At 52.6% G+C, this 115,343-nt stretch carries 98 protein-coding genes and 1 pseudogene (1 of these 99 running past the window's edge); 57 read left to right on the top strand and 42 right to left on the bottom strand.

Annotated features, from left to right (window positions below; translation table 11 throughout):
• The 6 genes in view from gspL to gspG are tightly spaced (at most 42 nt apart) and all read right to left on the bottom strand, a layout consistent with a single transcriptional unit that may run on beyond the window.
• On the bottom strand, positions 1 to 1,171 hold the 5' portion of the coding sequence (gene gspL, locus CJD38_RS04395; RefSeq protein WP_161554164.1) for a type II secretion system protein GspL. 35 nt of this gene lie to the left of the window's left edge; 1,171 of the gene's 1,206 nt are visible here — the first part of the coding sequence; the start codon lies at positions 1,169 to 1,171; the stop codon falls past the left edge of the window.
• Positions 1,172 to 1,182: 11 nt separating this feature from the next.
• Positions 1,183 to 2,199: a type II secretion system minor pseudopilin GspK gene (gspK, locus tag CJD38_RS04390; protein WP_107939118.1), complete on the bottom strand. Its 1,017-nt coding sequence runs from the start codon at positions 2,197 to 2,199 to the stop codon at positions 1,183 to 1,185.
• Positions 2,200 to 2,204: 5 nt separating this feature from the next.
• Positions 2,205 to 2,939 (bottom strand): type II secretion system minor pseudopilin GspJ, encoded by a 735-nt coding sequence (gene gspJ / locus CJD38_RS04385; RefSeq protein WP_107939117.1) that lies wholly within the window; start codon positions 2,937 to 2,939, stop codon positions 2,205 to 2,207.
• Positions 2,939 to 3,301: a type II secretion system minor pseudopilin GspI gene (gene gspI / locus CJD38_RS04380; protein ID WP_107939116.1), complete on the bottom strand. Its 363-nt coding sequence runs from the start codon at positions 3,299 to 3,301 to the stop codon at positions 2,939 to 2,941. The genes gspJ and gspI overlap by 1 nt, the downstream gene beginning before the upstream one ends.
• 4 nt (positions 3,302 to 3,305) lie before the next feature.
• A complete protein-coding gene (gspH, locus tag CJD38_RS04375) occupies positions 3,306 to 3,851 on the bottom strand; it encodes a type II secretion system minor pseudopilin GspH (RefSeq protein WP_161554163.1) in 546 nt (181 codons plus the stop codon).
• A 42-nt stretch (positions 3,852 to 3,893) separates the two neighbouring features.
• On the bottom strand, positions 3,894 to 4,340 hold the full coding sequence (gene gspG / locus CJD38_RS04370) for a type II secretion system major pseudopilin GspG (protein ID WP_107939114.1): 447 nt from the start codon (positions 4,338 to 4,340) through the stop codon (positions 3,894 to 3,896).
• 26 nt (positions 4,341 to 4,366) lie between these two features.
• On the opposite strand from gspG, the gene rrtA reads away from it, so the two are divergent.
• The 11 genes from rrtA to CJD38_RS04315 all read left to right on the top strand — a co-directional run bounded on the left by rrtA (position 4,367) and on the right by CJD38_RS04315 (position 13,648).
• A complete protein-coding gene (rrtA, locus tag CJD38_RS04365; RefSeq protein WP_240783526.1) occupies positions 4,367 to 4,990 on the top strand; it encodes a rhombosortase in 624 nt (207 codons plus the stop codon).
• Between the two features lie 17 nt (positions 4,991 to 5,007).
• Entirely contained in the window at positions 5,008 to 5,940 is a 933-nt protein-coding gene (gene fabD, locus CJD38_RS04360) for an ACP S-malonyltransferase (RefSeq protein WP_107939112.1), read from the top strand.
• 137 nt (positions 5,941 to 6,077) lie between these two features.
• Positions 6,078 to 6,803: a 3-oxoacyl-ACP reductase FabG gene (gene fabG / locus CJD38_RS04355; RefSeq protein ID WP_107939111.1), complete on the top strand. Its 726-nt coding sequence runs from the start codon at positions 6,078 to 6,080 to the stop codon at positions 6,801 to 6,803.
• A 100-nt stretch (positions 6,804 to 6,903) separates the two neighbouring features.
• On the top strand, positions 6,904 to 7,149 hold the full coding sequence (gene acpP, locus CJD38_RS04350) for an acyl carrier protein (RefSeq protein ID WP_107939110.1): 246 nt from the start codon (positions 6,904 to 6,906) through the stop codon (positions 7,147 to 7,149).
• Positions 7,150 to 7,190: 41 nt separating this feature from the next.
• Complete coding sequence (fabF, locus tag CJD38_RS04345; RefSeq protein ID WP_107939109.1) at positions 7,191 to 8,432, top strand: beta-ketoacyl-ACP synthase II; 1,242 nt, start codon at positions 7,191 to 7,193, stop codon at positions 8,430 to 8,432.
• A 14-nt stretch (positions 8,433 to 8,446) separates the two neighbouring features.
• Positions 8,447 to 9,772, top strand: a complete 1,326-nt coding sequence (locus CJD38_RS04340) for an aminodeoxychorismate synthase component I (RefSeq protein ID WP_107939108.1) — start codon at positions 8,447 to 8,449, stop codon at positions 9,770 to 9,772.
• Positions 9,769 to 10,581, top strand: coding sequence for an aminodeoxychorismate lyase (gene pabC, locus CJD38_RS04335; RefSeq protein ID WP_107939107.1), 813 nt, complete (start codon positions 9,769 to 9,771; stop codon positions 10,579 to 10,581). Before CJD38_RS04340 ends, pabC begins: the two co-directional genes overlap by 4 nt.
• A gap of 2 nt (positions 10,582 to 10,583) precedes the next feature.
• The gene (mltG, locus tag CJD38_RS04330; protein WP_240783525.1) at positions 10,584 to 11,639 is read left to right on the top strand and encodes an endolytic transglycosylase MltG; all 1,056 of its coding nucleotides are present in this window, start codon (positions 10,584 to 10,586) and stop codon (positions 11,637 to 11,639) included.
• Positions 11,639 to 12,259: a dTMP kinase gene (gene tmk / locus CJD38_RS04325; RefSeq protein WP_107939105.1), complete on the top strand. Its 621-nt coding sequence runs from the start codon at positions 11,639 to 11,641 to the stop codon at positions 12,257 to 12,259. Before mltG ends, tmk begins: the two co-directional genes overlap by 1 nt.
• A complete protein-coding gene (locus CJD38_RS04320; RefSeq protein ID WP_107939104.1) occupies positions 12,256 to 13,203 on the top strand; it encodes a DNA polymerase III delta subunit-related protein in 948 nt (315 codons plus the stop codon). The genes tmk and CJD38_RS04320 overlap by 4 nt, the downstream gene beginning before the upstream one ends.
• An 82-nt stretch (positions 13,204 to 13,285) precedes the next feature.
• Positions 13,286 to 13,648, top strand: coding sequence for a PilZ domain-containing protein (locus CJD38_RS04315; RefSeq protein WP_107939691.1), 363 nt, complete (start codon positions 13,286 to 13,288; stop codon positions 13,646 to 13,648).
• A gap of 18 nt (positions 13,649 to 13,666) precedes the next feature.
• Here CJD38_RS04315 and CJD38_RS04310 read toward each other — a convergent pair whose 3' ends face one another.
• Entirely contained in the window at positions 13,667 to 14,365 is a 699-nt protein-coding gene (locus tag CJD38_RS04310; RefSeq protein WP_146165925.1) for a cyclic nucleotide-binding domain-containing protein, read from the bottom strand.
• 215 nt (positions 14,366 to 14,580) lie between these two features.
• Here CJD38_RS04310 and CJD38_RS04305 point away from each other — a divergent pair, with 215 nt between their 5' ends.
• Positions 14,581 to 15,480, top strand: a complete 900-nt coding sequence (locus CJD38_RS04305; RefSeq protein WP_107939690.1) for an aspartyl/asparaginyl beta-hydroxylase domain-containing protein — start codon at positions 14,581 to 14,583, stop codon at positions 15,478 to 15,480.
• 69 nt (positions 15,481 to 15,549) lie between these two features.
• Here the strand turns inward: CJD38_RS04305 and CJD38_RS04300 are convergent, their stop codons facing one another.
• Positions 15,550 to 16,239 carry a DUF6134 family protein gene (locus tag CJD38_RS04300; RefSeq protein WP_146165924.1) on the bottom strand — a complete coding sequence of 230 codons (690 nt, stop codon included), beginning with the start codon at positions 16,237 to 16,239 and terminating at the stop codon, positions 15,550 to 15,552.
• Positions 16,240 to 16,588: 349 nt separating this feature from the next.
• On the opposite strand from CJD38_RS04300, the gene CJD38_RS04295 reads away from it, so the two are divergent.
• The 4 genes from CJD38_RS04295 (at position 16,589) to CJD38_RS04280 (ending at position 22,342) form a co-directional block, all read left to right on the top strand.
• On the top strand, positions 16,589 to 19,066 hold the full coding sequence (locus tag CJD38_RS04295) for a TonB-dependent receptor (protein ID WP_161554162.1): 2,478 nt from the start codon (positions 16,589 to 16,591) through the stop codon (positions 19,064 to 19,066).
• Complete coding sequence (locus CJD38_RS04290) at positions 19,066 to 19,920, top strand: alpha/beta fold hydrolase (protein WP_107939100.1); 855 nt, start codon at positions 19,066 to 19,068, stop codon at positions 19,918 to 19,920. Before CJD38_RS04295 ends, CJD38_RS04290 begins: the two co-directional genes overlap by 1 nt.
• On the top strand, positions 19,920 to 21,383 hold the full coding sequence (locus CJD38_RS04285; RefSeq protein ID WP_107939099.1) for an MFS transporter: 1,464 nt from the start codon (positions 19,920 to 19,922) through the stop codon (positions 21,381 to 21,383). The genes CJD38_RS04290 and CJD38_RS04285 overlap by 1 nt, the downstream gene beginning before the upstream one ends.
• Positions 21,384 to 21,460: 77 nt before the next feature.
• On the top strand, positions 21,461 to 22,342 hold the full coding sequence (locus CJD38_RS04280; RefSeq protein ID WP_161554161.1) for an SGNH/GDSL hydrolase family protein: 882 nt from the start codon (positions 21,461 to 21,463) through the stop codon (positions 22,340 to 22,342).
• A gap of 29 nt (positions 22,343 to 22,371) precedes the next feature.
• On the opposite strand, the gene CJD38_RS04275 is transcribed toward CJD38_RS04280, so the two are convergent.
• Positions 22,372 to 23,094: a GDSL-type esterase/lipase family protein gene (locus CJD38_RS04275; RefSeq protein ID WP_146165923.1), complete on the bottom strand. Its 723-nt coding sequence runs from the start codon at positions 23,092 to 23,094 to the stop codon at positions 22,372 to 22,374.
• Positions 23,095 to 23,139: 45 nt separating this feature from the next.
• Positions 23,140 to 23,781 carry a helix-turn-helix transcriptional regulator gene (locus CJD38_RS04270; RefSeq protein ID WP_107939096.1) on the bottom strand — a complete coding sequence of 214 codons (642 nt, stop codon included), beginning with the start codon at positions 23,779 to 23,781 and terminating at the stop codon, positions 23,140 to 23,142.
• Positions 23,782 to 23,962: 181 nt separating this feature from the next.
• On the opposite strand from CJD38_RS04270, the gene CJD38_RS04265 reads away from it, so the two are divergent.
• Together CJD38_RS04265 and CJD38_RS04260 are read left to right on the top strand one after the other, a co-directional pair.
• The gene (locus tag CJD38_RS04265; RefSeq protein WP_107939095.1) at positions 23,963 to 24,601 is read left to right on the top strand and encodes a TetR/AcrR family transcriptional regulator; all 639 of its coding nucleotides are present in this window, start codon (positions 23,963 to 23,965) and stop codon (positions 24,599 to 24,601) included.
• A 134-nt stretch (positions 24,602 to 24,735) separates the two neighbouring features.
• Positions 24,736 to 26,295, top strand: coding sequence for a carboxylesterase family protein (locus tag CJD38_RS04260; RefSeq protein WP_161554160.1), 1,560 nt, complete (start codon positions 24,736 to 24,738; stop codon positions 26,293 to 26,295).
• A gap of 29 nt (positions 26,296 to 26,324) precedes the next feature.
• Here the strand turns inward: CJD38_RS04260 and CJD38_RS04255 are convergent, their stop codons facing one another.
• Both CJD38_RS04255 and CJD38_RS04250 read right to left on the bottom strand, forming a co-directional pair.
• Positions 26,325 to 26,930 (bottom strand): HD domain-containing protein, encoded by a 606-nt coding sequence (locus CJD38_RS04255; protein ID WP_107939093.1) that lies wholly within the window; start codon positions 26,928 to 26,930, stop codon positions 26,325 to 26,327.
• A 105-nt stretch (positions 26,931 to 27,035) separates the two neighbouring features.
• Entirely contained in the window at positions 27,036 to 29,591 is a 2,556-nt protein-coding gene (locus CJD38_RS04250; RefSeq protein ID WP_240783524.1) for a TonB-dependent receptor, read from the bottom strand.
• Positions 29,592 to 29,861: 270 nt separating this feature from the next.
• Between CJD38_RS04250 and CJD38_RS04245 the strand changes: the two genes are divergently transcribed.
• Both CJD38_RS04245 and CJD38_RS04240 read left to right on the top strand, forming a co-directional pair.
• On the top strand, positions 29,862 to 31,334 hold the full coding sequence (locus CJD38_RS04245; RefSeq protein ID WP_107939091.1) for an AMP-binding protein: 1,473 nt from the start codon (positions 29,862 to 29,864) through the stop codon (positions 31,332 to 31,334).
• A 28-nt stretch (positions 31,335 to 31,362) separates the two neighbouring features.
• Positions 31,363 to 32,655 carry a glycoside hydrolase family 1 protein gene (locus tag CJD38_RS04240; protein ID WP_107939090.1) on the top strand — a complete coding sequence of 431 codons (1,293 nt, stop codon included), beginning with the start codon at positions 31,363 to 31,365 and terminating at the stop codon, positions 32,653 to 32,655.
• Between the two features lie 134 nt (positions 32,656 to 32,789).
• Here CJD38_RS04240 and CJD38_RS18420 read toward each other — a convergent pair whose 3' ends face one another.
• The 3 genes from CJD38_RS18420 to CJD38_RS04230 all read right to left on the bottom strand — a co-directional run bounded on the left by CJD38_RS18420 (position 32,790) and on the right by CJD38_RS04230 (position 36,767).
• Positions 32,790 to 32,957: a hypothetical protein gene (locus tag CJD38_RS18420; protein ID WP_161554159.1), complete on the bottom strand. Its 168-nt coding sequence runs from the start codon at positions 32,955 to 32,957 to the stop codon at positions 32,790 to 32,792.
• Positions 32,958 to 33,077: 120 nt separating this feature from the next.
• A complete protein-coding gene (locus tag CJD38_RS04235; RefSeq protein ID WP_107939089.1) occupies positions 33,078 to 33,995 on the bottom strand; it encodes a carbohydrate kinase family protein in 918 nt (305 codons plus the stop codon).
• A 171-nt stretch (positions 33,996 to 34,166) separates the two neighbouring features.
• Positions 34,167 to 36,767 (bottom strand): TonB-dependent receptor, encoded by a 2,601-nt coding sequence (locus tag CJD38_RS04230; protein WP_240783523.1) that lies wholly within the window; start codon positions 36,765 to 36,767, stop codon positions 34,167 to 34,169.
• Positions 36,768 to 37,001: 234 nt separating this feature from the next.
• Here CJD38_RS04230 and CJD38_RS04225 point away from each other — a divergent pair, with 234 nt between their 5' ends.
• From CJD38_RS04225 to CJD38_RS04215, 3 genes are read left to right on the top strand one after another with little or no spacing between them, the layout of a single operon-like run.
• Positions 37,002 to 39,563, top strand: coding sequence for a beta-mannosidase (locus CJD38_RS04225; RefSeq protein ID WP_146165922.1), 2,562 nt, complete (start codon positions 37,002 to 37,004; stop codon positions 39,561 to 39,563).
• Between the two features lie 48 nt (positions 39,564 to 39,611).
• The gene (locus CJD38_RS04220; RefSeq protein ID WP_107939086.1) at positions 39,612 to 40,493 is read left to right on the top strand and encodes a bile acid:sodium symporter family protein; all 882 of its coding nucleotides are present in this window, start codon (positions 39,612 to 39,614) and stop codon (positions 40,491 to 40,493) included.
• Positions 40,494 to 40,552: 59 nt separating this feature from the next.
• Positions 40,553 to 42,172, top strand: a complete 1,620-nt coding sequence (locus CJD38_RS04215; RefSeq protein ID WP_161554158.1) for a carboxylesterase/lipase family protein — start codon at positions 40,553 to 40,555, stop codon at positions 42,170 to 42,172.
• A 6-nt stretch (positions 42,173 to 42,178) separates the two neighbouring features.
• On the opposite strand, the gene CJD38_RS18345 is transcribed toward CJD38_RS04215, so the two are convergent.
• The gene (locus CJD38_RS18345; RefSeq protein WP_146165921.1) at positions 42,179 to 42,424 is read right to left on the bottom strand and encodes a hypothetical protein; all 246 of its coding nucleotides are present in this window, start codon (positions 42,422 to 42,424) and stop codon (positions 42,179 to 42,181) included.
• Positions 42,425 to 42,629: 205 nt separating this feature from the next.
• Between CJD38_RS18345 and CJD38_RS04210 the strand changes: the two genes are divergently transcribed.
• Positions 42,630 to 43,856 (top strand): TCR/Tet family MFS transporter, encoded by a 1,227-nt coding sequence (locus tag CJD38_RS04210; protein ID WP_107939084.1) that lies wholly within the window; start codon positions 42,630 to 42,632, stop codon positions 43,854 to 43,856.
• A 103-nt stretch (positions 43,857 to 43,959) separates the two neighbouring features.
• The gene (locus CJD38_RS04205) at positions 43,960 to 44,757 is read left to right on the top strand and encodes an alpha/beta fold hydrolase (protein WP_107939689.1); all 798 of its coding nucleotides are present in this window, start codon (positions 43,960 to 43,962) and stop codon (positions 44,755 to 44,757) included.
• Between the two features lie 97 nt (positions 44,758 to 44,854).
• On the opposite strand, the gene CJD38_RS04200 is transcribed toward CJD38_RS04205, so the two are convergent.
• Positions 44,855 to 45,679: an SDR family NAD(P)-dependent oxidoreductase gene (locus CJD38_RS04200; protein ID WP_107939688.1), complete on the bottom strand. Its 825-nt coding sequence runs from the start codon at positions 45,677 to 45,679 to the stop codon at positions 44,855 to 44,857.
• A gap of 143 nt (positions 45,680 to 45,822) precedes the next feature.
• On the opposite strand from CJD38_RS04200, the gene CJD38_RS04195 reads away from it, so the two are divergent.
• From CJD38_RS04195 to CJD38_RS04150, 10 genes and pseudogenes are all read left to right on the top strand, one after another.
• Positions 45,823 to 46,131, top strand: a complete 309-nt coding sequence (locus CJD38_RS04195; protein ID WP_107939083.1) for a hypothetical protein — start codon at positions 45,823 to 45,825, stop codon at positions 46,129 to 46,131.
• Positions 46,132 to 46,143: 12 nt separating this feature from the next.
• Positions 46,144 to 46,509, top strand: a pseudogene (locus CJD38_RS04190) (carboxymuconolactone decarboxylase family protein); the annotation flags it as partial.
• A gap of 172 nt (positions 46,510 to 46,681) precedes the next feature.
• A complete protein-coding gene (locus CJD38_RS04185; protein WP_161554157.1) occupies positions 46,682 to 47,317 on the top strand; it encodes a TetR/AcrR family transcriptional regulator in 636 nt (211 codons plus the stop codon).
• Between the two features lie 192 nt (positions 47,318 to 47,509).
• The gene (locus CJD38_RS04180) at positions 47,510 to 48,322 is read left to right on the top strand and encodes a TauD/TfdA dioxygenase family protein (protein WP_107939080.1); all 813 of its coding nucleotides are present in this window, start codon (positions 47,510 to 47,512) and stop codon (positions 48,320 to 48,322) included.
• Between the two features lie 50 nt (positions 48,323 to 48,372).
• Positions 48,373 to 49,113: an SDR family NAD(P)-dependent oxidoreductase gene (locus CJD38_RS04175; protein ID WP_107939079.1), complete on the top strand. Its 741-nt coding sequence runs from the start codon at positions 48,373 to 48,375 to the stop codon at positions 49,111 to 49,113.
• A 63-nt stretch (positions 49,114 to 49,176) separates the two neighbouring features.
• Positions 49,177 to 50,874: an FAD-binding protein gene (locus tag CJD38_RS04170; protein ID WP_107939078.1), complete on the top strand. Its 1,698-nt coding sequence runs from the start codon at positions 49,177 to 49,179 to the stop codon at positions 50,872 to 50,874.
• 9 nt (positions 50,875 to 50,883) lie between these two features.
• On the top strand, positions 50,884 to 51,879 hold the full coding sequence (locus CJD38_RS04165; RefSeq protein ID WP_107939077.1) for an SRPBCC family protein: 996 nt from the start codon (positions 50,884 to 50,886) through the stop codon (positions 51,877 to 51,879).
• 21 nt (positions 51,880 to 51,900) lie between these two features.
• Positions 51,901 to 52,560 (top strand): carboxymuconolactone decarboxylase family protein, encoded by a 660-nt coding sequence (locus CJD38_RS04160; protein WP_107939076.1) that lies wholly within the window; start codon positions 51,901 to 51,903, stop codon positions 52,558 to 52,560.
• Between the two features lie 36 nt (positions 52,561 to 52,596).
• Positions 52,597 to 53,763, top strand: coding sequence for an FAS1-like dehydratase domain-containing protein (locus tag CJD38_RS04155; RefSeq protein ID WP_107939075.1), 1,167 nt, complete (start codon positions 52,597 to 52,599; stop codon positions 53,761 to 53,763).
• Positions 53,764 to 54,098: 335 nt separating this feature from the next.
• The gene (locus CJD38_RS04150; RefSeq protein ID WP_161554156.1) at positions 54,099 to 56,642 is read left to right on the top strand and encodes a TonB-dependent receptor; all 2,544 of its coding nucleotides are present in this window, start codon (positions 54,099 to 54,101) and stop codon (positions 56,640 to 56,642) included.
• A 90-nt stretch (positions 56,643 to 56,732) separates the two neighbouring features.
• Here CJD38_RS04150 and CJD38_RS04145 read toward each other — a convergent pair whose 3' ends face one another.
• Positions 56,733 to 57,926, bottom strand: a complete 1,194-nt coding sequence (locus CJD38_RS04145; protein WP_436295547.1) for an AGE family epimerase/isomerase — start codon at positions 57,924 to 57,926, stop codon at positions 56,733 to 56,735.
• Positions 57,927 to 58,158: 232 nt separating this feature from the next.
• On the opposite strand from CJD38_RS04145, the gene CJD38_RS04140 reads away from it, so the two are divergent.
• Positions 58,159 to 59,580: an MFS transporter gene (locus CJD38_RS04140; protein ID WP_107939072.1), complete on the top strand. Its 1,422-nt coding sequence runs from the start codon at positions 58,159 to 58,161 to the stop codon at positions 59,578 to 59,580.
• 47 nt (positions 59,581 to 59,627) lie between these two features.
• On the opposite strand, the gene CJD38_RS04135 is transcribed toward CJD38_RS04140, so the two are convergent.
• The 7 genes from CJD38_RS04135 to CJD38_RS04100 all read right to left on the bottom strand — a co-directional run bounded on the left by CJD38_RS04135 (position 59,628) and on the right by CJD38_RS04100 (position 67,019).
• Entirely contained in the window at positions 59,628 to 60,905 is a 1,278-nt protein-coding gene (locus CJD38_RS04135; RefSeq protein ID WP_107939071.1) for a sugar MFS transporter, read from the bottom strand.
• Entirely contained in the window at positions 60,902 to 62,086 is a 1,185-nt protein-coding gene (locus CJD38_RS04130; RefSeq protein ID WP_146165920.1) for a glycoside hydrolase family 1 protein, read from the bottom strand. The genes CJD38_RS04135 and CJD38_RS04130 overlap by 4 nt, the downstream gene beginning before the upstream one ends.
• Before the next feature lie 112 nt (positions 62,087 to 62,198).
• Entirely contained in the window at positions 62,199 to 62,888 is a 690-nt protein-coding gene (locus tag CJD38_RS04125; RefSeq protein WP_107939069.1) for a DUF6134 family protein, read from the bottom strand.
• Positions 62,889 to 62,902: 14 nt separating this feature from the next.
• Positions 62,903 to 63,862, bottom strand: coding sequence for an alpha/beta hydrolase (locus CJD38_RS04120; RefSeq protein WP_107939068.1), 960 nt, complete (start codon positions 63,860 to 63,862; stop codon positions 62,903 to 62,905).
• Positions 63,863 to 63,892: 30 nt separating this feature from the next.
• Positions 63,893 to 65,446, bottom strand: coding sequence for a carboxylesterase/lipase family protein (locus CJD38_RS04115; protein ID WP_107939067.1), 1,554 nt, complete (start codon positions 65,444 to 65,446; stop codon positions 63,893 to 63,895).
• A 100-nt stretch (positions 65,447 to 65,546) separates the two neighbouring features.
• Positions 65,547 to 66,335 carry a Crp/Fnr family transcriptional regulator gene (locus CJD38_RS04110; RefSeq protein ID WP_107939066.1) on the bottom strand — a complete coding sequence of 263 codons (789 nt, stop codon included), beginning with the start codon at positions 66,333 to 66,335 and terminating at the stop codon, positions 65,547 to 65,549.
• 459 nt (positions 66,336 to 66,794) lie between these two features.
• Positions 66,795 to 67,019: a hypothetical protein gene (locus CJD38_RS04100; protein WP_146165919.1), complete on the bottom strand. Its 225-nt coding sequence runs from the start codon at positions 67,017 to 67,019 to the stop codon at positions 66,795 to 66,797.
• A 137-nt stretch (positions 67,020 to 67,156) separates the two neighbouring features.
• Between CJD38_RS04100 and CJD38_RS04095 the strand changes: the two genes are divergently transcribed.
• Positions 67,157 to 67,765 carry a GDSL-type esterase/lipase family protein gene (locus CJD38_RS04095; RefSeq protein ID WP_107939063.1) on the top strand — a complete coding sequence of 203 codons (609 nt, stop codon included), beginning with the start codon at positions 67,157 to 67,159 and terminating at the stop codon, positions 67,763 to 67,765.
• A gap of 34 nt (positions 67,766 to 67,799) precedes the next feature.
• Complete coding sequence (locus CJD38_RS04090; protein WP_107939062.1) at positions 67,800 to 68,579, top strand: crotonase/enoyl-CoA hydratase family protein; 780 nt, start codon at positions 67,800 to 67,802, stop codon at positions 68,577 to 68,579.
• 24 nt (positions 68,580 to 68,603) lie between these two features.
• On the opposite strand, the gene CJD38_RS04085 is transcribed toward CJD38_RS04090, so the two are convergent.
• Positions 68,604 to 68,927 carry a response regulator transcription factor gene (locus tag CJD38_RS04085; RefSeq protein ID WP_161554155.1) on the bottom strand — a complete coding sequence of 108 codons (324 nt, stop codon included), beginning with the start codon at positions 68,925 to 68,927 and terminating at the stop codon, positions 68,604 to 68,606.
• Positions 68,928 to 69,182: 255 nt separating this feature from the next.
• Entirely contained in the window at positions 69,183 to 71,900 is a 2,718-nt protein-coding gene (locus CJD38_RS04080) for a winged helix-turn-helix domain-containing protein (protein WP_107939060.1), read from the bottom strand.
• Positions 71,901 to 72,126: 226 nt separating this feature from the next.
• On the opposite strand from CJD38_RS04080, the gene CJD38_RS04075 reads away from it, so the two are divergent.
• Positions 72,127 to 73,683: an acyl-CoA synthetase gene (locus CJD38_RS04075; RefSeq protein ID WP_107939059.1), complete on the top strand. Its 1,557-nt coding sequence runs from the start codon at positions 72,127 to 72,129 to the stop codon at positions 73,681 to 73,683.
• Between the two features lie 42 nt (positions 73,684 to 73,725).
• Positions 73,726 to 74,769 (top strand): CaiB/BaiF CoA transferase family protein, encoded by a 1,044-nt coding sequence (locus CJD38_RS04070; protein WP_107939058.1) that lies wholly within the window; start codon positions 73,726 to 73,728, stop codon positions 74,767 to 74,769.
• A 26-nt stretch (positions 74,770 to 74,795) separates the two neighbouring features.
• On the opposite strand, the gene CJD38_RS04065 is transcribed toward CJD38_RS04070, so the two are convergent.
• Entirely contained in the window at positions 74,796 to 75,614 is an 819-nt protein-coding gene (locus CJD38_RS04065; protein WP_107939057.1) for an alpha/beta fold hydrolase, read from the bottom strand.
• Positions 75,615 to 75,858: 244 nt separating this feature from the next.
• On the opposite strand from CJD38_RS04065, the gene CJD38_RS04060 reads away from it, so the two are divergent.
• The 8 genes from CJD38_RS04060 (at position 75,859) to CJD38_RS04025 (ending at position 83,783) form a co-directional block, all read left to right on the top strand.
• Positions 75,859 to 76,674, top strand: coding sequence for an alpha/beta hydrolase (locus tag CJD38_RS04060; RefSeq protein ID WP_161554154.1), 816 nt, complete (start codon positions 75,859 to 75,861; stop codon positions 76,672 to 76,674).
• Between the two features lie 129 nt (positions 76,675 to 76,803).
• The gene (locus CJD38_RS04055; RefSeq protein ID WP_107939055.1) at positions 76,804 to 78,084 is read left to right on the top strand and encodes a GGDEF domain-containing protein; all 1,281 of its coding nucleotides are present in this window, start codon (positions 76,804 to 76,806) and stop codon (positions 78,082 to 78,084) included.
• A gap of 176 nt (positions 78,085 to 78,260) precedes the next feature.
• Positions 78,261 to 78,509 (top strand): hypothetical protein, encoded by a 249-nt coding sequence (locus CJD38_RS04050; protein WP_146165917.1) that lies wholly within the window; start codon positions 78,261 to 78,263, stop codon positions 78,507 to 78,509.
• A gap of 115 nt (positions 78,510 to 78,624) precedes the next feature.
• A complete protein-coding gene (locus CJD38_RS04045; protein WP_107939053.1) occupies positions 78,625 to 79,794 on the top strand; it encodes an acyl-CoA dehydrogenase family protein in 1,170 nt (389 codons plus the stop codon).
• Positions 79,795 to 79,797: 3 nt separating this feature from the next.
• Positions 79,798 to 80,631: an enoyl-CoA hydratase/isomerase family protein gene (locus tag CJD38_RS04040; RefSeq protein WP_107939052.1), complete on the top strand. Its 834-nt coding sequence runs from the start codon at positions 79,798 to 79,800 to the stop codon at positions 80,629 to 80,631.
• 127 nt (positions 80,632 to 80,758) lie between these two features.
• The gene (sigJ, locus tag CJD38_RS04035) at positions 80,759 to 81,691 is read left to right on the top strand and encodes an RNA polymerase sigma factor SigJ (protein ID WP_107939051.1); all 933 of its coding nucleotides are present in this window, start codon (positions 80,759 to 80,761) and stop codon (positions 81,689 to 81,691) included.
• A 119-nt stretch (positions 81,692 to 81,810) separates the two neighbouring features.
• Positions 81,811 to 82,308: a carboxymuconolactone decarboxylase family protein gene (locus CJD38_RS04030; protein ID WP_107939050.1), complete on the top strand. Its 498-nt coding sequence runs from the start codon at positions 81,811 to 81,813 to the stop codon at positions 82,306 to 82,308.
• Positions 82,309 to 82,655: 347 nt separating this feature from the next.
• Positions 82,656 to 83,783 (top strand): RMD1 family protein, encoded by a 1,128-nt coding sequence (locus CJD38_RS04025; protein ID WP_107939049.1) that lies wholly within the window; start codon positions 82,656 to 82,658, stop codon positions 83,781 to 83,783.
• Between the two features lie 16 nt (positions 83,784 to 83,799).
• Here CJD38_RS04025 and CJD38_RS04020 read toward each other — a convergent pair whose 3' ends face one another.
• The 9 genes from CJD38_RS04020 to CJD38_RS03980 all read right to left on the bottom strand — a co-directional run bounded on the left by CJD38_RS04020 (position 83,800) and on the right by CJD38_RS03980 (position 94,589).
• Positions 83,800 to 84,240, bottom strand: coding sequence for a hypothetical protein (locus tag CJD38_RS04020; protein ID WP_107939048.1), 441 nt, complete (start codon positions 84,238 to 84,240; stop codon positions 83,800 to 83,802).
• Between the two features lie 22 nt (positions 84,241 to 84,262).
• The gene (locus CJD38_RS04015) at positions 84,263 to 86,017 is read right to left on the bottom strand and encodes an alkaline phosphatase D family protein (protein ID WP_107939047.1); all 1,755 of its coding nucleotides are present in this window, start codon (positions 86,015 to 86,017) and stop codon (positions 84,263 to 84,265) included.
• A gap of 108 nt (positions 86,018 to 86,125) precedes the next feature.
• On the bottom strand, positions 86,126 to 87,283 hold the full coding sequence (locus tag CJD38_RS04010; RefSeq protein WP_107939046.1) for an MFS transporter: 1,158 nt from the start codon (positions 87,281 to 87,283) through the stop codon (positions 86,126 to 86,128).
• A gap of 14 nt (positions 87,284 to 87,297) precedes the next feature.
• A complete protein-coding gene (locus CJD38_RS04005; protein ID WP_107939045.1) occupies positions 87,298 to 88,134 on the bottom strand; it encodes an alpha/beta fold hydrolase in 837 nt (278 codons plus the stop codon).
• A 10-nt stretch (positions 88,135 to 88,144) separates the two neighbouring features.
• Positions 88,145 to 89,128 carry an alpha/beta hydrolase gene (locus tag CJD38_RS04000; RefSeq protein WP_107939044.1) on the bottom strand — a complete coding sequence of 328 codons (984 nt, stop codon included), beginning with the start codon at positions 89,126 to 89,128 and terminating at the stop codon, positions 88,145 to 88,147.
• A 166-nt stretch (positions 89,129 to 89,294) separates the two neighbouring features.
• Positions 89,295 to 90,125 carry an alpha/beta fold hydrolase gene (locus tag CJD38_RS03995; protein ID WP_107939043.1) on the bottom strand — a complete coding sequence of 277 codons (831 nt, stop codon included), beginning with the start codon at positions 90,123 to 90,125 and terminating at the stop codon, positions 89,295 to 89,297.
• A gap of 33 nt (positions 90,126 to 90,158) precedes the next feature.
• A complete protein-coding gene (locus tag CJD38_RS03990) occupies positions 90,159 to 92,690 on the bottom strand; it encodes a TonB-dependent receptor (RefSeq protein ID WP_107939042.1) in 2,532 nt (843 codons plus the stop codon).
• Between the two features lie 119 nt (positions 92,691 to 92,809).
• The gene (locus CJD38_RS03985; protein ID WP_107939041.1) at positions 92,810 to 94,318 is read right to left on the bottom strand and encodes a mannitol dehydrogenase family protein; all 1,509 of its coding nucleotides are present in this window, start codon (positions 94,316 to 94,318) and stop codon (positions 92,810 to 92,812) included.
• Positions 94,311 to 94,589 (bottom strand): SemiSWEET transporter, encoded by a 279-nt coding sequence (locus CJD38_RS03980; protein WP_107939040.1) that lies wholly within the window; start codon positions 94,587 to 94,589, stop codon positions 94,311 to 94,313. The genes CJD38_RS03985 and CJD38_RS03980 overlap by 8 nt, the downstream gene beginning before the upstream one ends.
• A 256-nt stretch (positions 94,590 to 94,845) precedes the next feature.
• Here CJD38_RS03980 and CJD38_RS03975 point away from each other — a divergent pair, with 256 nt between their 5' ends.
• The 5 genes from CJD38_RS03975 to CJD38_RS03955 all read left to right on the top strand — a co-directional run bounded on the left by CJD38_RS03975 (position 94,846) and on the right by CJD38_RS03955 (position 104,026).
• Entirely contained in the window at positions 94,846 to 96,042 is a 1,197-nt protein-coding gene (locus CJD38_RS03975; protein WP_107939039.1) for a lipid-transfer protein, read from the top strand.
• A 23-nt stretch (positions 96,043 to 96,065) separates the two neighbouring features.
• Positions 96,066 to 98,276, top strand: a complete 2,211-nt coding sequence (locus CJD38_RS03970; RefSeq protein ID WP_107939038.1) for a peroxisomal multifunctional enzyme type 2 — start codon at positions 96,066 to 96,068, stop codon at positions 98,274 to 98,276.
• A 106-nt stretch (positions 98,277 to 98,382) separates the two neighbouring features.
• The gene (locus CJD38_RS03965) at positions 98,383 to 99,993 is read left to right on the top strand and encodes a tannase/feruloyl esterase family alpha/beta hydrolase (RefSeq protein WP_107939037.1); all 1,611 of its coding nucleotides are present in this window, start codon (positions 98,383 to 98,385) and stop codon (positions 99,991 to 99,993) included.
• Positions 99,994 to 100,106: 113 nt separating this feature from the next.
• The gene (locus tag CJD38_RS03960) at positions 100,107 to 102,809 is read left to right on the top strand and encodes a winged helix-turn-helix domain-containing protein (protein ID WP_107939036.1); all 2,703 of its coding nucleotides are present in this window, start codon (positions 100,107 to 100,109) and stop codon (positions 102,807 to 102,809) included.
• 77 nt (positions 102,810 to 102,886) lie between these two features.
• The gene (locus tag CJD38_RS03955) at positions 102,887 to 104,026 is read left to right on the top strand and encodes an acyl-CoA dehydrogenase family protein (protein WP_107939035.1); all 1,140 of its coding nucleotides are present in this window, start codon (positions 102,887 to 102,889) and stop codon (positions 104,024 to 104,026) included.
• A gap of 107 nt (positions 104,027 to 104,133) precedes the next feature.
• Here CJD38_RS03955 and CJD38_RS03950 read toward each other — a convergent pair whose 3' ends face one another.
• The 5 genes from CJD38_RS03950 to CJD38_RS03930 form a co-directional block, all read right to left on the bottom strand.
• Positions 104,134 to 105,591, bottom strand: coding sequence for an MFS transporter (locus CJD38_RS03950; RefSeq protein WP_107939034.1), 1,458 nt, complete (start codon positions 105,589 to 105,591; stop codon positions 104,134 to 104,136).
• A 7-nt stretch (positions 105,592 to 105,598) separates the two neighbouring features.
• Positions 105,599 to 107,296, bottom strand: coding sequence for a trehalase family glycosidase (locus CJD38_RS03945; RefSeq protein WP_146165915.1), 1,698 nt, complete (start codon positions 107,294 to 107,296; stop codon positions 105,599 to 105,601).
• A 271-nt stretch (positions 107,297 to 107,567) separates the two neighbouring features.
• A complete protein-coding gene (locus CJD38_RS03940) occupies positions 107,568 to 108,590 on the bottom strand; it encodes a LacI family DNA-binding transcriptional regulator (protein ID WP_107939032.1) in 1,023 nt (340 codons plus the stop codon).
• Between the two features lie 93 nt (positions 108,591 to 108,683).
• Positions 108,684 to 109,655: an alpha/beta hydrolase gene (locus CJD38_RS03935; RefSeq protein WP_107939031.1), complete on the bottom strand. Its 972-nt coding sequence runs from the start codon at positions 109,653 to 109,655 to the stop codon at positions 108,684 to 108,686.
• Positions 109,652 to 110,599, bottom strand: coding sequence for an alpha/beta hydrolase (locus tag CJD38_RS03930; RefSeq protein ID WP_107939030.1), 948 nt, complete (start codon positions 110,597 to 110,599; stop codon positions 109,652 to 109,654). The genes CJD38_RS03935 and CJD38_RS03930 overlap by 4 nt, the downstream gene beginning before the upstream one ends.
• Positions 110,600 to 110,947: 348 nt before the next feature.
• Here CJD38_RS03930 and CJD38_RS03925 point away from each other — a divergent pair, with 348 nt between their 5' ends.
• The 4 genes from CJD38_RS03925 to CJD38_RS18340 all read left to right on the top strand — a co-directional run.
• Positions 110,948 to 113,500, top strand: a complete 2,553-nt coding sequence (locus tag CJD38_RS03925) for a TonB-dependent receptor (protein ID WP_107939029.1) — start codon at positions 110,948 to 110,950, stop codon at positions 113,498 to 113,500.
• Positions 113,501 to 113,504: 4 nt separating this feature from the next.
• Positions 113,505 to 114,800 carry a glycoside hydrolase family 1 protein gene (locus CJD38_RS03920; RefSeq protein WP_107939028.1) on the top strand — a complete coding sequence of 432 codons (1,296 nt, stop codon included), beginning with the start codon at positions 113,505 to 113,507 and terminating at the stop codon, positions 114,798 to 114,800.
• Positions 114,797 to 114,919, top strand: coding sequence for a hypothetical protein (locus CJD38_RS18755; RefSeq protein ID WP_276307779.1), 123 nt, complete (start codon positions 114,797 to 114,799; stop codon positions 114,917 to 114,919). Before CJD38_RS03920 ends, CJD38_RS18755 begins: the two co-directional genes overlap by 4 nt.
• A gap of 180 nt (positions 114,920 to 115,099) precedes the next feature.
• A partial coding sequence (locus CJD38_RS18340; protein ID WP_146165914.1) for a DUF3450 domain-containing protein occupies positions 115,100 to 115,343 on the top strand: 244 nt, incomplete at its 3' end.

Below are 115,343 nucleotides of genomic sequence, written 5' to 3'. Positions count from 1 at the left end.
CATCGCTACCCGCGTTGGCAGATTGCACTTCGAGCGTGGTGCCGTGGTGTTGCGTGAACCACGCACGGAGCGTTTCGAGTTGTTGCAAGTCAGTGCCCGTGAGCGCGACGAACAATGCGCCATCGCGGTACTGCAATGATTGCAGCAACAGTCCGGGCGTTGCTGTGAGTGCGCTCGACAGTGTTCCAATCAAAGGCAGCAAGGTGCCGCTTGCACCGCCACCTTTGAGTCGCGTGAACTGTTGTTCGGCTTGAGCCGATAGATCAACGATGCGAGTTTCAGTTGGGAACAGCTGCTGGAAGCGCTGAACGTTTTCTTGATTCTGTGCATTCAACTGACGCTTGAGTTTGAAAGCCTGCACGCCGTGATTCAGACCGGTTAGTGCAATCCAGATTGCAGCGAGAATCGCCGCGATACGCCATGGCTGCCATATACGCTTGAAATCTTCGCGTGGCGAATACGCGCCTTGCAGAAGATTGATGCTGTGATCGGGACGGTAATTTTGCAGCAAGGCTTCCATTGGTTCTGCAAAGCCCGGAAACAATTCAACAGGCCAGCCGAGCTGCGTGAAATCGCCTTGGAAGCTGCGTGAAATCAGGATGCGAAGTTGCGCCTGTTTTTCAGGATCTGCCATTTCAAGAAACAAAGGCAGATCTTCAGCAACGCAGCCAAAGCCGTTAAAGCCGGCTGAGCGCACGGTGATGTGGCCGGGTTCTGCCAGTGCGCTCCAGCGATCGGTTTCGGCCTCAGGCAGGCACAGCGTTTCTGGCACCAACACATCAGGCATTAAACCGGCGGCGCGAAAAGGCGTCAGCCATTCTTCAATTTTAGCTTTTGCAATCACGGCGACCGGATAGCTGCCATTGAGCTGGCGAGGGCCGAGCGCGAAGTGCAGGGTGTCGACGTCTTCAGCCAACTGATCTTCAAGCGCGTAAGGCGCAGCTTGCAGAACTTTGGCGGCTTGGCGTGCGGGAACGGTGACGCTGGTCAATCGCACATCGCTGCTGGATACCAGCACAACCACCTTGCGACCAGCGGCCTGCGGCAGGATGTCACTGAGCGGCGCGTGATTAACAGCAAACGACACCACAGCATCGGGCTTGGCAATGCAGAACGCGGTAACCGCTTCGGGGGCTGCCGAGTGCAGTCGAATGTAGAGTGTTTCGCGCAATTGACTAACTGTTATTCGATGTCCGTGCTGCGACCCAGCACGATGGTGGCGCCCGATGCCGGACGATAGAAGAAACTATACAGGGCGACACGGCCGCTGCCTATGAAAGTTTCTGTATGCATTAGGAAATAGTTGCTTTTGACGCTGACCATATCGGCCGTAACGCCATCGGCGGCGGCAATGAAGCCTTTCGGTGCGGCTTGGAAAGCATCGCCGTCATTGGTGTAGGGCTTGGAGGTTCGCGATGCTATGAAGGAATCCAGCGCTGGCGATGAGGGTTGTTTGATTAGCGAGCGCAGGATCGGTTCAGGGGCGGTATTAACGTTAATCGTCGTGGGTATTGTAGGTAGAGCAGTGATGCAGCTCTGGAAGCCGGTCTTGGTTTGGGTGCAATGCGTCAGCTTGTAGAAGATATCTTTGGTCATGCCCTTGATCGCCAGCACTTCGCTGACGCTTTCTAGCGGCTGGCCGGAAGTGCGATAGGGCAGGTCCTGCGAGAGGTAATCGGCGTCTTCTGCACCATCAAAACCGCTGGGCTGGGTGTCCTTATCAATCCAGTCGTGAATCGCGGCGGCAATCACTTTGGCCTGTGCCGGGTCCGCTTCGAGCAGGAGCAGCAGTCGTTCTAGAATCAGAACATTGGCGTTGTAAGCAGGGCCGTTATAGGTCTGGCCAAAATTGTTCAGGTTGAGTCGGCCTTGCAGATCTTCAATGCCGCCGCGAATCACGCCTTCATCAATCGGCAGATAGTCGACGGGCTTGGCCCATTCATCTGCGAGAGAAACTGCCGAATTGGGTTTAACGCTGCGGTCGATAATGGTTTTGACCCAGGCCTCCACGCCGTCGGCATACCACCAGGCTTTTTCTGAATCTTGCAGGCTGCCAGAGCGATGAATCGCGATGCTGGCCGAAGACAAAATTGCGGCAGCAGCGATGCTGGCCAAAGCCACCACGAGCAAAGCGGTGATGAGTGCAATGCCGGTTTGTTGCCGTGGCTTAAAGCTAGAATTTGGTGATTGAGTGCGCATGAGGATTAATCAGTCACCGGCGGATTGGTGTCTTCGTCATCTTTTTTGCCGCCACCGTCGCCAGTACCAGTGCCACCGCCACCGCCGGGGTTCAAGCCAGCCTGAAAGCTCGCAGGTCTCTGATCAAGTCCGAGATTAAATAAGAAGCGCAGCTCACCCATGTCATCTGTGCGCAGCGTGATCTCTACCGCGAGCGGTGGCGCAGGGGTGACGCCTGTGGAACTCGATGTTGAAGAGTTTGCGGATGCGGGTGGCCAACTCGCCTGCCATTCACGTGATTTGTCGAGATAGCGCCAGCTGAGTTCAGTGACGTTTTCCAGCAGCTCAACTTCAACTGGCTTGGAGTCTTGTGATTGATCAAGTGCGCGGAAGGTGCTGCGCATTAATGCTTTCTTGTCGGTATCAAGGTAGTACACCACGCGCTCTAGACTCGCACGCGGTTGCGACAAGGGATTGCGCCAGCCGCCACGCGTGAACGTGACGTGCGAATAGGTATCACCAATAAAAGCGGGCTGCGTTGTTCCAAAGCCATCGCGCACCGGGCGGTAGTGCACCTGCTGAAAATCATTACGCATACGCATGAACGCTTTTTGATATTCGCCCGTGCGTTCTAGAGATTTCTCAACGTGGACACGCGTTTTCAACACGGAACTGAGACCGCCATACGCCATCACCGACATCAATCCGAAGATCGCGATGACGACTATCAATTCCAACAATGTAAATCCGCGTGCGCGCATCACGGCTTTCCGATGAAGCCGGACAACGTTGCGAGCGTTGCGTCATTGCCTTCGCGTTGCACGCTGATGTCGATGCGACGCAAGTGATCGTCGGGCGTGGTCTTTACGTCGGCAATCCATTTCCACGCGATGCCTGCCATATCCACTTTGCCATCGCTGGTGCCAGTGTCGGGCCAGGTTGCTGCCATCTTCATTTCGCTGAGTTGATTGTGTGCAACCCACAGCGCAATCGTTTTTTGGCGAATGTAGCCAGCATTGTCGGCGTGACGCGCCATGCCGGAAATAAGCGCAGCGAGTGTCGTTGCGAGAATCGCAACAGCGACAAGCACTTCAAGCAAAGTAAAGCCGCGAGAGGATTTCATGGCTTTAGTCTCTACGCTCGCGTTGAAACTTTCCGAGCGTATCGGCTTGTATGTGGTAATACGGGTCGTAGTTTTCGGCTTTGATATCTACCGAAAAAGCGGTGACTTCGCCGCTGGATAGCAACAAAATTTGCGGCTCTACTTTTTTATCTTTGCTATCCAGAGAAGCGGACGCTGGCATCACAGGGCGATCTTCAATCCGCAGCTCAAAATAAAACGGCGCGGGTATTTCGCGGGGACGCAATGGGCCTGATGCAACGTACGGTGTCCATATGCCGCTCTTATCAAGCGCCAGAAATTGGTAATGCTCTTGTGTGTAGCTAAAGCCAATATCGATGCCTTTGGTTTCAGCTTCTTCCAATGCGAGCTTCAGCGTTTGCTCAAGGCGTTTTGATTCCACCTCAAGTCGATCATCCAAAGCGCGATTGCCAATGGAGAGCGTCGCAAATGTCGCGAGAATGCCGATGATGACAATCACCACCAGCAGCTCGATCAGCGTAAAACCTGCTGTTCGTGCTGTGGTGGTTTGCAATGAGCGATTGGGGCTCACGTCTTGTCTAAAAATATCTAAGCGCGAGAGCGTGTCATCAACTTACTGATCAAGATTCCAATTGCCGACGTCAGCGGCTTCGGTTTCACCGCCGGGCTGATTGTCAGCGCCGAGCGTGAAGATATCGATTTCGCCTTTAACGCCCGGGCTCAGATACTGATAAGGATTGCCCCATGGATCTTTCGGCAGTGATTTGATGTAGCCGCCTTGCTTGTAGTTCTTTGGCTGCGGGTCGCCAGAAGGTCTGGTGACGAGTGCTTCTAAACCTTGCTGCGTATTGGGGTAGTTGAAGTTGTCGAGCTTGTAGAGTTCCATCGCGGATTCAAGCTGACGAATATCTTGCTTGGCTTTTGCAACGCGTGCTTTGCCCGGATTATCCATAATGCGAGGCACAACAACGGCGGCCAGAATGCCGAGGATGACCACCACCACCATAATTTCGATGAGGGTGAAACCGCGCTGTGCGGTTCGGTTAAAAACATTTTTCATGGGCGTTTTCGAGGATTTTTACGAGCGTGGAAACATCTCAGAACATCATAGCAGAAGCCCCTTATCGCTCTGTGAAAACATGGCTGGCGCCATTAACGTTGATGGCGCTGCTGTTCTTTACACAGCTGCTTGGCGAGAGTGGACGGGAATGGTTGAGTTATGACCGTGGCCTGATCGAAGCGGGGCAGTGGTGGCGTCTGATCACCGGCAGCTTTGTGCATTTGGGCTGGTGGCATCTGTTTTTGAATGAAATGGGGCTGGCTGTGCTGGTGCTGCTTTGCCCGCAACCTTTGTCCTTTGCAGTGTGGATCCGACGGCTACTGATTTTGTCCTTGGGAATGAGCTTGGGACTGTACTTTTTTGTGCCGAGTCTCAATTCTTATGTTGGGATGTCGGGTGTGATTCATGGACTATTCCTGCTGGGTTTAGTGCCGCAAATTCTAAAAAAAGATTTAATTGCGCTAGGTTGTTTGTTGTATCTGATCGGCAAGTTGGCCTGGGAGTTATTTTCTGGCGCGCCGGTATCAGACGAAAGCGCATTGGGCGGGCATGTAGTGCTGGAATCGCATCTGTTTGGCACACTAACCGCATTCGCATACGGGATAATGTTTCGCGTCTATAAGCGAACTGAAATTATTTCGTTGAAATAAAGGAACGATTAACAAAAATGAAATACGCAATGTTATTTCCGGGTCAGGGCTCACAAGCTGTGGGCATGCTCTCGGGTCATGATGCTCCTGAAATCGCCGCCACTTTTGCTGAGGCGTCGCAGGTGTTGGGTTGGGATGTGCAGGGCTTGGTGACTCAAGGTCCCGCAGAAGAATTGAATCGCACCGAGCGCACGCAGCCAGCTTTGCTGGCCGCCAGTATTGCGGTGTGGCGTGTTTGGCAAAAGCAGGGTTTGCCTGCGCCAAGTGCACTCGCGGGCCACAGCCTCGGTGAGTACAGCGCACTGGTTGCCGCTGGCGCGCTCGACTTTGCTGACGCATTAAAGATTGTCGAATTGCGTGGGCAATTAATGCAGGCTGCTGTGCCACAAGGCACGGGTGGCATGGTCGCGGTGATTGGTCTTGATGACGATAAAGTTCAGGAAATTTGTAAGGCTTATCCTGGCTCTGAAGTGCTTGAGCCAGTGAACTACAACGCGCCCGGCCAGGTGGTTGTTGCGGGTCAAACTGCAGCGTTGGAATGGCTGGCTGCCAACGGCAAGTCCTTGGGCGCACGCATGGTCATGAAGCTGCCAGTGTCGGTGCCTTCACATTGCTCTTTGATGAAAGACGCCGCTGAAAAATTGGCCGCGCGTCTTGCGCAGGCGCAGATTCACAGTCCTGTCATCCCGGTGTTACACAATCTGGATGCGGAAGCGCGCACCGATGCTGATTCGATTCGTCAGGCATTAAAGGAACAGCTTTATCGTCCGGTTTTGTGGACGCGCACGATTCAGAATTTGCAGTCGCAGGGCCTGTCGCAGTTTTTTGAGTGCGGTCCTGGAAAAGTATTGTGTGGCTTGGGCAAGCGCATTTCGGCTGAGGCCAAGAGTGGCGCGCTGGAAGATGCTGCGAGCATGGCTGCCGCAGTTGAGACTGTTAAAGCGGGCTAGTTCAATATACAGTTGTGCAGAGCGCCATCCGGCCTGCTAATATTGTTATTATTAAGTTAATATATTATCCATATAATATAAAATAGAACACAGGCCAGAAATAAACTGTTTAGGGCGGGTGGCCAAATGGAGTTCAAATGAGCGTGCAAGGTGATTTGGCCCTGGTGACTGGGGCCAGCCGTGGAATCGGCAGAGCAATCGCAATGCGATTGGCACAAGACGGCGCTATGGTGATTGGCACCGCAACGAGCGAAGCGGGTGCTGCTGCAATCACCGCGGCGCTGCAGGAATTTGGTGGTAGTGGCCGCGTACTCGATGTGCGTGATCCGGCATCGATCGACGCATTAATCGGTGAGATTGGTCCGGTCGCGATTCTGGTCAACAACGCCGGTGTGACGCGCGACAATTTATTGATGCGCATGAAAGACGAAGAATGGGCAGATGTGATCGATACCGATCTCACTCCAGTGTTTCGTCTCTCTCGTGCGGTGTTGCGTGGCATGATGAAAGCGCGCCACGGCCGCATCATCAGCATTGGTTCCGTCGTAGGCGCCATGGGCAATGCAGGACAGGTGAACTACTGCGCGGCCAAGGCGGGTCTTGTAGGATTCTCCAAGGCATTGGCGAAAGAGATTGGTTCACGCAACATCACGGTCAATGTCGTGGCGCCAGGCTTTATTGAAACGGATATGACCAAGGAGCTGGGCGAGGAAACTCGCAAGGCGCTGGTTAATCAAATTGCAGTGCAAAGACTCGGTCAGCCTGAGGATATTGCGGCTGCAGTCGCTTTCTTGGCAGGGCGCCAAGCGGGCTATATCACCGGTGAGACGCTACACGTCAACGGTGGTATGCATATGATTTAAATGGTTTTTACCGAAAGGTGACGGCCATTAGCTGTATCTGTGAAGCAATTCACTTAAAATGCACCGGTTGTACAAACTAAATTATTGTCAGGAGTAACGCATGAGCAGCTTGGAAGAGAAGGTTAAGAAGATCATCGCCGAACAGCTTTCCGTGAGCGAGGATCAGATCACGCTGACCGCCTCATTCGTGGAAGACCTCGGAGCCGACTCCCTCGACACCGTCGAACTGGTTATGGCACTTGAAGAAGAATTTGAAATCGACATCCCGGACGAAGAAGCTGAAAAGATTGTTACGTTCCAGGACGTGCTGAACTACATCAAGACCCACGCCAGCAACCAGGCGTAATTGTCTCTATCGCTCCCTCCCTCCTCTAAACAGGAAATCGCATGAGCCGCAGGCGCGTTGTCGTCACCGGCATGGGAATCGTGTCGCCCGTTGGTTCCACGCTGGATACAGCGTGGGCCAACGTGGTGGCCGGCAAGTCCGGTATCGTTCCCATCGACTACTACGATGTATCAGCATATTCCACCAAGTTTGCAGGATTGGTGGCTGGCTTCCGTGCTGAGGAGTGGATGGGTCCGAAGGAGATCAAACGTACCGATCCCTTTATTCAGTACGGTGTCGCTGCTGCCAAACAGGCAGTGAAAGATTCCGGACTGGAAGTCACCGAAGAGAACCGTGAACGCATTGGCATTTGCGTTGGTTCTGGCATCGGTGGCATTGGCACCATAGAAAACGAATGCAAAGCGCTCCACGCAGGTGGGCCGCGCAAAGTTTCGCCGTTCTTTGTGCCAGCTAGCATCATCAATATGATTTCGGGTTACATCTCCATTGATCTGGGGATCACCGGCCCGAATATCGCAACCGTCAGTGCTTGCACTACGGCAACTCATTCCATCGGCATTGGCGCACGTCTGATTCAGTCAGGCGATGCTGATGTCTTTATCGCAGGCGGTGCAGAAGCGGGCTCAAGCCCTGCAGGCATGGCAGGCTTCTGTCAGGCCCGTGCACTGTCAACGCGTAACGATGATCCTCAACGCGCTTCACGTCCTTGGGATAAAGACCGTGACGGTTTTGTACTCGGTGACGGCGCTGGCGTACTCGTGCTTGAAGATCTCGAACACGCGCAGAAGCGCGGCGCGCGTATCTATGCTGAGCTGATTGGCTTCGGCATGTCAGGCGACGCATTCCACATCACGTTGCCTGCTGAAAATGGCGATGGCGCACGTCGTTGCATGATCAATGCAATGCGCGATGCGGGCATCAAGCCAGAGCAGATCGACTACATCAACGCTCATGGCACCTCAACGCCAGCGGGCGATGGTGCTGAAAGCCAGGCGATCAAAAACGCACTCGGCGAGAGCGCTTACAAAGTTTCGATCAGCTCGACCAAGTCGATGACCGGACATTTGCTGGGTGCTGCGGGTGGTATCGAGGCAGTGTTCTCCGTGCTCGCGATTCGCGATCAGGTGATTCCGCCAACGATCAATCTCGACAATCCTAGCGAAGGCTTCGATCTCGACTACACGCCGCACACTGCGAAGAAGCGTGAGGTCAATATCGCGATGTCGAATTCCTTTGGCTTCGGCGGCACCAACGGCACGATCATCTTCAAGCGTTTCGCTTAAGCTGAGTTTGGCGCATGAGCTTTCGCGCCGAGCATCCGGGACAAGTCGATCTTTTTGATCTTCACCGACGCGATCCGAAGGCGTATCCGTTCTTGCTGCAAAGTGTCGCGGGCCATCCTCAATCTGGGCGCTACGACATTTTATTTGCGTATCCACAAGCAGCGCTATCATCCACTGATAGCGCTGATTTTTTTGCCGAATTCTCTAGGCAATACGCCGCAGAACAACCACAAGAAAAAACAGATTTGCCGTTTGTAGGCGGCTGGTTTTTTTATCTTGGCTACGAAGCTGCGCGTCTGATTGAATCCTCGCTGTCATTGCCACTATCGCCGCATGCTTGGCCCGACGCGTTTGCTGTGCGTTGTCCGGCCGCCGCGATTTACGACCGCGAAAAACACATCACTCACTTGATCGCTGAAAGCGATGAAGCACAGTTGCGTCGACTCGAAGCCGATTTCAAATTGTGCGCTCAACAATCGATCGAAGATTCTCAAGTAGAAATCGTTTCAGGATTTGTAGAAGATCCGCCGCAGCGCTTTCTGGATGGTGTTGAGCGCGTTCTTCAATATCTGCGTGATGGCGATACCTTCCAAGTCAATCTGTCACGTGCCTGGTGCTCGCAGTTGCTGCCGGGAGTGACGTATCAAGATGTTTACACCCGACTCCGTCAAAACAATCCTGCACCGTTTGCTGGTCTGGCTTGCTGGGGTGATGCCGCTGTTCTGAGCTCATCGCCTGAGCGCTTGGTGACGATTGACCACGATGGCACGGTACAAACACGTCCAATTGCGGGGACACGTCCACGCGGAGTTGGTGAGTCGCAAGATCAATCGTTGAAGCAGCACTTGATTGGCAATCTCAAAGAGCGTGCTGAGCACGTCATGCTGATTGATTTGGAGCGCAACGATCTCGGACGTATTTGCGAGCCGGGCAGCATCGAAGTTAGCGAGCTGATGACGATTGAGAGCTACGCGCACGTTCATCACATCGTCTCGAATATTCGCGGCAAGTTGCGCTCAGGGGTAACGCCGGGTGAAGTACTAGAGGCGGTTTTCCCTGGCGGAACGATTACCGGTTGTCCTAAGGTGCGAGCAATGGAAATCATTGCTGAACTTGAAGGCGTGGGCCGCGGCCCTTATACCGGCGCGATGGGTTATCTCTCGCAGTGCGGCCGCATGGACAGCAATATTTTGATCCGCAGTCTGATCTGCGAAAATGGCGAAGTCAGTTTTCGTGCGGGTGCAGGAATCGTGGCGGACTCCATTCCACAGGCAGAGTTGGATGAGACACGCGCCAAGGCACGTGGGCTGTTACTGGCTCTGAGTACTGCCAAAGCATGAACGCGCTATTCAACGGTGTAGCTGCAAACGATTTAGCGCTATCGCGCGGACTTCAATACGGCGATGGCGTATTTCGCACGATCTTGATTTGGGATGGACAGTTGCTGGATTGGAATCTGCATCTGGAAAAACTATCCGAGGACTGTGCTGCTTTAGAGTTAAGCGTTCCAGATTTCTCGTTGTTGAAAGCAGAAGCCACGCAACTTGCTGCAGAGCAGGCGAAGGCAGTTTTAAAGGTCATGGTGATGCGTCAGCCCGGTGGTCGCGGCTATCGATTTGATGCGCAGGCGAGTGATCGACTACTGCTGTGTTATCCAGCGCCGCAGTATCAAGAGCAGTGCTGGACTTCAGGCGTCAATGCGTTCTGTTCTGATTTTAAATTGTCATTGCAGCCAGCGTTGGCAGGGATCAAACACCTCAACCGACTCGAGCAGGTTTTAGCTTCACGCAATTGGCCGCAAGCAGCAGATGAAGGCATTCTTTGCGATCAGGTGGGGCAACTGATTAGCGGAACACGCAGCAATTTGTTTTGGGTTCGTGCAGGTGTTTTGTGCACGCCGTCATTAGAAGAATCTGGTGTGTCAGGGATGATGCGAAACAAGATACTGGCTTTGGCTGAATCCATGCGGATTCCGACTTCAATCGTGAAAGCGCCGCGAGCAGAACTGGAATCAGCGGATGAAGCCTTCGTCTCAAATTCTTTGATTGGTATTTGGCCGCTGCGTCAATTTGAGCAGCGCGAATGGATGGCGCCGGGCGCTGTCACGCTGAAACTCTCAGCGGCCCTGCAACATCCTAGGCTGGTCTGATCGTGCGCGCGCTACTGACTCTCGTATTGTTGCTCGTTGTCTCAGCTGTTCTGATTTTTCAAGACGCACAAACAATATTGTCGCAGCCGCTTCAGCTCACGCAGAAGCAACACATTGATGTGGTGCAAGGTAAAGCGTTTTCAGCGACCTTGAGTCAGCTGTCGGCTAATAATGTTTTTGCTGCACGACGCGGTGCTTTTTATCTGAAGGTCTATGCCCGTATCAGTGGACAGGCAACCTCGCTTAAGGCGGGTGAGTATGAGCTGGTGCCGGGCATGAACAGTCTCGATTTTCTCGCGCTGATCGTGTCTGGAAAAACAGTGCTGCACGAGCTGCGCTTGATTGAAGGATGGACTTTCGAACAAGCCTTAGCGTCGATTCGAGCGAATGACGAATTGGTTCACACCCTGAAAACGGATGATGCCGAAGTCATCATGGCAGCGCTTGGCCGCTCAGGTATTCATGCAGAAGGGCGTTTTTTCCCGGACACTTATTTTTTTCCAAAGGGCACAACAGACGAAGCCTTCCTCCGTCGCGCACTAGCGGGGATGGATACTGTTTTGGCTCAGGAATGGGAGCAGCGTGAAGAAGGGTTGCCTTACCAATCGCCAGAACAGGCTTTGGTCATGGCCTCGATCATTGAGAAGGAAACTGGCGCGCCATCAGAGCGCGCTGAAGTTGCCGGTGTTTTTGTCAGGCGCTTGGTGATGGGAATGAAGCTGCAGACCGATCCCACGGTGATTTACGGAATCGGCAAAAATTTTGATGGCAACTTGCGCCGTAGTGATCTGGAATTCGATACGCCGTATAACACTTACACGCGCATGGGCTTGCCACCGACACCGATTTGCTTGCCCGGGCGCGCTTCGATTCATGCGGCTTTGCATCCCGCCAAAGGTGACGCCATTTTCTTTGTGGCGCGACGCGACGGCACGCATCAGTTTTCGGCTACGCTAGAGCAACACAATGCGGCAGTAAATCAATTTCAGCGTTCAAGCAAAAGCCAAGGTAAGCCGGCTAAAGCTAAAGACAAACAAAAGAGTAAAGGTAAGAACTGATGACGCGAGGCCGTTTCATTACGCTTGAAGGGGGCGAGGGCGCTGGCAAATCGACCAACGCGCGCTTTATCAAAGCGTGGCTGGAACAGCGTGGACGCGAAGTGGTGATGACACGTGAACCCGGCGGCTCTCCGCTTGCTGAAGCGATTCGTTCCGTAGTTTTAGCGTCTTGGTCAGAAGGCATGCCGCCGCTGACTGAAGCTTTGCTGATGTTTGCTGCGCGTTCTGCACATCTTGAAGCCACCGTGTTGCCAGCACTTGAAGCGGGCAAAGATGTGATCTGTGATCGCTTTGTGGATTCCAGCTACGCCTATCAGGGTGCGGGCAATGGTTTTTCATTGGACAAGCTGAAGACTTTGGAAGAAATGGTGCTGGGTGATTTTCGTCCCGACCTGACAATCGTGTTTGATCTTGATCCCAATGCTGGCTTGCAACGCGCACGCAGTCGCGGCGATCAGAATCGTTTTGAAGATGAGACCGTCGCGTTTATGCAGCGCGTGCGTGAAGCATTTTTGCAGCGTGCTAAAGCAGAACCGGCACGCTACGCAATTCTTGATGCAGGAAATGAACTAGAAACTGTGCAGGCTGATTTATCAAAAATACTGGAGTCACGGGTATGAGCGACATGCTCAAGCCGCTGCCGTGGCAAGAAGAACTCTGGCTGCGTGTGACGACGCTGGTTTTACAGAATCGTCTGACGCACGCCTTGTTGATCGCGGGACCTCGCGGTGTTGGTAAGCGTCATTTCGCCAAGGCTTTGACTGCTTTTATTATCTGCGAAGCACGCAGTGGTTATGCCTGCGGTCAATGCAGAAGCTGCCTGCAATTTACGGCAGGCCATCATCCGAACTTTGTGCATCTGCAACGTGATGTGGATGACAAAACGGGTAAAGAAAAGCGCGATATTTCGATTGAGCAGATTCGTCTGCTTGGCGAGCGTCTGTCGCTATCGAGTTACTACGGACAGGCCAAGGTTGCGGTAGTTGATCCTGTCGATGCGCTGAATTTGAATGGTAGCAACGCGCTGCTCAAAACCATTGAAGAGCCGCCAGCAAATTCATATCTGATCCTTATTTCAGAGCGACCTCAAGCATTGCCCGCAACTTTGCGTAGTCGCTGCCAGCGTTTCCGTATGGCCGCGCCACCGCGTGAGCAGGCGCTGGCTTGGTTGGGTGACTCGGCTGATGCGGTTGATGCGCTGACGCAGGCACATGGCGCGCCGCTGCGTGCGCGTGAGTTGATGGATTCTGAGCATCTGCAACGTGGTCGTAAATGGGCTGCGGAGTTGTCAGCAATTGCCGATCAAAGACGTGATCCACTGGCCGCGGCGGCTGCAATTGGTAAAGATGACGCAGCAGCTTTTTTAGAGTGGCTGCTGACGTGGTTGTCGCTACAGCTGAAAGAGCAGGTTGTGCGTGGCGGCAATGCGACCGGGATCGACACTTTGATTCAGGAAACGCTGCTCGCAAGTCGTCGCTTGGGATCAAATGCAAATCCACAGTTGGTGGTAGAGTCTTTGCTCATCTTGTGGTGGCGCGTCGGGCGTGTTGGCAAAGCCGCCTGAGTGCTGTTAAATCGCTGCATCACCGCACTCGCACGAGGCGGAGCATTAAATATATAAGGGGATTGGATAGGGGATGGATAGCATGAGCACACCTGCACGCCTTGGTGGCGCACAACCCGGCATCCTGACGCTTAATATCAAAGATAAGAGCGCGCTGTATGTTGCCTACATGCCATTTGTAAAAAATGGCGGCTTATTTATTCCGACAACCAAGGAATATCGCCTAGGCGATGAAGTTTTTATTTTGCTCACGCTGATGGAAAACCCTGAGCGCTTGCCTGTTGCTGGCAAGGTTGTTTGGGTCACGCCGAAGGGCGCACAAGGCAAGCGCTTGCAAGGTATTGGCGTGCAGTTCAGTCCGCAGGACAACGGCGCGACTCAGCAAAAAATTGAATCTCAGCTTGCTGGTGCACTCGGCGCCGACCGCCCTACGCATACGATGTAGGGAAGGGCGCCCTTTAGATTAAGGCAGCCCTTTCTCTAGCACGTAGGCGTCAAAACCCTTCTGTGTGAGTACAAAAGCCGCGGCAGCACTGCGGCGACTCGTATCGCAATAAACGATATACGTGACCTTGCTATCGAGCGTGTTGAGCTTCATCCGCAACATATAGAGCGGCATATTCAGGCTATTCGGCAGATTCTTAACCTGATGCTCGCTTGGCAGTCGCACATCAAGCCATCGAGCGCTGCCTTCGTCGATCAACTTTTGCGCATGCTCATAACTCATATGGCGAGTAAGTGGCGCATTCAGCAGTTGGCGAAAATCTTCCTTCGATAAACGCATCAAGTTGCCCGGCGTCAGCATCGTCACCGTGGCGTTGCGCTTGGCGTCTGAAATCAGTGCTTCTTCACCAAAGCAGGCGCCGGTCTCGAGTTCTGCGAGCCGCACAGGCTTTTGTCCTGTTGATTCGCGGGTAACGAGGCATCGTCCGGCAGTAACGACGTAGAAGAAGTCTCCCTCATCGCCTTGCTTGACTATTTCCTGACCTGGCTGTGCCTTGAAGTCTTGCATGCGCATGAACATGGCTTGCAGATTCTCTGGCGGCACCATTTGGAAGGTACGCATCTGCAAAAGCGTGGTCATCCAGTCATCGCTGATGCCAGCATCGTCGGCACGCAGGTCTTTGACTACAAGCGAGTTTGATTGATCCCGGTATGACACGGTTTCAAAACCCTTGACGTTGAAACATTGGGAATATCCTTTTCCAAGCAGACATCGGTCTTTCTGACCTAGGGGAGAGAATAACACCAGTATTTTTGCTTGAGGCGGTATACCTACCCATTTAAAGCTAAAATATGAGCCAAATTGGCATCAAAACCCCATTCGAATGGGTATGAAATCGTAGGGGTACGGAGTTGGAAATGACGTCTGGATTATTGATCAAGCTGGCCGTGGCCATGCTGTTCTTGCTTGGAACGATGTACATCCATTTCCGCGGCAAGGTGCGCCACAGCTTTAAGCGCCAGTTGAGCGATCACTCAACCATCATGGCGCCGTACAACATCATGGTTTACGCGCGTTCGGCGATTCCGAATACGCCGATGATTGATGTGAACCAGTTTCCCGACCTCAAGCTGCTGCGCGATAACTGGGAAGTCATTCGTGACGAAGCCCAAGCGCTTTATGGCGACGGCAAGATCGGTGTTTCTGATGGCACTAACGATCTCGCGTTCAACTCATTTTTCCGCAAAGGCTGGAAGCGCTTTTACCTGAAGTGGTACAGCGACTATCTGCCATCTGCTACTCAGCTTTGCCCAAAGACGGTTGACCTGATTAGACGCACGCCATCGGTGAAGGCTGCGATGTTCACGGTGCTTGAGCCCGGCGCTTTCTTGGGTAAGCATCGCGATCCATTTGCAGGCTCGCTGCGCTATCACCTGGGTTTGGTCACGCCGAATTCAGATGATTGCCGCATTTATGTCGACGGCCATATGCATTCATGGCGCGACGGTAAGGACGTCATGTTTGACGAAACCTTCATCCATTGGGCTGAGAACAAAACTGATCAATACCGTGTGATTCTGTTCTGCGATATCGAACGTCCTTTGAAGGATCCGATTTCTCGCGCAATTAACAATGCCTTCGGTCGTATTGCTGTGGCTGCGTCAGCATCGCGCAATATGCCCGGCGAAAAGCTCGGCGCCTTGAATCATATTTTTGCGTACATCTACAGCATTCGCCGAGTCGGCAAGTGGATGAAAGCGAAACATGAGCGTGGCTATTACATCTTCAAATACTGCCTCATTGCTGCGCTGATTTACTGGGTTCTGAAATAAGATTTCAGAGTGAAAGGAAAAAGGCTTGAAGTCTCACGACTCCAAGCCTTTTTTATTGCTGGGATATTTCTATTTTACGGATGTACGAATGTAATCCACCGTGCCCATAACGGTTGGATATCTCATCGCGCAAAGTCTGCCGATGCTGTCGTACCACAGCACGACGTCAGTAGAAGTTTTGTCTTGCGTTGCCTTGGTTTCAACGCGCTCACAATTTTGAGTGACGCCGTCAGCCGTGATGGGCTCAAAGCCTTTGGAAACGCCGTTGACGGTGATAATTTTTCCTTTAGTTAAATCAAACACAGGCGAATGTGAAACGAAGCTGCGGCTCGTTAAGGTTAATGGCCAGGCTTCTGCATCAAGTTCGTGAGATGAGTCTTGCGTTGTGGCAGATAGTTTTCCGTTTGCTAAGCGAGTCACTTTGAGCGACTCATTGGAATCTTTAACCGTCGATTTCACGATGGTGCTGGATGTGAAACTCTCCAGCGTTTGTCCGCGCCATGTGCTTTCCAATGTTTGATCCATCGCAGCTTTTAACAGCATGCGTGAAAGCTCCAAATGCTCGACGCGGCGCTCAACAATACGATCGCCAGATTGCGTGAAATCAAAAACCAGCGTGCCGGTAGGCTTGCCATTCGAGCGCGAAATAAAGCTGAGCTGCGAGCCCGCTTTAGGCGTCCATGACGGCGTCGCAGCTTCAGCGATAGGTGACAGGCTGATGGCGAGTGAAAGCAGCAAGGTTTTTTTAATGAAGTTCATGTGCATTTAATTTAGTCAGATGTTCCAGTGCCATGATTAACGCGTATGGCCAACAGCCATTTTATGGCCTGAGAACGTTGAATTCTTAGCTATTAATGTACAGGCAGTATGCCTTTGTACCCCCTCCCAAGATGGAGGGCATTGGGTACGTGGATAGTCCAATACACTCCTCTTCAGCCCCTTCTTCATGGGAGGGGGAGTGAAGGCATTTGCGCCATAAGCTCGTCTACAGAAGCTCACGACAAACGATCGTGATGACAGTGTTTATAAAAAACAGAGTTTCTGGAGAGAGCGCATGCGGAATATTAAGGATCTGGCAATACACAGGATCGGACGAACAATGCTGGGCATGAGTTTGTCACTATGTTCGACCGGACTTGCCTTGGCGCAGGAGGCGGCGCCTGCAGAATCAACAGCGCCAACCTCTACTCCTGCTGCGGCTCCAGAATCGTCAGTGGATACTGATCTTCAGGATTTGTTGATGGGTGCTGATAATGCACCTGCAGAACAGCCAGCAGCGGAGCAGCCAGCGACGGCTTCGGACGAGACAACAGACACTGCTGCTGCGAGCGCGGCCACAGCGCCAGCAGAAGCCCCACCGCCAGCCGCAGAGTTGTCCGTAATCCCGGTCGCCGATCCTGCTGCCAAGCGCGCAGTGTCACAAGCAGACCGCGGCACGCCAAGGCAGATCGAAGAAATTGTCGTCACCGCGACGAAGCGTGAAGAATCTCTACGTGATATTCCCGCGAGCATCTCCGCAATGAAAGGCGAAGATCTCGAACGCAGTGGCGCCCGTGGTGTTGAAGACATTACGAAGCTCGTCCCCGGCGTGACTTTCAGCGATGACTCGATCAATCCTTCGAAAGTGACGATCCGCGGTATTTCAGCAGGAACATTGAGCAACCCGACAACGGGTGTTTTGTTCGGCGATGTCTCTTTCACTGACGCGTATTTGCCACGCGTCACGTTGGATCCGAATCCTTTCGATATGGCCTCGATTGAAGTTCTGAAAGGACCGCAAGGCGCGCTGTTCGGATCGGCAGCGCTGAATGGCGCGGTGCGTTACGTGCCGCAGGCACCAAAGTTTGGTCAGTACGAAGTTCGCTGGTTCGCGCAGTACAGCATGATCACTGAAGGCGGCGCCGCACCAACATTCGGCGGTGTCATTAACGTGCCTTGGGGCGAAGACTTTGCTTTTCGCGGCATGGCCTTCAAACGCCAATCTCCAGGCTGGATCGACAACACGGGTACTGGCAAAACCGATATCAACAATCTTGACCAGAAGGGCGCGCGCGGCATTCTTGCTTGGCGTCCGGATGAAGATTTGAATATCGGCTTCACTTACGTTTGGCAGCAGACCAACTTCAACGACACCGGCTTCGCAGACGGAGGCAACGGCAAACTCACGCGTAGCAGCAGTACCAAACCTAGTCCTGTAGACAGTCAATACAAACTTGCCGACTTGGTGCTGCGCTATTCCTTCGATTCTATGGATTTGGTTTCCGACAGCGCTTGGGTAGACAAGAACGCACACAAGATGATCGATACTTCCACGGACTTAACTGGAAGTACCACACCGTACGTATTGCTCGAAGACACCAGCACTTCTGAAACTTTCAGTCAGGAACTGCGCTTGGTGTCTACCGACACGGATTCGTCTTGGCGTTGGGTCACTGGCGTGGTTGGATCGAAGCAAAACTTGTTCTTCGTGCCCGCGTATTCCACTCCTGTTTTGCCCGGCGTGGATATATCGCCGCTGCTCACGGGACTCGGTCTACCAGACACTGGCCTTGGCGGACTGCTGACGGACGATGGTTCTGTCAATCTCTTGCGCGTCATCACAAAGGCAAAGATCAAAAGTCTGGCGTGGTTCGGTGACGTGACGTATCTCCTCGGCGAATCGCTAGAGCTCAGCCTCGGTGGTCGCTACTACCGTTCGCAGACCGATGGTTATGTACTTCAGGATGGCGTGCTGGTGTTGATCAAAGGCGCGCCAGAGATCGTGAACGAAGGCATCGTCAAAGAGCCGGGCTTCAATCCGAAAGCATCGGTGCTGTGGCGCATTACTGACGACGTGAATCTCTACGCTGCGGCCTCTAAAGGTTTTCGTAACGGCGGCCTGCAACCCGGCTTTACCAGTTCACTGTCCTCCAAGCAGGCTCCGGATCGATTCAAGTCCGATACGCTTTGGAATTACGAAGTAGGTACGCGCACGCAGTGGCTGGACAACACACTGCATTTCGATACAACCGCGTTCTACATTGACTGGAAAGATCCACAAGTTTTGTTGGGTGACTCGGTTCTACATCTTCCTTACTTAGACAATGTTGGCCGCGTGAAGAGCGTGGGCATTGAAAGCGCGGTGCAGTGGTTGCCGGTCTGGGTTCCAGGGCTGTCGATCAACGCTTCAGGCGCGTGGATACGATCAGAGACAGCTTCAGTATTTGAAAGCGAGACCGGCGCCTTCTTGCCCAAGGGCACGCCGTTTCCTTTGGCAGCGGAATGGCAAACGTCGACGACCGTTGCTTATCAACGCGAGATCGGCAATTGGAGAGCGGGCGGTAGCGTAACGCACAGCTATCTCAGTGGTTCACACGTTGATCTTGGACAGACGCTGCCGGTGTTCGGCTATCAACAATGGGATGTGCAACTGAGTTTGAATAATCCAGAAATTCCTTGGCTGCCAGAAGCGAGCGTGAGCGTGAGTAATCTCATGGACGAGCGCGGCGTTGCCAATGCGACGCTGGGCGGCTTGGTCACAAAGACCGTTAAGACAACATATATCCAGCCGCGCGCAGTGATGCTGCGGCTCAGTGGGAGTTTCTGATGAGCAACAAATCGAGCGGCGCTGCCGCACCTTCTTATCCCGATACGTTGCCCTTACCTGAGGTTTACGAAGGCGGAGCGGGCACGCCGCTGGTATTGATACACGGCTTTGGTGGCAACTGGCGCATGTGGAAGCCAGTGCTTGCGCAGTTGGAAAAACATCACCGCGTCATCGTTCCAACTTTGCCCGGGCACTCGGGCGGTCTCCCACTCGCTCGCCGTGCGACGCCAGCGACTATTGCTGATGCACTCGCCGTGCAACTGCGCGCACGTGGCTTGGATCAAGCGCATGTTGTCGGTCAGTCACTTGGCGGTTACATGGCTGTAGAAATGGCGCGACGTGGCGTGGCGCGTTCGGTGTTGGGACTTTCTCCTGGAGGCGCTTGGAAGGATGCATCTCATCAGCAAGCACTCCTCAAACGCATACGCGGCACATTCAAGCTAATGCCTTACATTTTGCCTCTGGTGAAATTGCTGGTCGGTGTTAAGTCGCTGCGCAAACTCATTTTGAAAGATGAGATGGAACATGGCGACAGAATGTCTGCGGCAGAAGTGCGCGGCATGCTTCACCACGGCATGAATTGTTCAATTGCGCACGAATTTCTCGACGATGGCATCGCGCAAATTAAACGCTTGCCCAAAGAAAACACCACGCCTGTTCGCATCGTTTGGTGTGGCAACGACAGAGTGCTGACGTTCAATGAATTCGGCCAGCCCTTCCTCGATATTCTCGGCTTGAAGACTCACGGTGTGTTGCCGGGCTGCGGCCACAACCCTATGTACGATGACCCCGCCGGCGTTGCTAACGCCATCCTCGAATTTACTCGATCAGTTGAGACTGGAAAACTTCCATAGTGAACAATCAAAGTGCGTCGCTGCGTGACACCAAGCTGTCTTTGGGCCTCAAGCTTGGGTATGGCAGTGGTGCTGTATTGGATGCGATGGTCAATACGACACTCAATATTTTCCTGCTGTTCTACGCCACGACTGCTTGCGGACTTTCTGCAGGACTAGCGGGCGGCGCACTTGCACTTGCTCTTGTGGTCGACGCCATCGTCGAGCCGATCATTGCCTTGTACTCAGACAACTTTCACTCACGGTGGGGACGTCGTCTGCCGTTCATGCTGGTGGCAACGCCAATGATCATGATTGGTATGGTGCTGCTGTTCTCGTTGCCAGACACGGATAGCCAAGCGTTGCTGTTCGTCTCGCTATTTTCTTGCGGCGTACTGTTGCGAGTATCACTATCGATATTCAACTTGCCGTTCCTTGCTGCAGGCGCCGAATTTACGGATGACCAAGCAGAGCGCGCCAGCATCATTACGCTGCGTTGGCTGATTTCAACGCTGGGCGCGTTCATTACGATTGCTATTGGGTTCAGCATATTCTTCAAGGTAGAAGGCAGTATCGCGGAGCGACAGCACTACGCGCCTTTCGCAATGACGCTCGCGGCGATCATGCTTCTAGCAGCGCTCACGTCTATGCACGCCGTGCGTCGTACGCTTGCGCGTCAGCACGTCACTGCAGTAAGCCGTGGAAGCTTGTTCTCGACAATTGTTGAAGACATGCGCGAACTCGGACGCAGTCATAGCTTTCGCGTGCTGTTCGGCGTGGCGTTGCTATTTTCTACAGCGCAAGGCGTGACGCAATCATTGGGTCTGCATGCCAATACTTTCTTCTGGCACATCACGACTGAGCAGATGCAGCTTGTGACGCTGTCGTTGGGTCTCGGATTAATTCTTGGCGCGCCTATGGCTGGGCCCATCGTGACCAGACTGGAAAATAAAACGGCCGTCATCATTGGCCTTGGCGGTCTCATTCTGATGCAGGCCTTGCCAGCAACACTGAAGCTTACGGGTGTGTTGACGTTGCAAGGACAGCCGTTGGCTGAGGCGCTTGCGGTCATTGGCGTGTTCGGCGGAATTTTGACCACCATCGCAGCCATCGCCTTGTTGACCATGATCACCAATGCGGCGGACGAGCATGAACATCGTTTCGGTGTTCGACGCGAAGGTTCGTACTTTGCGGGATGGTCGTTCGCCACCAAAGCCGCGAGTGGCCTTGGCACTTTTCTGTCCGGACTTGCATTGCAGGTGATTGATTTCCCCGTACAGCAGAGCAAACAGTTGGGGATCAGTTTGCAATTGCCAGAGGCGACGAGCAATGCGCTGGGGTTTTTCTATGGCCCTGGTGCAGCGGTCCTGACCGTACTTTCGGCGCTGTTAATGATCGCCTTCCATCTCGACCGAAAAACCCACGCGTCGATCATGGCTGACCTGCAAGTAAGGCGCGCCAAAGCACTTAATGAAGGCAGCTAGCGTTTAAAAACTGGCACTTGTCTTCAGTTTCGAGCAGGCTAGGGCACTAGACCTGTAGTGAATGGAGTCGCTGCATCTTGAGGATAGTCGCCAAGCTCTTCGGAGTGCTTGTTCTGTTTGTTGTGCTCGCAGGCATCGGCCTTGCCGTGCATCTTTACTACGCAGGCCGCACGCACTCTGAAAACCCCCAATACGTGGCCTTAGGTAGCTCTTTCGCTGCTGGCCCCGGTATCACTGAGCGTGCGCCTGGCAGCCCGATCACTTGCGGCCGCTCTAAGGACAATTATCCTCATCTGCTCGCGCGCAAACAACAGCTCTCTCTGGTCGATGTGACCTGCAGCGGCGCCATCACCAAATATATTCTTGAAGACGGGCCGATGCTGCAGCCCGCGCAGATCAACGCGGTCAGTGAAGAAACAGAACTCGTCACCGTCACCATCGGCGGCAATGATGTTTCCTACATGGGCAATCTGATGGCCTTAGGCTGTGATGCAAGCACAGGATCAGTTGAGCGCTTTTTAGGTGTTTGTCGTGTGAAGTCAGTAGAGAAAGTCGACAAAGATTTTGCAGCGCTACCCAGTCGATTAACTAAGATCGCTAATGAAGTTCATGCGAGAGCGCCTAAAGCGCGATTGATCTTCGTGAATTACTTCACTGTTCTTCCGGAATCCGGAACGTGCAAACGTTTGGAGCTCAGCGTTGAAGCGGCGGACAGAATGCGAATGGTGGCTCAGCGCCTAGCTAGCACTATTCATGATGTGGCGCTAAACAATCATGCCGAAGTGCTTGATCTGAGCAGCCTTAGTGCGTCACATAATGTCTGCGCAAAAGATCCTTGGTTGCAAGGCAGGCATACGGGAAGTTTTTTTATCGCGCCGCTTCATCCCAATCTGGAAGGCATGGAAGCAACGGCAGAGGCGCTCAACCAATTATTAGATAAGCCGAGTGCTGCACAATAGCGGGCAGTCTCGCGAATTCAGCGCTGATTTTATTGATGTCTAGCTGAGATTTCGTCTTGCACGGCCTTGGCGATCAAGTGGGCACCTTCACCATCAGGGTGAACTCCATCAAGCTCAAAAAACTCAGGGTGAGACGCTGTTACGTTGTGGATGTCGACGACTGAGAGATTCAGCGAGGCGCCGATCTGTTTCACGCGCTCGGTAATTTCCGTAACAACTTTCGCGTTCATTCCCGACGGCAGCTCAGTGCGATCGTGTACGAGAAAAGTACTAGGCGGAGTTAACAGGATGACTTTCGGTTTGCTCGGCAGCGTTTGGTAATGCTGTATGAGTGCGCGTAAGTCTTGATCGAATCGGGAGATGTTCGACCAGTTTTGTGGCTTCGTGTCATTTGTGCCCAGCATGATGACGACGATATCGGGAGCGAACTCCGAGCTGAGTTTGAAATAGCGATGATTCCAGTAAGGAAGATCGCCGGCCTTCTGAGCGGTAAACCCGATCGCGCCAAAGTTTCTAACTGAATAGGCATTGCCCAGTAAGCCTTCAAGCTGCTGCGGATAACTTTTGCTCGGAAAAAATGGATTTCCAAATGTAATGCTGTCTCCTACGCAGGCCACTTTTATCGTGTTCGGTTTGGCCGGAGTAAACGGACGGCCATAAAAAGTGGAGTAGGCCACGAATAAAGCGAGCAGGGCGACGATGCTGACGATCGGAAGCAACACAAACATCAGGACTTTACGAGTACGGGTCAAGGCATGCTCCGTGAATTTCTTTTTCAGTAATATCGTTACGTATTGCTAGTGTATGAGTTGTCTTAATCGCGCTTTTGACAATGCATCTTCACGAGAGCTAGCGCCAAGCTTGCAGTACAAATTTCGTACATGCCATTTCACTGTGCCTGGAGAAATAGCTAATCCACGGGCAGTTCCCTTCATGGATAGTCCTCTACCTAGTGACTCCAGAATTTCTATCTCACGTGGCGACAGTGATCCGAAGTATAGGGTTTCGGCGGCTGAAGTTTTCGCATGCCGTGATATCGGCGCGTCTACAGATTCTGCATCAGCGAGGGCGATGTCTAAATTCGACCCTTGTAGAAAATCTCTATGTGATTCAAGTAGCGCGGTGCTGAGTAGCTGATCAATCAAAGGCATGGTTCCTTTGCCGATGGAAAGCACACGCGTCACACCAAAGTCATTCGTTTGATAACGGTGAGAGGTGTCTGCTGAAAGCTCAGTTTTCGTCACTTCATGATGCGTTGCGTCGATGGACAGATTCTTTTCAGCAAACCAATTGCTCGCAAGTTGATGCAGTTTTTTCAACTCTGTTTCCGAAAGTTTGTTCAGGCGATCTTCAAGATAACTATCGAGCAGCGTGCACGCGCATTCCTTTGTGGCTCGCTTGATTCTTGAATGCGACAGCAGGTCTTTGGTGTCTGGCACGGACTCACTCCATCAAGGGTTGGTCTGAATCAACATCGGGAGCGACATGTCGTGAGTGCCGACGACCAATGCTTTTGAGTTCATACCGGTTTATTACAAATAATACTTATGGTTTTATAATACATGTGGGATCATAATATATAAAGTAGTATATGAATCAAGACGTCAAACTCGAGGGAATATGGCAAAGGCTCTAAAACCGATCCGCGTACCGCGCTTGTCGCGCGCTGATCAAAAGACCAAGCGCACTGAAACAATGCTGGAAGCGGCTTGGACCTTGTTCTGCGAGAAAGGCTATGAAAGCAGCACGATGGATGAGGTTGCCGAGATCGCGGGCGTCTCTCGTTATCCTGTCTATTACGCGTTTGGCGATAAACAGAATCTCTTTTTAGAGCTCTGGAAAAAGAAGGTCAGCTCGGTGCTGAATACGATCGAGTCTGGATCCAAAAAAGGCGCCACGCTGCGGTTCAATCTTGAAGCGCTAGCTCAGTGGACGGTCAACGAACACGCCACGAATCCTCACTTGGTTGATGGACTGTTTTATGTCGTGCAGACCATTGGTCTGAGCAGACCCGACATCGCCAAAAAGCTACAGGCGGTATCAACCGATGTCGTTGACCATATTGAAGCGATCATCGAGTCATCCACGCTTGAGCCTGGCCAGAAGCTGCGTGCACCAGCGCGCGCCGTCGCCACGCATGTCATCGCTATGGTGAATGGCCTCTCCAATATGCGATCAGCGACAAGCAAGGTATCGATCAATACCAAGGATTTGCTCGATACGTTGTTGACCATCACGGTGCGCGAGACTCGTCGCTAAGCGAGGTCACTTCTCGCCAATCACAGGCCTTTTCCCTGAGGGGTGTCCTTTGGCCCCTAAGTGCTCTTTTAGAATTATAATACTTAATGTATTATTAGACTTTAAGTATGCATTGCGACCATTGGGGATCGGGAATGAGCGAAGGGCAACAGTCGAAACGCGGGCAGGTCAGCGAAACCAAAGTTCAGGCCGCCAGCGTTGAGCGCACGACCAAGCTGGGTCAGTTGCGTGGAATCGAACGTCTAGGCGTAGAAAGTTATTTGGGTGTGCGATATGCACAGCCAGTGAAGCGCTTCGAGCCGTCGGCTCCAGCCGTTTCGTGGAATGGCATTTATGACGCAACCACGCATAAGGCCATGGCCGTGCAGGCGCCAGTCCGAGAAGACATTTTTGGCCGCCTGCCGAATGCAGGTTTTGCAGAAGACTGTCTGTTCTTAAATATCCACGTCCCCCAATCTCCAGCGTCGACTCCGCGACCCGTCATCGTATTCATTCACGGCGGCTCTCATATGGCTGGCGCGGCAAACTTTTATGACGGCACTGCATTGGCTAAAGGTGCAGATGCTGTGGTGGTTTGCATTAACTATCGTCTCGGCATTTTTGGTGCGGTAGATAAAAGACGATTCGGTACGCCCAGCGAAGGTAGTGGCGAACTGTGGCTTGATGACCAGATCTCTGCATTGCGCTGGGTGCGTGGCAACATTGCCGACTACGGCGGCAATCCGGATCTCGTCACTATCATTGGCGAATCTGCTGGCGCCGTTTCTGTCATCGCGCTGTGCGCTACACCTGCGGCGAAGGGACTGGTGCATAGAGCAGTGGCTTGTAGTCCTGGCAATTTGATCTTTGATCCTCCTCCTGATGTGGTGGGAGTGGCGGCCAAGGTTCGCAAGTGTTCACGTGCTGAAGCGATTACGTATTTGCAGAGTGCTTCGTCGGATGAACTCTTCGCACTGCAAAAACGTAAAGGCAAAGCGGTCACGCCCGCAGAAGCTGTCGGTACTCCGCTGCTGCCGGAGTGCATCGAAGATCTCATCGCGAATCGTGGAAAAGATGCTGTGCCATTGATTGCAGGATTTGCCACCAATGAGGGCGAGAGTCTTGATTACATCATCAAGCTAGAGACCAAGTTGCCTTGGCCCTTACTCAATCTAGTTCAGCACATTGCGGCTCGCATGATGGCGAGACTTCCAGCCAACGGCACGCCAAATGTTCCGGGATATTTAAAACGACTTAAGAAGGCCACAGGCAACCGTGGGTTCGGTTCGATCTTCAATGATTTGGTTTGGACCGATGTGTTCCGCCGCGCTTCAATGGAATACACAGAGGCCACGACAGCTGCGGGCAGTCGCGGGTATCTGTACGTGATTGATGTGCCAACACGCATTGCCAATGGACTCTTACGTTCCAGTCACTGTGTGGATCTGCCGCTGACGTTCAATATTTGGGATGACCCGCAGCACACGGTGCCTGCGTTCGCCGAGCATCCGAATGCGCCAGCACTAGCTCGTCAGTGGGTTGCGATGCTGGGCCACTTCATACGCACGGGTGAGCCTGGCAACTCGCTTGGCTGCTGGCCGGTATACGAACCAACGCGTCGTGCGTCTATGCGCGTCACGGGTGACGGCTGTGGTTTGGAATATGACGTCGACGCAAAATATCGCGAACAGATTTGGAACGAGCCGAAGAAGTGATTCGTCTATCGAAGCCGAGCTCAGGCCATCTAGGCCTGAGCTTTTGCTTGATCTGAAAAATGCTGTCGAACCAGATTGGATGCCTCATCCCACAACGCGGGTGATCCAGCTTTAATTGTTGGGCCGTATCTCTCGATCACCTGCCGTTCGGTGACACCGTTCTCCGTCCACGTACCTCCGCCAGTGAGCGTGTTGAGAAAGAGCGGCTGCAATCGATCCAGCGCTTTCGCAAAGCGTGCCTCCGGTGTTTCAGCAATCTCAAATTCTAGCCAAAGCGCTAACAACTCTTGACCTTGTTGGGGCGGCAGCAATCCAAAGATACGATCCGCAGCTTGTCGCTCAGCTTGTGCAAGTAGTGCTTTGTCTTTGCTTGACGCATGTATCGGCGTATCGCCCGCATCAATCTCAACGATGTCATGCACCAGCAGCAGTTTCACGACACGCAAGACATCAACATTCTCTGCATGCTGCGATAAAACAATCGCGAACATTGCCAAGTGCCAGGAGTGTTCTGCGGAGTTCTCTTTGCGGTTCTGATTGATCAGTGGAGATTGGCGAACGATCGATTTGAGATGATCCAGTTCAGCCAAAAAAGTAAATTGTTGGCGGATAGTTTCATCTGTGAAAGTGGCCATAAGGTGCGCTCCTTGAGCATGCATATTAAAACATCACCCAATAAAAAAGCGTCTCACGATAGATCGTGAGACGCTAAATTTATTCGACATTGCTAGCTTGATTGCTTACAGGTCAATGCTCAATCGCAGCGAAATCGTACGTGGTGGATTTAATGCGTATGCAGAATATCCGTTGATAGGAACGATAGGGGCTACGGTTCCGCCATAGGTCACAGCGGTCGTGTTGAGAAGATTGCTGATATTGATCGCTAGCTTCGGATGGAATGCCAGTTCATCACTATTGAAGACGAGGCCTGCATTCAGTGTTCCATAACCATTAATTTTTATGGTGTGCTGAATGTCGCCGTAGCCTTGGCCTATATAGTTGTATCCGACATTGCCACCAATGCTGAATGCGCCGACCGGGCGAACATATGAAACTGTAGCGTTGTACTGCGTTGGGGCTGTTCCCGGCATTTCTTGTCCAACCGGAATCTGTTTGCCACCCGAAGCTGTGAAGGGCGTGGTGATGTGAGCATCAACCAGTGAACCTTGAAGCGAAGCGCTCAGTCCGTTTATCGGCGTATTCCACAACAAGCTCGCTTCCAGTCCGCGACTAACAGCGCCAGAAACGTTGTCGTTGTAGTTGATCGCGATTCCCGGCGTTGCCTGAGTGATAATCGGGTTTTTATATTTAATGTAAAAAGCTGTGATGTCAGCGTGCAGGCTGTCATCAAACCAACCGGTTCTTAAACCAAGCTCGTAGTTCCAGATCGAGTCAGATTTGAAGGTGGGTGGCACTCCGTTGGTTGGCGTTGACGGCACGTATTGAATTCCGCCGAAACGAAATCCCTTAGCGGCTTGGGTATAAAGCGAGATGTCATCAGTAAAGTGATAGGTCGCAGTGAATTTCGGATTGATGCCGCGCTCGGTGATTTGATTCCTCGTGTCAGCTTCCATGAGGTTGTTCTCCGCAAGGATCAAGATTCCGCTAGCGACGAATCCTCCCTTTACCTCGGTCGAATAGAAGCGTGCGCCCACGGTTAGTTTGAGGCTATCCCAAAGTTCATAGCTAAGGTCAAAAAACCCCGCCTTTTCTGTGGACTTCACATTGGAAGTGCCATTGAAGAATTGCGTATTGCCGTTGAGCAATGGAGTGGGAATGCCGAGTTGCGTGGCGAGCTGGTAAAGCAAACTGCCGGGCCCGGTCGCGCCCTGATGGAGCGGCGTGTCGATCAGGATATTGAAATACATTTTGTAGGAGTAAAAGTAGCCACCGACGAGCCACTGAAAAGGATCAGAGCCTGTTGATTGCAAGCGCAGTTCTTGTGAATACGCTTTCGAATTTTCAGTAACGGGTGACAGCAATCCTAATTCTTGCGGATATCCCATCGGTGGAATGCCGATGATGACAGGCGTTCCATCGATCGTGAACATGGAGTTCTTGTAGAGATACGAACTCAATGAAACTAAACGCATCGAGTCAAAGTTGTACGCGACCTCCAAGCTATCCATGCCGAAATCATTTTTCGCCGGCACCTTAAAAATGTTGAAGGACTGTTCGCGAGGGCCATCTGGCGATGCTGCTGCGCTGACTGCGTTGGGAGCGTAGAAATCTTGCGAAAGGTGCGTGAGCTTAAGTTTCCAATTCTCAGGCTCCCACAGCAGGATCGCTCGATATTGATCTCCGCTGCCATGGTCGACGTCGTTTTCACCGGTGCGACCGTCGTCCGTAATGCCAGGATAGTTTCGTTTAACGTAGGCAAAACGGAATGCGAGATTGTTGTCTTTAAGCAGTGGAACGTTGACCGCAACGCCGTTGGTGAAAGCACTCGTTCCTTCGTCAGGGCTAATGAACTGCGAGAACGCGCGGACCTGCCATTCGCCCTGTACCGGTTCTTGCAGTTCGTAGCGGATTGCGCCCGACAAAGCCGCACCGCCGAACAGTGTGCCTTGTGGTCCTTTCAATACTTGAACGCCCGATAAATCAAATGCACTGAGATCGGGAACGATGTTGGCGATATAAGGATCGGTAAATGCGGTGTCGCCAACAAAAATACCGACTGGCGACGACGATGGTGAAGTCGGGCCGGTGTCAGTGCTGATACCACGCATCGTAAAGCGGGTATAGCCAGCGCTTCCTTGTGTTGCGGTCACGCCAGGAGTTTCCTGGATGAAGTCGATCAGGTTGAGCTTGCCTGTGTTTTCTAATGAAGCGCCGCTGATCGCGGTGATCGATTGTGGAATTTCACGAATCGATTCTGCGCGCTTGGTTGCGGTGACGACGATTTCTTCGATGCGTCGTGAATCAGCAGCACCTTTCAATGCAACGGAATCTTTTTTATTGACTTCAGCTACTGGGATTGTCGCTACAGGCTCTGCTGCATTTTCTGCAGGAACTGCAGGAGCTGCAGCCTCAGTCTCAGGTTGCGGAGCTGGAGTCTCAGTGCTGCTTTGCTGGGCAGGCGGCGGTGTTGGATCAGAAAGAAGTTCGTTGAAGAGATCTGCGTTATCAACGCTTGATCCCTCTGATGGCTGGCTTGCCGCTTGTGGCGGAGCAGGTTCAGCGGCAGTTGATTGTTCCTGTGCCCATGTAACAGAGCTAGCGCATGTCGCAACTACGCAGGCTGCAGCTAAAGCCGCTTTACCAACAGCTTTTTTTCTACTCGTGAGCATGGGCATCGATTTCTCCTCGCGCGCCTATATATGTAGCCGTTGATCACTGAGCTGATGAATTTTATGTCGTAGGAGCGCTGTTCGATTCAGCCCCAACCACTATTCACCTTTTCTCTGATCATTCCGTGTTTTTTATAATACACAGTGTATTATAATAGTCCAAGTTGAACTAATGTCAAACCATCGGAGCCCTCCCATTTCGGTATGGGCGCTGAGGCACAGCTGACATCCATACTCAAAAGCTCGGTCCAGATAGACGTGAAAGGGGACATATAGATGACAAAACAAACAATGACGCCAGGCGCTCGATTAACTCAGTTGGCGGCAGAACGTCCCGACGAAGTCGCGCTGATTGTTGAGCTCTGGGCTGGCGGGGATGAACGCCTGACTTGGAAGCAGCTGGAGCAATGGGCGAATCGACTCGCACACAGATTGGCCGAACTCTCGGTTGGCCCACAGTCCTTTGTTGTGATCAATCTGCCCAATGGCATTGAGCACGTTGTGGCGACACAGGCCGTGTACAAATTGGGCGCTTGCCCAATGCCTGTCAGTCATCGCATGCCAGCGGCCGAACGTGATCAGTTGATGGAGCTCGCCTCACCGACCGCAGTGTTTAGCGATGCAGCAGAGTTGCAGGGCATTACTCGTAGTGAGATGAAGGCGCTGGATCATCATCCAGTGACTCCACCGCCTGACGCTATCCCGCAGCCTTTCAAAGCGATTGCTTCAGGTGGTTCAACCGGTAAGCCAAAATTGATCGTCTCACCGGGCGCTTTCAACTATCCAATAGATAGTCATCCATTTGCCGGGTTGCTTGGGCTCGTCGATGGAGATCGTTTGTATTCACCGGGCCCGATGTATCACAACCAAGCATTTCTCTTTACACACGTCGCTTTGTTCATCGGCGCGAGTGCGGTTGTGAATGAAAAGTTTGATGCAGACCGAACGCTTGCAGCAGTTGAGCGATATCGCCCAACCGTCTTGAACGTCGTTCCAACCATGATGCTACGCATGCTGCGCTCATCTGCATTGCAGACAAGTGATCTGAGCAGCCTGCGAAAATTGTGGCATCTGGCAGCGCCGTGCGCGGACTGGGTTAAGCGCGGCTGGATTGATCGCATTGGTGCGTCGAAAGTATGTGAGCTGTGGTCATCCACCGAAATCACCGGAATCACCGTAATTGATGGTGAAGAGTGGCTGCAACGACCCGGCAGTGTAGGGAAGGGATATCACACTGAAATTCGCATTCTTGATGCGGAGCGCCGTCCTGTTGCGCCTTTGGAAGTGGGAGAAATCTTCACTCGCGCTTTTGATGGGCCGCCGCAATACAAATACCTCGGCGCTTCTCAACTGGAATTAATCGACGCCGGTTTCGCGAGCGTCGGTGACTTGGGCTATGTCGATGCGGAGGGCTATCTGTTTCTTGCTGATCGCCGCGTCGATTTAATTATCTCCGGCGGTGCGAACGTGATTCCGGCAGAAGTTGAAGCTATTCTCACGTTGCACACAGGCGTTCGAGATGCCGCTGTGATCGGACTAAAAGACGATGACTTGGGCCGACGCGTGCATGCATTGCTTGAGCCAGCCAATTTTTCTGCGCCACCTACACAAGAGGAGCTTGACAGTCATATGCGCAAGCATCTGGCCAGCTACAAAGTGCCTCGCAGTTACGAAATGATCGAAGCATTGCCTAGAGATGAAGCCGGAAAAATCCGCCGTAGCAAGCTGCGTGATGAGCGTGGGGGTTAGTCTTTAGTGCCATTTACCGCGAAAAAAAATGAAAACTAAAAAAGATGAGAAGGACTTTATTCGTCGCACTGCGTTCAAAGTCGTGATGGCTGCAATTGCTTCGCTTGCGTTGCTTCTGGCGTGGGGCATGCGAAAACCTGCGACTGTTGCAGTGATTCCAGCAGCTAGCCTGCCATCTGATTTTATTTGGGGCGTGTCTTCATCTGCTTTTCAAAGTGAAGGTGGTGAAGTGAACTCCAACTGGGAATTGCACAAAAAGCCACCTGTTGATCGAGAGCCTTACGGTACATCAGTCGATTTTCGTCATCGTTATAGAGAAGACGTGACCCTAGCTAAACAGCTAGGCGTCAACACTTATCGCATCGGCATCAACTGGGCGCGTGTCGAACCTAAGAAAGGAAAGATTGATGCCGCAGAATTGGCGTATTACGACGATTTGATCTTAGCGCTCAAGCAGGCGGGCATTACGCCCTTGATCACGCTGGATCATTTCATCTATCCAAGCTGGGTTTCGGCCCAAGGCGCTTGGACAAATCCTCAAACCACTACCGACTTCGTTAAGTATTCACGCCTGATTGCCGAACGCTATCGCGAGGACGTGCATCTCTGGATCACTTTCAACGAAACCGCGTTCTACATGTTCTTCGAAATCGATTCGCGTCAGATGGGATTCAAGGATTTCATGAGCATGCGGAAGAATTTAATCAGTGCTCATCGTCAGACCTACGATGTGATTCATCAGGTGGATAAGCAGGCCGTCGTGACATCAAACATCGTCTGGGTTGGTGATCATTTTGGCAGTGCACTGTTACGCCAGTTTACTAACTGGATGTTTTTTAATGGCGTTAAAGATAAGTGTGATGTCATTGCCATCGACTACTACACAGCTGATTTGATCACGGCGGCACGCACTGGCCATCACTGGAAATGGCCGCCGCAGCCAGCAGGCTTGTATCGCGCTTTAAAAATGCTGAAAAGCGAATTTCCAGATAAGCCGATCTTGATCGCCGAAGTCGGCATGGCAACTGAGAATGGCCAAGCACGTGAAGACGGAGCGAAACGTGAAGACGTTTTACGCGATGGGGTTTATTGGACTCAGCGCGCGAAAGCAGACGGCGTCAACGTCATCGGCTACATGGTCTGGTCGCTGACAGACAATTACGAGTGGGGCAGTTACACGCCGCGCTTTGGTCTCTACACAGTTAACGTGCGGACCGACGCGTCGCTCACACGCATTCCAACTGCCGCGGTGCCTGCCTATCAAGAAGTCATTCGCAATGCGGGTGTAGGTGCTGACTATCAACCCGTGCTGCCGCAATAAATCGCAGGCAAAAAGAAAGCTGCCAATGGCAGCTTGAATATGATCCCATGGGAGGGATCGGAGGAGATCGTTAAGCGGCTGTCTGACGGCCGCTTATCTTCGTACTCGAATTTGGCGAGTACGATTCAGCGAATTTAGCGAGCGACTCTGCGGGACACTGGATTGGTAGCTGCGCGAAAGCCAGCGACCAAGGTTTTGTGGTCAGCGATAGAGTCGAGAATGGATAGCGCAGCCATCGCAGCAAAGGTGCTGCCGATCATTGATAAAACAAAGATCTGGGTGGTAGTCGTAAACAAGTCCATTGCTAGCGCTCCTTTTCTGTACACCGTTTGGTGTGGAGCTATTTGACTTCTTTTACGACGCTACAACAATTGATATTAATTCGGTCTGATGCTTAGAAAAATTGAATGCTCTAATCAGATTCAACTTTGCATGAGATCTAAAACTTGTTTGTGAGTAGGTGCATGCGCGCCAGTGTGGGTGCAAGCAGCGGCAGCCGTCGCAGCAGAAAAACGTAAGTGATGGGCTAAGTCTTGTTTCGGTTCAAGCAACAGACTGCTGATGAATCCACCGATGCTGGCATCGCCAGCGCCGACCGTATCTGCAACCGTCACGATGAATGCAGGCTGCTCAAAGCTGTCTGTAGGCGTCAGCAATGCAAGGCCAGAGGCGCCGCGAGTGAACAGAATATTCGCCAGAGGCGAAATTTCTCGTACGCGTTTTAGCGATGCCTCGGATGAAGTGTTTGGATAAATCTGCGCGAGGTCTTCATCCGACAGTTTGATGATGTCCGCCAGCTTTGCCATTTCCTCAAACTGCACAGAGAAAGTCGGGCCCATCACATTACGATAGTTCGGGTCATAGCTAATGCGCACGCCACGACGTTTCAGATCGCGCGCAATGCCCACTAGCTTTTCGCCTAAGGGCTGACGCACCAAGCTGATGCAGCCGAAGTGAGCGATCTGGCAAGCGTCTTCCCAGCCAGCTGGAAGTTTCTTTTCGTCGAATGCGAGATCAGCGCTGTCATTGCCCAAGAAGAAATACTTCGGCGGAGCTGTTTCATGAACCATTGCAATCAGCGGTGGTTTTGAAACCTTCTGAATAAACCGTAGATCCAGATGCGCGGTGCGTGATTTCTCCAGAATCTCTTCGCCAAGGAAATCGTCGCTGATTGCACCGGCCCATGCTGTAGCGATGCCAAGCGTTCCGGTGACACGTGCCACGTTCCAGCAAGCGCCGCCGGCAACGCTGGTCCAGCTTTGATCTCCAGTGCGAACAAAATCAGTCAGTGCCTCTCCAAGTACAACAAGGCGAGGGAGGGACTTGGTAATAGTGGTCATCAATTTTTGCTCAGAGACGCTGAGGTTTAACCCCAGACTTATGCGGGCGCAGGCAGAGCCTGACGTGGCGGCATAATAATGCTTATTCGGATTGAAGGCAGGCGTTGCGCCTGCCTTCAATGTTCATCACGAATAGCAGTTCTCTAATACGGGTTAAAAATCTTTACTTACTTAGAGATCAAAGCTGACTCTGACCGTGATCGTCCGAGGAGGATTGAGCGCGTACTGTTCAGTTTTGCTTTGAGTCACGATTGATTTGCCGATTGCGCCGGCAGTTGCTGCGGTGACGTTCAGAATATTGCTGAGGTTAATCGCGATCTTAGGTTTGAAGCTGAGTGCGTCGCTGGCGAATGTGAGGCCGGCACTCAGTGTTCCGAAGCCATTGATCTCAACATCGTGAGTGAGGTTGTTGTATCCCTTGCCGACATAGGTGTAGCCAGCGTTGGCACCTACCAAGAAGAACGAAACCGGTCGCAGGTACTGCACGGATGAGTTGTACTGAAAGCGTGCGGCACCAGGCATTTCTTGGCCAGGCTGAACCTGGTCGCCGTTGGCTGCTTCGAACGGCGCCGTGATATGCGCGTCGGTCATGCCGCCATTGAAGCTCATGCTCAGGCCATCTACAGGCGGATTCCAGAGCAGGCTCAGTTCCAAGCCGCGGCTGATGGCACTTGATACGTTGTCGCTATAGCTGAGCGGAATGACGCCAGTCGTGGCCTGCGTGATGATTGGATTTTTGTAAAAGAGATAGAACCCGGTGATGTCGGCGTGCAGCGTGTCTTCGAGCCAGCTCGTACGCAGACCCAATTCGTAGTTCCAAAGCGTGTCTGACTTGAACGTCGGCGGTACGCCATTGCTCGCTGTTGATGGAACGCTTGAAACGCCACCGAAGCGGAAGCCCTTGGCGGCCATGCCATAGAGCGAGATTTCATCGCTGAAGTGATACGTCGCCGAAAACTTCGGATTGATGCCGCGTTCCTTGAGATCGCCAATCGTGTTAGTAGGCGACAGATTGTTTTCAGCCAGAATCAAAATGCCGGTTCCAACATATCCGCCCGTTACCTTGGTCGAATAGAAGCGAGCGCCAACGGACAGATCAAGACGATCCCACAGGTTGTAATTCAGGTCCGTAAATATTGCGATTTCCTTGGAGCTGGAGATCGATTCGCCATTGAGCAAAGAGGTGTTCTCATTGATGAACTGGCCCGGTACGCCAAGCAGGCCAGCAATGGTGTTGATCAAACTGCCGGGGCCAAGCAGACCGGTGGTTGCTGGCGTGTCGATGTGCAGATTGAAATAACCGTCGTAGTCGAAGTAATACGCGCCGACCAACCATTTGAACGCATCATCGTCGGTAGATTGCAGACGTATTTCCTGCGAGAACGCTTTCGATTTGTCGATGACTTCGCTGCTTGCGGCCAGCGCTGCTGGATATCCCTGCGGTGGATTGCCGAAGAGTGCAGCGGTGTAGTCCCCGTAGAACAAAGCATCTTTGACCACGCGTGCAGTCTGCGAGACCAAGCGCATGGATTCAAAGTTGTAGTTCATCTCCAGGTTGTCCATGCTGAAATGATTGTCAGACGGAGTATCCAGAATTTTGCTGCTGTTTGAGCGCGGGCCGTTCGGGGTATCCGCTGTGAACGTTGCCTGTGGTGTATTGGATTTCTGAAACAGGTGCGTGTATTTAAACTTCCAGTTCTCACTCGGCTCCCACAGCAGGATGCCGCGAATCTGATTGCCACTGGCGTGATCAATATCTTTTTCACCAGTGCGGCCGTTGTCGTAAACGCCTGGGTAGTGACGATCGACGTAGACGAAGCGCAAGGCCAGGTTATGGTCCGTGAGCAGCGGAATATTGACGGCGCCGCCAGTTGTGAATGCCTGCCCACCATCATCTGGATGGTTGTATTGCGAGAACGCGCGGAACTGCCATTCGCCTTGAACAGGCTCCTGCAATTGATAGCGAACTGCGCCTGAGAGTGCTGAGCCACCGAACAACGTGCCCTGCGGTCCTTTCAGAATTTCTACGCCTGACAAATCAAATGCGCTGAGGTCAGGGACGATGTTCGCGGTGTAGGGATCGCTGAAAGAAACGTCGCCAATAAAAATACCGACCGGTGATGGAGTTGCCGCCGCTGGGCTCGTATCAGTACTGATGCCGCGCATGGTGATGCGGGTAAATCCGGCATTGCCCTGTGCTGCGGTCACGCCAGGCGACTGCTGAATGAAATCATTGAGAGACAGCTTGCCTTCGTTCTCAAGTTTCTCGCCGGTAAAGGCAGAGATCGATGCGGGAATATCACGCAAGTTTTCTTCGCGCTTGGTCGCAGTCACGACGATCTCATCGATTTGTCTGCCGCGAATCGGCGCTGCTGCTACTGAATTCTCAGCGGGCTTTTTTACGCCGATGAGGTCGAGGCTTTCGGTGACATCAGCTGTAGCTGCGGCGCTTGGTTCGCTCGCTTGTGCTTCGACACTGGCTTCAGCAGGTTTTTCTTCACTAGCAGGCGCAGGGCTCGTCGTTGCTGTTTCTGTTGCGGGTGTGGCGCTGGTGTTTGATTCTTGCGCGGGCTGCTCAGGTGTAGCAAGGAGCTCGGTCAGAAAATCCGTATCGCTCGCCTTCGAACTGGCTGCTGGCGCAGCAGCTTCATTACTTGCTGTTTGTTCTTGTTGGGCAAAGGCCAATACGGGATTTGCAATCGCTGTTGCAATGCAGCAATACGCCATCGATTGTGTAACCGTCGCAAGTACATTTTTCTTATTTTTAGTCATAAATATAGTTCTCTCCTTTAAACGCTGCGCCGAGACTACCTAGGCGTGCTGCGCGGTGCAGTCAAAAGTGAGACAGGGGCTTTTCGCCCCATTATTTGGTACGGCTTCAGAACGTTTTAAACGAGTCCGACGTAAAGGAATAGCAGTTTCTGCTCCGCGGCTAGCGCGATGTCCTTCATTTGACAGCTATTGCCTATTCTCGCCCCCATACTTCTTGCAAGACTGGCGTATTGCGTGCCTCGCAAATCACCGCCAATAACAATTAAAGAAGAGGGGACGCAGGTGATCTTCAAGCAATGGCAGTTAAAAGACTTTGATGTCGATGGCGGCCTAGCTGCAGGTGCCCATATTGGCTCCGGTGGGCCAGCCTGGTTAGACGTCGATGTCCCCGGCGATACCTACGTCGCCCTCGCAAACGCCAAACGCATCGAAGATCCATTTCGCGGACGTAATGAAAACGATCTGGGTTGGATTGCCCAGCACGAATGGTGGTGGCGTACGCAGTTCAGCATTTCACCCGCTGAAGCGGGCGAACAGATTGAATTGATCTTTGAAGGCCTTGATACCTTTGCTGCGGTTTATCTGAATGGCGTATTGCTGGGACAGACCAACAATATGTTTCGAGAATGGCGTTTCGATGTGCGTGAGCACCTTCGCAATGATGCAGAGAATGAACTCGCCATTGCGTTCACGCCGCCATCAAAAATGCTTGAAGCGAGCAAACCTCCGCTATGGGTTCTAGCCACGGAAAAAGTAGCGGTGTCCAAACGCAATCTGATGCGCAAAGCGCAGTTCGGTTGGGGTTGGGACTGGGGCCCTTGTTTGCCAACAGTCGGCGTCTGGCAGCCTGTTCGTATTGAACGTTGGAAGCAAAGCCGAATTACCGATCTGCATTTTGCGACGCAGTCAATTGCAGCCCATGAAGCTGACGTTGTCGTCGAAGCTGAAATTGAGCTTCTGAGCGAAGGCAAAGCGCTTACCGCTGAAATCAGCATCTTTGATCCGAAAGGAAAGCTGCTCTTAAAGAAAGGCGTCAGTGCTCAGCCAAAGATTCGCGTTGCATTGAAGATCAATGAGCCGCAGCTGTGGTGGACTGCCGATCTCGGCAAGCAGCCGCTTTACACAGTGATGCTGCGTGTACTGGATGGCGAGACCGTGCTCGATACGCGGAAGCAGTTGGTTGGCATTCGAACGATAGCGCTCGACACATCAGCAGATGTTGACGAGCCGGGTACGAACTTCTTCCGCTTCGTCTTGAATGGTGTTCCGATCTTCGCGCGTGGCGCCAATTGGATTCCCGCGACATCATTTGTCGGTGCGATGGAAGAGAGTCGTTATCGCGATCTCCTCAGCACAGCCGTGCAAGCCAACATGAACATGATGCGCGTGTGGGGTGGTGGCGTTTACGAGTTCAAGGCCTTTTATGATCTTTGTGACGAGCTTGGGCTACTGGTTTGGCAAGACTTCATGTTTGCCTGCGCACCGTATCCAGAAAATGAAGAAGCCTTTGTCGATAATGTGCGACACGAGGTTCAACACCAGATCAAACGTCTACGTAATCACCCATCACTAGCCTTGTGGTGCGGCAACAATGAGTGTCAGGTGATTCAGGATCTGATCAATCAGATGAGCAAGACGGATACGGCGCTGATGGGCGCGTCGTATTACGACTCATTGATGCCAAAGGCGGTCGGCGAGCTGGACCCAACGACTCCGTATTGGCCGGGCAGTCCCTATGGTGGCGGCAGCCCCAACAGCATGCGTGCCGGTGATGTTCATAACTGGACGGTGTGGCACGGCATTCCACTGGTGCCGGATAAAGAACTTATCGGCACGATTGATCGTAGCCCTGAAGGCGTTGCCTATACGCGTTATGCCGAAGATCAAGGTCGCTTCATCAGCGAGTTTGGAATCCATGCAGCGCCCGTGAAGGCCACGCTGCAACGCTGGATGAATCCGGAGGATCTAGAGCTGGGCAGTCAGGGCTTCCTTGATCGCATTAAAGATGAACCTAAAGACAAGGTGAATGCGATGCTGATTCCCGTCACCGGTTTACCGGAGACGTTGGATCAGTACATCGCGTTCACGATGTTTACTCAGGCCGAAGGGCTCAAGTTTGGTCTGGAACATTTCCGGCGTAGAAAACCGCATTGCTCAGGCACCTTGATCTGGCAGTACAACGACTGCTGGCCTTGCGTGAGCTGGAGCTTGGTGGACTATGACGGCGTGGGTAAGGCGAGCTACTTCGCTACAGCGCGTGCTTATGCTCCGGTGATGGCCTCATTCAAATCGCTTGGCGATGGCGAGATTGCGTTGTGGATTACCAACGACACGCTTGCCCAGGTTTCTGGTGATTTGTTGATTGAACAGCTCAGCTTTAAAGGCGATGTCGATTGGCGAGTGCCCGTGTCGTTTAATGCTGCGGCCAACGGCAGCGCCCCTGTATGGAAAGGTAAAGCGCCGGACAGCGTTCGAGATCGGGTGATCTGCGTCTATTCAGCTACAAATCAGTTCGCGCCCAATCGCTTTTTGTTCGCGCCAGTAAAAGATTTGATGCTTGCGACTGAAGTGCCACCACAAATAGCGATTGAAAAAGTGAGCAATCACGAGTTGCACGTCGCTATCACTTCAAAAAATTACCTGCTGTTCGTTCATCTCACAGCAGAAGATCCAGAGACGCGATTTAGTGACAATTACTTCGATCTGCGGCCCGGAGAAATTCGCGTCATCACCGTCAAAAACAAGATCAAGCCCCTATCGTCCGACAGTATTGCCTTGCACTCGTGGAACAACTGAGCACGCGCAGTTCAACGCAATTTAGTTTCTTAACTAGAGATAACACCCATGGTGTCGAGCCAAATTCTGTCTGTATTTCTGCCTGTAGCGCTGGCTATCATCATGCTTGGCTTGGGGCTGTCGCTGAGCCTCGCTGATTTCCGTCGTGTGCTGACGTACCCCAAGGCAGTTGGCGTCGCGCTGTTCTGTCAGATGTTGCTGTTGCCGCTAGTCTGCGTCGGCGTCGCGCATCTATATGGGCTTGCTCCCGCGCTCGCTGTTGGCCTGATGTTGCTCGCAGCTTCGCCCGGCGGTACTTCGGCAAATCTCTATAGCCATCTTGCTCATGGCGATGTAGCTTTGAATGTGACGCTCACGGCGATCAACTCCATTCTAGCCATCGTTATGCTGCCTTTAGTGGTCAATCTGTCATTGATCCACTTTTATGGCGAAGGCAAGGTGCTGCCTCTGCAGTTCGATAAAGTGATCCAGCTATTCTTTGTCGTGCTGGGACCCGTCGCGGTGGGCATGTGGATTCATAGTCGATTCCCTGGTTTAGCCAAGCGTGCAGAAAACCCAGTCAAGATTGCTTCGGCCATTTTCTTGTTCGCCGTTGTTGCCTTGGTGATCATCACGCAACCTAAGGCAATCGCTGCTGGAGCCGTACAGGTCGGGCTCGCTGCGTTTACCTTCAATGTATTGAGTCTCGCAGTCGGCTACTTCGTTCCTCTCATTGTGAAGTTGAACCAACGACAGGCCACCGCCATCGGCATGGAGATTGGTCTTCACAATGGAACGCTATCTATCGCGATTGCGATGAGTCCTACATTGCTGAACAATCCAGAGATGGCAATGCCTGCGGCAATTTACGGATTAATCGCGTTTATTACCGCAGCGATATTTGGAGTGCTGGTGAGCAGGCGAGCTCGTCTTGCGACTGAGGAGAAGTGAGCGTGACGAAATGTTTCTCCAGAAGTTCTCAGTGTCTTCTGTTATTGCTAGCAATACTTTTGAGTCCGCTAGCACAAGCGGTCGAGAGTAAAACGACCTTGGTACAAACTCAGTCTGGCCTTATTCGTGGTCAGCTGTCGCGGAATGGCGCAGCTCTAGTTTGGCTAGGCGTGCCTTACGCGCAGCCGCCAGTCGGTGAGCGCCGCTGGCAAGCACCGCAAGCGCCTTTGCCTTGGAGTAAAGAACTACAGGCGAATGCCTATGGATCTGCCTGTTCGCAAATTGGTTGGTTTTATGGACCACCTCCAGCAGGAAAGAAATGGGGCGCGTCGAACGTCGAAGTATTCGGTAAACCCGTCGGCAGTGAAGATTGTCTGAAGTTAAACATTTGGCGTCCAAGCAATATCGTGGGCCCGATGCCCGTGATTGTTTTTGTTCATGGCGGTTCCAATATCGTTGGGCACGCGAGTGATCCGCTGTACGACGGTGAAAAACTGGCGCTCACGACAAACGCGCTGATCGTCACGATCAACTACCGGCTCGGCGTATTTGGATGGTTTGCCCATCCGTCGATTGAAGGTAAGGACCCACTGACCAACTCCGGAAACTATGCGGCGCTCGACATCATTCAAGCGCTGCGTTTTGTTCAGGCGAATGCAGTCGCATTCGGTGGAGATCCGAACAACATTACCTTGATGGGACAGTCCGCTGGTGCAGGTAATACATACAGCTTGATTGGCTCACCGCTGACCAAGGGCTTATTTCAAAAAGCGATTGTGCTGAGTGGTCTCATCGAACATAAATCGACCAAGCAGAAAGGCTATGAATATGCGGATCAGTTCATGGCTCAAATGGTGATCGATGATCGTCTCGCAGCAACGCACGACGACGCGGTGAAGCTTGTTGCTGCAAAAAGCTTGTCTTGGAAGCACGATTATTTGAAATCGAAGACAGCTGACCAATTACTAAATGCAATGAAGAAGCATAAGGAGCTCTTTCAAGGGCCCCATGGATTCAATGATGGCGTGGTGTTGTCCGAAGACCTGCCTGCAGATGTAGAGCAGGGCCGCATTCATCCATTGCCGATGATTGTGGGTATGGCGCGTGATGAATCGAAGCTGCTATTTCCCGTTGGAGTAAAAATCAGCGGCGAAGAAATGTTTGGAATGATGCGTAAGAGCAATCCGGACGTGCCGTCTGTTACGAAGCTATCGGATATCGTCAGCTCATATCTGCTGCCGAATCTGACTCCCGCTTTGTTTAACGCCGTGCACTGGGGGATTTCGAAGTATCTGGAACGCGATGTAACCGGAGACATCAAGTCTCTCGCAAAACACAATCCCAAGGTTTACGCCTACCGATTCGATTGGGATCACGCACCAGAACCTTGGGGCACCATTTATGGCGCCTGCCACGCCTGTGATCTGCCATTCATCTTCGGCAACTTCACCGACAACTTCTTCTCGATGGAATATCCACAGAAAAATAAAGCGGGCAGAGAAGCGCTGTCTGCAACGATGATGAATGCGATTGGCTCATTCATTCGCACCGGCAATCCGAACAATCCGGCCTTGCGTACAAGCTGGAAGCCTTGGAGCGCGGATGGCGCCGATGGCGGCAATCAGCAGCGCTTAATCTTTAACGCGACGGATCGAGATGTCGAATTGTCGGTGCATTAAGCCTGTTTATCTTTGTGGCCCATCTATGCGCACGCCGATATCTTCTTCAATGATTTCGTCGTTATGAAGGATGAACTCGGCAAATAACGTGGCTGCTCGAATCGCCGCGATAGCCGATAGCAAGGCGCAGACCAGCATCATCCAGCGATAAGGGCTTATACATGTGAGCGCAATCAAGATCACGTCGTACACCAGAAAAGCGATGGCTTCTCGTCCGGGTCGTCTTGACGGTCCAGTCAAATGGCGTTTCATCGAAATCCCCAAGTTCTATTTATGGTCAACGTCGGCATGTGCAGACGGCCGGCAGGCTCCTGAGTACCGGCAACCTTGAATACGGCTCAGAACTGCAAACGGATGCAGCCACTGATGGCCACCCTTTGCGGGAGGGGCGCAACCCTTCCTTGGCTCCCTATACTGGCCGCGACCCAGTCCGTCGCCCGTCGAACCCGCATTCCCTATGAGTAATATTTCTGCGGCACCCCGCGCAGCCGTGATCTTTATTTTCATCACGGTCTGCATCGACATCATCTCGTTCGGGATCATCATTCCCGTGCTGCCGCATCTGGTGACCACCTTTGCCGGTGGCGATATTGCCCACGGTGCCCGCGTGTATGGCGTGTTCACCACGGTGTGGGCATTGATGCAGTTCTTCTCCTCGCCGATTCTGGGTGCGCTGTCTGATCGGTTTGGACGTCGTCCAGTGATTCTGTTGTCTTGCGTGGGCATGGGCCTGGATTTCATTTTGATGGCGATGGCCCCCAATCTGGCTTGGTTGTTCGTCGGCCGTATGATCTCTGGCATCACTGCGGCGAACTTCAGCACCGCGAGTGCCTACATTGCTGACGTCACCTCACCTGATAAAAGAGCCGCAGCCTTCGGCATGCTCGGCGTGGCGTTTGGTATCGGGTTTGTGATCGGCCCTGCAATTGGCGGATTACTTGGCTCGATTGATCCTCATCTGCCGTTCTGGGCTGGCGCGGTGCTGGCGCTGATCAACGCTGCTTATGGCTACTTTGTGTTGCCCGAATCGTTGGCACCTGAGCATCGCAGTGCATTTTCCTGGCGCAAGGCCAATCCTCTTGGCGCGCTCAAGTTGCTCCGTGTGCATCCCGAGTTGATGTCGATGGCGAGCATCAACTTTTTGTCGCAACTCGCGCAGTCAGTTTATTCGACGGTGATCGTGCTCTACATGGGCTATCGCTATAGCTGGGATGCGGGTCAGATCGGCATGACGCTAGCCTTGGTTGGCGTCTGCTCGGCGATTGTGCAGGGCGGCCTAACGGGCCCTGTGGTTCGGTACTTCGGTGAGCGACACGCGCTCTTGTTCAGCCTGTTGATTGGTATTGCGGGCTTCGTGATTTTTGGATTGTCATCGACAGGCATTCTGTTTCTGTGCGGTATCCCAGTGATCGCATTGTCGGGCTTCGCAAATCCCGCAGTGCAAAGCCTGATGACACAACGTGTATTGCCGAGCGAGCAGGGGCTTCTTCAGGGTGCCAATGCTGCGCTGATTGGCATCACCGGCATGATTGGACCGATATTGTTCAGCGAGACCTATGCGCGCTTTATTGATCCTGACAACACAGTCCATCTTCCCGGCGCACCATTTCTGTTGGCGGCAGTGCTGATGACGGTGGCTGCGTTCATCGCTTGGAGAGCAGTACGCGTCAATTCTGCAAGGTGAATCATGGGCGCTGCGCTTTTTCCTAGAGTGCCCAAGGAATTTCATGCTGGTTAGTCGCTTAGGGTGAGCCCTATCAATGCCGCCGCATGAGAAAATGACGGCCATGAACGTTAACACTGTCAGTACCCAGGAAATCTGGATCGATACGCCCCGTGGGCGCCTTTACGCAAAGCATTGGGAGCCTGCTGAAATTGATGGCCGTAACCTTGCGCCGATCGTTCTATTTCACGACTCACTCGGTAGCGTCGAGCTGTGGCGCGATTTTCCTGAACGTCTTGCCGCAAGCATAAATCGCACCGTGATTGCCTACGACCGTCTCGGCTTCGGAAAGTCTGATGCGTATCATGGAAAGCTAGCGCTAACGTTTATCACCGACGAAGCAGAAGTTGGCTTCAAGGCAGTGCGCGAACAACTTGGTTTCGACACCTTCATTGCCGTTGGCCACAGCGTTGGCGGTTGCATGTCTGTCGGTGTCGCCGCACGCTATCCGGCTTGCCTTGGAGTGATCACTGAATCCGCGCAGTGCTTTATCGAAGACCGCACGCGCGCTGGCATCCTCGAAGCGCGTGACAACTTCGCAAAGCCCGGTCAGGTCGATCGCCTCAAGCGTTACCACGGCGACAAAGCGCAGTGGGTACTCGATGCGTGGATCAAAACGTGGCTTTCGCCCGAGTTCTCAGACTGGAATTTGTACGCTGAACTTGAGCGCGTGCGTTGCCCATTGCTAGCACTGCACGGAGAAAATGACGAGTACGGTTCACTCGTTCAGCCGCAGCGAATGGCCGAGCGCGCAAGCGGATCTTCCAGTCACGAAATTTTCCCGGGCTGCGCACATCTGCCGCACCGCGAAAATCCCGAGATTGTTCTAGCGTCGATCTCCAAATGGATCAGCACGATCTAGCTAAGAGTGTAGGGCGGGAGCATCCCGCCTTCCGCGAATGAGGTTCATCGCTGCACTCTAAAGGCGGGATGCTCCCGCCCTACGTACCGCAGATTATTTATTGCGCTATATCCTTACCCATGATTTTCTCGCTGGCCTTGGCCATAAGACCGACCACAAAATTGCGAGAAAATGGATAGAGAAATCTCAGGCCCACGCGCATCATTTTATTGGCTAAGCGAATCGGCCCTTTTTCAAGGTGAGCAAGGGCGTCATCAACCACATACTGCGGAGTTTCGGCGCCTTTGACGGGCTCGTCAGTACTTTTGGAAAGGCCACGCTCGTAGCGTAACTTTCGAAGAGATGGCGTATCGGTCTCTCCGAGAATCAATCCAAGAACGTTTACGCCCTTGGGCTTGAGTTCGCACCACAGTGCTTCGGCAAAAACCATGTCGAAAGCTTTGGTCGCAGCATAAGCAACCATGTTCTGGGTTCCAGAAAATCCAGCGCCAGATCCCAGAATCACTGTAGCTCCTCGACCACGCGTCGCCATCGGTCCACAAAGGTGATGGCTAAGCTGCATGAGGACATTGCAGTTTCGATGCAGCATCGACTCCGCAACTTCCAACGGCGAAGACAAGAAGGGTTTGAAATTCGAATCTGCACCAGCGCAGTAAACGAAGAAGCCAATTTCAAGATCGTTCACCTCAGCCATCAAGCGCGCTGCAGCGTCCGTGGTTGCGAGGTCCATCGCGATGACGCGAGTCTGCACTTTGTATTGGCGTTCGATCGAACTGGAGACGTCATTGAGCGTCTCTCTGCGTCGCGCCAGTAGCACAACGTTCAATCCACGGCTGGCCAGTGTCTCGGCAAACGCACGACCTACACCGTCAGAGGCTCCGGCAACAATTGCCCAAGGTCCGTATTGCTCAGCAAAGGATATTTGCGGCACTTTATTTCTCAAGTATTAGAGATTCATTATCGTACAAGTAATCGAGAATGTTGATCTCAAGAGGCTGCGCGTAGGGTCAATTACTGAGTCAGTCTCAGCACAATTTGCAGTTTCTCATGCGCTAATGTGCAGTAGTGAACTCCAAAAATACTGAACAGATGAAAGATCAATCGCCCGAGCCACGCATTCTCCCGTTGAAGGTAGACGAACTCAGCGACGACCTCATCGCAATCATCGTCCGAATGATCACCGTCAATCGTGCGGTTGATTCGCGTGAGCAAGATGTCTTGACTGATCTTGTTCCAGATTCAGGCGCTACAACTTTGTCGCCCGCTGATAAGTCTGAGTTATTGGCTAATCTGCCAGAGATCGTGCGAACGATGTTGCGTCACCCAGATCTGTTTGCGCGACAGGTGGACCTCGGCGTCCAACTTCTCGCTTAGGGTCGTTTAGCTCCTCGCGACCGTGAACTGGCGATCCTTCGCATGGGGTGGCTATGCCAAGCCCCGTATCAGTGGGGCGAGCATGTTCTTGTCGCCAAGAAAGTGGGTGTCACAAGTATTGAAATTGAGCGCATCACGCTTGGCCACGAAGCGTCAGGCTGGAGTGAACTCGATAAGGCAATCCTAAAAGCCACCGACGAGCTTTATAAGAATGCAATGATCTCCGATGCCACTTGGACCGTGCTCGCAAAGTATCTCGACGATCAACAGCTCATTGAACTGCCAATCGTCGTCGGGCAATACCAGACAGTGGCCTACTATCAGAATTCACTGCGGCTTCGTTTGCATGATGGCAATTCAGGATTGAACGCGCGTTAGAGTTTGAGGTAGATACAGCTATATGCAACGGCGATATATGCTTTGGGTGCCCGCGTCTGAGACTGGAAGAACTAGCGTTTCCGCACTGCCTTGGAAAAGGCAAGTACAATTCTGAAAACGCTACGGTGAAATTATGCCCACAGCTTCATCCAAGAAATCCGTCAAAAAGGCAGTGCTACCTAAGGCGCGGCGCCCCCTTGGTCGGCCTAAGCTTGAAGACGTGGCGACTATCGACAGCAAACTTTTATCCGTAGCACTGAAAGAATTCATTGCACATGGATATGGTGCTTCGTCGCTAAATCAAATCGTAAAAGCAGCAGGCGTATCTAAAACCACGCTTTACTCTCGTTTCTCTTCGAAGGAGCATTTGTTCAGAGAGATCATGCGAGAGGAGATTAAGCGACTCGATGCGGCCACTATTTTGAAGCCGCGTGGCAATCTCCCAGAGCTCAAAGAAGGGCTCAAGGCCTACGCTAATCACATGCTGGAACTGAATCTGCAAGGTGATCTGCTTGCGGTCAATCGCTTGATTTCGAGTGAGTCTCATCGCTTTCCAGAGTTGGCTGCGGCTGCGGCTGAGCGAGCAGAACTTGGCATTAAGCGTATTTCGAATTTCATACAGGAATGCGCATTGGTCGATGGTATTCCCTGCAAGGATTCTGCCTCTGTAGCGGAGGTTTTTATTTTTATGCTCCGTGGATGGCATGCGAACGAAATGACCATCAATCAAAAGGTCTCGGCGTCTCGACGAGAAAAATGGGTCTCGCGCTCAGTGAACACACTGCTTGCCGCGCGTGCTGATTGGTAGCGAGCTAGTTACCTCAATCTGATCAAAACTAATCTCTGTTGACCCTCAGGAAGCATCCTGCGGGATATCTGCATTTGACGTTTAATAGGTCTGGTCGGTACTATTAATTAAATAGATCCAGTCAGTACTATTAAGTGGCATTTCAACCCTATTGAAATGCGCTCCTGACAACAGTTGATGGAGAGACGCGAAATGGCGTTTGAGGCCGTAAATCTGAAAGATCACATCGGAACGGAAATTCGTACCGATAAAAAAAGCCTGTTGACCCCCGAGATCGCGCAGAAAGTACGTCAGCTGCTGATCCAGCGTGGTGTCTTGGTCTTCAAAGAGCTGCAATTGAGTGATGAAGAACAACTCCAGTTGAGTCGTTTGATGGGCACTTTGCGAGAGGAAGGCGAGAAAGGAATCTTTAAGGTAACGCTCGATCGAACGGCCAATGCGCGCGCGGACTATCTAAAGGGATCGTTCCTGTGGCACATCGATGGCACGCACGATACCGTACCTGTCTTTGCCTCTTTGCTTAGCGCACGCAAACTTTCCGCGACTGGCGGTCAGACCGAGTTTGCCAACTCTTACATTGCATACGACGAGTTGTCAGAAGCAATGAAGAAGAAAATTGCCGGACTGCGGGTTCTTCATAGTGTGGAAGTGTCAATGCTACGCGCTGACATCGAGCCAACCCCCAGCAATCTTGCTGACTGGCGACGCCTTCCCGATAAAACACACAACCTCGTATGGACTCATAAGTCAGGCCGAAAATCACTGGTGATCGGCTGCCATGCGGCAAGCGTGGAGGGCATGGAGCAAGCAGAAGGCGAACAGCTTATAGCGGAGCTGCTTGCCTGGACGACCCAACCCAAATTCATGTACCGACACGAGTGGTCTCCCGGCGACATGCTGATCTGGGACAACACGGGCGTTTTACATCGAGCAGAGCCTTATCCCTTGGACAGCGGGCGAATGATGCATCGAACAACCTTGATGGGCGAAGAAGGTTTCGCTTAAGCAATTTGTAAATGCTGCCGTAGAGCAGCCGAATTAAACGGGGAGAATTTATGTCGCTGCAAGGAAAGGTCGCAGTCGTCACAGGAGGAGCGAGAGGCATTGGTCGCGCTATTAGCAAGCGTCTTGCGCGTGACGGTGCCGCTGTATCGGTGTGGGATCTGCGCGCTGATGGCTTGAATGAAACCGTAGAAGAAATTCGCAATGCTGGCGGTAAGGCATTGGCCTGCATCGGCGATGCCGCAAACGCTGGCGAAGTTGCACGCTGCGCCTCAGAGACGCGTCAGGCTTTTGGCTCGATCCACATCCTCGTTAACAACGCAGGAATTGTCGGCTTTGATCGCTTCATGACAATCACTGAAGAAATGTGGGACCGGATGATGCTGGTCAATATGAAAGGTCCTTTCCTCTGCACCAAGGAAATCATTCCCGACATGCTTGCAGCGAAGTGGGGACGGATCGTCAACATTTCATCTTCATCCGCACAAACCGGTGCGGCATCGATGTCGCATTACGTCGCATCAAAAGGTGGTTTGATTGGACTCACCAAGGGATTAGCCATCGAGTTCGCGTCGACGGGCATCACCGTTAACAACGTACCTCCAGGTTTCGTTGACACGCCAATGCTGCGGGAATCGCCAGTCAACATTGAAGCTCATGCACTGACCACACCGATGAAGCGATCGGGTTGTCCCGAAGATATTGCGGCTGCGGTCGCTTATCTCGCCAGTGAAGATGCCAACTACGTTACCGGGCAAACGCTCAGTGTGAATGGTGGACGTTTCTTGTCCTAAGTCGTCAAACATAACAACGAGAAATTGGGCGCGAACGCGCTGGGTATCTCAGAGGGAAGCAGCATGATTCGGAATATTTCACCCAAGTGGGACATTGAAGCAGACGTTGTCTCCATTGGCTCTGGCGGCGGTGGTCTCGCTGCTGCGATTACTGCACACGATCACGGAGCGAGCGCACTAGTGCTGGAACGCTCCGATCAAGTTGGCGGTGTCACCGCCTATTCAATGGGCGAAGTATGGATTCCAGGAAATCATCTGGCTGAATCAGCTGGAATTAAAGATTCACCTGAGAGCGGCTATCGCTACGTCAAGAGTTTGTCTCTGGACTACGGCGATGATTTGGCCATTCTGAATCAGGCCGTGCATGGACCCGTTGCGCTCAAGTACTTCGAAGATCGTATCGGTCTAAAGATGTGTTTGATACGCGATCTTCCTGATTACTACTTTCCACAGAATGCTGACGGTCTCGCAGAAGGCCGCTATCTCGAAGTGCTTCCTTTTCAGGCGCAGAGTTTGGGTGACTGGCAAACCAAAACACGTGTGTCACCACATGTGCCTTATGGATTCACGCACGAAGACATCTTCGACGGTGGAGGCATGGCGAACATGCTGAGTTGGGATTACAACGTAATGGCTGAGCGTCTCGCGAAAGACGAGCGCTGCGCTGGCCCTGGTCTCGCTGCGTCATTCGTCAAAGGCGTGCTTGATCGCAATATACCGATGCACACCGGCGTCGATGTGCAGGAACTCATTGTCGACGGTGCACGCGTAGTCGGTGTTCGTGCAGTTAAAGATGGCAAAGATTTCTATGTGAAAGCGAATCGCGGTGTTGTCATTGCCGTCAGCAGCTATGAAAGAAATCCGAATTACACCAAAACACTGAGTCATCAACTCAACCCGGTTTCAATGGTGATGCCTAGCGTCGATGGCTCCCATTTGCGACTAGCCGGTCCGGTCGGCGCGCGTGTTGCTAGCGTTCCCGACGTCACAATGCTGGGTTTCCGTATTCCTGGTGAAGAGCAAGAAGAAGGCGTTCCACTTTGGCGTGGCGCGCTTCCGTTCCTTGGGCTTCCGCACACAATTGTTGTCAATCGCGCGGGCAAGCGTTTTTCCAACGAAGCGTTCTATCGTTCGGTGTATTTCGCATTGGATGTACTCGATGGCGGCACGCAGACACATCCAAACTTTCCGTGCTGGGCAGTCTTCGACAGTCAGGCACGTGCCAAATATCCGTTTGGTTCACTCATGCCTGGCCAAGAATTCCCTGAAGGATTTGGGGTTGTCGCAGAGTCGATTGACGAACTCGCTAGAAAGACCGGCGTCGATCAACAAGCACTCTTAGAGACGATATCTAAGTTCAATGGATACTGCGAAAGTGGGGTGGATCCTGAGTTCAAGCGCGGCACGCACCCATGGGGTGCTTTCATGTGTGGTGATTCGAGTCAAAAGCCGAATCCGAATATGGGCGCTTTGCTAAAGCCACCGTTCTACGCTGTTGAGTTGAAGCGGATGGCAGGCGGTGGAATTTCATCAGCAGGTTTACTCGCAGATGAACATTGCCGAGTGATGGGCTGGGACAACAAGCCTATCGAAGGCCTCTATGCCGCAGGTAATTCTCTGGCTCGCATGGATAACGGTGCTTTAATGCAGAGCGGCATTACCAATGCGCGTGGCATGACTCACGGCTACCTCGCGGGACGACACGCTGCCAACCATCCTAGCGATCTTCTTCAAAAAGAAGTCGCCCGACTGGGATTGTGAGTCGACACCATGATTGAAACCGAACAGTCGATTTTGATTGAAGCACCGATAGAGAGCGTCTGGGACTACGTCCAAGACATTCGCAAATGGGCCAATCTTTTTCCTGGATGCAGAGATTGCAAGGTGATTGACGAGCATGACTCGCGATGGGTGATCAAGGTTGGGGCAGGTGGCCTAGTTCGTACCGTTAACGTGTCAGTGCACGTCGAGAAGTGGGACGGACCCGAGCGCGTTAACTTCACCTACAAGCTTGACGGTGAGCCCGTTGAAGGCAGTGGCTCATACATCGCAAAACAAATAAGTGCTGGGCAAACAGAAATTACGCTGAAAGTGAGCGTTTCCGGGCGCGGCCCGATGGCTCCTATGTGGGAGGCAGTCAGCAGGCCCTTGTTGCCACAACTCGCGAAATCATTCGCAGGTCAGCTGAAATCAGAGATCGAACAGGCCGCTGGCATTGCGCGAGAGACGACTCATGCACCGTCCATGCTTTCGGTAATTGCAGCTTGGCCGCTAAAACTTTGGCAACTGCTGTTTGGCGTGCAGAAATCATCGTCCACTCCTTCAACTGAAGAGATATCCATGAGCGAGCAGAATAAAAAAGTTGTGTTGACGTTCATCAACGCCATGAGTGCCGGTGACTCCGCAGCGTCTGCGCCTTGTCTAGATAAAGAAGCTTTCACGCTGGCCAAGGGCTTTGGCAAGTTCGCAGGCACCCGTCACTACAACGATATCGTCGGCATGATTGGCGCGCTCAAGATACTGGTGCCGACTGGATTGCGCCCAACCATCCATTCGATCACTGCAGATGGAGACCGTGTAGTCGTTGAGTTCGAGGGCAATGGTGTTACGTCTGAGGGAACTGCTTACTGTAATCAATATTGCATGGTGTTCACCATGCGCAACGGTTTGATTCGTCAGGTTAACGAATATTTCTGCACCATTCTTGCCGACCAAGTGCTATGGCCGATGGTTGAAAGAATGCAGTCTTCGGCAGCGAAAACTTAATAACGCTTTCGACTATTCGTCATGAACGACACTGAACGTATCAAGCATATTCCTCCAGATGATTGGAGCGAGGAGATCATCGCAGCGCTTGGTGCATTCCCCGCTGGATTGAACTTTATTCTTCGATCTCGCCTAGAAGGTGAAAAGAACCCTCGTGGAGAAAATGTTCTCGGCGCATTTGCTCGGCATCCTGCTCTGGCCAAAGCGTTCTTAACTTTTAATGCTCACGTTGCCGTCAATAGCTCTCTGTCTATTCGAGTCCGCGAGCTTGTCATTCTGCGAGTTAGTTGGCTGAACTGTTCCGAGTATGAGTACACCCAGCACTTGATCCTCGCGCGTCGTGCGGGACTGACCGATCAGGACATTGAACTAACACAGGTTGCTAGATCTGCTGACGGCGTATCGCATCAGGATGGTCTCGTGCTCCGCGCTGTCGATGAGCTGTATTTCGATACGCGTATCAGCGACAAAACATGGCCTTTGTTACAGCAGCATTTTGATGTTCAACAACTAATGGATTTTCTGTTTCTCGCCGGCTGTTACACCACCTTGGCGATGGTTCTTAACAGTATGGGTCTGCCGCTTGAGTCCGGCGTAACTCCGCTTGATCCAGAAACACGCGAACGTCTCTACGTTAAACGCAATTGGATCTCTGCAGGTCCTGAATGGAACAGTCTTTAATCAACCCGGCAACTTTAATATTTATTGAGATCATTCATGACTGACAAAATTCTAGATTGCTCCGATCTCGACCGGCATATGGGAAAAGCCATTTGCCCATCTCGTCCACGCGATCCGATTGCGAAGATGGATATCCGGCGTTGGGCGCAAGCGATGCGATATCCAAACCGCCTGCATTACGACGACGGTTTCGCTAACGAAAGTCGCTTCGGTCGCCTTATTGCTCCGCAATCTTTTGCGGTGGCTTGCGATGATGGTCACGGTGCTGCGCCTGCCTGCGTTGGAAAAATCCCGGAATCGCACCTGATCTTTGGTGGCGACGAGTGGTGGTTTTACGGCCCTAGAATCTATGACGGCGACTGGATCCATGACGAGCGCGTTCCCTTTGATTATGTCGTTAAGGAAACCAAGTTTGGTGGGCCAACTTGTTTTCAGCGTGGCGACAATAATTACTACAACCAGAATGGCGACTTCATCGCCAAGCAACGCTCGACCAGCATTCGCTACCGAGCAGATATTGCCCGCGAAGCGGGTGCACTGACAGGCACCGAAGATCCGGAGTGGACGGAAAGCCAGATCGTAGAACTTGAAGCCCGTAAGTTTGAATACATCAAGTCGATGCACGAACTCGGGCATGGCAAGCGTTATTGGGACAACGTCAATATTGGCGACACGCTTCCGACTCGCGTCATCGGCCCACATAGCATTGCCAGCTTCACCACAGAATGGCGCGCGTATTTATTCAATATCTGGTGCGGCGTTGTGCGTCGTACCGACCTCGACATTGAAGCACTTGGGTTCACCGGCCCGATGGCGGGCAAAGAGCAGGATCCTGTTCTTGAACTTGAGAATCCTGAACTCACTGATGGGGCTTATATCGGTCCTTCACGCGGCCACCTTTTCCCGCAATGGGCGCGTTACATCGGCATGCCACGCGGCTATGGCTATGGCGCATCGATGGGCGCGTGGATTCTCGACTACCTATCTGGCTGGGCAGGTGAGTGGGGCATGGTTCTGCATTCCAACGCTGCTTATCGCGGACCTGCATTCACTGGCGACATCACGATCATGACGGCTACCGTGATCGACAAAAAAATTGATGAAAAGGGAAATCCATTTGTGCAGGTCGATTTCAAAATGAGCAATCAACTCGGCGCTGTGATGGCCACGGCAAAGGCCGAGATTCAGTTGCCAAAGCGCTAATCATCACGCCTGAAGCATCGCGTCTATCCGCTGTAGGAAGACAGCGATGAGCACGCAAGATAAAGAGATGTAGTGACTGTTTGGAGAGGCGGAATACAACAACTGCTCTGGCTATCGGAAACGAGGCGAAGAGTAGTGATAACTAAAAAGCGCTCCGTAATGAGCGCTAGGGGAGCGACATGAAACTTGTCAGATTCGTTGCGGTAATGGCGACGGTAGGATGCTTGATTCAGACGGCCACAATATTTGCGCAAACAGCTGAGCAATCCGCAGCTTCGCAAACTCCGTCAGCCGATACTCCCTCAGATCAATCCTTAAGCACAAATAAGGATACTGTGACTCAGGTCGACGAACTCGCATCAATTCTTGGTTCTGTTGATGCAAGTAGTCCTGCTATTGATACGGCTGCGCCTCCTGCCGCTCTGAAGCCCACACAATCTCCATCGGTAAATTTTGTCCCTGAGAAAGAAAATCCTGACTCAACAACAATTGCAAAGCCACGCGCCAAGTCAATGCTGGAGGAAATTGTTGTAACAGCCCAGCGTCGTGAGCAAAGCTTGCAAGACGTGCCGATGTCGATCACGGTTCTCGATGCCAAACAGATTGCGAACGCAAACATCACTAACGCCTCGGATCTCGCGGCCTATACGCCGTCGATGTCCACTAACCAGCGTTTCGGCGCAGATAACGCAACATTTTCGATTCGCGGCTTCACTCAAGAATTGCGTACAACGTCATCAGTTGCGACATACATGGCTGAAGTTGTAGCGCCACGCGGACAGAGCTCGCAACCATCTGGCGATGGTGCTGGCCCAGGCTCTTTGTTTGATCTCGCGAACGTTCAAGTGTTGAAAGGCCCACAGGGCACACTCTTTGGCCGCAACACGACGGGTGGTGCGGTATTGCTGACACCAAATAAACCGAAAGACGAATTTGAGGGCTACGTCGAGGTTTCAGGAAGTGAGCGAAACGGTATGCGCACGCAAGGTGCAGTCAGTCTGCCTGTGTCCGAAACACTCAAGTTTCGTATCGCGATCGACAAGAACAAGCGCGATGGTTATATCAATAACGTCACTAAAATTGGTACTGACAAGCTTGCGAGTGTTGATTACACATCGGTAAGACTTAGTTCCGTTTGGGATATCGCAGACGAGGTCAATAATTACACGGTTGCTTCCTACATTAACTCCAATAGCACAGGGAGTAGTGGTCAGCTGTTCGCCTGCAATCCGAATACTGTCGGCGTAAAATTATTTCTATTGTTCTCTGGACTTCTACAAGCTCAACCCTGTCAGGCTCAGCTAAATCGCCAAGCGGCCGCTGGCAAGAAAGGTTTTTATGACAATGTCAGTACGATTCCTGATCCCATGACGGCGATCAAAGAGAAGCGCCTGATCAACACGTTGACTTGGAATCTCACTGAAGACATTACGCTCAAAAACATACTGGCCTACGCGCATCTCAATACCAAAAACGGCACCGATATTTTTGGCACTCAATTCACATACAGCCTCGCCGGTTTGCCGCTTGATCCCGATTCAAATCGCGAGTTCAAGACAGGCGTCTCAGTACTCAACCCCACTGAGCCGGTCACCAGTCAGGCTAGCTATGTTGGCGAACTCCAATTGCAAGGCCAGTCTTTTGATGATGCACTGCAATGGCAAGGCGGCGTGTACTACGAAACTAGTCGGCCTGATGGCTACTCCGGCAATAACTCAGCCGGTTTAGTCTCCTGCAATATGGCGAGCCTCTTGGGTGATGGTGTTATCAAGAAGTTTGACTGTTATGACCCGCTGGAAGGCGTGGTGGGCGGCGTGCTGGTGCAGCACTACAAAACTACTTATCTCAATCGTGCTGTTTATTCACAGGCGACTTGGCATATCAACGAGCAGTTCAGCGTCACCGGCGGCCTACGATACACCTGGGACCGTACCGAGGGTTATGGCATCAAAACGCGCTACGGTTGGGCTTTCGGCTTTGCTCAGGCTCCAACCACTCAGATCACCACGCCGAAAGCCGTCAGTAAGGCTCCCACCGGCTTGCTTGAAGTTGACTACAAGCCATTTGATGGAACCATGGTGTATGGGAAGTATGTGCGTGGATACCGCCAGGGAAGTGTCATCCTTGCATCTGATCCGGGCATTGATACGTTCAAGCCCGAGAAGGTCGATACCTATGAAATCGGCCTGAAGACGGAATTCGATTGGATGATCCCCGGGCGTATCAATCTTGCGGCGTTCACCAACGATTTCAGTAACCAGCAACTGCAATTGGGTTATGTATCGCCAACTTCGCTGCAGACAACAACGATCGTTAACGCTGGTAAATCGCGCATTAGGGGAGTTGAGGGCGATGCTTACTTCCAAATACTTGAAAGTTTGACCTTAGGCTTTTCATTCTCATTGCTCGATACAAAGTTGTTGAAGCAAGAAGATCAAACTGCCCGTGTGGGTGCGGCAGGTGGGCCAATTGCACAAATCTCAGTAGTGCCCATCGCTGACGTCGGTGACGAACTGCCGTACGCACCCAAACAAACCTATGTCACGAATCTCACATGGCGCCTGCCGGTTCCCGAAAAGTTAGGCAATGTAGATTTCGGCGCTACCTATTCGGCTATTGGTCAGCAACGCTCGGCCGCCTCTAGTTCTGGCCCCTTCGGACTGCTGGATTCATTCAATCTGCTGAACCTCAATCTCGCATGGAACAATATTTTTAATACGTCGCTAGACGTCGTCGTTTTTGGCACCAATGTACTCGGCGAGAAATACACGACCTACACCAGCGGTACCTATAACTTGCTCGGATTTGAAACGCGCTCAGTGGGTTCGCCTCGTCTAATCGGCGCGCGCTTGCGTTGCAACTTCGGAAACGTAGATTGATAGCGCATAGGGCGGGAGTATCGCGCCATTGGGTTTAGCAATGAACCGGCAAACGCGAATGGCGGGATGCTCCCGCCCTACGTATCGCGATTATTCAACGACGTTCAAAACCTCATAGCACGCGCCCATCGTGTGATAGTCGGTTTTTCCGGCTGGGCTCTTCTCGTCGTCGTACTTGCTGTTGTCGGGCTTGAGGATACGGAACCAAGCGCCATATTCGTGATCGACGAAATGCTTCCAGCTGTAATCCCACAAGCGGTCGTACCACTGCCAGTATTCGTCCTTGCCAGTTTTGTCTGCTAGCAAGGCGGCAGTCGCGAGTGCTTCAGCTTGGACCCAGAAGTATTTGTCTTCGTCGTAGAACTTTCCTTCGCGATCGAAGCCGTAAACCAGTCCACCGAATTGCTCATCCCATGAAAGCGGAACAGAGCGATTAAACAATTCTGTTGCGCGTTTCACATGCCACGCAGCAGGCTGATGACGATCAAGAATCAACAACAGCTTGGCCCACTCAACTTGATGGCCGGGTTGATAACCCCAAGGTCTGAAGATGTTGCTGCGATCGCCCTTGTTGTATTCCCAGTCTGGACTCCACGACGCATCGTAGTGTTCCCATACGAGGCCATCGGCTTTTGTGGCCTGTCGATTGACCATGGTGTCGGCGAGTAGCGCTGCACGGTCCAGATAGCGTTTGTTATGCGTTGCTTCGAAAGCCGCCAGCATGGCTTCGCAGGTGTGCATGTTGGCGTTCTGGCCGCGGTAGGGAGAGACGATCCAGTCTGCAGTCGCTTCATCAGCGTAGAGGCTAAACGCGGATTCCCAGAAACGCTTTTCCATCAAGTCCCAAGTTTCTTCCATGTAAGCCTTTGCTTCTGGAATACCTGCTTCAAAAGCTTTGGAGTACGCGAGCAACACGAACGCCAGACCGTAGCAGTGATTAGTGACATCGTCAGGCTGTCCGTTCTGTAAGGTCCAGGCATAGCCACCGGTCTCTGCGTTGCGATGTTTCTCGCGCAAGAACTTCAAGCCGTGGCGCACCGCATCCTGATATTCGGGATTGCCGAAGCGTTGAAACGCCATCGAATAGTTAAAGATGAATCGCGTGCTGCTCACCAGATGACGTGAGTCCAGCTGGTACTTGGAACCGTCATCCTTGTAGTAGTGATAGAACCCGCCGCGCTCATCAATGCAGTTTGGATGGTAGAAGGCCATCGTGTGCTTGATGTGGTCGAGGAGAAAACTTGCAGAGCGGAAGTCAGGCCTTTCGTTCAACGGACGTTCCAGATTGGGAGGGGCTTTCGGGGGCGTTTGAATGCAAAAAAGTCATTGTGTCGCAGCTCAGTGTTCGGTGCTGTCAAATCAGTGACTCACGCCTAGAGCATTCACAGAGTATGCACTGTCACGCGTTTGACAGATCAGACAGAGGCTAAAGCCTAAGATGCCTTGCGACTATTAGAAAAACGCACATGACTACAGATCATGGCAGCCTCAGGCGATATTGGAGATAAGCGAGACCATGACGATCTCAACAGAAAAATTACCCGCGAGGACCAAGCTATCCTACGGTTTAGGTTCGGTTGCTTTCGGCATCAAGGAGCAGGGCTTCAATACCTTCTTGCTGCTGTATTACAACCAGGTTGTCGGCATGCCTGCCGCTTGGGTCGGCGCTGCCATCATGATCGCAATGATGGTCGATGCGGTCGCCGATCCCTTGATAGGTAACTACTCAGATCATCTGCGCTCGCGCTGGGGCCGCAGACATCCGTTCATGTATGCCTCTGCGATACCGCTCGCTATCGCATATTTCCTTTTGTGGTCACCGCCAAGCGCCAGCCATGAGATTCAGTTTGTTTATCTCTTGCTGATGTCGATCACGGTGCGCATCGCGATTTCGTTCTACGAGATTCCATCCAGTGCGCTGATGGCTGAGTTCACCAGCAACTATGACGAGCGCACCAGTATTTCTACGTATCGCTCGGTCTTTCTTGCGGTGGGCATGATCGCAATGCCCGTGTTTGCGCTGCACTACATTCTGGTGCCCACGGCTGATCAACCTGTGGGTCAGCTCAATGCCACTGGATATCCCATCTACGGTGCGATTGCGGCGGTCGTGATGTTGCTTTCTGTGTTGATCTCATCGTGGGGCACGCATCATCGAATCCCGACGCTGAAGGCCCATCAAGGCACTGAGCGCGCGACCTTTGCAGGCTTGTGGGCCGGTATGAAGACGATCCTGTTGGATCGCACTTTCTCCAGCGTGCTGCTGTGCACCTTTTTCTTCTCTGTCGGCGCTGGTCTGGCGAATACCTTGGGCGTCTACATCCGCACGTATTTTTGGCAATTGTCTGCTGCCAATATCGCCGTGATTGTCAGTGCTGCGGTTTGGGGTCTGTTCTTAGCGCTGCTGGTTGTTCATCTGTCGAAGAGATTCGGCAAGAAAGAAACAGTCGTCGCGCTCTATGGCATTGCTTTGATCGCAATCACCTTGCCTGTGACTCTGGGGCTTTTGGGCATGATGCCGACAGATAACTCAGAACTCGTGAGCCTGTTGGTTGTGCAGGAAATCTTGTTGGTGATGTGCGTTCTGGCAGCATTGATCCTTGCGGGCTCCATGGGCGCAGACGTTGCAGATCACTTCCTGCTGAAAACCGGAAAGCATATGGAAGGCCTGATGTTTTCAACCATGGTGATGATCACCAAAATGGTTTCAGGCATGGGCATCTTTCTCTCAAGCGCGATCCTGTCTTTCATCAAGTTCCCGGAGAAGGCAACGGTCGCCTCCGTTGATCCGCATATCATTCAACAGTTGGGTTGGATCTATGTGATTGGCGTCGGCAGCATGTGCTTCATCGCCATCGTGGCGCTGAGCTTTTATCCGATTACTCGCGCGTCGCACGAGAAGATTCTGCGTGATTTGAAAGAGCGGGAAGCGAACTAGTGAAACCTTTGTAGGAGCGCCGTTTAGGCGCTCCTACGGATTTCCCTCTAAAGTCCTTTGCGAACCATAAAGCCATACGCTGCGATCCATGCATAGCATGCGGCAGGTACGTAATAGGCATAGATCAATCCAGCTTGATCCGCGACGTAACCAAAGATCATCGGCACAACTGCGCCACCGACGATAGCAAGGCATAGAACACCCGAGCCGCTGGCAGCGTCTTTGCCTAGATTTTCGATGGCGAGCGAGAAGATGTTGGGGAACATCACAGAGTTGAATAAGCCGATGCCCAAGATCATGGCAATGGCTTGCGTGCCGCCGAGCAAGGTAGAACCACTGGCCATCAACGCCGCTGCTGCCGCGCAGGCGCATAAAAGGCTGGCTGCGTGCATATGGCGCAATAATTGAGCGCCAATGAAACGGCCGACCATTGCCAAGCCCCAGTAAATGGCCACCATGTTTCCAGCTTTGTGCGCGTCGATGTTGGATTCCAACATCATGAAATTGATCATCGCGCTGCCAATTGCAACTTCGGCACCCACGTAGAGAAAAATCGATATCGCGCCGAGTGACAGGCGCGGGTGTTTGAGCACGCGTCCGTACGAGCCGCCTACCGCAGGCGCCGCAACAGGCACCGGCGCACGACGCAGAAACCAACACAACAATGCCAGCGCAACCAGAACGCCGGTGATGAGCGTGAAGGGCAGTTGGAACACGGATGCTTCATGTATCCGGAATGCGCTTAAGGTTTCGGCATCCATCTTGCTCAAGTCAGGAATGACGAGGCCGCTGGCGAGAATGAGTGCGGAACCAAAAAGCGGTGCCAGCATCGTGCCGACAGAGTTGAAACCCTGCGCTAGCGTCAGCCGTGAGTGTGAACGTGCAGGATCACCCAGAATTGCAGCAAGAGGATTTGCGGCAACCTGAATGATCGTAATGCCTGAAGCAAGGATGAATAACGCAGCCAAGAATGCAGGATAAATTCCCATGGCTGCAGCTGGCGTAAACAACATGCAACCAACCGCCATGATCAGCAAGCCGACCATGATGCTACGCAGATAGCCCAAGCGACCTAGCAACCAGCCTGCTGGCAGCGAGACAACGAAGTAGGCAAGAAAGAAGCAGAACTGCGTCAACATCACCTCAACATAGCTCAAGGAAAAAACTGCTTTGAGCTTGGGGATCAGTGTGTCAACCAGAACTGTGCAGAAGCCCCAGGTTAAAAACATCAAAAACACGAGAGGCAGAATGCGTTGCTGCTTGCGCTGATCTTCTGCGCTTACAGGTTCTAGATTCTCGCCAGCTCCTGCGCCGCCAAGGTTCATTGTGGCAACACCGGCAGATAGCCAGTGGCGACACCATGGTTGCGGATGATTTCCTGATATGCCGGAACAGCAGCGGTAGGAATGCGAGCGAGAGTAGGGTCGGTCAACACATTCACGGTATAGAGGCCGAAGCGAGGAGTGTAACTGCCCCACTCGTAATTGTCGGTGAGCGACCAAACCATGTAGCCAATGATGTTGACGCCATCTGCTTTCGCACGCTGCGTCCAGTAGACGGTGTCACGCAGAACATCTTCGCGTGTAAGGCCATCCGCGCGTGGTTTTCCGTTCTCTGTCGACATGCCGATTTCAGCAATCAGCAATGGTTTATCTGGATACTGCTTCTTCAATATCTTCAAAGCGCGATAGATGCCAGGAGGTTCGCTAGGCCACATCCAGTGCTTGCCGAATTTAAGCAACTTGCCCAAATCAGCTGCGTAATAGTCGATAGCGATGACATCGCATTTATCTTCGATATGGTCGAGGAACAGCCAGTTGGTGAACCACCGCAAGAAGGTGCTGCCGAAGTGATCGCCCATCCAGACGATGTTCGAAGTCACGATCGCCTTGCTGTTGATCTGATGAATGACGTCATAAACCTGACGGTGAGCACTGACGATATTGTCTCGTGCGTTCAGCGTTTGTTTGATGGTCAGATTGCGCGAGCTTTTCTCGCTGGCTAAGTAAAACGCAGCTTCGTTAAAGGTGATCCACAGATTGACGTCTTTGCTGTAACGCTCAGCAATCATGCGGGAGTAGGCGACAAACTCGGTGGTGGTTTCTGGATTGTTCCATGCACCTTGATCGGATACCCACTTCGGATAAATGAAGTGATCAAGTGTAATTAGAGGGGCAATGCCTGCTTCCTTCAAAGCCAGAATCAAATCGTCGTAATAAGCCATTTCCTTGGCATCAAACTTTCCCTTCTCTGGCTCAACTCGCGCCCAGTTAATGCCGATACGGTAAGTATTCGCGCCCAGCTGTTTGGCGAGTCCAACGTCTTCACGATAGCGATGACGAAAGTCGACAGATGTGCCATACGCGTGCTCAGGAACTTTGTGCACGTCCCAGTTAGAAGCGATCTTGCCGCCTTCACTCTGGAATCCGGAAGAGGATACGCCCCATATAAAATCTGCTGGCATGCTGGCTGTAGGGGTAACAGCGACCTTTGCAGGAGGTTGCATGGCCCACACGATCAGCAAAATCAGCGCTACTAAAATCACACCTAGAATCTTGAGAAATTTATACACCTAGTCTCGCCTGTACTTTTATATGAATTGTTAGAATGAACAGCTTTTACTTTGACGATGTGCGAACGTAATCGACGGTGCCCAATGCGGATGGAAGCTGCATTGCGCAAAGCCTTCCAGCGGTGTCGAACCAAACAACCGCTTTAGCATCCTTACCGTCCTGAAATACCTTGACCTCAACGCGCTCGCAGGTTTGAGCCGCGCCATCGACGGTCAGGGCTTCCGGGCCTTTGGAAACACTACTCAGTGTGATGGCGTGTCCACGGGTTAAATCAAACAACTGTGGATGTGAAATGAAATCTCGACTCCACAGCGTTAACGGCCATGCCTCTGCAGGAAGTTCTGTCGTTGATTCTTGATCTACGGCAAGCAGTTTTCCGTTCGCTTGCTTGGTGACCTTGAGTGCGGCCGTCGAATTCTTCAGAGACGATTTCAAGATTGTGCTGGATGCATAGGATTCCAGCGTCTTGCCGCGCCAGACACTTTCGGATGTTTGATCCAGAACGGCGTTGACCAGCAAGCGTGACAATTCCAGATGCTCGACTCTGCGCTCTACGATGCGGTCGCCCGACTGCGTGAAATCAAACACGAGCGTGCCGACGGTATTGCCCTTTGAGCGCAGGCTAAAAGAAAGCTGTGAGCCGGCCTTTGGCGTCCAAGATGGCGTTTCGGCTTGAACTGCAGCTGAAAAGCTAATGACGAGAAATACTAAAAGCGATCGTTGAATGAAGTTCATGCAAATCAGACTCCTCAAGAAAGCGCCGCTTGCAAGGCTTTGGTCGCGTCGGAAAGCGCACGCTGACTGACCCTTGCTTGGGGCTGAAAGAACGTGGACCCATGATAAGCCCCGGGATACACATGCAGTTCGGTCTTTACTCCTGCCTGCATTAAGCGCGTTGCATAACTGATGGCTTCATCTCGCAGCGGGTCAATCTCGGCAACTTCCATATAACAGGGTGGCAAGTCGCTGAGGCTCGATGCACGGGCTGGCGCTGCATACGGCAATGTCGCTTCAACCACAGTGGGGCCCAAGTACATTTTCCATGCAGCCAATCCTGCATTGCGATTCCATGTGCGTGTGTCCATGAATTCGAGGAATGATGACGTTTCATTGCGATCATCAAGTGCAGGAATCAGCAGCAATTGAAAGCAGGGTTGTGGGCCGCCTTCATCTCGTGCTTTAAGCGCAGTAGCAGCAGCGAGACAGCCACCAGCACTAATGCCGCCAATTGCGATCTTCGATGGCACAAAGCCGAGCAGGGCATCGCCTGATGCAACCCATTGCAGCGCTGCGTAGCAATCATTCACTGCAGCTGGGTGCTGATGTTCCGGTGCCATGCGATATCCGACAGATACGATGGTGCAACCGGTTAATCTGACCCATTGAATCGCAACGATACCTTCATCTTCATGATGGCCAGCAAAGAAGCCGCCGCCATGCATCCACAGTAAGACCTTGTCTGATTTGCGTTCGGCGGGCTTGAATATTCTGAGTGGAATTGCAGGCGCATCAGCAGCGCCCGGAATGGTGATGTCCTCAATCAGGACATCATCTCCCTTGGGAATTCTCATCAAAAGCAGTGCACAGATGTCTCTGAGTCGCTTGCGTCCGGCTGCAATATCTGGCGCGCCCGTGGGTCGGGGCGTGGCGCTGAACAAGGGCACAAGCTCAGAATCCAGACGCGACGTAATGTCTTCTAGTACAGCCATGCTGTGCCCCCAAGCTTATCGTTTGTTTTACTACGTCCAGTATTTACGCAGGTTCTCGTCTCTGTTCGTCATTAATTTTGTTTTTCTATCGAACACCATAACTGCGCGTTCTGCTTTATCGAACGGTTTCCATTCTGGCATGCCCTCGGCTTTTGGTTTTCCGGTCTTTGCAAAGCTGACCCAAGCGTTGCGCATTTGGTCGCGCAGGGCTTCTGTTTCTGCATCTTGATGCAACAAGGTCTTTGCATGGCTATCGCCAAACAGAAGAATCACATCGATGCCATGGATGGCGCCGAGTCCATCAATGGCTGACTGATAATCCAACTCGTACAGGTAAGTGCGGCCGGGGTGGCCTGCTGCATGCGCTTCTGCGGCTGCAATGGTTGGCATGCGATAGAACGCGTCGGTATTAATTTGCTTCATCACATCGCCATTACTGCGTCCTGGCATTTGCGAACGGTAGTGCTTGATCACGGCAGAAATGTCGTTGTTAGGGATGAGGCCGCGCAACTGATTCATGAACAGTCTGGCTGACCATGCTTGTGGCAATGGCAGAACCAGCGAGAACAACTGGCCATCATCCGCGCAGGTGCCGAGCATCAGGTCGACATCATTCGGTGTGCCGTTGCTGTAGCTTGCGAGCGGTGCAACAGGGAGAAAATCGGTTCCCGTTGCAGCGCCAACAAAACCGACTTTCGTTCGGCTGAGCAGGCCATAACGATCAGGATCGCCTTTTCCGAAGACATGCTTTGACACGAGCGTATGCAGTTTCATCTGCTGCGCTTTGTCGAGTGCCAGCAACGCTGCTTCATCGCCGGGCGCAACGCCCATCTCTTGCAGAACGTTCTTGGTCATAGCCTGATAGTTTTCTGCAGGCGCGCAGGTTTGCGCCATGCCACCCATCGGTATCGCACGACGGAAAAGACCTTTTGCCAATGGGCTGGCCATGAGCGGGAAGACGCTGAACGCGCCAGCCGATTCGCCAAAAATGGTGACGAGTGAGGGATCGCCACCAAACTGGGCAATATTTTCCTGCACCCACTTCAGCGCGCAGATCTGATCGAGGAATCCGCGGTTGTTTCCGCAGAAATCGCCTTCGAACAATCCCTGTCCATGCAGGAATCCTTGTGGTCCGAGTCGATACTGAATGACGACAGCGACGACACCTTTCTTCGCAAATGGTGAAGCGTCATAAAGCTCATTGGCCGCGCCCGATGCAAAGCCGCCACCATGGATGAACACCATCACCGGAAGTTTCGCATCGCGATCGAGCGTTGGTGACCACACATTCAACAGTAGGCTGTCGTCACTTTCAGGCTTTGTACTCGGGCCGTTGAGTGCGCTGAGATACTGACGTCGCGCTTTTGGAAAAAGTACGGTTCGGTTCACGGTCCCAGTGAATTGCGGGCAGGGCGGACCATAACTTTGTGCATCCAGAACACCCGGCCACGGACGACGTGGCTGCGGCGGTAACCATCTTGCTCGGCCTGTAATGGGCTCGGCGTATGGAATACCTTTGAATGAGAAGAGCTCGCCTTCTGCGGCGCCGCGAACATTTCCATTCGTAGTCTGGACTATGGCCATTTTTGTTAGTTGCTTATGCGGGCTCGAATTGAGCCGAGTCCATGGTAGGACTGCGGAGCGGAGATGGCTGTCACATATGCGACTAGAGGACTAACTGAAATTACTTTTTGCCTTGCCAACCGCCATGCCAGCCGGCGAGATAGGCTTCGAGATCAAAGCCTGTCTTTTTGGCTTCTGCGGTCAGGCCGTTGATATCCAAAATTCTAAAGCCATCTTTGTGTGGATCAATCAAGCCACGTCGAGCCCATGCCTTGATGATGCTGTTCACTCTTTGACGAGTGCCGCCCACACGCGAACCCACTTCCGATTGGCTATCAATGGCGGCCAACCACACAGAGCCATCGGCTTCTTGTTTTCCACGCAGCCGAATCATGCGAAGTAAATATACGGCTAAGCGGACATTGAGATTGTGAAGGCTCAGTAGCTCAATGCGGCCGCCAATGACGGCTGCACGGCTGGTGAACTCCGTATACAGACCGCGATAGTAGGTTGGCCAACGCTGAGAAAATTCTTCCATCACTGACAGCGATATAACCGCAACGGTGGCGTCTTCTTGGCAAACGCAGTTGACGAGATATGTAGGTCGCTCAGCGGGAACAACATGAGGAAACCAACCGCCTGCAACGACTTCTTCAAGGGTGATTTCATCGCCCTTTGATGTGGCTAGAAATATTCTGAAAACGCCACTGACAACGCCATAAATATTCGTTGCGGCATCACCTGCATAAAAGACGGCCTTACCTTTCTGGATTTGTTTGATGGTCGCACGCGCAGCGAGCCATTCCTGTGCCTCAGCAGGCACATAAGCAAACCACTTCCATCCACGGATGAGGCCAAGTATCACCGGTGATGGCGTACCAGAATCGGACTTCTCCGGATGTGAGGTCATAGGACTATTGGCGTGGCGGCGGACTTCATTGCGTATATTAAACACTACTCAAAATTAATCAGGCGGCGTTGCGCGCATGAGCGCGGAAGGCGCTTGTGTCTGTCTCTGTTGTGACAGCAGGCAATTTCGAGTCAAAGTACATTCGCTTCACTGATGCCAATGCCGTTGAAGCCACATCGTATCCTATTGTCGAAGTGGCGCCGGTCTTGGAAAGAGTGCAGGTAATAAGAGCAGGACGGCAGCAGCGCCTGAGCGGCTTGCTGGCAGATGCTGAAAATTGTCGTGGTAATGCGTGAAAATTATTTTCACGAGCCATTGAGCTTGCAGAAGGTGATACGTGCTTCTGTCGCTATGATGGGAAGAGACTCACGAAGTGAGCTCAGTGTAAGGATGCCCGCCGACTAGGTGTATAAACCTAGCCGGGTGTTGATTAAGAATTCGACGAAACTTTAAAGCCCTTTAAGCGGCTTTAGGAATCGTTTCTATATTGCTGGCCTGTTGAGCCGCAGTCTGAGGCTGGATCTTTTGCACGGTGGCGTTAACCACTGGGCGGCGGACGACATCAAACTTCAGGGCCTTATGGTCGGTAATGCCATCCAGGATAACGAGGACAGTCATACCGCCAAAGATGGCGCCAGTGACGGTTGCAACGAAAATCTCAATGGTGATTGAAAGCGGATCCATGGCATTACTCCTGTTGTGACGGAAGCTATTTGACTCCAAATGTTGCGCCGCAACAATTGACATTAATTCGCCTCACCGTTGAGAAAAAGTAACGGTAGTCCATTTACTTATATCTTTATAAGAATCAAGGAATTGTCATGAGAAACCCGATAGCCGTTTTGCTTGAGCGTCTCGTTATGCAGCCGATGTGGGCGCAGTTTCGTACCGGACTGGAGTCCGCGGCTGTTCCGGGGAGTGGGGGAGTGCTCTTTCTAGGGGACAGCATTACCCACATCGGCCGTTGGGATCTGATGTTTCCGTCAATTGCCACGCGTAATTTCGGTATCAGTGGCGAGCGCTCGGGTCACCTGTTGGAACGATTGGGCCCAATCGTCAGCATCAAGCCTCATAAAATTTTCATTCTGATTGGAACTAACGATCTGGCCACCAAAATCAAGATCGAAGAAATTGCCGCGAATGTTGCCCAGCTCGTTGATGAGTTGGTCCGCGCACTTCCTGACTGCAAAATATATTTGCAGACTGTTTTGCCTCGCGCGAATAAATTCACCGCACGAGTGAAGGCACTCAATGCGCTCTATGCCGAGATTGCTAAACAACGCAGGATTGAACTGATCGATCTATTTCCTCTTTTCGATGACGGCACGGGTGCTATCAGAAAAGAAGTGACGAACGACAAGCTGCACTTGATGGGCCCTGGCTACAAAATCTGGCGTGATGCAATCGAGCCGCTTGTGCTCGCTGCTTAAGCTATTTAGAAAATCCAAAGATTCGGAGCAATCGATGAGCCACATTGAAGTAACGACTGAAGGGCACATTTTAAAGATTCGCGTAAACCGTCCAGAAAAGCACAATGCCTTATCGCCGGAGATGTACAGCGATATCGGGAAGGCACTAGCGCAGTTGGATGGCGATCAAAATCTTCGCGTCGGTGTGATTCACGCCGAGGGCAAGCACTTCACATCCGGCATCGAGCTGGATAAGTGGGCACCTATTTTTGCTAAAGGTAATGGCTTTCCGCTCGACAACGATTCGATTGATCCTTTCGCGTTGCAAGGTCGTCGCTGCCGCAAGCCACTCATCATCGCCTTGCAAGGAAACTGTTTTACTTGGGGCGTTGAGCTGATGCTCACCACCGATATTCGTGTTGCGGCTGATGACACCAAGTTTGCAATGCTGGAAGTGAAGCGCGGCATTTACCCCTGTGGCGGCGCAACGCTGCGTTTGCCTCAGCAGATGGGCTGGTCCAATGCACATCGCTATCTTTTGACGGGCGAGCCTTGGAGTGCCGCTGAATCTTATCGATTAGGTTTGGTGCAAGAAGTCGTGCCAGCAGGAGCCCAGTTACTCAAGGCCATGGAGCTTGCGGAGAGCATCGCCAAGGCCGCGCCCTTAGGCGTGCAAGCCGTACTCAAGTCCACGCGACTGGCTGCACTGGAAGGCGAAGAAGAAGCGACCAAGCTTCTATTTAAAGACCTGATCCCCGTCATGAATAGCGAAGATGCGATGGAAGGCGTCCGATCATTCATGGAGCGCAGAGACGCCAAGTTTATTGGCCGTTAATCGCTGAATGCTCTTGATGTCGTATCAAGACTGAATTAATTGCCACTCTCGTGCCTTCGATAAGGCGTCTTCGCGAGAGCTGGCACCGAGCTTCCAGTAGATATTCTTCACGTGCCATTTCACTGTGCCAGGAGAAATTCCTAGTCCACGTGCAGCGCCTTTCAGTGAGAAGCCTTTCCCTTGCAGCTCCAAGATTTCTGTTTCACGTGGTGTTAACGACGCAGTGAACAAAGCGACGTCTGTTGAAAGGGGAAGGGCCTGAGCAAGCGGCGATATCTCCGGCGCAGAAACAACGAAAGAGCTATGCTGAATGGTTGTACTCATATGATTTTGCGTAGAGGTTTGCATGAAAGGCTCGCGTGAAATCAACATCAAATTGAATATTATTGGTCCAGCCACTTATTTAACGTGTCGACGTCATTATTGGTCTGCTTAACAATCGACCTGCTGCGATGAGTGTGTCTTGGTCTTGAGATGTTCGCTGTCACAGAGGGGACACACGGTGAGGTCAGCTCTGCGATTGGGATATTGCAGAAACCAAGATTGCAGGCGAGGCGATCGTCGCGCTGTTTTAATAATTAATGTGGCAACAGGAAGCTGGGACTAAGCAATCATGCCCAGCTTTCGCGCTCTAGCCAGGGCATCCTCGCGAGACACGGCGTGAAGCTTTCCAAAAATATTCTTCAGGTGCCATTTCACGGTGCCTACCGACATGTTCAAGGCGCGTGCAATGCTCTTGCTCGACAAGGCTTTCGCGACCAAGGCGAGTACTTCCAACTCCCTCGGCGAGAGCCGCTCTGACGGGGAATGAGTCGGAGCGTTCTCTGGCTGCATTGCGACATCAATCGCCGGTTCTAACTCATTCTTTGCCGCGAGAAGCAGGGCCTGAGATTTGGAATCTGTTGCGATACTGATGAGTTGTTTTGTTAGCGGCAGTGCAATGACGCCAAGATCTGGTAGTACGCGCATCATTCCTGCTTCGGCTGCTGTACTGAGTACCTGCTGGCCTAATTCAATGGCTTCGTTGGACGCGCCACTTTTTAGCAACGTGATCGCACGCATGAAACCCAGTTTTGTGGATTGCAAAAGGCGTCTATTCTCTTGCGTGATCCGAGCGGCCGCATCTATTGCAGCGAGAGCCGCCGTTGAATCTTGCGATGAGAAAGCAGTCATGGCGCGCGCGATTACAGCAGCCATGCGAATCTCGCTCCACGCACAATTGCGTGCATCGCGATACTTTTCACCCAAGCGATCAAGCTGGGTCAGCAAGTCATTAATCGAGGCGGTTCTGGCTTCGCGTATCGCCAATAGAATCTGGTCGTAAAGGCTCCAAGCCACGATGCGGTCTAAACGCTTCTGGTAGCCGATCTCTTCTAAACGCAACAAAGTTTCTTGCGCGCCTTTCGCGTTTCCATCCAAATACTGGATGCGTGCTTTAACGCGATAAGCAAACAGCTGGCCGTCAGTGGTCCCGACAGCATCAATCAAATCGAGGTAGCGATCGAGAAACTCACGTGCTTGATTGATGTCTCCTGATTGATAAAGTGCTTCGAGCAGATATCCAGAAAACAAACCAGCAGCATCTACGCCGTACGTGGTTCGTTCCAGCGCATCGACGATATAGGTTTGTAGCGAGGCTGTTGCGAGACTGATATTGCCTTGAATGAGATGGCTGAGTCCTACAACGATATCGATCAGTGGTCGCGGATAATCAGGCCGTTCTTGAGTTTCAATCTGATAACGAAGTCGGGCGACCTCTCGTGCTTCTTCAAATTTGTTGGCATAAACCAAACTCATGCTGACGATGTTACGGAGCAGCAGAGAATTAAATGCATTGACCGACGGCTTTTCGATAATCATCGGCTCGACGATGCTCAAGCATGCCGCTGTATCGTCTTTCACCATGAAATAGTTGCATGCGCGTAATAGCTGCACTTCCATTTCTACTTTGGGCAGACGGTGATCTGGATGTTGTGCAATATCCGCCATGCTGTTTTCGAAGTCTTCTTGGCGGTTACAAAGGATTTGTGCCCACGCTGCGCACAGGCAAACATTTAGACGGCTGCGTAGGCTCTCTCGTGGAACCGCATCACAACGTTTCAGTAGCTGAATGAAGTTGGCGCTGTTCACCATGCGCCGTGCGGTGCTATCGATTAATTGCACTACGTAATCTGTATCGCCAGCGTCAGTGGCATGGCGAATCGCTTCGATATGAAGCCCGTTTTCCGCGAACCAATGGCTTGCGGTGTTGTGAATCTTGCGAAGCTCGGCCTCGTCGAGGCGACTAAGTCGCTTATTCAGAAACTCCGAAAATAGTCGATGGAAGCGATACCAAGGCTCCGCGTCTAATGTTTCGATCTGAGCCAAGAAAAGATTTTCATTTTCGAAGCGTGCCAAGTATTCAGCGGCCCTCGGATTGCCGGTCAATTTCTCTGCGAGTGCGCGATTGAATCGCCTGCATGCTGAGATGCGAACCAGAAAATTAAACTCGTCGTCGGTCAGCTGCTCGACGATGGCGGTTTCCATGTACTTTTCCAGAGCGTCGACTTTAGATAGCGAGCGATTCGACTGGAGGTCAAAGAATTGAGCAGTGTTTTTCTGTTTGCGTAAGGTGAACGCCAGTATTTGCAGGCCTGCTGGCCAGCCGTCTGTCATCTTATGCAAGGCTTTTTCTTGCGTGGATGTCAGGCCGGGGAGTTTCTGGGACTGCAGAAAATTGTGTGTTTCAGTCTGAGTAAAGCGTAATTCTGGGAAAGTTAGTTCCAGAACTTCGTCATCAGCCTGAAGTCGCGTGATTTTTAGAGAAGGTCTGTTGCGTGAGCTCAGCACCAGATGAAAATTCGCCGGAGCCAGTGAGAGCCAATAATCGATGAACTTCAGCGCGCCAAAAGAAAACAGGTGATGCAGATCATCGATCACCATGTAGACCGTTTTCTCATGATCGTGAATATCGTTGATCAACGAGGCAACCAGCGGCAGCCAAGCTTTGCCGTTGGAGCGCAGATAAACGTGCAGCGCTTCCTTGTCGATGACAAGACCAGCTTGCTCAAGGCTTTCTACGATGTAAGAGCCAAAGTAGAGTTCGTTGTCGTCCACACCCGCGTTGTACCAAGCGACATTCACGCCTTGTAGAAGCAGCGACCGACGCCATTGGGTCAATAGTGTCGTCTTTCCACAGCCACCCGGTGCCAGCAACAGCGTAAGTTTGCGGTCGCGTGCGCCATTGAGTTGTTCTAGCAAGCTATCGCGATTGACAGGCGCACTGCTGACGCGCGGGGGCGCGAGCTTGGTACGGATCAGTGGCATTTCACCGGGGGTCATCTGAAGAGCTGTTCCTTTCGCTCTGCGCGTATGAAACGCGCATCTCCTTAGGGCTGTTTTGGCCCTTATAACGAGCCCTTATATAGTCTGAGAATACCGCCTATTCAGGGTAAGGACCGGACCTTGTCGCGCAGACCCCTCTCCTCGGGGGGGGACGCTTGGCGAGAACCCGCATGTAATCTCGCTCGCAATCACATCAGAATTAAAAGAGACCCTAGGGATCGACATGGCAAGCACCTATCTCACACAGGCATTACACCGCGCGAAAGCGCTCTATCCGTCGCGCACGGCCACTATTTATGGCGGCCGTCGCCGGACTTATGCGGAATTTGTTGATCGCGTGGCGCGTTTAGCTGCGGGTCTGCGACAGGTTGGCGTGATGCCGGGCGACCGCGTTGGCGTTCTTGCACAGAATTCTGATCGCTATATCGAGCTGTATTACGCCGTCTGGTGGACGGGCGCGGTGATCAATCCGTGCAACACCCGTTGGAGCCCGCGCGAGATTGCCTATTCGCTCGATGATTCCAAGACCAGTGTTTTGGTTGTAGACGACACGTTTGCACCGATGGTGGACGATCTTGCCAAGCGCTCCGACTCTCTGCGTACTCTGATTTATGCTGGCGACCGTGAAGCGCCCGCCGGGATGCATATTTATGAGCAGCTCATTCTCGACTGCGCGCCGATGGCCGATGCGCTGCGCTCGAATGAAGACCTTGCTGGCATCTTCTACACCGGCGGCACCACCGGATTTCCAAAGGGTGTGATGCTGACGCATTCCAGCCTGTGGAGCAGCACGGTCACGATCGCAGAAATGGTTGCGCCGTTTGAATCTGTGGGTCTGCATTCAGCGCCGATGTTTCATCTGGCCGATGGCGCTTTCATTTTGGCGCTGACGTTGAGAGGCGGCACTCATGTCGCCATCCCGGGCTTCGATCCGAATCTTGTCGTTGACGTTATTCCAAAAGAAAAAGTTACCGTGACACTGATGGTGCCGACGATGATTCAGATGTTGGTCGACCATCCGAAGTTTGATCCGCCTTCGATGAAGTCGCTCACTCAAATTATTTACGGCGCTTCACCGATCAGCGAGGCGCTGTTGTACCGCGCAATGGATGGCCTGCCAGAAACCAAATTTACACAGGCCTATGGCTTGACCGAAATGTCGCCGGTGATCAGCTTTTTGGGTTCAGAACATCACGTTCGTGACGGCAAGAAAATACGCTCGGCCGGGCAGCCTGCGTTCAGTGTTGAAGTGCGTATTGTTGATCCTGAAGGAAATGAAGTGCCTCGCGGAACGGTTGGTGAAATCTCTGCTCGCGGTCCCGGTGTGATGCAAGGCTATTGGGGCAAGCCAGATCAAACCGCCGCAGCGCTGCGTGATGGCTGGTTGCTGACCGGTGACGGCGCTTATATGGACGACGACGGATTTATCTTCGTCGTCGATCGCGTAAAAGACATGATCGTCAGCGGTGGCGAGAATGTGTATTCGGCTGAAGTGGAAAATGCAGTGGCGCAACATCCCGCGGTCGCATCCTGCGCGGTGATTGGCATCCCCAATGCTCAGTGGGGCGAAGCGGTTCACGCGGTGATTGTCTGTGCTGCAGGCGTAGAGCCGCCGACATGTGAAGAGATTCGCAATCATTGTCGTGATCTAATTGCGACATACAAATGCCCGCGCAGCATCGAAATTAAAGATGCGCTGCCTTTGTCCGGCGCTGGAAAAGTTCTCAAGACCGTATTGCGCGAGCACTACTGGAAAGAGCAGGAACGCAAAGTCGGCTAATCGATGTTGGACCTAAACAGATTCAAGGAAGAGATCAGTTAAGTGAGACCACCACTAAGCGGCGTAAACATTGTTGAGTTTGAAGGCCTCGGCCCGGGTCCGCTTGCGGGCCTGATGCTCGCGGGCATGGGCGCTAACGTCACGGTTATCGCGCGTCCGCAAAGAGGCGCGGTGAATGCGCAGCTGGGTGGTGATGGCGAAGATCCAATACGTCGCGGTAAAAAAATCTTGACGATCGATCTGAAACAAGCGGGTGGTGTGCAGCAGGCGATGGATTTGGTCGCGACTGCTGATGCGCTGATCGAAGGCAATCGCCCGGGTGTGATGGAACGCTTGGGTCTTGGCCCGGCAGATTGCGCAGTACGAAATCCGAAACTGGTTTATGGCCGCATGACCGGCTGGGGCCAAACCGGCCCGCTGGCAATGGCAGCAGGGCATGACTTGAACTACGTTGCGCTGTCTGGATTGTTGTCATTGTCTGGTCGTCCTGGCGAACGTCCGATCATTCCACCCACAATCGTCGGCGATGCCAGTGGCGCACTGGGTCTTGCCTTCGGAATCGTCTGCGCTTTGCTTGATGCGCGTGCGAGCGGAAAGGGCCGAGTGGTCGATGCCGCGATCGTTGATGTGCTCGCCATGCTTAGCGGACTTGCGCTATTCGCGCGTGCCGGTGGTCAGCTTGATGGTGAAGAACTGAGTCCGTTTTATGACTCACCGTTCTACGATGTTTATAAATGCGCTGATGGCGAGAGCATCACCATCGCCGCGATGGAACCGCAGTTCTATCGCTTGTTGCTCGACAAGCTGAATCTCAGCGATGTGGATCCCGCAGCGCAATACGATAAAAGCACTTGGCCTGCTTTGAAGGCGAGAATCACCGACATTTTCTCCAAGAAGCCACGCGCACATTGGGACGCGCTGATCGAAGGCAGTGATGTTTGTTATTCACCGGTGCTCAGCATTGCTGAAGCGACGCAGCATCCTCACAACATCGCCCGTGGCAACTACACAGTCTCGGCAAACGGTGAAGTGCAGGCGGCGAGTGCGCCCCGCTTCTTTCCGCTTAATGTGAATAGCGTTGCTTAGATCGCAGTCGCTACGTCGATAACGCTTTATGCCTCGCCGCTTTCCACCATGCGAGTGAATTCAAGAATCGCGGCAGCGACACCTTCTGGATCGTCATAAACCGGATTGTGTCCGCAGCCTGGAAGCACGACATGCGTCTTTAGTCCGAGTAAATCGAGCAGAGGTTGGCCCCATTGTTCGAACGGCAACACGGTGTCCTTTTCAGCCCAAACAACACGCAGCGGCACTTTGCAATCCGCTGGCAAGGGCTCCATCGGACGCAAGTGATCATTCATGTATTCGTTCGAGATCTTCACCGTTGGAAGACGATCGAGTGAATCGCGCGCTTCAGCGGCAGAGATGCGCTCACCATGTTCCATGCCTGCGGCCAGCAGGCGTTTGCGTAGAGCGGTCGAGCTAAACGCCAATTTCAGCAGGGGCTTCACATACGGCAAGAGTTTGAACGATGCGCGTGCGCCGCTGATAAACGCGACCTTCTCGGCTTCGTCGCGCCAAGCGCCAGCAGGCGAAAGACCGAGCGCTGAGCGAGCCAAGCCATAGCGCGCCATTTCAAACACCATCCAACCGCCGAGTGAATTGCCAACAAAGTGCGCCTGAGTAATGCCGCGCGCTTTAAGTTGTACTGCGAAAGCTTCAGAGATACTGACCGGACTCGCAGGCTTGTTCAGAGAGATGCCACCAGTGTGACCGGGCAGGGTGGGAATCAGCACGCGATGATGCCGTTCAAGTAATGGCAGCAGGGGTTTCCATTGACGCCATGTGGCGCTGAAGCCATGCAAGAGCACCAAGGTGCTGCCTGATCCGCCTTCATACCATTCGGGGGTTCGATTTGGGTCAGTGCTCATAGGGCTCTCTTTGCGTGGCGAAAAGTCGTGACGTTGTCAGCGTGAATCTACAGCTAGGCGCTCTTTCACATACCTGCCGAATAGGGAGGGGATTTACGACGGCCGTACGATTACCCTATTAAGCGGTGCAAATCCCGGTGGACGGACGTCAATGATGTTTTATCTTCTGCAATTCCAGTTTTTTCGGGATCTGATACGCCAATCCGTGCGCTGGCAAATACGCTGGAAATGGCGCGGACATTCTGTGAATGCGATAACCGTAAGCGATCGTCGCATCGCAGTGAAGAACGGTGATATTGGCTTACGCATCTATACGCCGGACGGCAGCGGCCCTTTCCCTGTGATGGTTTTCTATCACGGTGGCGGCTGGATTGGCTGCGATCTTCATACTCATGATCCAACGTGTCGTGAGCTTTGCGCCAGAAGTCAGCACATTGTGGTGTCGGTGGACTATCGGCTTGCGCCGGAGTTTCTATTTCCTTGTGCGCCGAATGATTGTTTCGAAGCTTTGGATTGGGTGCGCACGCATGGCGCAGAGCTCAACGCCGATATCAAACGTCTCGTGGTGTGCGGCGATAGTGCAGGCGGAAATCTTGCCGCAGTGGTTGCAATCAAGGCCAGAACGCAGTTCCCCGGCCTGATCAAAGGGCAGGTCCTGATCTATCCGGTTACCGATCACTATTCGGCAAACACGGCATCTTTTGTCGAATTCGCAAATGACAAAGGACTCTCAGCTAAGGGTGTGAAGTGGCTGTGGGAGACGTATCTTGGTAAAGACACCGTGCCGAAAGGCCATCGATATCAGAACGATCTGGCGACGCCGCTGACCTGTAGTGATCTCAAAGGCCTTCCACCCGCACTGGTGATTACGGCTGAGCGCGATGTATTGCGTGATGAAGGCATCGCCTACGCCCAGAAGCTTGCAGACAATGGCGTCGCCGCGAAGCAGACGACCTATCCGGGCGCTGAGCATGGCTTTCTGTCCAGTAATGGCCTGAGTCTGGAATGCATTACAGCGCTGAACGAGATCGCTGAATGGCTCCGGACCCACAATTATTAAGGATTAATGAAGTCTTAATAGGCCTTATAATGGCCGCAGCAGGCCATTTGCAATGCCTCGCGGCCGTGGTAAGACTTCGAACCATTACGTTTCTAAATCAGTGTTGCGGAAAGATCTTCCAAGCTTGAAATGAACGATAACGACCAGTCCACATTCAAAGAAGCAGAAAAATCTTCTTGGGATACTGCCACCGGCAAGTGGATGGTCGACCAACTTCAATTGGCACAGCCTGAATCGACGACGACAAGTTTTGGACTAGCGCCAGAAGAAGTTGGTCAGTTACAAGAAATCGCAAAATCAGGCGCGACTCGCTTCTATTTTCCAAAGAAGCTTGAGCAGCGATTTCAGCAAGAGCAACGTCAGCAAAACAGAGCACAGCGTCTAACCGTTGCTGCTTTGACGATGATTTGTTTTGCCTTGGAACCCTTGCTGAGTTATTGGCTGGTCACTATTCCGGATGGTGCGAAGTCACTTGAGCTATGGCTGTGCTTTGGCGTCATCGTTCCAGCTTTTGCTATCGCGACATTCCTTCAATTTTATTTTGTCGCTTCTGAGTTAGCGGAGGCCAGTCTTCTGTTGGCGATCTGTGCCGAAGTGGCTGTCATCGAGATTCTGCGATTGCATGCCACGACTCTTGGCATTTATATCGTGCCGACCATCACGGCTTCGGTGGCGATTACCGCCTTCGCGCTGATCGGTTTGACGTTCCGGCGCAGAACAACGCTCTTCATCGGCTACTTCGCAATCATCTGGTTCACTGATGCTTACTTCAGTGAGTTCAATGCTCAGCGTGATGTCAGCGTTTGGATTAATGAATTCATTGTGCTGACACTGGTATGGGTTGCCTCGGCGTTTAACCGAATCAATGTCAGACGCGCTTGGGCTGCAAATATCCTTTTAGAAATTTCAGCCAATCAAGATTCGCTGACAGGTCTATCAAACAGAAGCGCGTTCGAAACACACTACGAACAACAAATGCGTCTTGGCCGCAGGTATGGAAAGTCGTCTGTTTTGGCGCTGATCGATCTCGATCACTTCAAGCAGGTTAATGATTATTACGGACATCCTTATGGCGACGCCGTTTTAATTAAAGTGGGGCTCCTGCTCAACGATTGTGCAAGACGCCCCGGCGATTTTGCTGCGCGTATTGGTGGTGAGGAATTTGCTTTGTTCCTTTACGACTGCACGGCCGAGGGCGCACGTTCCCACCTCGATGCGATGGTGCAAGCAGTTCAGGCACTAGGACTGGAACACGTTAAGAGCAAAGTCGGTTTCGTCACCATCAGTGTTGGCGCCGTTTTACTTCCGGCTGAATCGGCTCTTTCCAAGGCGTATCAGTTGGCGGATATCAATCTCTACAACGCCAAAGGTGCAGGGCGTAACCAACTGGTTGTTTCTGAACTTAGCTAAGAAACTGTCCTCATTCGCAAGTGACAGTTTTAAATTTTCTGGGATTTCATACGCTTAAAAAGTAGGCTAATTCTCACAACAGTTCGAGCGATTATTTCGTCGCGATTCGCCAACGCGAGGGCTAAGGTCATTTGCCCACAGGATTCTCTGCAAGTCTTCAACCGCCGGAGATTACGATGAAAAACCGTATGGCTGTGCCTCATGAGCGTGCTTTGCCACAGGCGATGGCTTACCTTTTTTATTACCTGATATTTGTAGCGCTGGCGTTTTTAAGTCAAGAACGCTGGATCACGACGCTCTCTATTGTCTTCTCCGTTATTACCTTGATTCGCGCGATCAGACTCTTTGCCAAAGTGATGTTCAATCACGGTGAATATATCGATGAAGAACTAACACATCGAATTGAATTGCCGCGAAATTACTAGCCGTATTGATTTCCCTGCGACCGAGAACCGCCATACCGCAAATGCGTGAGGTGTTCCCTCCGAATCAGCCATAGGCTTCAATGAGTTAATCCTCATTGCGACCAGGCGATTTTGTATGCGTGAATTTACAGCGGAACAACGCGAGTTCCGTTCAGCGTTTCGTACCTTCCTCGAAAATGAAGTAGCGCCGCATATGGATGCCTGGCGTGAAGTCGGCGTCGTTGATCGGGAAGTATTCCGTCGCGCTGGTGAGCAAGGCTATTTAATGATCTGGCCAGACGAGCGCCATGGTGGTTCTGGCGAGCGTGATTTCCGCTACAGCCAGATCATCATCGAAGAATCTGCACGCACCATGACCTCCGACTGGTACGCCACGCTGCATTCGCGCGTAGCCGGTGGGTATATCGACCGATTCGCCACCGAAGAACAAAAAATGCGTTGGCTGCCACGCTGCGCAAGCGGCGAAGCGATTCTCGCCATCGCAATGACCGAGCCGCAGGCCGGTAGCGATTTGGCAGGCATGCGAACCAATGCAGTCGATCAAGGCGATCACTTTCTGCTGAACGGCAGCAAGACTTATATCTCCAACGGCATCAATGCCGACTTGGTGGTTGTCGCCGCCAAAACCGGCGATGCTTCCGGACGCTCCCATCAGATCAGCTTGTTCATTGTCGAGCGCGGCATGGCGGGTTTCACGCGTGGTCGCAAGCTAAAGAAGATCGGCATGCAGGCGCAGGACACTGCCGAGCTGTTCTTCAGCGACGTACGCGTGCCAAAAGAGAATTTGCTGGGCGTAGTCGGAGAAGGTTTCCGCTATCTGACGGAATGTCTTGCTGAAGAGCGCTTGGTTTCAACTGCGCAGAATCTTGCTGGCGCTTGGAAAGCATTTGAAGAAACCCGCGATTTCGTGATGCAGCGTGAGCTATTCGGAAAACGTCTTGCTGATCTGCAAAACACGCAGTTCAAGCTCGCTGCGTTAGAAGCTGAACTCGACGTTGTTCAACTTTATCTTGATCACTGCGTTGTTGAACACAACGCTGGCAGGCTCAATAGCAATAAGGCAGCGAAAGCCAAGCTGGTTTCCAGTGAGCTACAGGGTCGCGTTGTTGACGAGTGCCTTCAGTTGCACGGTGGCGCTGGCTACATGGATGAGTATCCGATCAGTCGCTTGTTCACCGAGGCACGCATCAACCGTATTGCAGCAGGTTCGTCAGAAGTGATGAAGCTGATCATCGGACGCGATTTGCTCAAGAGCAACTACCAAAGCTTCTTCGACCGGCACTAAAAAATGACGACTTATAAAACGCTGCTGACAGAGCGCGCCGATAAAATTCTGACGGTCACGCTGAATCGACCCGAAAAACTCAACGCGCTATCCGCCACGTTGTTGGCCGAATTGCGTGCGCTGTTTGCAGAAGTGGCCTACGACCCAGAAGTTTCAGTGGTCGTGATCAAAGCTAGTGGCAAAGCTTTCACCGTCGGCTATGACCTTAACGAATCCGAATGGCTGATCAGCCAGTACCCAGCTAACTACGACGGCAAGGTCGATCTTGATCGTGATCGTCAGGACATCCTCGGTCTGGTCGATCATTGGGTTCAGCTGTGGAAGTTTCCAAAGCCGATCATCGCGCAGGTTCAAGGCCTGTGTTTATCGGGTGGCGGCGAGCTATTAGCGATCTGCGACATGGTGGTTGCTGGCGAAGACGCACAATTCGGTCATCCTGCTGGTCGCGATCTTGGTATTCCGCCCACGGTATTCATGTGGCCAATGCTGATCGGCATGCGTAAGACGCGCGAGCTGTTGTACACCGCAAAGCTCATTGGCGCTGTCGAAGCCGAAAGATTGGGCTTGGTCAATCAAGTTTCACCACGCGAAGCGCTCGATCAGCAGACTCGCGAATTGGCGTTAGATGTTGCCAAAACGCCATCAAACCATCTGGCCATTCTTAAGAGCGCAACCAATCGCTTTTACGAAAACATGGGCATGTTCGCATCGTGGCAAAGCGGTGCGGAGCTTGATGCGATCTTTCACCAAAGCCCGGCGTACATCGCTTTCTTCAAACTCGTCAAAGAGCAAGGCATGCGCGCAGCGCTGGATAACCGCCGCAAGCTTTACGGCTAGGCATGGTGTGAAATGAAGGGGCGGGGCGATGATTTCGATCATTGCCTCGCCCCTTATTTCGTTGGCATGTCACATTTGGGCGAGCTATTTCGTCTATGTCGGGTATGTGATCCACTTAGGCCCCCGAATGACTCCAGCAAACGTGATGACCCTTTCTGAACGCGCCCAGCGCTATGACCGCGATCATGCGAGCAGCTTGCGTGCGCTGGCTTACCGCATGCTCGGCTCGCGGGCTGAGGCGGAAGACATCGTGCAGGAGGCTTGGCTGCGTTGGGCCAAGGTGGATGAAAGCACGGTGGAGCATGCCGGCGCGTATCTCTCGCGCATGGTGACCAATCTCTGTCTGGACTTATTAGGCTCGGCTGCGGTGAAGCGTGAGCAGTACTTCGGTGTGTGGTTGCCAGAGCCGCTGTTGAATGATGATGCGGACTGGGCGCCTGATCCGGAATCGCAGGCAGAGTTTGCACAGGATGTATCAGTGGCATTCATGCTCGCGCTGGAGCGTCTTTCGCCTTTGGAACGTGCGGCTTTTTTATTGCATGAAGTATTTGATTTGGACTTTGGCGAAGTCGCACGCCGACTGGATAAGAGTCCAGATGCCTGTCGTCAGCTCGCGAGTCGCGCACGTAACCACGTAAAAGCGGACTACGCGCGCCAAGAAGTGCAAGAAGAAGAGCGTGAGCGTCTATTTAGCGCTTTTAGCGAAGCGGTCAAAAATTTTGACGTAGATGCACTAGCCAAAGTGCTGACCGAAGACGCGGTGATGCTGGCGGACGGCGGCGGCAAGGCGACTGCAATATCTCGTCCGCTGCACGGCGGCTTGGTCGTCGCCAAAACGTTCATTGGTTTCTGCAAGCTGCCCGCCAGCAGCGCTTGGCGCATGGAGCCTGCACGCGTGAATGGCATGCCAGGCTGTCTGATTGTCGATGACGCAACTGGCAAGTTGGTGCAGACCATCGCCATGGCGTTCTCGGCGACTGAATCTGGCCGAATCGCGGGGCTCTACATCCAGCGCAATCCCGACAAACTGCAAGGCGTATTGGCCTCACTCGGTCGCTAACAAAATCTTTCCACGATCGATGTCACAAAGCGCGGGGCTGGATCGTCTTAACCATGACGATCCAATGCAATGCGTCACATGAGTATCGCCCCCTTACGATTCGCTAATGGAAATTGAACATGACTAACAGCAACGCCCCATCTCGTTTGAACTATCAGCAACAGTCGCCCGAACTGATGAAGAAGCTTGTCGACATCGGCATGGGCATCGCCAACAGCGGCCACATTGACCGTGGGCTGTCTCTATTGGTGGATATCCTCGCTTCACAGTTGAACGGCTGCGCTTTCTGCGTCGACATGCATGTTAAAGAAGCCAAGCTGCATGGCGAGCGCGAGCTGCGCTTGCACCACGTCGCCATCTGGCGTGAGTCACCATTGTTTACCGCGAAGGAGCGCGCAGCGTTCGCATGGACCGATGCACTGACTCGCATCGCCCCAAACGGTGTCACTGATGAGCTCTATGCTGAGGTCAGCGCGCAGTTCAACGACAAGGAACTCTCAACGCTGACTTTCCGCGTTGCTACGATCAATGCCTGGAATCGCCTCAATGTCGCGTTTCGCACCACGCCGGGCATTTACGACAAGGCTTTTGGTTTGGACAAAGCTGGTCTTAACTAAGCTGGCACAGACTATCGGCTTCATTAAGTCGTGAATAAGAGCTGGAGCGGAATAATTGCTCTGGCTCTTTTTTATTCATTCCCTCAGTCAGACCGTCGCATTTTCGACACAAGAAATTCACAGAGACACTGCGTATCGTTGTTCTAAACTTGTGCATAAGTGCCAAGAACTTAAATTGAATCAGTACGGTTCACGAGTTTGAACAAACTTTCACCGATGACATTGCCACTGTCACATTCGACTGGCAGTATTGCTCATGTTACAGGCGACATTTCGCTTAGAAATGTACAAGCTTGCCGTGAGTATTTGTTCGCGCCTTAACTTTGTTACAACACTTAAGGCCCCGCATGACCGAACAAAAAACTGAACTCGTTGTTTGCTCCGGATCGATTATTGCGCAGCGTTTATTCGATGTGGCCTACGCCATTGATCTGGAAAAAGCGGAAGCGCTGTGGTCGTTGCGCTCGCCAACCTCTAGCAGTCGTCGTCGATTGAGCGCGGCGCCAGTTAAAGCCATTTCATTTGGTGTGCCGCCGGTCGTTCTAACGCTGGATGCTGTTCAGGTGCCTTCGCAGCAAGGTTTCGAAATGGCGACGGTCACCGCTCGCCTGTACGACTTTGGGGTGATTTGCATTTCAGTTCGCACCGCAGTCACAGACTGTGAGTGGACTGAATATTCCAGAAAGCTGGAAGGCATCGATCAGGCCATTGGTTATTCGTCGAGCACAGACTTATGGGCCAACATTCTTGATCCACTGGTCAAAATGCTAATGCCAGCGTTGCTCAAGCCCAGTCAGTCCAAGCTGCAAGAAGATTATGTTCTGGCGGTTGTGCATCAGTGGAATGAGCCGATTACGGCGACAGAACTGCTGAATCGAATTGATCTGGTTCCACTGCTCTCAGGCGACAAACGCCCACTGTCTGAAGGCGCACGACGTGATTTGATGCGCCACAAGTTCTCATATTATGAAGATGATCTTGTCGTATTAACCTGGGATCGAGCGCTGATCTATGAACCGCGCGGAGATTCAGACGTTGCAGATATTCTCGAAGTAGCCAACGCGCAGCTGCTGGAAATGCGCTATTACGACGAATTGTTGGACGATGAACTGCCGAGAATGTACGACCTCGTCGAGGAAACTCGCCGTGCCGCTTATCTCGCTGCGCCTGGGCGTTTTGCGAGTTTGGCCAGACGGCTATACACCTTGGTTGCCGAGGTGACAGAGCTTACCGAGAAGGTCGATAACGCGCTGCAGGTGACTGAAGATGTGTATCTGGCGCGAATCTACAGCGCGGCTATTGAGCTGTTTCGTGTGCCAAATGTGAGCAGCGCGGTTGATCGAAAGCTCTCTATCGTTCGCGATACCTATACCGCGCTCTATGACGAATCGTCAGCCACTCGCGCTCAACTGCTGGAGATCACGATCGTTGTTCTGATCGCCGTTGAGATTGTTCTGGCTTTAATTCGTTACTAAGCCAGAACTCTAAGGTTTACGGATGAGCTGTGGCCGTTGCCTGAGGATTGGTCTGTTCAATAAATCTCTGACGATTGCTTGGCGCACTCACAGATAATTTCTTGAATAGAACAGCATGCTGCCCATCGGACACCAGCTGTTCAGGAGTTTTGTCGCCGAACTCCGCAAAGCGATAGTGCTTGAACCAGGTTTTAGCCTCGTCCATGTCGGTTAGTAAAAGCGCGGCTGAGCCCATCACTTTTAACGCGTTTTCCATAAAGTTTTGAAGCGGGGGAGACATCCGCCAATCTTTAATGTGGAGTTGATCAACATGCGCTAATCGCTCTAGCGCGAAAAGATCATAGTCAAAAGCATGTCCGAACCGCTCTGGAGAAATTTCAGAGCGTCCTGCGTAGCGTAGTTTGTTGATCAAAAAATCAAGATCAACAATTTGATGTGCTTGAGTTGGGTTGTTCATTCGTGACTCCCCAGATTACTGATTAACCCGCCAACGGCGGTGCATTGTCTTTCGGCGTGCTTTGACTTGCGGCGACTAAGTGATTGCTACCAGGCGCGACCTGAAACGCTGTGCCAAAACTTTGTGTGTTGCTTGGCGCGCTGATGGTGTCGATATACCACCATTCACCCAGCACTCGCTCTGGCGTTACATCCATCACCATGTAGCCTTTTTTCGCTAGGTCGACATATTTGATGTGTGGATTGCTTACGCGCAGCACATCTTGAATCGGGGCTAGTGCATCCAAGCCCGGCGAAGTCACGGAGGTGCAAACGTATTCAACCGCCAATGAGCCATTGCCATTGATTGAGTTGTAACCGCCAGCCGCATCAAGCGGATTATTCGGATCAGGCGTGAGATCGCAGCCCCATGAGCAATGAATGTCACCAGTGAGCACGACGACGTTGTCGATCTTGCTGTTGGTGGCATCGCCCTTAAGCGCATTAAATATGCGATCACGTGCCGGCGCGTAGCCATCCCACTGGTCGCTATTCAGATAGATTGATGCGCCGAGGGCATTGGGCAATCCTACGACCTTGAGCTGTGCAAACATCACGCCTTGGCCTAGCAACTTCCATTGCGATCCAGAGGTGCGCAGACGATCAATCAGCCAAGCCTCGCCATCGTCGCCAAGCATGGTGCGCTTAGGATCGGTGTAAGCACCGCTCTGAGTGAACGGTGTTATCGGGAGCAAAGTCGCCAATGGCGGCAACAGTTCCGTGACGAGTTCCGGTGGCACATTGCCAGCCAATTGCTTGTCACGCGCACCAACGCGTTCTTCCAGCAAGATCAATTCGGCCAGATCACCGAACTTTAGGCTGCGGTTGTCGCGTTGTGGATTGGCCTTGTCATGCGGCTCGCGCGTTGGCATCCATTCGTAATACGCCTTCAACGCATTGGCGACGCGAACACTCCATGCGCCTTCATCAAATCCTTTCTCGCCATGATTCACCGCGCCATCTTTATAGGCGTTGTCAGCAAACTCATGGTCATCCCAGATGTTGATCATCGGATGTTGGCGATGCAGTTCCTGCAAATCGACATCACGCTTGTACTGCGCGTGACGGGTGCGGTAATCCTGTAGCGTCAGAATTTCATGTGCTGGCTCATAAGCTCGGAAGTCACCATAGACCTCATGGCCATCTTCGCCGCTGCTGTATTCGTAAATGTAATCGCCCAAATGCAGAACGAAATCGAGATCGGCTCGTTCAGCCACTCGGCGATAAGCATTGAACAGTCCATGCGCGTAACTGGCGCATACCACGACGCCAAAGCGCAGTCGCTCCGGCGAGCCCGTAGGCAGGGTGCGTGTACGACCAATCGGCGAGGTGAATGGGCCGACAGAGAACTGATAGTAATAAGTCGTAAACGGCTGCAACCCGGTGGCATCCACCTTAACGGTGTAATCGTGCTCAGCCGTAGCCTGCGTAAGACCACTTGAGACGACGTGCTTCAGCTCAGGATCAGACGTAACGATATAGTTCACCGGCACAGGCGCGTTCACTGGAGCCGTAATGCGTGTCCACAAGATCACGCGATCAACCATCGGGTCGCCACTGGCAACGCTATGCTTGAACGGGTTCTCAGTCAGATCAGAGCCAACCACCGATTCGCTGCGCCCGCAGCCCGGCAGCATTGGCAGAGCGGTAATTGCAGCAGCCCCCGCACCAGCCCGAATCAAAAATTGACGACGTGTAATCCCCTTGCGACGAGGTTTGCTGCGACGCGGTGCACCCATGACATTCCCTTGCTTTGTTTTTACGCTTTAAGCGAGATGAGAATTTTATGGCGCATTGATGACAGGACTAAGACAAAGCAGTTTTGGGTAGGGAATTAGAGATTGGCCTTATTTATCAGTCTCACGCACCAGCGAGGCACGGCTGCTGAGTAGGCTAATACTGAGTCCAAGCAGGGCAATCACGAAGAACGAGATGCGCATACTGGTCGCTTCGGCGATGTAGCCGATAAGCGGGGGCGCGGCGAGAAAGCCAAAGAATGCCAATCCGGAAACCGTGGCGATGGCCATGCTGGGATTCGCGATACCGGAACGGCCGGCGATACTGAAGAGCGTAGGAACAACGGTGCTGACGCCAAAGCCGGTGATCATGAAGCCGAGCGTTGCACAGTAGATGTTGGGCATCAGCGCTGAGAGAGCGAGACCGGTGAAGATCAGCAGACCACTGGCCTGAAGCGTTTTGAGATAACCGTAACGCTGAGTCAGGCGATCGCCAGCAAAACGACCAATCGCCATGCACGTCATAAAAGCAGCGTATCCGAGCAAAACAAGATTTTCTGATGGCTGCACGATCTGTTTGAAGTAAACGCCACTCCAGTCAAACATCGTGCCTTCAGCGGCGAGTCCGCAGAATCCGATAACACCCAGACTCAGCAAGGCTGGATTGAGCTTGCCGAATAATGGCGGCCGGTCTTCGGCACGTGGCGCTTCGTGTGCGATCAGGGCATGTGCATTCAGAAACACGCCGATTGCGACCAACACGGCAACAATCAGGAAGTGCGGCGCTGGGCCAATATCGTGCGCGCGCAGCAGCATGCCGAGTGCAGCGCCGGTGAAGCCGCCGATGCTCCAACCACCATGGAATGAAGACATGATCGCGCGGCCATACATCATCTCCACGCCAACCGCCTGCGTATTCATCGCAATGAACATCAGATTGCTGATGACGCCGAGCAGGAACAGTAAGGCGGCCAATGGCCAAATGCTCGACGCACAACCAATCAGAAAGATCACAAGCGTGATAAGCGGAAAAGTAATGCGTAGCGTCAGACGGCAACCAATATGAGAAACGAACTGTCCTGCAACGGGCACAAAGAGGAGCTGGCCGATCGGCGCGGCTAACAACAACGTTCCCAACATCGCGTCGCTGAGACTGAGCGCGAACTTGATGTCAGGAATTCGGCTCGCCCACGACGCTGAACAAAGTCCGTTGGCAAAGAAGAAATAAAAAACCGAAGCGCGCAAACGCGCTGGAGAGAGTTGTGTCATTGAGACCAATGCTACTAGGTCTTCCTGCCTTCAACATCTCGGATATTTTCGAGGATGGTAGCAGCGACAGCTTCTGGATCATCGTACATCGGCAGATGACCGCAGCCAACGAGTACGCCGTGAGTTTTTAGACCGAATCTGTCTAGGAAAGGCTGACCAAATTCATCGAAGGGCAGCACGCTGTCCTTCTCGCACCAGACGACGCTGATCGGCGTTTTGTTGTCGGCAGGCAATGACTCTACCTGCGGCAGAACGCCGCTCAGAAATTCGAGTGCGATTGGGCAGTTCAATCCGTGATGCACCATGCCGCGAGCTTCTTTGGCAGACATACGGTTGCCATGCTCCATATCGCCACTGAGGAAAAGTTTGCGAAGCGCCTTAATGCCTAGCAGTAAGGACAAAGGTCCCTTTAGATAAGGCATCACTTTGAATATTGCGCGAATCTGCTTGATGGTTTTAGCCATACGCGCATCATCCTTCCACGCACCACCAGAAGAAATGGCAAGCACTGATCGCGCTACACCGCGTCGCGCCATTTCAATCGCCATGTAACCGCCCAGCGACTGACCCACCACATGTGCTTGATCCAATCCGCGTGCGCGCAGTTGTGCTGCGAGCGCATCAGCGACCGCCCCTGGCGAGACTTTTTGAGTGAGCGGAAGGCCGCCGGAATGACCGGGCAAGGTCGGGACGATGACGCGGTGATGCTTCTCTAGGATCGACAGCACAGGCTTCCACATACGCCAATTGCCACCAAAGCCGTGGATCAAAACCAAAGGAGTTCCCGCGCCGCCTTCATAGACTTCAGGGAATGGCAGTGCGTCGGGATAAGACGAGATCGGTTTATTCATCAGAAATTCTCTAGGAAGATTTTATCGCGCGCAGTTCAGAAATGATCTCTGTCACTGCGCCAGCGGTGGGCTTGCATAGCTTTGGCAGGGATATAAATCCATGCGGCGCGTTGAGCACATTGAGATAGCGCACAGAAATTCCAGCTGCTGACAATTTCTCAGCGTAGAGCTTGCCTTCGTCGCGCAGCGGATCTGAATCTGCAGTCAAGATGAAAGCAGGCGGTAAACCCGATACATCCGGCGCTAACAAGGGTGAGACCAATGGATTTTCGGGCGACTCATTTCCTTGTAGATAGTGCGCGACCATGCCGACGAGTTCATGGCGCTTGAGACCGCCGCCCGTATAGCTATTCATGGAGTCTGACTGCAACGTTGCATCAAGAACTGGATAGATCAGCGTCTGATGAACGATGCGCGGCCCGCCGCGTTGCTTGCTCAGAAGGCATAAGGCAGCGGCGAGGTTTCCGCCAGCGCTATCGCCCATCACTGCGATTCCGCTTGCTGATGAGTTGTTCTGTGCAATCCAGCATAAGGCTGCATAGCTGTCTTCAAGACCCGCAGGAAATGGAAACTCTGGCGCCAGTCGATACTCAACCGAGATGACTCGCGCGTCCACGCCGTCAGCTACATTGCTGCAAAGATAATCGGAGGAAGTCATTCCGCCAGCGATCCAACCGCCACCGTGCACAAACAGCACTGTTGGGCGCGAAGCGTCCACCACATCTGGCGTAAATATCCGAACGGAGAATGGGTCTGCGTTTAGAGGCGAAATCGTCTCTTCGGTGATCTTCACGCGAGAAGGCAGTGGAGGGTGAATCAATGGTCCTCCGAGCGTCATGGCTTGGCGCTTCTTCATCGGCCAGCGTGTCACTTGCGCGATAGGCGGAATGACGCCGATACGTGTGAAGAAATCCACAAGACCAAACATCAGGTCTAGTCGCCAACCAAAGTTAGTCTTTGTGCCGACATTCGGTTTCTTAATGTTATTGGTCATTGGTCTTTATGTGCGGCCATTTCGATGAGCTAACAGTATCTAGTTCACGGCTACTTGCTGCCCCTCTCAAAGAGGGGTGGAGTGACTGCTAAAAAAGAAGCCGCCAATCGGCGGCTTGAAAAAGATCCTGATTAAGGATCGAGGAGACGGTACCCGTGCGAGGGATTTAACTCGCTACGCTGATTTCCTTGCTTTCAACTTCGCGTGTGAATTCGAGTATTTCTTTGGCAACACGTTGAGGATCATCAAACATCGGTGTGTGAGGCCAGTGATCGACCATGACGCAAGACGGCAATTTCAGTGTGTCGAGCAAAGGCTGGCCGAATCTCTCAAAAGGCAGGATCGTGTCGTCAGCGCCCCAGAGCACGCGCAGAGGCACTTTGTTGTCGGCCGGTAGAGGCTGGATTGGAAGTAGTTTTTCATCAAGAAATTCTTTGGCGATAGCTAGGCGCGAAAGGTTGTCAAAATGTTTCAATGCATCGGTCGCAGACATTCGGTCGCCATGCTTCATCTCGCGAGCGAGTGCAATTCTGCGCAGAAATGAGAAGCGCGACATAAATTTGAGTATGGGGACTGCGTAGGGCAGGAACTTGAGTGCGGCTTGTCCATCGCGCATGAACTTAACGACGTCATCGCGGGTTTTGAAAGCACCGGCCGAGCAAATACCCATTGAAGAACGAGCAAGCCCCAAGCGCGCCATTTCGAAGACCATCCAGCCGCCGAGTGATTGACCCACAAAATGCGCCTGCGTGATGCCGCGTTCGCGAAGCTGTTCAGCGAGAGCTTCTGCAATGCTTAAAGGACTTGCGCGCTTCTTCAGCGATACGCCGCCAACATGGCCAGGCAAAGTCAGCGCAATCACGCGATGGTGCTTTTCCAGAAGTGGCAGCAATGGTTTCCAGAAGCGCCATGACGCACTGAAGCCATGTACCAGCACCAGCGTGCTGCCTTCGCCGCCTTCATACCATTCTGCAGCCTGACTCAATTTTCTGTTCAATGTTTCACCTTGTTAATTTGGCGGTGCAAATCTTCAGAACTTGCCGCTGATGCGTACAGTGATAGCGCGAGGACGGGTATAAACGGTGTCGACAAAATTTGCGGTCGCGCTGCCAGCCGCAGAACCATTTCTATAGGTGATGCCGCGCTCGTCTAGGATGTTGGTGCCAATCACCGAAATACTCGGCAACCATGCAAGCGTTGGATTGATCAGGCTCAGATTTAAATCGAATTGCTGATAACCAAAGATCGAAAGCTTGGTGGACAGATCGTTGATTGCCTTGCTGAGGTAGGTATGCGTGAGTGCAATGCTTGGCTTCCAATCACCAACGTCAGGTGCATAGGCAAGAGTGGTTGCGGTCTGCCATGTTGGAGACTGTGGAAATGGTGTGCCGGTTGGTACGGTTTCTGAATCGCTCAACTTGAACGGAACACTGGTGACCGTTTTGTTGTAAGACGCTCCGAATGTCAGTGCAACGCCTTCAATTGGTGGCAACCACTCAATCGATCCTTCAATACCTTTGCCTGCGACTTTGCCGACGTTGGTGAAGTAATTGCTCAAACCATCTTTAGAGCTAAACACGCGAGTCTGCGGATTGCTCCAGTCGAGGTAGTACGCCGCAAGATCTGCGTGCAGTGTGTTTTCAAGCCAGGTTGTACGCAGGCCCACCTCATAGTTCATCAATGAATCTGATTTGAAAAACTTTGGCGCATCGCCTGCTGCGACGATGGTGACGATGCCGGGTTGCACACCGCCAACGCGATATCCGCGTGAGACGGTGGCGTAGCTCATGATGTCTTCAGTGGACTTCCACGTGAGCGATACCTTCGGGCTGACGCCTTTTTCGACAACGGTTCCATTGGTTGGATCAACGCCAGTAAAGGCGATGCCAACATTGTTGACTGTGCCGCCTGAGCTGGTGCGATAAGCGCGGGCGCCTAGGCTCAGTGACCAGTTATCACCTAATTGACGTGTCAATTCTCCAAACAGCGCGAGTTCCTGAACTTTGGCGTCGACGTTGAGCGTGCCAAGAATAATTCTTCCATCTGGCGTCAAGATCGCATCGGTGAGTGGTGGCAGGCTAATCGGCAATAGTGGGCCGGTGGCTGGTACCACGATGACGGCGTGATAGTCCTCTGTGCTGCCGAATACGCCGGTTGCCCACTTCCATGGTGAATCAGAATCAGTTGGCGAAGTTAAACGAAACTCTTGCGTGGCTGTTTTCGTTTCGTTGACCGTATCGATCTGTAAGCCAGTGATCCCCAGCATGGTCAGCAGATTGCCTGGGTCGAGTACACGGGTCTGATCTTTTTCGAAGATCACGGATTTCTTGATCACGGCAGTATCAGAAGTCACGGTGGCCCAATCAAAGGCGTAGTTGACGCTGAAATTACCGAGCTGGAATTTATTGTCTGTTGGGCTTGCGATTGGCGTCGTGCCTCTGCTCAAGCGACCTTCAGTGTTATCCGCAAATCCGTAATCGTCAGCCGACATCGTCTGATAGATGTACAGCAGCTTGATATCCCAAGCGTCGTTCGGCTTCCATGCGAGCGCACCGCGAAGGCCGGTTTGTTCGAGCTTGTTGATGTCTTTCAGATTGCGACTGGTGTCGTCGTAATAGCCCGGATCGCGGCGTTGAATACCGACCAATCGCATGGCTACGGTGTCATCGGTGCCAATCGGAACGTTCAATGCCGCACCGAAGATCGGCGCGCCTTTGTCGCTCTCATTGACGGAGGTGTACTCAGCGAAATACTTGGTCTCCCACACGCCGAATACAGGTGGTGCAGGTACATAACGAATCGCACCGCCAAATCCACCAGCACCGAACAGCGTGCCCTGTGGGCCTTTCAAAATTTCTACGCTCTTGAGATCGAATGGATTGGGATCGAGTGTTACCAACTGCAGGTAAGGATCGGTCAGCGATACGTTGCCGTAGATGGTGCCGGTGGTTTGGTTTGCATCTTGGCCAGAGGAGATGCCGCGGATGGTGATATGTGCAGCTTGTTGGCCACCGTCCATCAGGTTGACGCCCGGGCTCATGCGAACAATTTGGTCAGCACTTTGAATGGCTGACTTTTCGAGGGCATCGCCAGAGAAGGCGGTGATGCTCTGTGGAATTTCACGCAGAGATTCTTCACGCTTTGTTGCTGTGACGATGATCTCTTCAATTTGCGCGGTGTATTGCTTCTTCGGCTGATCCGCTACGGAGTTTGCATCTGGAACATTGACCGGAATCGTCGAAAGCGTCGCAGCATCTGGAGCGGGCACCAATGCATCGTTACCATTGGCAGCTTCTGCTGTTGGAGTTTGAGCTGGTTCTGAGCTTTCCTGCGATGGCTGAGCAGGGGCGCTGCCGGTGTCGCCGAGCAGTTCATCTAAAGAATCGCTGACTTCTGCGCCGGACTGTTGCGAGGTTTCGGTAGGCTGTGCAGAAGAACCAGAATCTTGAGTCGCATCCGCCGCATGGCAAGCGAAAGTGATTGCGAGGGTCGATACCATCGATAGCGTCACGCGCAAGGGCGTGGTCCGCACGTACTTAAAAATACTCGTACAACCTTCCATGACTCTCTCCAGATCGCTGATGCTTGTGTGCCATTCGGCAGCGTTTCTACTTTTCAGGATTGATCATAGGAAGGGAGGGATCGGGTGCCCCCTCCCGGGTCGGGAGGGGTGGGGTAGTACTAGGGTTGTTGGGCGGTGCTCTCTAGGGATACGGCATGCTTTTCCACGTCAATTTTCTGGATGCTATGCAGCTGTAGAGCAAGGTTGGCGTTAAAGCGCTCAGCGTGCGCGGGTGATAGCTGCAGTGTGGCGGCGACGAAAGCGCTTGGATCTTGGCTGTCGATGGCATGGGCAGCAAGATTGATCAATTCGTCTTTGCGCGGATCCAGATAGGCGTCACGATCCGCATTGGAACTCTTCAACATGCCCAGGTAATGAATCCAGAAAGCGATCGTTGCGGCCAAGTGCGTTGTGCTCAAACCAAGACTCAATCGCTTCACTAACGGGGGCAATAAGGTCTGTTGGAATTTTGCAGAGCTGTCCTGCGCAAGGCGCGTCAGTCGATCGGCAATTGCTGGATTTGAGAAGCGCCGAATCAGCGACGTCTGGTAATCAGAGAAATTGATTCCGGCGATCGGCTCTAGTGTTTGTGAAACTTCCTGCATGTAGCCAACGAGCCAAGCGCGAAGTCTTGAGTCCGTGAGGGCTTCATGCACCTGGCTGTATCCCATCAGCAGGCTGATGTGCGACAAAGCGGAGTGCCCACCGTTGAGCAATCCAACTTTCATGTCTTCGTAGGCAGGAACGTTTTTTGAAATGACGACGCCGACCTGTTCGAACTCAGGGCGTCCAGCGACAAATTTGTCTTCAAGAATCCACTGCTGCCAGCTTTCGCACATGATCAGCGCGTCGTCTTTCACGCCCCATTCATTTTCAAACTGCTGGCGTTGAGCAGGCTCAAGCGCAGGCGTAATGCGGTCGACCATTGAACAGGGAAAGCTGACTTCGCGCTCAATCCACTGCGCCAATTCGGGATCAATACACTTTGAAAACCCGATGACGGAATCGCGCAGGCGATGTCCGTTTTCAATCAGGTTGTCGCAGGACATCAGCGTAAATCCCTTACGGCCGAGATCACGTCGCATTTGTAGAGCGCGGACGATTAATCCGGGCGCACTACGAGGCGCATCAAGATGAGCCAAGTCGTGAACGATGTCTTCGTGTTGCTGGTTCAAGTCGCCATTCGCAAGCAAACAGTAACCGGCTTCGGTGATCGTGAGTGAAACGATGCAGGTTTCTGAATCACTGAGTACGGCCAACGCCGCGCTGATGTCCGTACTCGCATCGACGTAATCCATGATGGAGCCGATGACGGTGGAGCGTTTGTTAGTGCCTTCTAGTTCCCACACCGAGAACAGGTAATCCTGACGGAGCAGAGCTTGATGCACGCGCTGATCTTCTGGGCGCAGACCAATGCCGCAGATTCCCCAGCCTTGTGCTAAACCGCGCTGCAGTAGTTTGTGTAGATAAACCGCTTGGTGAGAGCGATGAAACGCGCCAACGCCCAGATGGCAGATCCTGCGAGTAATCGTTCGCGAATAAGTTGGAACTTCTACCTCGTGTTCGCCGATCGTCTTCAGACTGATCGCGGACAGATATGAAGTGTTGAGTGGAATGGCTTCACGCATTGGCTTTCACGGTTGGAACTTCAAACATGACTTTCATCACCAAGACGCTGCCCGCTAATAGCAACGTGACTGCGTTGGTCAAAATGATCGGCCAAGCCTGAAGCTGGACGCCATAGAGCACCCACATAACAAGGCCACTGCAAAACAAAACATACATGGTCAAAGAGATGTCTCTGACGCTGCGGGTTTTCCAAACACGAAACGCTTGAGGCGCAAAAGCGATTGTTGTGCAGACGCCAGCAAGCGCGCCCAGTAAATCAACATTGATCATGTGCAGAAGCTCAAGAGATTGTTAAAAAGTGAAGAGTTCTTCGGTAGCCTAAAAATACACGGAGTGGCGGAGTTCTGACCCTCCCCAGATGGGAGGCGGCGACCCGTCACGTCTTAATTAGCATTCTGACTAACGAAAGCCGGAAGAAGTCGGGTGAAGTCGGGTAACGCCGATTTTTGGCCTTGACCCTCCCTCCTGGGGAGGGGTGGTGAGCACCGCTAATTGACAAACTGCACTCATCAACAAGGAGTTATCGATGAGCCAGTCTGCATATGTCGCCGGGGTCGGAATGATCCCTTTCACCAAACCAGGACAGAGCAAGTCCTACGATCTGATGGGCGCTGACGCGGTTCAGTTGGCCCTCGCGGATGCCGGACTCACCTATGACCAGATTCAGCAGGCATCGGTCGGCTACGTCTATGGCGACTCCACCTGCGGCCAGGCGGCGCTGTATCACGTCGGCATGACCGGCATTCCGGTTTTCAACACCAACAACAACTGCTCGACCGGTTCGTCGGCACTGTTCATGGCGCGCCAATGGATTGAAAGCGGCGCTGCTGATTGCGTCCTCGTGCTGGGCTTCGAACAGATGCAGCCGGGCGCGTTGAAGAGCCATTGGGATGATCGTCCTTCGCCATTCGCTCGCTTTGATGCGCTTTGTGATGACATCAACCCGTTCCCAGAAATTCCACTCGCACTGCGTTACTTCGGCGGCGCGGGTCGTGAGTACATGGACAAGTTTGGCGTTGGCCCAGAAATCTTTGCACAGGTTCGTGCAAAGGCTAGCCGCCATGCAGAACACAATCCGATGGCGTTGCTGCGCAAGGTCGTGACGGCTGAAGATGTTCTGGCTTCACCGATTGTGTTTCCACACGCCAAGTTGACGCGCTTGATGGCTTGCCCTCCGACCTGCGGTGCAGCTGCGGCAGTGTTGGTTTCAGAATCCTTCGCGCGTAAGCACGGTAAGTCTTCGCTGGTTCGCATCGCTGGTCAGGCGATGACCACGGATTATCCAAGCACCTTTGGTGATCGCAGCATGATGAAGCTGGTCGGCTCCGACATGGCACGCGCTGCAGCTGATCGCGTGTATGAAATCGCTGGCATCGGTCCGCAGGACGTTGATCTGGTCGAGTTGCACGACTGCTTCGCACAGAACGAAGTGCTTAGCTATGAAGCGCTGCGTCTTTGCCCTGAAGGCGGCGCTGAAAAGTTTGTTGCCGATGGCGACAACACCTATGGCGGCAAAGTCGTCACTAATCCATCCGGCGGTCTGCTCAGCAAGGGCCACCCGCTCGGCGCTACCGGTCTGGCGCAGTGCACCGAAATCGTTACCCAACTTCGCGGCGCTGCTGGCGTTCGCCAGATTGAGAACGCACGTGTTGGTTTGCAGCACAACCTTGGGCTTGGCGGCGCTTGCGTCGTCACGCTGTATCAGCAGGCTTCATTCGCTTAAAGATTTACGACGGAATAATTTAAATGACTCAAGAACTTCGTTTTGACGGCAAAGTCGTCATTGTTACTGGCGCCGGCAACGGTCTCGGACGTTCGCATGCGCTGATGTTTGGTGCACGCGGCGCCAAGGTCGTGGTTAATGATCTGGGCGGCGGCATTCACGGTGGTGGTCAATCATCGTCAGCAGCCGATAAGGTTGTTGCCGAGATCAAGGCGCTGGGCGGCGAAGCCGTTGCCAACTATGATTCCGTTGAGCATGGCGACAAGATCGTAAAAACTGCGCTCGATGCTTTCGGCACAGTCGATATCGTTATTAACAACGCGGGCATCCTGCGTGATGTCAGCTTCCAGAAGATGACCACTGAAGATTGGGATCTGATTCAGAAGGTCCATCTCAAAGGTTCGTTCAGCGTCACGCACGCTGCGTGGCCGATCATGCGCGACAAGGGTTACGGTCGCGTGTTGTTCACCACCTCGGGCGCAGGCATCTACGGCAACTTTGGTCAGGCCAATTACTCCGCTGCCAAGCTGGGCATTTACGGCCTTGCTAGCACGCTAGCGATTGAAGGTCGCAGCAAGAACATTCACGTCAACACCATCGCGCCAATTGCTGGCTCGCGTTTGACTGAAACGATCATGCCGCCAGAAATGATTGCGGCATTGAAGCCAGAATCCGTCAGCCCATTGGTTGGCTGGTTGTGCCACGAAAGCTGTCAGGAAACTTCTGGCCTGTTTGAAGTTGGCGCGAGCTACTTCTCGAAGCTGCGTTGGGAACGTTCACTTGGTCACGTGTTCGGCACCAATAAGAACATCAGCATTGAAGACGTTGCTAACAAGTGGGAAAAGATTGGCGATTTCACCGATGCCGAACATCCCACCACCATCAACGATACGTTTGGCGTGATCAACGCAGCCATTGCTCACAAGAGTCTTGGTGGCAATCAGTTTATTGATCTCGATACTGCGAGCAGCGCCAGTGTTGTTCGCGAATGTTCGTATGACGAACGTGACCTGTCGCTATACGCCCTCGGCGTCGGCGCGGGCGCTGACCCACTTGATGCCAAAGAATTGGCACTGATCCATGAAGCCAACGAGAATTTCTGTGCGCTGCCAACCTATGCAGTAATGCAGCCAGCTAACGGTATCGTCCAAGCCTTGTATGACGGTAACGGCGGTCTACCAGGTCTTAACTTTGGTTTTGATCGCGTACTCCATGGTGAGATGTACACAGAGATCAAAGCGCTGCTGCCAAGCCGCGCCAAACTTAAGAATACCTACACACTGAAAGCCGCTTACGACAAAAATCCGCACGCAGTCACGGTGCTGGCAATCTCGACGACTGACGAGACCGGCGAAGAGTTGGCCTATAACGAGTTCACTGCCTTCGTACGTGGCGGCGGCGGTTGGGGCGGTGATCGTGGTCCAAGCGGCGATGCGAACAAGCCACCAGAACGCGATGCTGACATCGTCATTGAAGAGCGTATTGATCCGGGTCAGGCGCTGTTGTATCGCTTGTCCGGTGACACCAATCCCTTGCATGTGGACCCTGCGTTTGCCAAATCGTTTGGCTACGACAAGCCGATCCTTCAAGGCCTGTGCAGCTTCGGCTATATCGGCCGTCATCTGATCAAAGCTTGCTGTGATGGCGATCCTCGTAAGTTCAAGAGCATCCGCGTGCGCTTTGCCGAGACTGTATTCCCTGGCGATACGCTGGTAACGCGTATCTGGAAAGAATCAGACACACGCGTACTGTTTGAAGTCAGCGTTAAAGAACGCGGCAAGTTGGTGATCAAAGGCGGCGTTGGCGAGTTCTTCAAGGACGCTTTGGTGCGCAAGCCACGTTCTGCCGCAGTTGCTGCAGAGCAGGTCAACGCAGCAAGTCCAGATGATGTGTTCTCGGTTGTTGCAGCGTTCATTGCTGAGCATCCAGACCTTGCTGCCAAAACCAAGACTTCATTTCAGTTCAATCTGAAGGGTCCTGATTCTCAGTGGATCATTGATCTCAAGGACGGCGCGGGTTCTTGCAAGGCCGGTAAGCTTGATAAACCTGATGTGACTATTGATCTCGATTCCGCATTGATCGAGAAAGTCATGACGTCGACTCTGCCGGAAATTCAGAAGTTGTATTTCGGCGGCAAGATCAAGATTGGTGGCAATGTCGCTGCATCGAACAAGCTGACGGCAGTATTGGGTATCGACAAGAATCGCTACACCAAGAAAGCAATCGCTGCGTAGTTAGAAGATCGGGATGCCTGCATTGCAATGCTTCGTTGAGGGATTGCAGTGCAGGCTTTATCCGTTCTGAATAAAAATAATTATCGGAGGCTGGGAAATCGTGAAGATGAAATTCGCTTGCATCGTCACTGCAATCATTGCCGCAGCCTTCAGCGTCGGATGTGCAAGCAAGGCCGCCGATGATCCTTGTGAGCGTCTGCTCGGCCTCAAACTCGATAAGGCTCGAGTGACGTCAGTCGACAATGTTTCCGGCGGCAAGAAATTCTCCTTCTTCGGTATGTTTGTCGGCTCGCCGTTCTTCAAGGTTCCGCCGTCCTGCCGTGTTTCACTTGAACTGACGCCTACACCAGATTCTCTGATCAAGTCTGAAGTGTGGATTCCGACGAAAGACTGGAATGGAAAACTCCAAGGTCTCGGCAATGGCGGCCTTGCTGGATCCATTCAGAAAATGATCCTGGTTGCGACGCTGCAACAGGGTTACGCCGTTGCAGCTACTGACACTGGCCATGAAGCCAAAGATGATGATGGTCGCTGGGCGCTGAATCATCCTGAAAAAATCCGCGACTACGGTAGCCGCGCGATTCACGAAACCACGGTTATCGCCAAGCAACTGATCAAGGCTTATCACGGCGAAGGGCCAAAGTATTCTTACTTCGGCAGTTGCTCGAACGGCGGTCGCCAAGGCTTGATGGAAGCGCAGCGTTATCCCGAAGATTACGACGCCATCATGGCTGGCGCGCCTGCGGTCAATCCGAGCGGTGGATTGTTGAATTGGGGTTGGTTGCAACAGCAATTGGCCAAACCAGGTGCGTATATTTCTAAAGATAAGATTTCAGCGATTGCAGCTGCGACGTTGAAGGCTTGCGATGCGTCTGATGGTGTCACAGATGGTGTGATCGGCGAGCCGCAATCTTGCAAATTTGATCCAACCGTTTTGCTGTGTGCTGGCAAGGAGACCGATTCTTGTCTGACGGCGCCACAAATACAGGGCCTCAAGGCAATTTATTCTGGCATGGATGGCAAGCATCTAGGCTTCATGCCCGGCGCTGAGTTGGGTGGTGACCTTGGCTGGGAGAATTGGTTCTCGGGCAGCGGTCCGGGTAAGGCTAAAGAAATTGTTTTCTTTGAGGAGTACTACCGCTATCTGGTTTCCGGTGATCCGTCTTGGAGCTTCAAGCAATTCGACCTCGAAGTGGCTCGTGAGCAGTTGCACAAACATCTGCATGAAGTGTTGGATGCTGAAGATCCTGATCTATCGCGTTTCGCCGCGCGTGGCGGCAAGCTGATCATGTATCACGGCTGGAATGACCCGGCATTGCCTCCAGGCGTGACGATCAACTATTACGAAAAAGTTCGTGAACGTATGGGCAAGGAAGAGGCCGATAAGTTTGTGCGTCTGTATATGGTGCCCGGCTTGCAGCATTGCTTTGCGGGTCCCGGCGCCAATACTTTCGGACAGTTGATTGCCAACGGCGAAACCGATCCCGCCAAGAACATCAATATCACGCTGGAATCTTGGCGCGAAAGCGGTCGCGTGCCGGGCCCAGTTGCTGCCGTTAAGTACGATTACAGCAATCCCTTGAAGTCGCTCTTCGTTCCGCTCGACCAAGCGCACGTTGTATTCACGCGCAAGCTCTGTGTTTATCCGCAAGTCTCACGCTGGGACGGAAAAGGCGATAAGAATGTCGAGAGCAGTTACGCGTGTGTGAGTCCTTGATTCAGACTTATCCGGTCTTCGGGAACATGCGAAGGCCGGATTTCGTATGACGCTGCAAAGCGGTATCTGGCGTATGCTGCTGACACGCTTATTCCACTGATTTCTCTGCCGTCATGAGCCAGAGCGAACTTCCGCTGATCCGCACCAAGCTAGCGCCTCCACGCGTTGGTCAGTCGCCGGTCAATCGTGAAGCGCTGGTTCAAATATTATCGGCAGGGCGCGAACGCAAGCTGACTTTGGTTGTAGGTCCAGCAGGCTGCGGCAAGACCACTTTGCTCACGCAGTGGCGCAAAGAATTATTCCTTCAAGGAGCCACCGTCGCTTGGTACAACGTCAGTGCTGATGACGACGATGTACATATTGGCGCCTATATCAACGAAAGCTTTCGCCAAGCTGGAATCAAGATCAACGAAGAGGCACTACCTCTTTATGCGCGCTCAGGCGGCAAGGCTTGGAAGCCCCTGGTTGCTTCATTGGTCAATGACATTCAGGCGCATCCGCATGAAGTCTATTTCGTCATCGACGATTTTCACTATATTTCTTCGTTCAGCGTTCTGAAGCTGATTGATCGTTGGTTGACTGTCGCGCCGCCCAATATGCATTTGGTACTCGGCACGCGTGTGCGACCGCCCTTGGCATTGGGGCAACTGCAAGCGGCAGACCAGATCACGCAATTGCGTTTTGATGAGTTACGTTTCGATATAGAAGAGACACGCCGATTTGTCATTGCGCAGGGCTTGACTCAATTGACGCAAGAACAAGTGCACACACTGCACGACATCACAGACGGCTGGGCAGCTGGTTTACAGCTACTGGCCTTCTCTCTACGCAAACAGAAAGTTCCGCAAGAGTGGTTTGAGCGACAAGGCAAACTTTCACTGTCACAAGAAGAATCGATCAGCGCCTATCTGGAACAGGCGGTCATTGAGCATCTGTCGGAAGAAGAGCTGGACTTTCTGACGCGTATCTCAGCTTGCCGACGTTTCAATCGCGAGCTATGCGAAGTGTTGAGCGGCAATCCACGCTCCGCTGAGTTTCTAAATAAGTTCGAAACTGAAAATCTGTTCTTGATTCCAATCGAGACCAGCGACCCCGAGCCTTGGTATCGCTTTCACCGACTGTTCGCACAATTCCTGAATGCCCGTCTTGAGCGTTATGACGAGAGCGCAAGGCGAAAGCTGCACCAGCTCGCAGGACATTGGTTCGCGGGTAAGAATCTGCACGTTGAAGCTATGCGTCATGCACAGGCTGGGGACGATCCTGACTTCGTCGTTGAGCTAATTGATCGCGCGGCGCGCGGAATGATCAACGGTGCAAACTTTCTTCAGTTCCTGAAGTGGTGCGAGGTGGTTCCGCGTGAACGTCTGCGTACGCGACTCAATACTTTGTTGTGTGCGGCGTGGGCGCAGTTGTCATGTAGCCGCGTCGAAGAGTTTGATCGCACTGTGGCGGACATCGAAACCCACCCGGGCCTGATGCGGCTCGAATTGGGTATTGAGCTGCAGCTGTTGAAGGCTTATCGCGCGATGCGCGTAGAAGACACGGCTGCCTCCATCGCCATTGTCGAGCCGATGCTGAGTGCGGCACCACCGACAAATCCATTTCATGCACTGATCCTATTCAATATCGCGAGCATGTCGTTTGTGCAGGCTGATGAATTTGAACGTGCGAGAGAGGTCGCACGTTTACGCCATCGCCATGAGATTCCAGCACGGCCCAATTATCCCAAGCCTTTGGTCGATGTTGTTCCGGGCTACAGCCATTTGATTGAAGGCAATGTGCATTTGGCGGTGTCATCGCTATCTCCATATTTGAATGAAGCACTGCGAACCACCGCTTTTGGTGCTGATGCTGCGGGTATGTTTTTGGGTTATTTGTTGGAAGTCTATTATCAGGCCGGCGAGTTGACGCAAGCGCGCAATATTCTCGCGCAACACAGTGACCTTATTGAAGCGATGGGTTCGGCTGACGGTGTGTTGTACGCAGGTCGCGTGCGGGCACGTCTCCAGTTTCTTGATGGTCAACGCGAAGTTGCCAACGAGACCTTGAAGCGAATAGAGGAATACGGCTATCGCCAGCAGTTGGATCGTGTCGTTGCTTGGAGTTTGTATGAACAGCTCCGGATTGCATTATTTGTAGGCAATGTAGCGGCGACCGTCGATTTGCAAAGACGAATGGCTGGATTGGCGGTGCGTTATCGCGATGAAAAACACAGTTCGCGTGGGGAAGTAGTTTTCGCTAATTTGTTGGCGAGGGCTATCGTTGCCTTTGATCAGGCTGAGGCTGATGAATGCCTTGAGGCAATTGATATTGCAGCTGCCGCCGCGCGTGATCATCGCCGACAACTGTGGATAGCCCGACTAGGCATGATGCGGTCCCTCATTCTTTTACGCAGTAACAAAGAAGACGAGGCGATAGAGACAGGCTACGAAGCCGTTAAGCTTGCATGCGAATTGGGCATGCTACGAACGCTTTCTGAGTTCGGTGAATATGCACAGCCATTGATCCAGCTGCTGCGCGCGAAAAAACCTAACGCCGCAATTGCTGAGTATCTGGAATCGACGACACGCAGTATCAGCGGGCCGAAGGTTGTTCCCAAGTCTGTAGTTGTAGACAAAGGGCAAATTGAACTTCTGTCGACACGCGAGCGAGAAGTGTTTGATCTTCTTGGCAAAGCGCTCTCCATCAAGAGCATTGCGCGTGGCCTCGACGTATCACCAGGCACGGTGAAATGGCACCTGAAGAACATCTACAGCAAACTGGGCGCGACCTCGCGCGAGGATGCGCTATCAAAAGCGCGCGCTCAAAGCAGCTAATACTGGCCTAGATGGGAGGGGGAAGGGCAGCTCGATATCGCTAGAGTTTCACTCTAGTTACTTAGAGAGAAACTGCGATGATTCCAAGATCCTTATTTACCCCTGAACACGAAGATTTCCGCCGTACCTTCCGACGTTTCGTCGATGAAGAAATGGTTCCACATCACGAACGCTGGGAAGAACAGCAGTGCGTTGATCGTGCCATCTGGAATCGCGCAGGCGAACTAGGATTCCTCTGCGTGACAATGGATGAGGCCTACGGCGGTGCAGGCGCTGATCGTCTATACAGCGTTGCCATGATCGAAGAAATGGCGCGTGCCGGCGTAACCGGCAGCGGCTTCATGCTGCACAGCGACATCGTCGCCAACTACATTAATAACTTCGCAAACGAACAACAAAAGCTGCAATGGCTGCCGCGTATGGCGACGGGTGAATTGGTCGGCGCCATCGCAATGACTGAACCCGGCACGGGCTCTGATCTACAAGCGATCAGAACAACGGCTATTGAAGATGGGGATCACTACATTCTCAATGGCTCGAAGACGTTTATTACGAACGGCTATTTGTCTGATCTCGTTGTCGTGGTTGTTCGTACCGGCAACAGCGGCGAAGGTTCGAAAGACCTTTCTCTATTGCTGGTGAAAGCAAACTCGCCCGGTTTCACCAAGGGCAAGCCACTGAAGAAAATTGGTATGAAGGCGCAGGATACTTGCGAGCTATTCTTCGAAAACGTACGGGTCCCTAAAGAAAATCTGCTGGGTAAAGCTGGTTCAGGTTTTATTGCCTTGATGCAGGAACTGGCTTGGGAGCGTTTGATCATTGCGATCACATCGATTGCGACGGGTGAAGCTGCGCTGCAGCATACGATTGAGTACACGCAGAACCGCAAGGTATTCGGTAAGCCTGTCGCGTCTTATCAGAACACCCGATTCAAGCTGGCCGACATTAAGGCGCAGCTCGTGATCGGGCGTGTCTATGTTGATCGTTGTCTTGAGTTGCTTTTGAACAAGCAACTGGGTGCAGATGATTCAGCGATTGCGAAGCTTTGGTGCAGCGAATTGGTCGACACCGTGATTGATGAGTGTCTGCAGCTACATGGTGGCAATGGCTACATGCTGGAGTATCCGATTGCTCGTGCGTACATCGATAGCCGTGCGCAGCGCATTTATGGCGGCACTAACGAGATCATGAAGGAACTCATCGCGCGTACGCTTTAGTAGTCGTCTTTGTCATTCCGAGCGCAGTGAGGAATCTTGCCTTTGCTCACTCAACAAGTAGAAGCAAGATCCCTCGCTGTGCTCGGGATGACAAGTGTGATGTGGCTCTATTCAGCCAGCGCCTTGGCGCGTCTTGCCTGCAGGTCCACCATGATTGCCGCATGAGCTTTACGGTCGAGGTGAAAGGCTATGAGTAACAACGCCGCAAGCAAAGTAAAAACAGCGGCGCCTGGACCATAGAAAAATCCTAGAGCGTTGCTGGTGGATTCTGGCAATACCATTTTCACGCCCAACTCTTTGCTCTGCTCTACGGGAAAGTTGATCGCTTGTAGCGCAAGACCTGATACCAAGGTTCCCAGACCGCTCGCCGCTTTGCAGGCGAATGACCAGCCCGCAAAGTACGAGCCTTCGCGACGAACGCCAAAGCGATGCTCATGTTCGTCGGCTGCATTGGTAATCATTGTTAGCAACGCGATTGCAGCAACAGTAGTCACCATGCCGCCGAGCACATTGACGGTGGCAATCGTCAGGGCCAAAGCTTGTCCTTGTAGTGTCAGAATGCCTGCAAGCTTCAAGATTGCAGGCGAAGCCTGCATCAGGATGATGCCGCACAGACCGATGACGACTGCGGTTTTATTTTCAAGTCTTGATATCACAGGGCCAGCGAACGGTGCGCCCAGAATCAAGCCGAGGCCCAGAGCCAACGTTGTGAGTTGGGTCTGTTCAGTGTTCAAGTGCCAGAAGAAGGTATTGGCGTGCAGGCCTAAAGTTTGAGTGACGCCTTGGGCTGTCGAAAATAGCAAAGCGACACCAAACAAGATGCAGAAGCTGTGGCTGCGGACTAGTTCACGCATATCTTCAGCAATCGTCGAGAACAAGCTTCCGCGAATCGCAGCAGTGACGTGTTGCCGCGCAAGTGTGCGTCGCACAGCGTGCATCGACAGGATCGCTGCCACCAGGATGATGGCTGACAAGGTCATTGCGAACGGTGCGTATTGTTCGCGATGCGCGATGCTGCCTTCGATTTTGAAGAACACACTAAAGCCGATTGCAATTGTGACGAAGGCTGCAATCATTCCGATCACCCAACGCAGCGTAATAATGCTGGCGCGCTCTGCTTGGTCGTCGGTAAATTCCGCCCCTGCCGCAAGATAAGGCAGATTGAAGATCGACAGTGATACTCGCAGCAGTACGCCGCTGACAAACAGTGAACTAAACAGCAGCAGTTGATTGTCTGTATTGGGCAGCGAGAACAGCAGTACCATGCCAATCATGACCATCGGGGTTGCGAACAACATGAAGGGCAGGCGACGGCCCCAGCGTGAATGAAAGTTGTCTGAGTACAAAGCAATGAGAGGCTCAGCGATAGCATCTACGACCAGAGCAAGGCCGAGTGCGCCGCCGGCCAATCCCGGCGAAAGTCCGCAGGCCGTCGTCGCGTAAAACAGCAGAAAGATGTTCAGCGCGGTATTCACGACCGCATCGAGCGAGGCGCCAAGGCCATACTCGAGCTTGAGACCTAGAGATAATTTGCTGTCACGCAGCGAGGTATTGGAATTATTCACTCAGTGCTTATCCGTTTTCTGCTGCAAGATCTATCGGTTCAAATTGCTTTGCCATGACGGTGGAAAGCATCCACACAAAGCTCGCATTGGTCCACAGAAAGCCTTCTTGCACAGGGTACTTGTCGTAGCCTTCGCTAGGCAGCGCTCGTGTATCAACATCCACACGTTCAAAGAATTGCTGATGATCGCTATGAACAGCGCTTAAGGTTGAAATCCATTTTTCAGCAATGCGACGAGCATCATCGACATAGCCGTAGTTCAGAAGACCTTCCACTGCAAGCATCTGTGCAGGTGCCCAGCCATTAGGGCCATCCCATTGATGCGATGATTCGCGCAGCGTTGATGCACAAATGCCGCCATTGGATTCCAGTACGCGCGCAGCTTCAACAACGCGGGCCGCTTGAGCAGGAGTGCAGGCGCGTGCGTAAAGCGGTGCATACGTTGTAAAGCACAGACCTTCGCTCTGAGTTTTGTCTTTCAGATGATAGTGGCGATAGGCTCCGCCAACGTCATCCCACAGATACTTATTCAGTGCAGTGCAGCGCTGTTCCTGCAAGGCCAAGAATGTTTTCTGCTTGGACTCCATTTTTGCGAAGCCAGCAAGCCATGCAAGATCGCGGATAAATCCGCAAAGCACTGCGTTAAGCAGTACTGAAGCAAACTGTGAGCTTTCGTTTTTGCCAGATTTTCCGCGACAAATATCTGTGAAATCCAATCCGGATTCTGCACTGGCGCGGACATCGCGAAAGCTTGCGCCCAGGTGATCTTCGATATCCGCAGAGAAACGCTCGGGTCGCTTGATGTTGAGTTCGTCCCAGTGATGATGCAGGCCAGTGGCGGCATCAAAGCGGGTCGTTGAGTCAGACCAGAAATCGAGGAATTCGCGCTCCAACAACGGTACTGCACGTTCACGCACCCAACGCAGAAGTCGTGACGAGCCAGCGGTGTCGTTGCTATTGGAATACTCGAGATGACTCGCTTCAACAATCTTCCTGATCATGCTGGCTGACAAGGGAACCTGTGAGCGACTCAGGTAATAGTCGCGGCTTCCATTGGGAATAAATCCAAAGCGGCGGATATTCTCCAGAAGATTGTCGGCTTGCATACGAGCAAGCTCACAGCGGCCACTCGCGAGTAGACCATCAACGCCGAAGCAGGTATCCCAGTAATAAGACTCACGGAAGCGTCCAGCTGGAATCAGGAACGGATACTGGTTCTGAATCAGTGATCCGCCACTTTCAGAGACGCTGGATTTTACGAGCAGGCCCCAGTGACTCTCGATGTATGCGAAGGCATCCCGCGTCGATGAGTTTGGATGCGTCAGCGTCCACTTAGGTTTGACCAGTTCAGTGTCTGCAGGGGCAAACACAGGTTCTGGTTCATAAGCGCATTCAATATATTTTTTAAGAACAGCGCGTCGTTCTTCGAGATTATTGCCGGCTGAAACGCGAGCGAACTCCTGTTTCCAGTATTCGTGATCCTGATGCGTGTTTTTGAGTTGAAGATCCGACAGATATTTAAAATCTGGATGCACATTGAGCTTGCGCGCTTCTTCAATCAAAGGGCTGGCAAGTCCAGGCGATGGCTTTAGCTGCGGACGCAGCGGGGCAGGTGCAGCCTCAGCCAGATGAAGCTGATCAACAGAGGGAATGTCCGGATAGCGCGTGCGCCCCAATCGCGCGCGTGCAACAGCGCTGCGGCTCATGATCTCGGCTCTGCCGTCGTTGCCTAAGACGCGTGGATCCGAGAGGCTCCATTCAAATTCGAAATCAGCGTCCAAGCGCGTGCCTTTCTGGCGACGATGCGTTCTGCATCTCGCTTTTAATTGCGGCCAAAATTTCTGGCATTGGGTGACTAAAGTTGGGCATCGGAATAGGTCGTTGATTCTGCTTGTTATCTGGGAAAGCCTTAAGATGCAATCGATATCATTTCGAATGCATAAGATTTTAGGATGAAAATTATTTAGGGTGTTTCCGCTAAGACTCTCGGACGATCAGTTCGGCCGGAATCATGATGGACTGCGGCTTGCGGCCTTCCAGCATCATCATCAGCTGTTCGACTAACAGCGAACCTGCTTGGCGAGTGTCCTGACGAATGGTCGTCAACGACGGGCTGCACCAAGCCGCATGAGGGTTATCGTTGTAACCAATCACTGAAACATCCTTGGGAACGCTGAGGCCGCGATCACGCAGTGCTTTGTATACGGCCATCGCAATCGTGTCGCTGGCTGCAAAGATGGCGTCTGGGTATTCGTTCTTATTTTTGCCATCGAGGTAAGCCACCATCGCGGCGAGCGCTGACTCGTAGGAGAAATTTGAAACAACAATGTGTCCAACGCTTGCTGACGGTTGCTTTGCGAGCAACGCTTTCTCAAAGCCGAGTCGACGCTGTTTCATTTCCAAGTGCTCATCGCTACCGCCGATGAACACGGCTCTGCGACGTTTGCTTTCAGCGAAACGAGCGCCGACCAGTTCGCCACCGCGAACGTTGGCGCCGCCAACTGCACAATACGGTTGATCTTGTGCCACCGCGCCCCAGACCACGAACGCAGCATCGGTTTTGGCTAGCTGCCGCAACATCGGATCACGTTGGCCTTGGCCTAAAAATATGATGCCGTCAGCGTGTCTTGAAGCCAGAAGTGTTTGATAGGTTTCGTGGCTTTCTTCGGCGGGCGCGCACAGCAATAAATCCTGACTGCGCAAGGAGAGTGCTTGAGCAACGTCGGCCAGAAGTTCGAAGCTGAAAGGATCGGCGAGGCGGCTGCCTGGAAATGACTTGAAGTCAGCAACGACAGCGATTGTATTAGTGCGTTTGTCGCGCAGCTTTTGAGCATTGCGATTGACTGCGTAGCCGTGCTTGCGTGCAATTTCAAGTACGAGCGCTTTGGTTTCAGCGGTCACGAGCGGGCTGTCTCGCAATGCGCGAGACACGGTTGGTTTGGAGACATTCGCTAATACCGCGATGTCTCCCATGTTCTTGGCTCGTGTTTTCGTTTTCATCTTGCTAAACCTGCCAGTGATGCACGCAAATATTTGGGCGGAATTCTATAGGTTTTCTGCGGCTTCTCACGACGTCCATGCGTTTCATGAGTGCTAGGGACGCTTGTTCTTAGATAGCGCTACGATCGTGGCGCTGATTTCCGCCACACCTTCTGCCGCTGCAGAACAGATGCGTGGGGTGAAGAAGAAGCCGTGGGGCATGCCTTCATAGTTGACGTATTTAGTGAAGACGCCCGCGTCTGCAAGGGTGCGGGCGTAGCGCTCACCGTCGTCACGTGCGGGATCAAGATCGGCTGTGATGATTAGCGCAGGGGGTAGCTTCGCGTGGTTCTCTGCAAAGAGTGGCGATATCAACGGGTCAGTCGCTGGAGTCGTACCGCGATAAAGTTCGATCAAGGCTGAGATGGCCATTCGGTCGAATCCCGGCGTTCCGAGTTCATCCATTGAGGCGTAGTTGAGTGTTGCGTCTACTGCGGGATAGATCAGCGTCTGGTGACGGATTGCAGGCCCGCCTCTACGTTCATTGAGAACACACAGTGCAGCGGCCAGATTTGCGCCGGCGCTTTCGCCAACCACGACCACGCCATTGGCAAGCGCAGGGCTCAATGTAGTGTCAGTGGCAATCCAGTTGAGGGCGTCACAACAATCTTCGAGTGCGCCGGGGAAGGGCGTCTCTGGGGCGAGTCGATAGTCCGCCGAGACAACAAGACATTGCGCCGTACGGCTGAGATTCGCGCAGAGATGATCAAGCGTGTCGACGCCGCCGGTGATCCAGCCGCCGCCGTGCAAGAACAACGCGCGTGGGCAATCTGGATTGAGTTTAGGTGGCAGATATTTCTTGATCACCATTGGGCCAGAACGCGCCGTGATGGTGTCATAAGTCATCGTGACATCTGCGGGCAGAGGGAAGGTTGTCCATCCGGCGGCCTTGTTGGCCTTGCGCTTTTCAATCGGTTGAGACGTGACTTGTCCGACGTTGCCGACGATTCCAAATTTCGCTAACAATTTGGTGAATCCGAACAGCGCTCGTAGGCGAAATCCTTTCAGCGTTTTTTTATCGCTCATGAAATGACCTGCGACTGAAGATGTGGTCGCATCTCTTCGATGATGTCGGTCAGTGCACCAGCGGCACCCGGGCACAGCTTTGGCTGCGACAAGAATGCGTGTGGCATGTTTGGATAATTTTCGTAACGGACTCGTACGCCAGCGGCGCGCAGACACTCGGCGTAACGCGGGCCATCATCGCGCAGCAGATCGCAATCTGCCGTGACGATGAATGCGGGTGGGAGATCGCGAAGATTCTTTGCATGAATAGGCGAAACCAGAGGATCGCGAGGATCATGATCGCCTAGGTAAAATCCAGCCACCATCGCCAAATCATCACGTGAAGCGAGGCCATCTGCATTGGTGATCAGTGATTGTGATTCCATCATCAAGTCCAAGGCCGGATAGATCAGCGTCTGGTGTGCAATGGCAGGTCCGCCGCTGTCGCGCGCAAGTATGCAAAGCGCAGCGCTGAGGTTGCCGCCAGCGCTATCGCCGATGACAGTGACGGGGCCCGGTGCTTGTGCAGCGACCCATTTCAGAGCGTCATAGCAATCCTCTAGTCCAGAGGGAAATTTATGATCGGGTGCTAGTCGATAGTCCACGGCAACAACAGCGACGCCAAGACGGTCGCAAAGATTGCTGCACAGATAATCTAGCGAATCCAAGCCACCGACGACCCAGCCGCCACCGTGAATAAATAGAATCGATGGTGCCTGATCAGGTTTTGTGCGGAACCACTTCACTTCCATTGGCCCACCGCGGCTGGCAATCGTCTCGCGATTCATCTTTACTGATGCCGGCGGAGGAAACGTTGCCCAGTTTGCTGGCTTTAGCGCTTTACGTTTGGCAGCAGGCCACTTCGCGACTGCGTCATAGTTTGGATAAAGCCCAAGCTTTCTCATCAAAATGGCGGCGTTAAACGCCAAACGCAGCTTCCATCCATAACCTGATGGCAGACTCATATTTATATTCCCCTCTCCTATTCTTGAAACGATTATGAAAACGATTTCACAGAAAAGCAAATTGGAGGATGAGCTGATTGTGTTGTGCAGTGCATCAAAAATTATAACGTCGAGAAAGTAGCTATAAGTCCATGTTGCGTAGGTAAAAATGCCAAAAAACGTGAATTTATAAGCTCAAATAGTGATGCTGGCGCTTTGCCGTAAAGCCGCTGATCTGATCCGCTAATTAGCAAACTTTGAAATGCATTTCATAATAGTTTATGCTCATTCCACAACAGATCGCTGATGGTATGGCGACGACACTCAATCAAGAATTGAGTGATTACATAAGCGTTAACGGAGTGAGAGATGCATCGATTTCCTGTGCGTATGAAAATGTTTAAGGACGAACTCTTTTCAAGAAAGAGCGTGAGCATCGTGCTGGCCGTCACCATGCAATTTGCATCGTCAGTCGCCATCGCTGACGACGCAGCTGCTAACAGTTCGCAACCGTCTACTCAGAAGGACAATAGCGCTGATTTTTTGGAACTCGATCAACTCCTGTCAGCGCCAGAGTCGCCCCCTGATGCGACAACAGCTCCAACTGCAGAGTCAGCGCCAGTAGCAACAAACAACGATGCAGCGGCTCCGACTGCTGAGCCGGCAGCGCAGTCAGAAACACAGCCAGAAACATTGGCTACTATTCCGGTTGATCTCCCTGCAAAGGGCTCAGTCGCTGCGAATGGCGTAAGAAAGTCTTCAGCTTCTCTAGAAGAAATTGTGGTTACAGCCACCAAGCAGGCACTGTACCTGCGTGATATTCCCGCAAGCATTACCGCACTTTCAGGTGAAGACCTTGAACGCAGCGGCGCGCAAAGTGCTGAGGACTTCATCAAGCTGGTTCCCGGCGTCAACATCACTTCGACAGGTGATAGCCCGCCGCGCATTACGATCCGCGGTATTGCATCGGATATTGCTACCAGCTCAACCACCGGCATCCTTTTTGGTAACGTGTCATTCACTGACGCCTATGTGCCGTTTGTTGCGTTGGATCCAAACCCTTTTGATATGGCGAGTGTCGAAGTTCTGAAAGGGCCACAAGGAACCTTGTTCGGAGCTTCTGCGCTCAACGGCGCTGTGCGTTATGTTCCGACGGCGCCTCAATTGGGCGTTTTCCAAGTGAAATATTTTGGGCAGTACACCCGCATCAGCGATGGTTCGCAGGCTCCCAGTTATGGTGCTGCGGTCAATGCTCCTCTAGGTGAAACGGCAGCTATCCGCGTGATGGGTTTCAAACGCGAATCACCTGGCTATATTGATAATCAGAAGCTAGGGATTAAAGACGCCAACAATCTCGATCAGAATGGAATTCGCGCGATGCTCGATTGGCATCCCTCTGACAATTCTGCAGTGGCATTTACTTATGCCCAACAAGAAACTAAAAGAAACGAGCCGGGTCTTGCTGACAATACCGACGGTGACCTCAAGACTAATAATCGTCCGCGCTTGAGTTACAACAACACTTCATACGATCTAGCCAACTTGTCGCTGCGTTACTCTTTCGATTGGGCCGATCTGATTTCTGAAAGCGCTTACGTTACAAAAGATGGCCACAATTTCTTTGATGCCACAGCGAGATTTGTGCCGCAGTCGCCAATCCCAATTGCTGCCCAAGAATATATATCGGCTTCCAAAACCTACACGCAGGAATTGCGCCTGAGCTCACCAGCCGGGTCGGACTCTGCATGGCGTTGGATTGGCGGTGCTTCATTCTTTAAGCAGGACATCGCGCAGATATTGAATATTCCTCTGGGTGGTCTGTCTCTCCCGATTACGCCGTTGATTCCGATTCTGAATGGCGTGATACCCGGCCTCGGCGATTTGTTCTCAGCAAGCGGAGACCCACGACTCGCGGCTGAAGATATTAAGGTCGAAGTTAAAGAGCTAGCGTTGTTTGGAGATGTGACCTACACCTTCCTCGAAGATTTTGAGGCCAGCATTGGCGGTCGTTTGTACAAGACTACTTCGGGTGGTACCAATCGTCAGGGTGGCTTAGTCATTCTCGCTTTCTATCAAAACCCGGAGCACCTCCTTGAGGGAGAGGTGAAAGAGCGTGGCTTCAATCCGAAGGCGTCGTTGGTTTGGCATGCCACGGACGACATTCTTGGATATGTCGCAGTTTCAAAGGGCTTCCGTGTTGGTGGCTTGCAGGCGGGCCTGTCGACACCGGTATCGCAAACGCCAGCACCGATCTTGTTCAAGTCCGACACGATCTGGAATTATGAAGGCGGTATTCGTACGCAATGGTTTGATAACACGCTGCGCTTCGATTTCACTGGCTTCCTCGAAAAATGGAAAGAGCCGCAAACGGTTGAAGGCGATGCCTCTGGCCTCACGGTTTATATCGATAACGTTGGTGGTGTGAAGAGTGTCGGCGCTGAAGCAACATTCGAATATCTGCCGCCAATTGAAGGACTCAAACTGAGCGTCGCTGCAGGCTACACGAAGACGACGACGACTGAGGAATTCACTACTTCCAACGGCACTCAGGTTGCACCGGGTAGTGCCTGGCCTTTGTCCCCAAAATGGCAAACAGCGACGACCTTGTCGTATTTCACCGCGCTGTCAGATTGGCGAGTTGGCGCTTCAGCAACGCATACCTATTTGGGTCGTGCAGTCACCAATCTTCCGCAACATATTCCAATTTTCGGCTATCGCCAGTGGGATGCGCAGCTCAGCTTGGCAAACCCGAACGTCCCATGGCTGCCTGAGGTTTCGCTCAACGTGAATAACATCACCAACGAGCGCGGCACCACCAATCAATTTACTTCTGCTGTAACTCCAATCACTACAGCGGTTGAGACTTATTACATTCAGCCTCGCGCTGTGACGTTGAGACTGATGGGTCGATTTGGTCAGTAATGCCATGTCGATTAATGCCTATCTATCCAAAATGCGTACGTCGCGAAAGATTCTGCTTGCCCTGACGATTGCGTTGCTAGTGTGGCTTGCGTGGTGCCTGCAAGGACCAGCCGCAATTCCAGTTACAGCAGCGCAGAGCTTGCCCACCAACTTCATGTGGGGTGTGTCGACGTCTGCTTTTCAGGCCGAGGGTGGTCAACTCGACAGTGAGTGGAGTCGTTTAAACGTCACGGATAAAAAACAAGATCGCTACGGCAATTCTGTCGATTTTCGTCATCGCTATCGTGAAGACGTAGCACTCGCCCGTGATTTGGGAGTGAACACGTATCGCGTCGGTATTAACTGGGCGCGAGTCGAACCTAAGCAAGGGCAGATCGACGAAGCGGAACTCGCGTACTACGACGATTTGATTCTGTCGCTGAAGCAAGCGGGTATTGCTCCACTCGTTACGTTGGATCATTTTGACTATCCGGGTTGGGCATCCGATCAAGGTGGGTGGACCAATCCGAAAACAGGCGAGGCTTTCGTGGCGTATGCCGAGTTGATCGCGAAGCGATACCACAAGGATGTCCATATGTGGATCACTTTCAATGAAGCGATTGGGTATATCGGTGGACAGGCAGCGCTGCATAAATTGAGCTTGAGTGAGACGGGTCGTGTACGCGACAACTTGGTGATTGCGCATGGCAAGGTCTACGACTTGATCCATCAGCTTGATGCCACAGCGATGGTGACCTCAAACATTGCCTGGACGGGAGACCGTTATGGCGGTTCATCCATGAACCGGTTTAGCGATTGGGTATTTCTGGATCGCATCGTGGACAAGTGTGATGTGATCGCCGTCGACTATTACTTCTCCGATTTGATCGAGGGCTTGAAGGGTCTTACTCAACAAGCGAATTGGCTCTGGCCACCTGAGCCCGCTGGTTTATACCGTGCGCTCAAGCACCTGCAAAAAAAGTATCCGACTAAGCCCATCCTCATCGCTGAAATCGGTATGGGCACGCAAGACGGGAAGCCACGCCCAGACGGCGTGAAGCGTGAAGATGCGCTGCGCGATACCGTTTACTGGACGCAGCGAGCTCGCGCTGATGGCGTCAATGTGATCGGTTATATGGTTTGGTCACTCACTGATAATTTTGAGTGGGGCAGTTACACGCCGCGCTTCGGTCTCTATACGGTGAATGTGCTCAAGGATCCGACACTCAAGCGCATTCCAACTGCGGCCGTTCCGGCTTATAAGGAAATCATTCGTGACAATGGTGTTGGTGCCGACTATCGTCCGGTGTCGCAGCAATGAATATGCTTGCAGCAGTTGATGGCAATCTTTCCTATTCAAAGGGCTCGAACGCTTTGACGCACGGTCGCTTTGGTGAGCGCGAAGCTTTCGAGCTAGTCGCGAGCATTGAATCGGCTTAACACACATGAATTTGACCCGGTTAAAAACTGACCTTCCGGTCAGTGTCTGTATGTCTAACCCAAGGTTTACACAGGTTTTTCTGGTGCCCTCCCAAATGGGGGGGGCCGTATTGCAGCCGCCGTTACTTAGTATCCGCCGACGCTAGAAATCATCACGGCCTTTGTCTCAAGGTGAATTAAATGAAATTAACCCAATCCCTGACTGTTGCGCTTCATATTCCAACAACACTCAGCCTGCGGCATTTATTAGTAGCAGGATGCGTAACTGCATCGTTGCTTTCAGTAATGCCAGCCCACGCTGCCAAGGTCTCTGATGTCTCCGCAGAGAGCAATCGTTGGATGGTGGCGTCTGCCGAATCGCAGAAGCGCGTCGACTCGATTTCTGAGCAGCGCAATGATCTGTCCGACAAATTCCGCGCCACGC

Source organism: Stenotrophobium rhamnosiphilum (genome assembly GCF_003052265.1).
Taxonomy (GTDB): Bacteria; Pseudomonadota; Gammaproteobacteria; order Nevskiales; family Nevskiaceae; genus Stenotrophobium; species Stenotrophobium rhamnosiphilum.
Note: the sequence above shows the minus strand (reverse complement) of the source record. Positions and strands in the feature narration are given on the sequence as shown.

Coding starts and splice junctions, on each gene's coding strand:
- gspK (WP_107939118.1), bottom strand. CDS start 2,199: ATGCGCACTCAATCACCAAATTCTAGCTTTAAGCCACGGCAACAAACC.
- gspJ (WP_107939117.1), bottom strand. CDS start 2,939: ATGCGCGCACGCGGATTTACATTGTTGGAATTGATAGTCGTCATCGCG.
- gspI (WP_107939116.1), bottom strand. CDS start 3,301: ATGAAATCCTCTCGCGGCTTTACTTTGCTTGAAGTGCTTGTCGCTGTT.
- gspG (WP_107939114.1), bottom strand. CDS start 4,340: ATGAAAAATGTTTTTAACCGAACCGCACAGCGCGGTTTCACCCTCATC.
- fabD (WP_107939112.1), top strand. CDS start 5,008: ATGAAATACGCAATGTTATTTCCGGGTCAGGGCTCACAAGCTGTGGGC.
- fabG (WP_107939111.1), top strand. CDS start 6,078: ATGAGCGTGCAAGGTGATTTGGCCCTGGTGACTGGGGCCAGCCGTGGA.
- acpP (WP_107939110.1), top strand. CDS start 6,904: ATGAGCAGCTTGGAAGAGAAGGTTAAGAAGATCATCGCCGAACAGCTT.
- fabF (WP_107939109.1), top strand. CDS start 7,191: ATGAGCCGCAGGCGCGTTGTCGTCACCGGCATGGGAATCGTGTCGCCC.
- CJD38_RS04340 (WP_107939108.1), top strand. CDS start 8,447: ATGAGCTTTCGCGCCGAGCATCCGGGACAAGTCGATCTTTTTGATCTT.
- pabC (WP_107939107.1), top strand. CDS start 9,769: ATGAACGCGCTATTCAACGGTGTAGCTGCAAACGATTTAGCGCTATCG.
- tmk (WP_107939105.1), top strand. CDS start 11,639: ATGACGCGAGGCCGTTTCATTACGCTTGAAGGGGGCGAGGGCGCTGGC.
- CJD38_RS04320 (WP_107939104.1), top strand. CDS start 12,256: ATGAGCGACATGCTCAAGCCGCTGCCGTGGCAAGAAGAACTCTGGCTG.
- CJD38_RS04315 (WP_107939691.1), top strand. CDS start 13,286: ATGAGCACACCTGCACGCCTTGGTGGCGCACAACCCGGCATCCTGACG.
- CJD38_RS04300 (WP_146165924.1), bottom strand. CDS start 16,239: ATGAACTTCATTAAAAAAACCTTGCTGCTTTCACTCGCCATCAGCCTG.
- CJD38_RS04295 (WP_161554162.1), top strand. CDS start 16,589: ATGAGTTTGTCACTATGTTCGACCGGACTTGCCTTGGCGCAGGAGGCG.
- CJD38_RS04290 (WP_107939100.1), top strand. CDS start 19,066: ATGAGCAACAAATCGAGCGGCGCTGCCGCACCTTCTTATCCCGATACG.
- CJD38_RS04265 (WP_107939095.1), top strand. CDS start 23,963: ATGGCAAAGGCTCTAAAACCGATCCGCGTACCGCGCTTGTCGCGCGCT.
- CJD38_RS04260 (WP_161554160.1), top strand. CDS start 24,736: ATGAGCGAAGGGCAACAGTCGAAACGCGGGCAGGTCAGCGAAACCAAA.
- CJD38_RS04255 (WP_107939093.1), bottom strand. CDS start 26,930: ATGGCCACTTTCACAGATGAAACTATCCGCCAACAATTTACTTTTTTG.
- CJD38_RS04250 (WP_240783524.1), bottom strand. CDS start 29,591: ATGCCCATGCTCACGAGTAGAAAAAAAGCTGTTGGTAAAGCGGCTTTA.
- CJD38_RS04245 (WP_107939091.1), top strand. CDS start 29,862: ATGACAAAACAAACAATGACGCCAGGCGCTCGATTAACTCAGTTGGCG.
- CJD38_RS04240 (WP_107939090.1), top strand. CDS start 31,363: ATGAAAACTAAAAAAGATGAGAAGGACTTTATTCGTCGCACTGCGTTC.
- CJD38_RS18420 (WP_161554159.1), bottom strand. CDS start 32,957: ATGGACTTGTTTACGACTACCACCCAGATCTTTGTTTTATCAATGATC.
- CJD38_RS04235 (WP_107939089.1), bottom strand. CDS start 33,995: ATGACCACTATTACCAAGTCCCTCCCTCGCCTTGTTGTACTTGGAGAG.
- CJD38_RS04230 (WP_240783523.1), bottom strand. CDS start 36,767: ATGACTAAAAATAAGAAAAATGTACTTGCGACGGTTACACAATCGATG.
- CJD38_RS04220 (WP_107939086.1), top strand. CDS start 39,612: ATGGTGTCGAGCCAAATTCTGTCTGTATTTCTGCCTGTAGCGCTGGCT.
- CJD38_RS18345 (WP_146165921.1), bottom strand. CDS start 42,424: ATGAAACGCCATTTGACTGGACCGTCAAGACGACCCGGACGAGAAGCC.
- CJD38_RS04210 (WP_107939084.1), top strand. CDS start 42,630: ATGAGTAATATTTCTGCGGCACCCCGCGCAGCCGTGATCTTTATTTTC.
- CJD38_RS04205 (WP_107939689.1), top strand. CDS start 43,960: ATGAACGTTAACACTGTCAGTACCCAGGAAATCTGGATCGATACGCCC.
- CJD38_RS04180 (WP_107939080.1), top strand. CDS start 47,510: ATGGCGTTTGAGGCCGTAAATCTGAAAGATCACATCGGAACGGAAATT.
- CJD38_RS04175 (WP_107939079.1), top strand. CDS start 48,373: ATGTCGCTGCAAGGAAAGGTCGCAGTCGTCACAGGAGGAGCGAGAGGC.
- CJD38_RS04170 (WP_107939078.1), top strand. CDS start 49,177: ATGATTCGGAATATTTCACCCAAGTGGGACATTGAAGCAGACGTTGTC.
- CJD38_RS04165 (WP_107939077.1), top strand. CDS start 50,884: ATGATTGAAACCGAACAGTCGATTTTGATTGAAGCACCGATAGAGAGC.
- CJD38_RS04160 (WP_107939076.1), top strand. CDS start 51,901: ATGAACGACACTGAACGTATCAAGCATATTCCTCCAGATGATTGGAGC.
- CJD38_RS04155 (WP_107939075.1), top strand. CDS start 52,597: ATGACTGACAAAATTCTAGATTGCTCCGATCTCGACCGGCATATGGGA.
- CJD38_RS04140 (WP_107939072.1), top strand. CDS start 58,159: ATGACGATCTCAACAGAAAAATTACCCGCGAGGACCAAGCTATCCTAC.
- CJD38_RS04135 (WP_107939071.1), bottom strand. CDS start 60,905: ATGAACCTTGGCGGCGCAGGAGCTGGCGAGAATCTAGAACCTGTAAGC.
- CJD38_RS04130 (WP_146165920.1), bottom strand. CDS start 62,086: ATGCAACCTCCTGCAAAGGTCGCTGTTACCCCTACAGCCAGCATGCCA.
- CJD38_RS04125 (WP_107939069.1), bottom strand. CDS start 62,888: ATGAACTTCATTCAACGATCGCTTTTAGTATTTCTCGTCATTAGCTTT.
- CJD38_RS04120 (WP_107939068.1), bottom strand. CDS start 63,862: ATGGCTGTACTAGAAGACATTACGTCGCGTCTGGATTCTGAGCTTGTG.
- CJD38_RS04115 (WP_107939067.1), bottom strand. CDS start 65,446: ATGGCCATAGTCCAGACTACGAATGGAAATGTTCGCGGCGCCGCAGAA.
- CJD38_RS04110 (WP_107939066.1), bottom strand. CDS start 66,335: ATGACCTCACATCCGGAGAAGTCCGATTCTGGTACGCCATCACCGGTG.
- CJD38_RS04100 (WP_146165919.1), bottom strand. CDS start 67,019: ATGGATCCGCTTTCAATCACCATTGAGATTTTCGTTGCAACCGTCACT.
- CJD38_RS04095 (WP_107939063.1), top strand. CDS start 67,157: ATGAGAAACCCGATAGCCGTTTTGCTTGAGCGTCTCGTTATGCAGCCG.
- CJD38_RS04090 (WP_107939062.1), top strand. CDS start 67,800: ATGAGCCACATTGAAGTAACGACTGAAGGGCACATTTTAAAGATTCGC.
- CJD38_RS04085 (WP_161554155.1), bottom strand. CDS start 68,927: ATGCAAACCTCTACGCAAAATCATATGAGTACAACCATTCAGCATAGC.
- CJD38_RS04080 (WP_107939060.1), bottom strand. CDS start 71,900: ATGACCCCCGGTGAAATGCCACTGATCCGTACCAAGCTCGCGCCCCCG.
- CJD38_RS04075 (WP_107939059.1), top strand. CDS start 72,127: ATGGCAAGCACCTATCTCACACAGGCATTACACCGCGCGAAAGCGCTC.
- CJD38_RS04065 (WP_107939057.1), bottom strand. CDS start 75,614: ATGAGCACTGACCCAAATCGAACCCCCGAATGGTATGAAGGCGGATCA.
- CJD38_RS04055 (WP_107939055.1), top strand. CDS start 76,804: ATGAACGATAACGACCAGTCCACATTCAAAGAAGCAGAAAAATCTTCT.
- CJD38_RS04050 (WP_146165917.1), top strand. CDS start 78,261: ATGAAAAACCGTATGGCTGTGCCTCATGAGCGTGCTTTGCCACAGGCG.
- CJD38_RS04045 (WP_107939053.1), top strand. CDS start 78,625: ATGCGTGAATTTACAGCGGAACAACGCGAGTTCCGTTCAGCGTTTCGT.
- CJD38_RS04040 (WP_107939052.1), top strand. CDS start 79,798: ATGACGACTTATAAAACGCTGCTGACAGAGCGCGCCGATAAAATTCTG.
- sigJ (WP_107939051.1), top strand. CDS start 80,759: ATGACTCCAGCAAACGTGATGACCCTTTCTGAACGCGCCCAGCGCTAT.
- CJD38_RS04030 (WP_107939050.1), top strand. CDS start 81,811: ATGACTAACAGCAACGCCCCATCTCGTTTGAACTATCAGCAACAGTCG.
- CJD38_RS04025 (WP_107939049.1), top strand. CDS start 82,656: ATGACCGAACAAAAAACTGAACTCGTTGTTTGCTCCGGATCGATTATT.
- CJD38_RS04020 (WP_107939048.1), bottom strand. CDS start 84,240: ATGAACAACCCAACTCAAGCACATCAAATTGTTGATCTTGATTTTTTG.
- CJD38_RS04015 (WP_107939047.1), bottom strand. CDS start 86,017: ATGGGTGCACCGCGTCGCAGCAAACCTCGTCGCAAGGGGATTACACGT.
- CJD38_RS04010 (WP_107939046.1), bottom strand. CDS start 87,283: ATGACACAACTCTCTCCAGCGCGTTTGCGCGCTTCGGTTTTTTATTTC.
- CJD38_RS04005 (WP_107939045.1), bottom strand. CDS start 88,134: ATGAATAAACCGATCTCGTCTTATCCCGACGCACTGCCATTCCCTGAA.
- CJD38_RS04000 (WP_107939044.1), bottom strand. CDS start 89,128: ATGACCAATAACATTAAGAAACCGAATGTCGGCACAAAGACTAACTTT.
- CJD38_RS03990 (WP_107939042.1), bottom strand. CDS start 92,690: ATGGAAGGTTGTACGAGTATTTTTAAGTACGTGCGGACCACGCCCTTG.
- CJD38_RS03985 (WP_107939041.1), bottom strand. CDS start 94,318: ATGCGTGAAGCCATTCCACTCAACACTTCATATCTGTCCGCGATCAGT.
- CJD38_RS03980 (WP_107939040.1), bottom strand. CDS start 94,589: ATGATCAATGTTGATTTACTGGGCGCGCTTGCTGGCGTCTGCACAACA.
- CJD38_RS03975 (WP_107939039.1), top strand. CDS start 94,846: ATGAGCCAGTCTGCATATGTCGCCGGGGTCGGAATGATCCCTTTCACC.
- CJD38_RS03970 (WP_107939038.1), top strand. CDS start 96,066: ATGACTCAAGAACTTCGTTTTGACGGCAAAGTCGTCATTGTTACTGGC.
- CJD38_RS03965 (WP_107939037.1), top strand. CDS start 98,383: ATGAAATTCGCTTGCATCGTCACTGCAATCATTGCCGCAGCCTTCAGC.
- CJD38_RS03960 (WP_107939036.1), top strand. CDS start 100,107: ATGAGCCAGAGCGAACTTCCGCTGATCCGCACCAAGCTAGCGCCTCCA.
- CJD38_RS03955 (WP_107939035.1), top strand. CDS start 102,887: ATGATTCCAAGATCCTTATTTACCCCTGAACACGAAGATTTCCGCCGT.
- CJD38_RS03945 (WP_146165915.1), bottom strand. CDS start 107,296: ATGAGCCGCAGCGCTGTTGCACGCGCGCGATTGGGGCGCACGCGCTAT.
- CJD38_RS03940 (WP_107939032.1), bottom strand. CDS start 108,590: ATGAAAACGAAAACACGAGCCAAGAACATGGGAGACATCGCGGTATTA.
- CJD38_RS03935 (WP_107939031.1), bottom strand. CDS start 109,655: ATGAGCGATAAAAAAACGCTGAAAGGATTTCGCCTACGAGCGCTGTTC.
- CJD38_RS03930 (WP_107939030.1), bottom strand. CDS start 110,599: ATGAGTCTGCCATCAGGTTATGGATGGAAGCTGCGTTTGGCGTTTAAC.
- CJD38_RS03925 (WP_107939029.1), top strand. CDS start 110,948: ATGCATCGATTTCCTGTGCGTATGAAAATGTTTAAGGACGAACTCTTT.
- CJD38_RS03920 (WP_107939028.1), top strand. CDS start 113,505: ATGTCGATTAATGCCTATCTATCCAAAATGCGTACGTCGCGAAAGATT.
- CJD38_RS18755 (WP_276307779.1), top strand. CDS start 114,797: ATGAATATGCTTGCAGCAGTTGATGGCAATCTTTCCTATTCAAAGGGC.